General features: G+C 45.5%; 92 protein-coding genes, 1 tRNA gene and 1 riboswitch (1 of these 94 running past the window's edge). Of the genes, 40 read left to right on the top strand and 53 right to left on the bottom strand.

What is annotated here, in order from left to right; genetic code table 11:
• Positions 1 to 116, bottom strand: partial view of a helix-turn-helix transcriptional regulator gene (locus tag DWY57_RS15910; RefSeq protein WP_035449450.1) — the 5' portion only. The gene continues 94 nt to the left of window position 1, outside the view; only the first 116 of its 210 coding nucleotides appear in the window; the start codon lies at positions 114 to 116; its stop codon lies beyond the left edge, outside the window.
• A gap of 208 nt (positions 117 to 324) precedes the next feature.
• Between DWY57_RS15910 and DWY57_RS15905 the strand changes: the two genes are divergently transcribed.
• Positions 325 to 1,191, top strand: coding sequence for a restriction endonuclease (locus tag DWY57_RS15905; protein WP_035449449.1), 867 nt, complete (start codon positions 325 to 327; stop codon positions 1,189 to 1,191).
• A gap of 150 nt (positions 1,192 to 1,341) precedes the next feature.
• Here DWY57_RS15905 and DWY57_RS15900 read toward each other — a convergent pair whose 3' ends face one another.
• From DWY57_RS15900 to DWY57_RS15875, 6 genes are all read right to left on the bottom strand, one after another.
• Positions 1,342 to 1,746, bottom strand: a complete 405-nt coding sequence (locus DWY57_RS15900; protein WP_035449445.1) for a hypothetical protein — start codon at positions 1,744 to 1,746, stop codon at positions 1,342 to 1,344.
• A 35-nt stretch (positions 1,747 to 1,781) separates the two neighbouring features.
• Positions 1,782 to 2,717 carry a relaxase/mobilization nuclease domain-containing protein gene (locus tag DWY57_RS15895; protein WP_035449443.1) on the bottom strand — a complete coding sequence of 312 codons (936 nt, stop codon included), beginning with the start codon at positions 2,715 to 2,717 and terminating at the stop codon, positions 1,782 to 1,784.
• The gene (locus DWY57_RS15890; protein WP_035449441.1) at positions 2,707 to 3,015 is read right to left on the bottom strand and encodes a MobC family plasmid mobilization relaxosome protein; all 309 of its coding nucleotides are present in this window, start codon (positions 3,013 to 3,015) and stop codon (positions 2,707 to 2,709) included. Before DWY57_RS15890 ends, DWY57_RS15895 begins: the two co-directional genes overlap by 11 nt.
• 139 nt (positions 3,016 to 3,154) lie before the next feature.
• On the bottom strand, positions 3,155 to 4,228 hold the full coding sequence (locus DWY57_RS15885) for a DUF6371 domain-containing protein (RefSeq protein WP_035449439.1): 1,074 nt from the start codon (positions 4,226 to 4,228) through the stop codon (positions 3,155 to 3,157).
• Positions 4,229 to 4,311: 83 nt separating this feature from the next.
• Positions 4,312 to 5,679 (bottom strand): DUF3987 domain-containing protein, encoded by a 1,368-nt coding sequence (locus tag DWY57_RS15880; RefSeq protein ID WP_035449436.1) that lies wholly within the window; start codon positions 5,677 to 5,679, stop codon positions 4,312 to 4,314.
• A gap of 11 nt (positions 5,680 to 5,690) precedes the next feature.
• Complete coding sequence (locus DWY57_RS15875) at positions 5,691 to 6,059, bottom strand: helix-turn-helix domain-containing protein (RefSeq protein WP_035449434.1); 369 nt, start codon at positions 6,057 to 6,059, stop codon at positions 5,691 to 5,693.
• Positions 6,060 to 6,223: 164 nt separating this feature from the next.
• Between DWY57_RS15875 and DWY57_RS15870 the strand changes: the two genes are divergently transcribed.
• Positions 6,224 to 7,453: a hypothetical protein gene (locus DWY57_RS15870; protein WP_035449433.1), complete on the top strand. Its 1,230-nt coding sequence runs from the start codon at positions 6,224 to 6,226 to the stop codon at positions 7,451 to 7,453.
• 10 nt (positions 7,454 to 7,463) lie between these two features.
• Here DWY57_RS15870 and DWY57_RS15865 read toward each other — a convergent pair whose 3' ends face one another.
• Positions 7,464 to 8,234 carry a hypothetical protein gene (locus DWY57_RS15865; protein ID WP_035449431.1) on the bottom strand — a complete coding sequence of 257 codons (771 nt, stop codon included), beginning with the start codon at positions 8,232 to 8,234 and terminating at the stop codon, positions 7,464 to 7,466.
• A 294-nt stretch (positions 8,235 to 8,528) separates the two neighbouring features.
• On the opposite strand from DWY57_RS15865, the gene DWY57_RS15860 reads away from it, so the two are divergent.
• On the top strand, positions 8,529 to 9,974 hold the full coding sequence (locus DWY57_RS15860) for a hypothetical protein (RefSeq protein ID WP_035449430.1): 1,446 nt from the start codon (positions 8,529 to 8,531) through the stop codon (positions 9,972 to 9,974).
• A gap of 50 nt (positions 9,975 to 10,024) precedes the next feature.
• Here DWY57_RS15860 and DWY57_RS15855 read toward each other — a convergent pair whose 3' ends face one another.
• From DWY57_RS15855 to DWY57_RS15820, 7 genes are all read right to left on the bottom strand, one after another.
• Entirely contained in the window at positions 10,025 to 11,131 is a 1,107-nt protein-coding gene (locus DWY57_RS15855; RefSeq protein ID WP_035449428.1) for a site-specific integrase, read from the bottom strand.
• A 92-nt stretch (positions 11,132 to 11,223) separates the two neighbouring features.
• Entirely contained in the window at positions 11,224 to 12,129 is a 906-nt protein-coding gene (locus tag DWY57_RS15850; protein WP_119962055.1) for a helix-turn-helix domain-containing protein, read from the bottom strand.
• Positions 12,130 to 12,380: 251 nt separating this feature from the next.
• Positions 12,381 to 13,775 (bottom strand): tRNA uridine-5-carboxymethylaminomethyl(34) synthesis GTPase MnmE, encoded by a 1,395-nt coding sequence (gene mnmE / locus DWY57_RS15845; protein WP_119962054.1) that lies wholly within the window; start codon positions 13,773 to 13,775, stop codon positions 12,381 to 12,383.
• 279 nt (positions 13,776 to 14,054) lie between these two features.
• Positions 14,055 to 14,933, bottom strand: coding sequence for a nucleoside phosphorylase (locus tag DWY57_RS15835; protein ID WP_119962052.1), 879 nt, complete (start codon positions 14,931 to 14,933; stop codon positions 14,055 to 14,057).
• Positions 14,934 to 15,028: 95 nt separating this feature from the next.
• Positions 15,029 to 16,030, bottom strand: coding sequence for a flotillin-like protein FloA (gene floA / locus DWY57_RS15830; RefSeq protein WP_005826863.1), 1,002 nt, complete (start codon positions 16,028 to 16,030; stop codon positions 15,029 to 15,031).
• A 48-nt stretch (positions 16,031 to 16,078) separates the two neighbouring features.
• Positions 16,079 to 16,549, bottom strand: a complete 471-nt coding sequence (locus tag DWY57_RS15825; protein WP_117600719.1) for an NfeD family protein — start codon at positions 16,547 to 16,549, stop codon at positions 16,079 to 16,081.
• An 8-nt stretch (positions 16,550 to 16,557) separates the two neighbouring features.
• Positions 16,558 to 17,988 carry a tetratricopeptide repeat protein gene (locus DWY57_RS15820; RefSeq protein ID WP_119962060.1) on the bottom strand — a complete coding sequence of 477 codons (1,431 nt, stop codon included), beginning with the start codon at positions 17,986 to 17,988 and terminating at the stop codon, positions 16,558 to 16,560.
• Between the two features lie 180 nt (positions 17,989 to 18,168).
• Between DWY57_RS15820 and DWY57_RS15815 the strand changes: the two genes are divergently transcribed.
• Together DWY57_RS15815 and DWY57_RS15810 are read left to right on the top strand one after the other, a co-directional pair.
• Positions 18,169 to 18,918, top strand: coding sequence for an ATP-binding protein (locus tag DWY57_RS15815; RefSeq protein ID WP_119962051.1), 750 nt, complete (start codon positions 18,169 to 18,171; stop codon positions 18,916 to 18,918).
• A gap of 21 nt (positions 18,919 to 18,939) precedes the next feature.
• Positions 18,940 to 19,308, top strand: a complete 369-nt coding sequence (locus DWY57_RS15810; RefSeq protein WP_005826856.1) for a DMT family protein — start codon at positions 18,940 to 18,942, stop codon at positions 19,306 to 19,308.
• 21 nt (positions 19,309 to 19,329) lie between these two features.
• Here DWY57_RS15810 and DWY57_RS15805 read toward each other — a convergent pair whose 3' ends face one another.
• The 7 genes from DWY57_RS15805 to DWY57_RS15775 all read right to left on the bottom strand — a co-directional run bounded on the left by DWY57_RS15805 (position 19,330) and on the right by DWY57_RS15775 (position 23,958).
• Positions 19,330 to 20,346 (bottom strand): FAD:protein FMN transferase, encoded by a 1,017-nt coding sequence (locus tag DWY57_RS15805; protein ID WP_119962050.1) that lies wholly within the window; start codon positions 20,344 to 20,346, stop codon positions 19,330 to 19,332.
• Between the two features lie 28 nt (positions 20,347 to 20,374).
• Complete coding sequence (locus tag DWY57_RS15800) at positions 20,375 to 20,953, bottom strand: manganese efflux pump MntP family protein (protein ID WP_119962049.1); 579 nt, start codon at positions 20,951 to 20,953, stop codon at positions 20,375 to 20,377.
• A gap of 7 nt (positions 20,954 to 20,960) precedes the next feature.
• Positions 20,961 to 21,728 carry a DUF6048 family protein gene (locus tag DWY57_RS15795; RefSeq protein WP_119962048.1) on the bottom strand — a complete coding sequence of 256 codons (768 nt, stop codon included), beginning with the start codon at positions 21,726 to 21,728 and terminating at the stop codon, positions 20,961 to 20,963.
• Entirely contained in the window at positions 21,697 to 22,182 is a 486-nt protein-coding gene (locus DWY57_RS15790) for a DUF6452 family protein (protein ID WP_057088046.1), read from the bottom strand. Before DWY57_RS15790 ends, DWY57_RS15795 begins: the two co-directional genes overlap by 32 nt.
• A 2-nt stretch (positions 22,183 to 22,184) precedes the next feature.
• The gene (locus tag DWY57_RS15785) at positions 22,185 to 23,138 is read right to left on the bottom strand and encodes a glycosyltransferase family 2 protein (RefSeq protein ID WP_016273343.1); all 954 of its coding nucleotides are present in this window, start codon (positions 23,136 to 23,138) and stop codon (positions 22,185 to 22,187) included.
• 55 nt (positions 23,139 to 23,193) lie between these two features.
• Complete coding sequence (locus DWY57_RS15780) at positions 23,194 to 23,739, bottom strand: DUF4199 domain-containing protein (protein ID WP_119962047.1); 546 nt, start codon at positions 23,737 to 23,739, stop codon at positions 23,194 to 23,196.
• 145 nt (positions 23,740 to 23,884) lie between these two features.
• Positions 23,885 to 23,958, bottom strand: a tRNA-Thr gene (locus DWY57_RS15775).
• A 537-nt stretch (positions 23,959 to 24,495) separates the two neighbouring features.
• Here DWY57_RS15775 and DWY57_RS15765 point away from each other — a divergent pair.
• The 7 genes from DWY57_RS15765 (at position 24,496) to bglX (ending at position 38,912) form a co-directional block, all read left to right on the top strand.
• Entirely contained in the window at positions 24,496 to 27,387 is a 2,892-nt protein-coding gene (locus tag DWY57_RS15765; protein WP_119962059.1) for a triple tyrosine motif-containing protein, read from the top strand.
• A 291-nt stretch (positions 27,388 to 27,678) separates the two neighbouring features.
• Positions 27,679 to 30,873, top strand: coding sequence for a TonB-dependent receptor (locus DWY57_RS15760; RefSeq protein WP_119962046.1), 3,195 nt, complete (start codon positions 27,679 to 27,681; stop codon positions 30,871 to 30,873).
• A 20-nt stretch (positions 30,874 to 30,893) separates the two neighbouring features.
• A complete protein-coding gene (locus DWY57_RS15755; protein ID WP_119962045.1) occupies positions 30,894 to 32,501 on the top strand; it encodes a RagB/SusD family nutrient uptake outer membrane protein in 1,608 nt (535 codons plus the stop codon).
• A 24-nt stretch (positions 32,502 to 32,525) separates the two neighbouring features.
• On the top strand, positions 32,526 to 33,890 hold the full coding sequence (locus tag DWY57_RS15750) for a hypothetical protein (protein WP_022402047.1): 1,365 nt from the start codon (positions 32,526 to 32,528) through the stop codon (positions 33,888 to 33,890).
• Between the two features lie 76 nt (positions 33,891 to 33,966).
• Positions 33,967 to 35,346 (top strand): family 16 glycosylhydrolase, encoded by a 1,380-nt coding sequence (locus DWY57_RS15745; RefSeq protein ID WP_119962044.1) that lies wholly within the window; start codon positions 33,967 to 33,969, stop codon positions 35,344 to 35,346.
• An 18-nt stretch (positions 35,347 to 35,364) separates the two neighbouring features.
• Positions 35,365 to 36,657, top strand: a complete 1,293-nt coding sequence (locus DWY57_RS15740; protein WP_119962043.1) for a glycoside hydrolase family 2 TIM barrel-domain containing protein — start codon at positions 35,365 to 35,367, stop codon at positions 36,655 to 36,657.
• A 2-nt stretch (positions 36,658 to 36,659) separates the two neighbouring features.
• Positions 36,660 to 38,912 carry a beta-glucosidase BglX gene (bglX, locus tag DWY57_RS15735; protein WP_119962042.1) on the top strand — a complete coding sequence of 751 codons (2,253 nt, stop codon included), beginning with the start codon at positions 36,660 to 36,662 and terminating at the stop codon, positions 38,910 to 38,912.
• Positions 38,913 to 39,031: 119 nt separating this feature from the next.
• Here the strand turns inward: bglX and eno are convergent, their stop codons facing one another.
• A complete protein-coding gene (gene eno / locus DWY57_RS15730; RefSeq protein ID WP_117600731.1) occupies positions 39,032 to 40,321 on the bottom strand; it encodes a phosphopyruvate hydratase in 1,290 nt (429 codons plus the stop codon).
• Between the two features lie 288 nt (positions 40,322 to 40,609).
• Positions 40,610 to 40,987: a fluoride efflux transporter CrcB gene (gene crcB, locus DWY57_RS15720; protein WP_117600732.1), complete on the bottom strand. Its 378-nt coding sequence runs from the start codon at positions 40,985 to 40,987 to the stop codon at positions 40,610 to 40,612.
• A gap of 340 nt (positions 40,988 to 41,327) precedes the next feature.
• Between crcB and DWY57_RS15715 the strand changes: the two genes are divergently transcribed.
• The gene (locus DWY57_RS15715; protein WP_005826812.1) at positions 41,328 to 43,490 is read left to right on the top strand and encodes a glycoside hydrolase family 97 protein; all 2,163 of its coding nucleotides are present in this window, start codon (positions 41,328 to 41,330) and stop codon (positions 43,488 to 43,490) included.
• A gap of 205 nt (positions 43,491 to 43,695) precedes the next feature.
• Entirely contained in the window at positions 43,696 to 44,637 is a 942-nt protein-coding gene (locus tag DWY57_RS15710; RefSeq protein ID WP_016273355.1) for an EFR1 family ferrodoxin, read from the top strand.
• 3 nt (positions 44,638 to 44,640) lie between these two features.
• Here the strand turns inward: DWY57_RS15710 and DWY57_RS15705 are convergent, their stop codons facing one another.
• Positions 44,641 to 45,447 carry a helix-turn-helix domain-containing protein gene (locus DWY57_RS15705; protein WP_117965509.1) on the bottom strand — a complete coding sequence of 269 codons (807 nt, stop codon included), beginning with the start codon at positions 45,445 to 45,447 and terminating at the stop codon, positions 44,641 to 44,643.
• A 171-nt stretch (positions 45,448 to 45,618) separates the two neighbouring features.
• Here DWY57_RS15705 and DWY57_RS15700 point away from each other — a divergent pair, with 171 nt between their 5' ends.
• The 3 genes from DWY57_RS15700 to gcvT all read left to right on the top strand — a co-directional run bounded on the left by DWY57_RS15700 (position 45,619) and on the right by gcvT (position 49,585).
• Positions 45,619 to 47,031: a hypothetical protein gene (locus DWY57_RS15700; RefSeq protein WP_005826808.1), complete on the top strand. Its 1,413-nt coding sequence runs from the start codon at positions 45,619 to 45,621 to the stop codon at positions 47,029 to 47,031.
• 210 nt (positions 47,032 to 47,241) lie between these two features.
• Positions 47,242 to 48,465, top strand: coding sequence for a peptidase T (gene pepT, locus DWY57_RS15695; protein ID WP_005826807.1), 1,224 nt, complete (start codon positions 47,242 to 47,244; stop codon positions 48,463 to 48,465).
• 31 nt (positions 48,466 to 48,496) lie between these two features.
• Positions 48,497 to 49,585: a glycine cleavage system aminomethyltransferase GcvT gene (gcvT, locus tag DWY57_RS15690; protein ID WP_005826806.1), complete on the top strand. Its 1,089-nt coding sequence runs from the start codon at positions 48,497 to 48,499 to the stop codon at positions 49,583 to 49,585.
• A 90-nt stretch (positions 49,586 to 49,675) separates the two neighbouring features.
• Here gcvT and DWY57_RS15685 read toward each other — a convergent pair whose 3' ends face one another.
• Together DWY57_RS15685 and DWY57_RS15680 are read right to left on the bottom strand one after the other, a co-directional pair.
• Positions 49,676 to 51,199 carry a M48 family metallopeptidase gene (locus DWY57_RS15685; protein WP_119962041.1) on the bottom strand — a complete coding sequence of 508 codons (1,524 nt, stop codon included), beginning with the start codon at positions 51,197 to 51,199 and terminating at the stop codon, positions 49,676 to 49,678.
• Positions 51,200 to 51,376: 177 nt separating this feature from the next.
• Positions 51,377 to 51,628, bottom strand: a complete 252-nt coding sequence (locus DWY57_RS15680) for a type B 50S ribosomal protein L31 (protein WP_005835945.1) — start codon at positions 51,626 to 51,628, stop codon at positions 51,377 to 51,379.
• A 188-nt stretch (positions 51,629 to 51,816) separates the two neighbouring features.
• On the opposite strand from DWY57_RS15680, the gene DWY57_RS15675 reads away from it, so the two are divergent.
• On the top strand, positions 51,817 to 52,824 hold the full coding sequence (locus tag DWY57_RS15675) for an endonuclease/exonuclease/phosphatase family protein (RefSeq protein ID WP_119962040.1): 1,008 nt from the start codon (positions 51,817 to 51,819) through the stop codon (positions 52,822 to 52,824).
• A gap of 282 nt (positions 52,825 to 53,106) precedes the next feature.
• Complete coding sequence (locus tag DWY57_RS15670) at positions 53,107 to 54,117, top strand: class II fructose-bisphosphate aldolase (protein WP_005826798.1); 1,011 nt, start codon at positions 53,107 to 53,109, stop codon at positions 54,115 to 54,117.
• A 470-nt stretch (positions 54,118 to 54,587) separates the two neighbouring features.
• On the opposite strand, the gene DWY57_RS15665 is transcribed toward DWY57_RS15670, so the two are convergent.
• The 7 genes from DWY57_RS15665 to mce form a co-directional block, all read right to left on the bottom strand.
• Entirely contained in the window at positions 54,588 to 56,441 is a 1,854-nt protein-coding gene (locus DWY57_RS15665; RefSeq protein WP_119962039.1) for a glycoside hydrolase family 13 protein, read from the bottom strand.
• A gap of 110 nt (positions 56,442 to 56,551) precedes the next feature.
• The gene (locus DWY57_RS15660; protein ID WP_119962038.1) at positions 56,552 to 57,904 is read right to left on the bottom strand and encodes a tetratricopeptide repeat protein; all 1,353 of its coding nucleotides are present in this window, start codon (positions 57,902 to 57,904) and stop codon (positions 56,552 to 56,554) included.
• Between the two features lie 172 nt (positions 57,905 to 58,076).
• On the bottom strand, positions 58,077 to 59,237 hold the full coding sequence (locus DWY57_RS15655) for a sodium ion-translocating decarboxylase subunit beta (protein WP_005826789.1): 1,161 nt from the start codon (positions 59,235 to 59,237) through the stop codon (positions 58,077 to 58,079).
• 1 nt (position 59,238) lies between these two features.
• A complete protein-coding gene (locus DWY57_RS15650; RefSeq protein WP_005826788.1) occupies positions 59,239 to 59,673 on the bottom strand; it encodes a biotin/lipoyl-containing protein in 435 nt (144 codons plus the stop codon).
• Between the two features lie 23 nt (positions 59,674 to 59,696).
• Positions 59,697 to 60,629, bottom strand: a complete 933-nt coding sequence (locus DWY57_RS15645) for an OadG family transporter subunit (protein WP_008663742.1) — start codon at positions 60,627 to 60,629, stop codon at positions 59,697 to 59,699.
• Positions 60,630 to 60,660: 31 nt separating this feature from the next.
• The gene (locus tag DWY57_RS15640) at positions 60,661 to 62,214 is read right to left on the bottom strand and encodes an acyl-CoA carboxylase subunit beta (protein WP_005826784.1); all 1,554 of its coding nucleotides are present in this window, start codon (positions 62,212 to 62,214) and stop codon (positions 60,661 to 60,663) included.
• A gap of 58 nt (positions 62,215 to 62,272) precedes the next feature.
• A complete protein-coding gene (mce, locus tag DWY57_RS15635; RefSeq protein ID WP_119962058.1) occupies positions 62,273 to 62,689 on the bottom strand; it encodes a methylmalonyl-CoA epimerase in 417 nt (138 codons plus the stop codon).
• A 289-nt stretch (positions 62,690 to 62,978) separates the two neighbouring features.
• Between mce and DWY57_RS15630 the strand changes: the two genes are divergently transcribed.
• From DWY57_RS15630 to DWY57_RS15620, 3 genes are all read left to right on the top strand, one after another.
• Entirely contained in the window at positions 62,979 to 64,466 is a 1,488-nt protein-coding gene (locus DWY57_RS15630) for a TolC family protein (RefSeq protein ID WP_005826781.1), read from the top strand.
• A gap of 143 nt (positions 64,467 to 64,609) precedes the next feature.
• Positions 64,610 to 65,971 (top strand): sigma-54 dependent transcriptional regulator, encoded by a 1,362-nt coding sequence (locus DWY57_RS15625; protein WP_119962037.1) that lies wholly within the window; start codon positions 64,610 to 64,612, stop codon positions 65,969 to 65,971.
• Positions 65,962 to 67,275, top strand: coding sequence for an ATP-binding protein (locus DWY57_RS15620; RefSeq protein WP_119962036.1), 1,314 nt, complete (start codon positions 65,962 to 65,964; stop codon positions 67,273 to 67,275). The genes DWY57_RS15625 and DWY57_RS15620 overlap by 10 nt, the downstream gene beginning before the upstream one ends.
• Before the next feature lie 26 nt (positions 67,276 to 67,301).
• Here DWY57_RS15620 and aspD read toward each other — a convergent pair whose 3' ends face one another.
• The gene (gene aspD / locus DWY57_RS15615; RefSeq protein ID WP_119962035.1) at positions 67,302 to 68,921 is read right to left on the bottom strand and encodes an aspartate 4-decarboxylase; all 1,620 of its coding nucleotides are present in this window, start codon (positions 68,919 to 68,921) and stop codon (positions 67,302 to 67,304) included.
• Positions 68,922 to 69,197: 276 nt separating this feature from the next.
• A complete protein-coding gene (gene aspT, locus DWY57_RS15610) occupies positions 69,198 to 70,892 on the bottom strand; it encodes an aspartate-alanine antiporter (RefSeq protein WP_119962034.1) in 1,695 nt (564 codons plus the stop codon).
• A 188-nt stretch (positions 70,893 to 71,080) separates the two neighbouring features.
• Here aspT and DWY57_RS15605 point away from each other — a divergent pair, with 188 nt between their 5' ends.
• The 7 genes from DWY57_RS15605 (at position 71,081) to DWY57_RS15575 (ending at position 78,892) form a co-directional block, all read left to right on the top strand.
• Entirely contained in the window at positions 71,081 to 73,618 is a 2,538-nt protein-coding gene (locus tag DWY57_RS15605) for a DUF5686 and carboxypeptidase-like regulatory domain-containing protein (protein ID WP_119962033.1), read from the top strand.
• A gap of 107 nt (positions 73,619 to 73,725) precedes the next feature.
• On the top strand, positions 73,726 to 75,015 hold the full coding sequence (locus DWY57_RS15600) for an inositol-3-phosphate synthase (protein WP_117965522.1): 1,290 nt from the start codon (positions 73,726 to 73,728) through the stop codon (positions 75,013 to 75,015).
• 138 nt (positions 75,016 to 75,153) lie between these two features.
• A complete protein-coding gene (locus DWY57_RS15595) occupies positions 75,154 to 75,627 on the top strand; it encodes a phosphatidylglycerophosphatase A (protein ID WP_119962057.1) in 474 nt (157 codons plus the stop codon).
• Entirely contained in the window at positions 75,612 to 76,139 is a 528-nt protein-coding gene (locus DWY57_RS15590; protein ID WP_119962032.1) for a GtrA family protein, read from the top strand. The genes DWY57_RS15595 and DWY57_RS15590 overlap by 16 nt, the downstream gene beginning before the upstream one ends.
• Positions 76,129 to 76,782, top strand: a complete 654-nt coding sequence (locus DWY57_RS15585) for a CDP-alcohol phosphatidyltransferase family protein (protein WP_005826758.1) — start codon at positions 76,129 to 76,131, stop codon at positions 76,780 to 76,782. Before DWY57_RS15590 ends, DWY57_RS15585 begins: the two co-directional genes overlap by 11 nt.
• Positions 76,779 to 77,711 (top strand): phosphatase PAP2 family protein, encoded by a 933-nt coding sequence (locus DWY57_RS15580; RefSeq protein WP_119962031.1) that lies wholly within the window; start codon positions 76,779 to 76,781, stop codon positions 77,709 to 77,711. The genes DWY57_RS15585 and DWY57_RS15580 overlap by 4 nt, the downstream gene beginning before the upstream one ends.
• Before the next feature lie 8 nt (positions 77,712 to 77,719).
• Positions 77,720 to 78,892, top strand: coding sequence for an iron-containing alcohol dehydrogenase (locus DWY57_RS15575; RefSeq protein WP_061412036.1), 1,173 nt, complete (start codon positions 77,720 to 77,722; stop codon positions 78,890 to 78,892).
• 80 nt (positions 78,893 to 78,972) lie between these two features.
• Here DWY57_RS15575 and DWY57_RS15570 read toward each other — a convergent pair whose 3' ends face one another.
• Entirely contained in the window at positions 78,973 to 80,547 is a 1,575-nt protein-coding gene (locus tag DWY57_RS15570) for an Rne/Rng family ribonuclease (protein ID WP_005826752.1), read from the bottom strand.
• Positions 80,548 to 80,781: 234 nt separating this feature from the next.
• Positions 80,782 to 81,057 carry an HU family DNA-binding protein gene (locus DWY57_RS15565; RefSeq protein WP_005826750.1) on the bottom strand — a complete coding sequence of 92 codons (276 nt, stop codon included), beginning with the start codon at positions 81,055 to 81,057 and terminating at the stop codon, positions 80,782 to 80,784.
• A gap of 157 nt (positions 81,058 to 81,214) precedes the next feature.
• On the opposite strand from DWY57_RS15565, the gene mutY reads away from it, so the two are divergent.
• The 4 genes from mutY to DWY57_RS15545 all read left to right on the top strand — a co-directional run bounded on the left by mutY (position 81,215) and on the right by DWY57_RS15545 (position 84,793).
• The gene (gene mutY, locus DWY57_RS15560) at positions 81,215 to 82,255 is read left to right on the top strand and encodes an A/G-specific adenine glycosylase (RefSeq protein WP_051009002.1); all 1,041 of its coding nucleotides are present in this window, start codon (positions 81,215 to 81,217) and stop codon (positions 82,253 to 82,255) included.
• Between the two features lie 72 nt (positions 82,256 to 82,327).
• On the top strand, positions 82,328 to 82,783 hold the full coding sequence (gene ssb / locus DWY57_RS15555) for a single-stranded DNA-binding protein (RefSeq protein ID WP_016273371.1): 456 nt from the start codon (positions 82,328 to 82,330) through the stop codon (positions 82,781 to 82,783).
• Between the two features lie 23 nt (positions 82,784 to 82,806).
• Positions 82,807 to 84,153, top strand: coding sequence for a gliding motility-associated protein GldE (gene gldE, locus DWY57_RS15550; RefSeq protein ID WP_117600739.1), 1,347 nt, complete (start codon positions 82,807 to 82,809; stop codon positions 84,151 to 84,153).
• A gap of 10 nt (positions 84,154 to 84,163) precedes the next feature.
• Entirely contained in the window at positions 84,164 to 84,793 is a 630-nt protein-coding gene (locus DWY57_RS15545; RefSeq protein WP_117600740.1) for a 4'-phosphopantetheinyl transferase superfamily protein, read from the top strand.
• Positions 84,794 to 84,798: 5 nt separating this feature from the next.
• Here the strand turns inward: DWY57_RS15545 and DWY57_RS15540 are convergent, their stop codons facing one another.
• From DWY57_RS15540 to DWY57_RS15530, 3 genes are all read right to left on the bottom strand, one after another.
• A complete protein-coding gene (locus DWY57_RS15540) occupies positions 84,799 to 86,172 on the bottom strand; it encodes a tryptophanase (RefSeq protein WP_117600741.1) in 1,374 nt (457 codons plus the stop codon).
• Positions 86,173 to 86,444: 272 nt separating this feature from the next.
• Positions 86,445 to 86,646, bottom strand: a riboswitch (cobalamin riboswitch).
• Between the two features lie 283 nt (positions 86,647 to 86,929).
• Positions 86,930 to 88,723, bottom strand: coding sequence for an ATP-binding protein (locus DWY57_RS15535; protein ID WP_117600742.1), 1,794 nt, complete (start codon positions 88,721 to 88,723; stop codon positions 86,930 to 86,932).
• Positions 88,698 to 89,387 (bottom strand): response regulator transcription factor, encoded by a 690-nt coding sequence (locus tag DWY57_RS15530; RefSeq protein ID WP_087332687.1) that lies wholly within the window; start codon positions 89,385 to 89,387, stop codon positions 88,698 to 88,700. Before DWY57_RS15530 ends, DWY57_RS15535 begins: the two co-directional genes overlap by 26 nt.
• 288 nt (positions 89,388 to 89,675) lie before the next feature.
• Here DWY57_RS15530 and DWY57_RS15525 point away from each other — a divergent pair, with 288 nt between their 5' ends.
• From DWY57_RS15525 to DWY57_RS15500, 6 genes are all read left to right on the top strand, one after another.
• The gene (locus tag DWY57_RS15525) at positions 89,676 to 90,872 is read left to right on the top strand and encodes a hypothetical protein (RefSeq protein WP_117600743.1); all 1,197 of its coding nucleotides are present in this window, start codon (positions 89,676 to 89,678) and stop codon (positions 90,870 to 90,872) included.
• Positions 90,873 to 91,949: 1,077 nt separating this feature from the next.
• Positions 91,950 to 95,138, top strand: a complete 3,189-nt coding sequence (locus DWY57_RS15520) for a SusC/RagA family TonB-linked outer membrane protein (RefSeq protein ID WP_119962030.1) — start codon at positions 91,950 to 91,952, stop codon at positions 95,136 to 95,138.
• Positions 95,139 to 95,169: 31 nt separating this feature from the next.
• Positions 95,170 to 97,020, top strand: a complete 1,851-nt coding sequence (locus DWY57_RS15515; RefSeq protein WP_119962029.1) for a SusD/RagB family nutrient-binding outer membrane lipoprotein — start codon at positions 95,170 to 95,172, stop codon at positions 97,018 to 97,020.
• A 430-nt stretch (positions 97,021 to 97,450) separates the two neighbouring features.
• Entirely contained in the window at positions 97,451 to 98,257 is an 807-nt protein-coding gene (locus DWY57_RS15510; protein WP_117600746.1) for a DUF3805 domain-containing protein, read from the top strand.
• 63 nt (positions 98,258 to 98,320) lie between these two features.
• Positions 98,321 to 100,210: an ABC-F family ATP-binding cassette domain-containing protein gene (locus tag DWY57_RS15505; protein WP_119962028.1), complete on the top strand. Its 1,890-nt coding sequence runs from the start codon at positions 98,321 to 98,323 to the stop codon at positions 100,208 to 100,210.
• 45 nt (positions 100,211 to 100,255) lie between these two features.
• On the top strand, positions 100,256 to 101,098 hold the full coding sequence (locus tag DWY57_RS15500; RefSeq protein WP_117600748.1) for a histidinol-phosphatase: 843 nt from the start codon (positions 100,256 to 100,258) through the stop codon (positions 101,096 to 101,098).
• 72 nt (positions 101,099 to 101,170) lie between these two features.
• Here DWY57_RS15500 and DWY57_RS15495 read toward each other — a convergent pair whose 3' ends face one another.
• The 5 genes from DWY57_RS15495 to DWY57_RS15475 all read right to left on the bottom strand — a co-directional run bounded on the left by DWY57_RS15495 (position 101,171) and on the right by DWY57_RS15475 (position 107,729).
• A complete protein-coding gene (locus DWY57_RS15495) occupies positions 101,171 to 101,599 on the bottom strand; it encodes a thioredoxin domain-containing protein (protein ID WP_117965476.1) in 429 nt (142 codons plus the stop codon).
• Between the two features lie 9 nt (positions 101,600 to 101,608).
• Positions 101,609 to 101,905, bottom strand: a complete 297-nt coding sequence (gene trxA / locus DWY57_RS15490; RefSeq protein ID WP_005826711.1) for a thioredoxin — start codon at positions 101,903 to 101,905, stop codon at positions 101,609 to 101,611.
• 71 nt (positions 101,906 to 101,976) lie between these two features.
• Entirely contained in the window at positions 101,977 to 104,136 is a 2,160-nt protein-coding gene (locus DWY57_RS15485) for a S46 family peptidase (protein ID WP_087332684.1), read from the bottom strand.
• A 139-nt stretch (positions 104,137 to 104,275) separates the two neighbouring features.
• Complete coding sequence (locus tag DWY57_RS15480; RefSeq protein ID WP_119962027.1) at positions 104,276 to 106,441, bottom strand: S46 family peptidase; 2,166 nt, start codon at positions 106,439 to 106,441, stop codon at positions 104,276 to 104,278.
• Between the two features lie 52 nt (positions 106,442 to 106,493).
• Positions 106,494 to 107,729 (bottom strand): anaerobic sulfatase-maturation protein, encoded by a 1,236-nt coding sequence (locus tag DWY57_RS15475; protein WP_117965517.1) that lies wholly within the window; start codon positions 107,727 to 107,729, stop codon positions 106,494 to 106,496.
• A gap of 133 nt (positions 107,730 to 107,862) precedes the next feature.
• Here DWY57_RS15475 and DWY57_RS15470 point away from each other — a divergent pair, with 133 nt between their 5' ends.
• Positions 107,863 to 108,612: a DUF4369 domain-containing protein gene (locus DWY57_RS15470; RefSeq protein ID WP_117600751.1), complete on the top strand. Its 750-nt coding sequence runs from the start codon at positions 107,863 to 107,865 to the stop codon at positions 108,610 to 108,612.
• 83 nt (positions 108,613 to 108,695) lie between these two features.
• On the opposite strand, the gene DWY57_RS15465 is transcribed toward DWY57_RS15470, so the two are convergent.
• The 7 genes from DWY57_RS15465 to DWY57_RS15435 form a co-directional block, all read right to left on the bottom strand.
• The gene (locus tag DWY57_RS15465; protein WP_009036804.1) at positions 108,696 to 109,454 is read right to left on the bottom strand and encodes a lysophospholipid acyltransferase family protein; all 759 of its coding nucleotides are present in this window, start codon (positions 109,452 to 109,454) and stop codon (positions 108,696 to 108,698) included.
• A gap of 49 nt (positions 109,455 to 109,503) precedes the next feature.
• Complete coding sequence (locus DWY57_RS15460; protein ID WP_117600752.1) at positions 109,504 to 110,679, bottom strand: metallophosphoesterase; 1,176 nt, start codon at positions 110,677 to 110,679, stop codon at positions 109,504 to 109,506.
• Positions 110,667 to 111,293, bottom strand: coding sequence for a hypothetical protein (locus DWY57_RS15455; protein ID WP_005836003.1), 627 nt, complete (start codon positions 111,291 to 111,293; stop codon positions 110,667 to 110,669). The genes DWY57_RS15460 and DWY57_RS15455 overlap by 13 nt, the downstream gene beginning before the upstream one ends.
• A 4-nt stretch (positions 111,294 to 111,297) precedes the next feature.
• Positions 111,298 to 111,783, bottom strand: coding sequence for a sigma-70 family RNA polymerase sigma factor (locus DWY57_RS15450; protein ID WP_117600753.1), 486 nt, complete (start codon positions 111,781 to 111,783; stop codon positions 111,298 to 111,300).
• A gap of 180 nt (positions 111,784 to 111,963) precedes the next feature.
• On the bottom strand, positions 111,964 to 112,878 hold the full coding sequence (locus DWY57_RS15445) for a vitamin B12 dependent-methionine synthase activation domain-containing protein (RefSeq protein ID WP_117600754.1): 915 nt from the start codon (positions 112,876 to 112,878) through the stop codon (positions 111,964 to 111,966).
• 33 nt (positions 112,879 to 112,911) lie between these two features.
• Positions 112,912 to 114,258, bottom strand: coding sequence for a dihydroorotase (locus DWY57_RS15440; RefSeq protein WP_117600755.1), 1,347 nt, complete (start codon positions 114,256 to 114,258; stop codon positions 112,912 to 112,914).
• Positions 114,259 to 114,302: 44 nt separating this feature from the next.
• Entirely contained in the window at positions 114,303 to 115,058 is a 756-nt protein-coding gene (locus tag DWY57_RS15435; RefSeq protein ID WP_117600756.1) for a polyprenol monophosphomannose synthase, read from the bottom strand.
• Between the last annotated feature and the right edge of the window lie 285 nt (positions 115,059 to 115,343).

The following is a 115,343-nucleotide window of genomic DNA, read 5'->3' as shown; positions in this document are numbered from 1 at the left end:
GTACACCATTTGGAGATGGTAGCAGGATCTTTCCCCACTTGCTCTGCCAGCCATTTATTGGTCTTTTCCTTCTCGGCGAGCATCACTTTGATTCGGTTTATTTTTTTGTTGGGCATATCTCATCTTTAATTAACAATAATACAAATATAATCCTTTTGCCTAAAAGAGCAATTGAGTTTTAATTAATAATTAGATGTAGAAGGAATTTTTATTGCGTATAATTCAATTTTTACGGTATTATGGCCGAGAACAATGCATCTAAGAGATTTTGATTAAGATAAATTGTTTACTTTTGAAGTATAGACAATCTTAAAATTGATTTTTATGAATGATAATATTGAATATGAGAAATTTACTCAAGAGATTTATAATGAGATTTTGAAGAATTTGTATGTAAAGAATATAGATGTTAAGCATAATGTGAAATTGACTGGAAAGTCAGGCCAGAAGCATCAAATAGATGTGTACTGGGAATATCAATATGATAATACCACATTTAAGATTGTAATAGAGTGTAAGAATTATAACCACACAGTATCTATTGGTAAAGTGAGAGACTTTTTTGGTGTTCTTTATGATTTGGGAGATGTCAAAGGTATAATGGTTACCAGAAAGGGTTATCAGGAAGGTGCAAAGAAGTTTGGTGAGCATTACAGGATTGATTTAATGGAATTAAGAGAACCGGAAGAGGGAGAGGCTATTGTTGCTGAAACCACATTAACTATTGATAGTCCTGTTAGACATAGACTTTTTCAGGTTGATGAAGATTGGGCTAAAGCACATGATTTTAATATCCAATTATATAAAAAACGACTGGACTGTTTGAGTCTTTCGCCTAGTAGCAACAAATGGATTAATGCAACCCATATTCCTTTAACAACTAAAGAAAATAAGATTAGAAATGCAAAAGATGAGATTATTACAGATATACAGAAATTAGAAGAAGAATTACCTGAAAATTGCGAACAAAATAAAGACTATGTATTTCCATTTGACGATGCTTATATAAAAACAGATTGCGGAAATATCAAGATTAAAGAAATCAAGTTTGAATATGAGAATCATACAGAAACAAAACAGATTAAAATTGATGCACAAAACATAACCAAGGCAATACTTAAAAATACGATTAGTAAGGAGGTACAGTTAATAGGGAAAACATATATGGACTATAAGTCCCAAATGAAGTAGTTTGTTCTTTACTTTGTTGTATGTTATTTATAAAAATTCGGACTGAATAATATCGAAGGACAACTGTACTTTCCCTCTCTATTAACGGCAAATAATGGATTTACAAAATAAAAAAGGAGAGAAAAACCTCTCCTTTTTTTAAAATCCACATTACACCTCCAACTCCTTCAACGACAACCCATAATTATATTGTCTGAAAAATCCTCTGTGGATAAGTTTCAGACCAAGGGTCTGATAATACTTGTAATCATCATCTTCGGTGCAGAGGTATTTGTACCCATAGCGCGGGGCGTACTCCTTGAAGAAGCGGGCAAGGTCTTTCAGATTTTCCTGTTGGTTTCGTTTGAAGTTGCTGCGCACAATGATAATGCTCCAGTCGGGGATGCTGCCAACGCCGCAACTGTATTCCCAGAAACGGATGTATAAATCCATTTCGCCTACATGGACAGAAACACAAATGCCGTTGGCGTTGTGTATGACGGAACAACAGTTTCTGTAACCGAATCTCTCACACAAATAGAGATTGAAATCATAAATAAAATCGGAATAGTTCATAATAATTTGAATTTTGATGGTTAATAAAAAATTGATTATAGACTGAAACCTCGCTTGCGTTTCGGTTTCTTTTTCTTCTTTTTAAGCCGGTTGGCCTGTATCGCTTCCTCCGTATCATAATCCGTAGGAGAGGGTGTGAACAATCCCACACTGATGCCGGAATGATTCTCCTGCTGGTATTCATGCCGAGGTTCCTCGCGTATGGTTGCTGCCTGTACCTGACGGTTCATGGTAGCGGAAAGAGCGTTATATCTCAGTTCCTGGTCGATGTTCAGGTAACTGAACTGACGGTCAATCTTGGAACCGCTAAAGGTCAGTTGGTCACATGTGAACTTGACACCTTGCATCTCTCCGGTCGTGCGACTTAGCTTCCATTGCGTATCAATTCCGTATTTCCGTAAGGCCAGTCTCAGCTCACTCCAGCTTCGGGCGTTCGGAACCTCTCGTTTCAAGGCATGATAGATAAAATACTTTACCTTGTCATGATGACGTAACCGCATGAAATTGACATGCTCTTTTCCTTCGGCAAAATGCAAACGGTAACGGGCTGTCAGCATCTTGCAGACCTTTTCATTCCGGTAGCGGTCGTTCTTGTCGCTGATGGTGCGTCCGTCATTATCCACACGGTTGTAAACGATATGACAATGCGGATGATTACGGTCGGTATGCCGGGCGATGATGAATTGCGTGCTCACGATTCCCATCAGCTTCATATAGTCATGGGCGATCTTTAGCATCAGCCCATCATCATCACGGATGCGATCCCCGTCCTCTGCGGAGAAGCTCAATGATATATGGCCGACCTTGTTCTTGACCTTGTTGTTCAGTAAAGTCTGCAACTCGAATTGTTCCGCTATTTCTTCAGGCGAGCCGTAGACACCAACCGCTTTCAGCAGGCGCGATTTATCTTCTTTCAGCACATAGTTTACGCACCCGGAAAACGATGTACCCTTGACAATTTTACCGATCATCCTTGAGCTGTTTTATGAGTTGTGAAATCTGTTGAATGGCGGTACTGCACTCATCGGCCACACGATAAAAACCGTAAGCATTGGCTCGTCTGGCAAGCTGGTTCAGATTTGTGCTTTCGCCAATCAGTTTTCGGATGATGTCAAGATTTTCTCTTGTAATCCGTTCGCGCACCGTACCGTGTTCGATGAGTGAACGCACTACTTCGCTTTGACTGCGTTTACTGCGTCGGCTGAGTGCTCTGAGCCAGCCGAATTGTTCGTCTGTAAGACGGATTGTAACTGTATTTTTCTTGTCCATAATATTCGCTTTTGAGATTAATAATTGTGACCATCGGGAGCTGTCTCACCTTCTTTTGAGGTGAGCAAGTGGCCGGGAAATGTAATACACCGGCATAAACTTGCTCCAGTGAAAAAGGAGTGAATCAGACATCTGACAATCATCGTTTGAAAAGTCCTTTCCGAGTATGTTGAACCGTTGCTGAAAGCGGTGCTTTCTCCACATTGACAAGCTGTAAATCGAAAGTTTCGACCAGCGTTTTCAAGGCCGGATTCAACGTGATAAGACGATTGAAAATTGCGTCCTTTGTCTCTTCTCTCAGCAGAAAATCGGCAATGTCATAACCTGCATCACGTTCTTCTTTTGTTGCGTTTCTTTCCATAAAATCGAAAAGAGAAACCTCTATTCCCAGGCTCCGGATCATCTCCATTTTACTGTTCCAATAGTCGGTCGCCCCCAGGTCGGGGAAGAGCAGAACACGTCGGTTTCTCAATACGCTCATGGCATCCCGATTAAACGCTCCATTCTTTCCACCCGAAGCAATCCAGAGGTATTGTGGCAGGTAAAAGCTGGAAATCAAAGCGCTTTTCTCACTCTCCACAAGGGCAACCGGACGCTGCTGGTCGGAGGACAAAAGGTGCTCACCAAACAGGCATTGCCGGAGATTGAAATTCTCTTTCTTCAGAAGGGAATGTACCCACGTGATGTAGTTGTGCGGCTTTTTAATCCGTCTTCCGTTTTCAGGATTGTAGAGCATCACTTTTCCGGTGCGTACCCGTCCGGAAATATCCACCTGCCAGAAGACCGTAGCTCCCGGCCAATGCTTCGAGGTTCCTACATGGTAGCGCAACATTAGCTCTTCGGTAGCCTCCTGTCCGAAATGGAAACTCAGGAACTGAAACAGCTTGTTCGTGTGATACAGTTTCAGGGACTGCCTCATGATTTCCGGCTCAATGAATGAAGGCGCAGGAGGCAGACTGATACGTGGCTTTGACATCGGCGCAAACTCTTCGCTCAATCGCTCTTTGGCCATCGGGTTCTCGTCAAAATACATTTTGGGCGTATAGTTGTAGCCGCACTTCTGTTCATGGTTGCATCGCCCTACATAATCGGGAAAGCTGATTTGCTTCTCCGTATCGATGTATTTGGCGAAACAACTTTTGCGGTGGCAGTTCGGGCATGTGTGCCGGGTGCTGACACCTTTGTATGGTTCTAATGTGAATCTGTAGTTCATTTTTCTTTCTGTTTGGATGTTACTATGCACATTTTCGCAACTTCACACCCCCCTCGGTTGCGAAAATGTGCGTAGTAACAAGGTTATTTACTGTATTCTCCATGATTCTCTTTTCTGAATAATGTTCCGATGTGTCGTTTTAGAAACATCTTGAAAGCATGCTCTTTCATCCCGTAACTTTCAGCAATGCCGATACCTTCTGCAGTTGTAAATCTCTGCGGCAGGTTCAGATAGATGTTGCGGTGCAATTCGCTCAACTGTTCCTGACTAACGGCAGTCTGCATTTTTACGGCTGTAGTCCGAAAATATTCAGTCAGCAGGATGGCACGGTTCACGCTTTCAAGGTCAATCGTACGTTTGTCGCACTCTCCACAAGTCCATCGGGCAAGCTGGATAATCAGACAAAACCGGATAATGTAGATTTCCAGTTTGCAGTAAATACCGACCAAAGCATCATTGGTTTCCATATCACATTGGCGGGCATTTTCATGCTGCCAACCGTAAAGTCGTTGCTTGGCATCTTCATCGAATGGTAGGCATTGAGGCTGCAACTCATTATTCTCGTCATGCGAACAATCCTGAGCAATCAGCTTGTCTATAATCTGTTGCCACTGGATTTCCAGTTCTTCAGAAGTTTCCCGGTCGTTCCATCTGCTTTTCAAGACAGATTCAGGCATTACGAAAAGAATACGGTCAATAAAACCGTTACTCGAACGCTCGCCCTTGACCAGTTCGCCCAGAATCTTCTTTTGGATGGTACCGATAACAGAGATATAGGGACGTTTGATAAAAATGGAACTTTGCGTACTCTTGCGGTCTGAAATCGTGGGCTTGGCATTGAACACCGAAAGCCAGAACTGTTCTTCCGAACCGTTATTATAGCGGTTGAAGTTCTTGAACCAGGCAGACAGTTCGTCCGACCAAAGGCAGAGTCCTCTGGGATTTTGGGCATGTATCAGGCTCAATCCTTCGGGAGTGATATCCGAAACAAGAAAGCGTCTGCGCACGGGAGCCTGCGGAAACTCATCCAAACCGGCTTCCATGCGTTCCTTTTTGCTCATGGACATAGTGCGTTCATACTCGGCATACAACTTCTGATATTCTTGATTCTGACAATAGTCGTGCTCGATAAACGGCTGGAAAGCGAAACTCAGCGGATGACTTTTATTGGCTCCAGGGCGTCCAATCAGTGCCATATACAGAATGGGACTTTCCAGCCAGTTGCGCTTCACCTGTACCAGATGGGAGTTGCCAATCCCCACGGCAATAGCCGCAAGGATAGCCGCAGCAACATAATCCACGGGATAGCCCTGACAATCGTGCAAACTGCTGATGATACGCTGAATCCTGATAGGAAAGACTTCTATCGGGAACTCACCACCGGACATTTTGGCTCCGATGCGTACAGCCTCGCCGATAATACCTTCTGCTGTTAATTTGGAGGTTTCCATAGCCGTGCAAATCAAAAGTTATAGCCTCCCTTTGGTTTGCGCTTCGCTCCATGTACTATCTCCGCTGCCTGTTCCTGAAGTGACATGGCCCGCATTTGCTTGCGTCCGGTCTCAATCCATTGCAGCAACTCATCTTCATAGAAGTAGAGTTTCTTTCCTCGTTTGTAAGCCGGAATCAGTCCTTTACGAGCAAGCGTGTAAATGGTAGGTTTTGCCTTTCGTGTGATTTTACAGGCTTCGTCAATTTCAATAAGACGATGCTTGTCGGAAGAAGCCTGCGGTTGCAATGCCGCCACCATCTGCCGGATTTGTTCCATCTGTTCTGTGAGATAACCTACCGCCTGCGGCAGCTTATCAAAAGTGATTTGTTCGTTTGCCATACGTACTCGTTTTTAATTGTTCGCTGGCAAAGGAAATTGGTGTTTTGATGGTGGAAAATATCACCGGAATATAACTGAGTAATAAATAAATTATGATATTTATTGGATAATTCAAATAAAACTATTATTTTCCCATTTGCTAAGAAGTTAAATATAAAGATGTTATGATTAGACATACACATTTTTCAATTAGTGGTAATACAATTGAATGTATTGTATATCTTGAATGTTTAAAAAAGGTTGGTAATAATGTTTTTGATGTCTATATAGATTTTCGTCAAATTAAAGATCTAAATCATTTTGTACAATCTAATCCTAATAATCAGATTTTTAATAAAATTGGTCCAACCTATATTGAACTCCTATCATTAAAAACAAATAAGAGATTATTGACAGGATGTTATTATAAATTAAATATTGATTTGCTTAATAGATTTGATTTTGTTGAAAATACGGAATCTTTATTTATAAAGCGTTCCTATAATTTAAACAATATGCAATATCCTGGAGTTGACACTGAAGAGATTTTACAAAAACATACTGTTTTGGATCCACAAGAACTTTTTCGTAATAAAATAAATGGTCAATTCACAATAGAAGAATTACATAATTATAATTTAAAATTATGTGTTAGAGATGTTGGACAAGCAAATTGGAATGAGTTAATAGATAATAATATTGTAAAATATGTTTATGACATAGGAGCAGAGCTACATTCTAAAATCGATGATGTAAAAAAGCTGTTTTATGAACGTGTTGACGATTATAAACGAGATAAACCAATATTAGTATTATCTCATTGGGATATAGACCATATTCAATGTATGTTATACGTTGATATTCAAACAATAAGAGATTGTTTTAGTAAATGTATTTGTATAGATATGATGAAGACTATAACATCTCTCAAAATTTATAATAATATTCTTAAGGCCTTGGGAAAAGATAATGTATATTGTATTAGACCTGCTGATCGAACTAATGGAATAACAATGCATTTATGGAATAGAATTGGCAATATTGCTTTCTATAAAGGGGAAAAAAGTAGAAATATTAATTATGCAGGGTTATGTATGTTTGTTTCAGGTAAAATAAAAAGTGCAAATTTTACAGGTGATATAAAATTGATACAAGCTAAATATGTTTATGATCAAGAAAAGGAGTTTAATTCCAATACTATAGACGGACATATATTAGTTGCTCCACATCATGGAGGTGATTATGGGAAGAAAGCTCGTAGTTATTCGCAACCTACAACAGATGTTGTAATCTCTGTTGGAGCAGGAAATAGTTATGGTCATCCTGAAAAATATATGTTATCTTATTTGCAAGAACTTTGTAGCAACAACATTAATAGGACTGATAAAAACGGGGATGTAGTAAAAAGTATATAATGTGTTATATTTACTTTGCTATATTCATATCTAATTTAATTTTGCATACTGATTCTGTGTGAGACATTTTACGCTCAATAGTTGAGATTTCCAAATCGCGGAGAGTGTGGTCAAAGACATTTTTAATGAATGTGGCTGTGTGAATGCGCTTTTTGCTGAACGCTTTACCAATATTCCATCCAAAGTGCATTATATCAACGCTTTTAAGTTGTGAGTCAACCTTTACAGGCGATATCTTTTGTAAGGTATCGCCTGAGCTATATTCTGCGACATATGCACATAGACGGTTGAGGTCTTCTTCACTCATATAGGCAACCATTGTTTGCTTCGTATAGTTGAGAACCTTTTCCAATTTGGTTTGAATAGCGCGATTCTTTTCTGCAATAGCATTGGTGCGCATGACTTCATATTCTGAAGGTTCGGAGATTGTTTCTTCAGTGGTAGGAGCAGACTCAATGACATCAGGTGTAGCTTGGTTTGAATCTTTGATTGTAGGGGCTTCCGGAAAAGAAACGGCGTCATTGTTATCTTTCATCTTTTGAAAAGCAGAGAAACAAAATAGAAAAGCTTCTATGCGTGGCAGCAGAAACTGATTGAAAGTTATCTGCAAACTGGAATATAGTGCTGTCAATACAATAACCGTTGCAAAAAATGCAACTGTACTACTGAAGTCATCAATACCTTTTGATAAAACAAATTGGCGGATTAAAATACCAAAGACTAGAATGACTCCAAACACCAAGGAATAAAGTGCTATATATTCTGCTTTTTTCTGATTCATGATGATATTTGCTAATTGTTCAGCTACAAATATATAGGATTATTTTTTCAAAAAATCAATAGTATTGGCCTACTATGGCCTTTTGACAATAGATTTCATCAAAAGACATAATATTACACACTAATAATCAATGAATTGTAATTATTTCAATTTTTAATGAGACTTTTATAAGAACTATACTAATTCCTGATAAAATTATTATTCTAATATTCGATTAGAGATAATATTTCTTTTGTTAGATGCTAATGTTTGGCTATAATTTAGTATCTTTATGAAACTATAAAATAGAATTATATGGCAAATCATTATAGTACATATTTCAATATTACGCATGAAGATTTAGTTAATAGAGGTGTATATAATGCATTTCTAGATAAGGATTCATTACTCCATATAGATCCATTATTATTAAAAGATTGTACAATTCCTGAATTTAAAAATGCTTATGAAGATTTTCTTCAATATTTTAGAGGTTTTGTTGCATTAACTAATGCAGCTAGAAGTAAATCGACTAAAGATAAATTTTTTAAAAGGATTGTAGATAGATACACATTAAAAGAAATTTCAAATACTGGATTAGGTTATTCAACGGGAAATACACGTGGAAGAGGTATAAGTGGAGCCTTGTCTATTCAATTAGCAGAAAGCACATACGATATTATAAAAGCAGGAATGACAGATCCTGAGATCTTTTGTCTGATGCAATTAATTGAGGATAATATGGGGCCGGATAGAATCAGTGATATGACTATTTCTATTTTACATGAACATTTTCTTGCATATACCCAACGTATTAGTGCAGAATTGAAACTGCCGACAAAACTATATAGATATTCATACGATTTATCGTTCAATGTACCATTTTATCAAAATAAACCAATACTATTTATTCCGACACAGTTCTTATGCGATTTACCATATGCTATAGACTATGATGATATAGATAGAGTTTGTGATTACAATAATAGATTGAAACAGAAAATAGCAAGTATTATAGGTGTTTGTTGGACAGAATGTCTTAAATATAAGAAATCTGATTGGAAATCTTTAATTTGCAACAATAGAGATTGCTATGATGTTGCAATTGAGTATTTTAAGAAAATTAAGGGAATACCATATGATTTTAATGAAGATAGAAAAGGACAATATAAAGATATATTACTGGCTGAATTATTAAGTAAAGTCCCATTTTTATGCAATATTGAAAAATCTAAAAACATAAAAGAAGAGGTTTATGAACTTTCATTAGCAATGTGTAATCAATTTAAAAGACTTGTAGAAGATTTGCGTCTATCAGAGCTATTATATCGCAAAGGTAGAAAACCAGATGAAACTGATTGGCAACTAATGTTATTTATGGTGGCAGACACGTATAGAAATGCTGGACAATTTGATGTTGCTATTTCTCGCGAGTCTAACCCTGGAGTTGGAGAACTTGATTTTCAAATAACACGTGGTGCAAAAGCAAATACAGTTGTGGAAATTAAACGTTCATGTAATAAAGATTTAATGCATGGATATCGGACGCAATTAGCTGCATATATGAAAGCTGAACAAGCTACAAGTGGTATTTTTATGGTTATTGTTGAGGATGACTCTATTGATTATATAAAAGCCCAATTAAATGAGGTCAAAAAAGATATGATTGATAAAGGAGAATACATTCCTAAAGTTATATTTATTAATGGGAAACATCAGCCATCTGCCAGTGCCCCCAGTTATAAAAATCCGACATTATAAATATAATGAGAAGGGAGTGTATGGTTTATAACAACACACTCCCTTTTAAATTATTTCAACGAAATCTTATTCGCCGTCTCTCGCTTCTTGGAGTTAACCAAATCAGCATAAATTTGTGTCGTGGTGACATTCTTATGCGTCAACATCTTCGATACTGTGTAAATGTCTGTGCCTAAAGAGATTTGGATGACCGCATACGAGTGCCTAAAGCAGTGGAAGGTTATGTGTTTTCTGATTCCGGCTTCGGCAATCCATTGTTTCAAGGGATGATGAGTCATGGAGCGGGTTAAGCCTTTGAAGACTTTTCCGGTGCCCCATTCGCCACACAACTCCAGTGCCTCTTGACTAATGGGGAGGGTAGCCTCGGTTTCTGTCTTTTCGGTGCAGATACGGATATAGTAACCTTGATCCGGGCCAACCTCAAAATCACGCCAGTCCAGCTTCAGAATATCACTGATACGGAGACCGGTCATACAAGCGAATAGGGAGGCTTGTTTTAAGACTGGAATCTTGCATGGCGTAGCCGCCAGTTTTTTGACTTCATCAAGTGTCAGATACTCTTTCTTGACCTCTTTCCATTCGATTTTTTCCAGAAAGTCGTTCAAGTTCTCACGCAACATCTTCTCTTTATAGGCTATTTTTAATAAGGCACGGAACGTCGAATAATAGCCAGCTGCCGAATTTCGTGAGATATAAGCATTGGGATGATTGATTTGTTTGCATTTGAGCAGGTAATCCCTGAACTTCTCGCACAGTTCCACGGTGACATCGCCAAAGGTACATTTGCCGCCGACAAATTTCTCAAAGTGATTGTAAACACAATCCCATTTCTCATACTTTTCCCGTGCCTTTGTCCGGAAGTAGGCGAGGAAATCTACCTTTTGCTTGTTCTTGTCCAGGAACCCGAATTCTTCATTGATAAGCGACTGGACACGGATACAGCGGATGGCCTCTGCCTTATTCAGCATATCCTGATTGAACATTCTTTGCTGCTCGTTCTTGGGCTTGGCATAGATGTAAATGCCGAGGAATTCCCGGCGACTCATCTTCATCGTGTAAGGATTGCGAATGGCCGGATAATAATCCAGATAAAGAGATATGCGGTCGTTACGCAATGGCTTTTGTCTCAAAGTTACGTTGGTGCATGTAAGTGTCATAGCTATATTGTTTTTTGATTAATACTTGTTTTTGTTGCAAATAAAATAGGTGTTCTAATGGTGATGTTTATCACCGGAAAATAACTTTCGACTCATTCTATCTTTGGAGGCTCAAAGAACTTGTCCAGCTCTGCCCGCAGGATCTTGGTATATTTACCGACCTTGATACGGGGAATATTATGGTATTTCACATAATGGTAGAGTTGATCTCGTGTCAGATTGAATCGCTCCATCGCTTCGGCAATGGTGTAGTATTTGGGCTCTTCTGGGGCAATGAGACCTTTGGCAATGTCCACATGCTTTTGGGAGTAGTACACCATGATGCCGACCTTCTTCTTGGGAATGGCATTCTTTGAAACAAAAGAATAGATGGCCGTCAGTGTCATACCGAACTTCTCCTGTATGTCTTGCGTGCTGTACCATTCCTTGATTTCAGGATCGGGAGCTTTCTTTGCAAAGTAGTCATCAATATGCTTTTTGCTCCAATAGGTTTTACCACGGTGAAAGGTTCGTGGAATATTATGTTCCTTAGCGATATGAAATATCCAGGAATCCTTTACGCCATACTTCTCCTTGACTTCGGCGGTGGTGTAGAAATCATTAATGGAAGGTTTGTCTCTTACCGGAATCTTAAATTCTATAGGCTTATTGAATAAGTTATCAATATCTTCCTTTTTCAATAGAAATTTATATCCAAGTCGAGAGGCTTTTAATTCACCTCTTTTCAGATAGCCATAAAGAGTAGGTCGGGTTACGCCTATGTATGTGGCAGCTTCTGTGATAGTAAGAATAGGCTTGTCTCTGATCTTCTCAATCGGCTTTTCCTTGATGACTTTTTCGACAATTTGGTTGTTAGCCTTAATAGAAGCTTCACGTTTCTTCTGTTTATACAGAAGGTTTGCACATCTGTGCGAACAACAGGTTGTAGTCATTTTATGCGCAATGAATTCTTGCTTGCACCACGCACAGATTCGTCTGATTTCAATGTTGCTACTCATGTTATTTCTCCTTATTTCTCCAATATTTTTGTATAACTCCGTAAAATCCCGTAAAATGGCGTAAAAGTTCTCCACGACCTTGCCAACGATAATCCTCAGATTTTCGTGGTGAGGTACACAAGAGGTACAAAAAATGGCGTAAAAAGGCTTAGCAACGATTATCAACGATACTTGTGCAACAAAAAAGGCGCCCCATAAAGAGCGCCATATTAATCGATTACAATCAATTTAATTCATTGATAATCAGATAGTTACTTGCCGATGCAAAAATGTTCGAAAATATTCCCAAGTACCATATCGTTCGTAACTTCCCCTGCAATATCGCTTAGATGGAAAATGCATTCGCGGATATCTTGTGAAACAAAATCTCCGGATAGATTTTCTGCTAGTCCTTGTTGGACCCGGTGGATGGCTTCCAAGGCATGGGTCAAAGCCTCGTAGTGGCGTATATTCGTGACAATGACATCGTTTTGGGTAACCGTGGGCAGGTTAGCGGCAGAGATTAGCATTTGCTGAAGCTTGTCGAGGTTGGTACGTCCTTTGGCAGAGATGGAGATGCATTGCACATTAGTAGCGGCCACGGTGAAACTGGAGTTGGGGATGGTTGAGGCATCTTGCACCAGATCGGTCTTGTTGAATACGAGAATGAGCCGTTTCCCTTCGCAACGGGGAAGTATCTGGGTAGTTAGTTGTGGTATCCGTGAGACGGCATTCGTGGCATCAACTATCCAGAGCACGATTTCCGCCTGCTCCAATTTCTGGAAGGTTCGCTCAATTCCTAGGTTCTCGATGGTGTCGTTCGTTTTGCGTATACCTGCCGTATCAATAAATCGGAAAGTTATCCCACCAAGATTGACTGTGTCTTCTATCACATCGCGGGTTGTCCCGTGTATGTCGCTTACAATGGCTCGTTCCTCGTTTAGTAGTGCATTCAACAGGGTGGATTTACCAGCGTTCGTTTCGCCGATGATGGCTACGGGCACGCCGTTCTTGATGGCATTGCCTACACTGAAGGATTGTACTAAACGGGAAATTACCTGCTCTATGCCGTCTGCTAGGAGACATAGCTCGGAGCGGTCGGCAAATTCCAGTTCTTCGTGGTCGCTGAAGTCCAGCTCCAGTTCTATGAGTGATGTGAAGTGCAGCAATTGGTCGCGTAGTGAGGCCAGCTCTTTACTGAACCCACCGCGCATTTGGCTCATGGCGAGGCGGTGAGTGGCGGCAGAGGTGGAGGCGATGAGGTCGGCCACGGCTTCGGCCTGGCTTAGGTCCATTTTGCCACCCAAGAAGGCCCGTTGCGTGTACTCACCGGGAGCGGCCAGGCGGCAACCATTACCGATGAGCAGTTGCAACACCTTCTGAAGAATATAGCTCGAACCGTGGCACATGATTTCCGTGCTATCCTCGCCCGTGTACGAGTGGGGGGCACGGAATAAGCTTACAAGTACTTCGTCTATGATGTTTTCTTCTTCATGGATATGACCGAAGGTAAGTGTGTATGGCTTGGCATCCTTCAGCTTCTTCCCCTTCCAGGCAGGGGTAAATATGCGGGATGTTATCTCTATGGCATCCGGTCCGGAGACACGGATGCATCCTATGGCTCCCCCTTGGGCGGTGGCTATGGCACAAATAGTATCTTGGTTCATTTTATCCGGCTTATTTTTATTCAGCAAAGATAATGGTTTCTTTACAAAAAAGAGAGATGACGATTCAACTTATGGGCTTTTGTTGTAACTTTGTACAAATCGATAATGGATAGATGCTTATAAAGCCTAATCCGTCTCTGTGCCCATTGTGGTCATAGCAGAACATTGCTGCTATACAGACCTGCAACGGGCACGTCAAGCAGGATGTGATGAAGTCTTTACTAAACCTTACTCCCTGGACTGGCTGAAAGAGAGGGTGAAGCATTTCTTGAAGGATACTTAGATACGGTCGAGTACTGTTTTGATAAGAGTATCTATCGTATTCTTGTATCCCGTGTTCGCTTCTTTTATCAGGCGGTTGGCAATGACCATGCATACTGTCATGGCCTTGTGCCCCATCAGACGGCTCAAGCCTGCCAGGGCAGAACTTTCCATCTCGAAGTTGGTGATGCGGTAGCCGTTGTATTCAAATTTTTCAATCTTTTCATTCTGATGCGGGTCGGCAAGCGGCACGCGTAACTCGCGTCCTTGAGGTCCGAAGAAGCCCCCGGCGGCAATCGTTACGCCACGTACCATGTCGTCTTGTGCGATGCGGTCTATCAGTTCAGCACTTGCATCAATGACGTAGGGGGCAGGGGCACACATGTTGCCGGACCATCCCATATGGTTGAGGAAGGCACGCTCCATGGGCAGGTCGCACACGGAGTTGCGCCCGGCATAGAAGTTGAGCAGACCGTCGAAACCGATGGATTTTTCAGAACATACAAATGTACCCACCGGAGTGTAGGGTTGCAAGCCGCCGCAGGTGCCGATACGTACCAGCTCAAGGCTACGTAGGCGGGGCTTTTCTTCGCGCGTCTCGAAGTCGATGTTTGCCAGGGCATCCAGTTCATTCATCACGATATCGATGTTGTCACATCCGATACCGGTGGAAACCACCGTAATACGTTTCCCCTGGTAAGTACCGGTGATAGTCTTGAACTCGCGGCTTTCCACTTCACATTCCTTGTTCTCGAAATGGGAGGCAACCAGTGCCACCCGTCCGGGGTCGCCTACCAAGATGATTTTGTCTGCCAGCCATTCGGGCTTTACGTGAAGATGAAATACAGAACCGTCTTCATTGATGATCAGTTCGGAAGAGGCGAAATATTTTTTCATTTGATTGAGTTTTTAATCTTTTTGTTTATAAATAGAAACGCCGGGAACCGATTCTTGTTCACCGGTTCCGGCGTTTCTGTCAGTTACTTTTCGAGTTATTTGCTCAACGGCTGGCTGGTATTGCCCGTCGTCGGTTTGGCAATGTTTTCGCGCATGGAAGTGTCAGCTTCTATATTCTTCATCCGGTAATAGTCCATGATGCCCAGATTGCCGTTGCGGAATGCTTCGGCCATGGCCTTGGGTACTTCCGCTTCTGCCTCGATAACTTTGGCACGGGCTTCCTGGGCCTTTGCCTTCATTTCCTGCTCTGTGGCTACGGCCATGGCGCGGCGTTCCTCTGCCTTGGCTTGAGCAATGTTCTTGTCGGCATTGGCTTGGTCTATCTGCAGGGCGGCACCGATATTCTTACCTATGTCAATGTCAGCAATGTCAATGGACAGAATTTCGAATGCCGTTCCGGCATCCAAGCCCTTGCGTAATACCAGTTTGGAGATAGAATCCGGATTCTCTAATACAGACTTATGGTTCTCTGACGAACCGATGGAGGAGACAATGCCTTCGCCTACACGGGCCAGAATCGTGTCTTCTCCGGCACCTCCCACCAATTGGCGGATATTGGCGCGTACCGTTACACGGGCTTTGGCAATCAGCTGGATACCGTCTTTGGCAACAGCTGTCACGGGAGGGGTGTCGATTACTTTGGGGTTAACGGACATCTGTACGGCTTCGAATACGTCACGACCGGCAAGGTCGATGGCGGTTGCCATCTGGAACGGCAACTCGATATTGGCTTTAGAAGCGGATACCAATGCGTGTACCACCCGCTCTACGTGGCCTCCGGCAAGGTAGTGCGCTTCCAGTTCGTCGCGCGTGATGTTTTGCAATCCTGCTTTGTGGGCTTCAATCATGCCGGGCACAATGATATAAGGAGGAACATTACGGATGCGCATCAGGAAAAGTTGTACCAGCGAGATATTTACTCCCGATACTTTGGCGGACAGCCACAAGAAGAACGGTACATAATGGAAGAAAAGTACCAGGAAGATAATGCCTCCTATAATGAGGAAGGCGGTTAAATACATTGTGCTTGGATCCATGAGATTAAATATTAATTGTTAGTTATAAATAGGTTGATTTCAGAAATTTCACTGCTTGAGCCGCTCCACTAAGAGGACTCCGTCTGCAATACGGTCTACGATAATCGGAGTCTTTTCGTTCAGGAAGCCGTCTGATGACTTCACTTCCACGATGTCTCCGTTGATTTCGGCATAGCCGATAAGAGCCAGGCGGGTAGTGGTGATGCCTACATCGCCTACCTTGACTTTTTCCTCTGCACTACGGTCTACTTTGGAGGTGATGTTTTTTTTCAATGCAATTTTGTCGAGTGTCTTGGAGCGCATGAACCATACCAACGAGCCGATACAAGCCAGGGCAGATATGATAAGCGTAATGACACCTGCCGTGGTGCCCATATAGGCAAAGGCATAGTAGTTGGCAAAGATGATGCAACCTCCTGCCAGAAAACCGGCAATACTGATGCCCGGAATTACGAATAATTCCACTAAGAACAAGATTATTGCTCCTATAATCAATGAGGCGATAATGAGTATATCCATAGTTGTCTTTATTTGGTGGCTTGCTTTTCTTGGTTGCGCACTTGAATGGCAGTCTGCTCCATCTCAGTGGACAATTGCCGTACACGTTGCTCCAGGTCGAGGATGGCGGCGGACATCTTGTCCTTTTCCTGCTTGTTGGCTCGGGAGTATTCCGAACGCATATCTTCCAGTTTCTCCTGCAGTTGTTTGTAGCTCTGCTCCAGCTGATTGTATTTGCCATACGAGGCTTTGGCCTGCGGGGAGCGGAAATCGTCCAGCTGGTAGTAGGTGGAGTGGTCGTCAATGACGAATTGAAAATCGTGCTTCTTGGTAGTCCGCGGCTTTGCGTTGGCAGCGGTCCGAAGTCTTTCTCGGGCGGCCTCTACAGCATCGGTGTCCGTCCATGTGTCCTTGATAGAGTGAAGTTGCGCCAATGATATCATCTTGTCCGGGTCCATCCCTTCGTAGTTGTACACTTGTTTGGATGAGTTGGGAATGAATACATAGATGCACACTTTGCCTTCGGGCTGGTAACGGTCGGAGGCAAACCATCCCAAGTCGTTGAATTCGTCGATGACGTACATATAGTCGTTGTAGGGCGAATTGAACGGCATGCCCACATTTTCCGGCATCAGATAGGAGTCGGTATTCGTATTGTAACGGGTGACGAAAATGTCATATTCTCCCATCGAGCCAGGGCCATCCGAAGCATAGTAGATAGTGATACCGTCTGTAAGTACATAGGGATAGTCTGCATTCATGGCCTCGTTGATGCTTCCGGGCAACAAGCTGCCATCGCTCCATTTGTCCAGCAACTTGTTGCGCGAAAGGATACTGAGGGTGCTGTCCGGTTGCATTTCGCTATAATATAGCTTGTTGCCCAGCTCCGTTTCGTATACCGTTCCGCCTTCCTTACCGGAATCTTTGAAATAGGCGTCGTACATGAACAGCTTGCCCGATTCGGGGCTGATTTTGTATGCATCCAGGAAATTTTCCTTGTCTACCACAAAGCTGTCGATGAAGCAAACCTCTTCCACACCTTTCAGCATGCGCAAGTTGGATTTGCTTTTTTCCAATAATTGTTCGGCCTCTTCGGTGGAGCGTTTTCTCTTTCTCAGGTCGGAAATGTAGGTCTCATAAGTTTCGATGGCATCTTCGAACCGATATAAATCATTGTATGCCCGGGCCAAATAGAGTTGCCCGCTGGGGACACGTCTTTTGACGGCGTTTTCCAGGTGTTTCAAGGCTTCTGCGGGGTCGCCGGTTTCCAAGCAACATACACCGTACCATAGGTTGTAATTTCCATTGCCAGGTTGTGTCTTGACGAACTTTTTGAAGGCGGGCTTGGCCTCTTCGTATTCTCCCTTCTCGTACAAGGCTTTGGCTTCTGCCAGGCTTTGTGCAGAAATTGTTATGCTTAAAAGGCTGAATAGAAAGAAAAGGATATATTTTTTATTCATATTGATACATGTTTTATTCATATTGATACATGCTGATTTGTTCAGAAGGTCAAAAATACAAATTTATCGTGAATAAAGCTGGTTTCCGTAATTCTATTTTGTTAATTCTTCTTTAAATCGTTCTTTTGCCTTACTTTTGCAGCCGGAAGAGCTATAACTTATAACTCATAACTCGTATCAATGGCACAATTTACTGAAGAAGAAAAGATGTTGCGCCGCATAGACAAGCGGTTTAGCAAAGGTGTGGTGGAATATGGACTGATAGAGGACGGCGATAAGATTCTTATCGGGCTTTCGGGAGGCAAGGACTCTTTGGCGCTGGTGGAGTTGTTGGCACGGCGTGCCCGTATCTATAAACCCCGTTTTTCCATTGTCGCCGTACATGTAGTGATGAAGAATATACCTTATCAGAGCGATGTAGACTATCTGAGGGAGTATGTAGAGTCGTGGGGAGTGCCTTTTGTTCTCTTTGAAACGGAGTTTGATGCCACGACAGATACCCGCAAGTCTCCTTGTTTTCTTTGCTCTTGGAATAGGCGGAAGGCATTGTTTACCGTAGCCAAGGAGCAGGGATGTAATAAAATTGCGTTAGGCCATCACATGGATGATATTCTGGAAACTTTGCTGATGAATATCACCTATCAGGGAGCGTTCAGCTCCATGCCTCCCCGATTGGTGATGAAGAAGTTTGATATGACGATTATCCGTCCGATGTGTCTGGTACATGAGGCGGATTTGATGGAGTTGGCGCAAGTGAGGGGGTATCGTAAGCAGGTGAAGAATTGTCCGTATGAGTCACAATCCAGCCGTAGTACAATGAAAGGCATTCTGAAACAATTGGAGGAAATGAATCCTGAGGCACGCTATAGTCTATGGGGGAGTATGACGAATGTGCAGGAGGAATTGCTGCCTGCAATCATAAAACATTAACCATTAATTATTAAAAAATATATGAAAGCATTTTATACCATTTTGCTATTGATTGTATCTAATATTTTCATGACGTTTGCCTGGTATGGGCATCTGAAGCTACAAGAGACAAAAGTCATCTCCAACTGGCCGTTGTATGCCGTGGTGCTGTTTTCTTGGGTAATAGCTCTGGCTGAGTATTCTTGTCAGGTTCCGGCCAATCGGATAGGCTTTTTAGGCAATGGAGGCCCGTTCTCATTGATGCAACTCAAAGTGATTCAGGAAGTAATCACTTTGATAATCTTTACGGTGTTCACAACAGTTCTTTTCAAGGGAGAAACGCTGCATTGGAATCATTTTGCCGCTTTTGTATGTCTGGTACTGGCGGTATATTTTGTATTTTATAAATGATGGGTTAATCGCATTTGCGTATTATTTCATATACTTCTCCATCCCTTTTGTTAAGAACGTTTGAAGCTTTCCTTCTTCATCCGTATAAATGAAGCAGGCGTCGATATCCGGATGTGCATCCGCCACGCGTTCTGCTTCTTCCAGCCCCATCACCATGAATGCCGTGGCATAGGCGTCTGCACTCATGCAATCTTTGGCGATGACGGTGGCGGACAAGATGCTGTGCTGTACCGGATAGCCGGTACGCGGGTCGATGGTATGCGCATATTTCTTTCCGTCTTTATAGTAGTAGTTGCGATAATTGCCCGATGTAGCCATGCCTAAATCTGTGACTTGCAGCACTGCTTGCAATTCTTGGTTCACTGCCAGTGAGTCGTCTATCGGCTTGTTCAAACCGATGCGCCAAAGTCCATTTTGAGGGTTTTGCCCGTGAACAACTACTTCTCCGCCTATATCGACCATGAAGTTGCGGATACCTTTCTTCTTCAGAAGTTGGGCTATGACATCTACTGCATATCCTTTTGCCACAGCGCTGCATGAGAGCATTATACGCGGGTCTGTTTTCACCACTTTCCCTTCATCGGACAATTCTACTTTTTCGTATCCTGTCATCTCCAGCAGACTGTCTATCATGGCAGAGTCGGGGAAGTTACCCTTCTTGAAGCCAAATCCCCAGGCATTGGCAAGAGGGGCAATGGTGATATCGAAGGCACCATCGGTCTCTTTGGAGATTTCCATACTTCGGTGGAAGACATTGGTAAAGAAAGAGTCGGGCACAATGTCCTCGTTGCGGTTAATGCGCGTAATGGTTGCCGTATCATTGAAAGGGGACAAGGAACCGTCGAAACGTTTGAGTTCCGCTTCTATTTCCTCTTTCAGATTCTGGTCACATTGATAAGTCACTTTATATACTGTACCGAATATCAGTCCGTTGTCCGTCTGATAAGGAGTGACTTGATTGTGGCGGGCAAGTATCCAGATGGTACCCAGTACTAGTAGGGCAATCCATAAAAAATTCCGTTGTACTTTCTTTTCCATATCCTATATCTGAGTTTTTACTTTTTAATTAAAAGAAGAGATGCTCTATCAATATCTTGGTACCGATGATGACGAGGATAACCCCTCCCCAGAGTTCGGCGCGCAGTCTGCGGGCTATGCCACATCCGAAACGGATGCCGAACATCAGGCCGACCATCGACAAGGCGAATGATACAAAACCGATAATCCCGATGGGGGAAAGAATAGCCGAGAATTGCTTGATGCCGAGGAATGCAAACGAAACACCTACCGCTAATGCATCGATGCTGGTTGCCACGGCCAGAGCGAGCACCACCTTCAGGCTGGTAGGGTCATACTCGTGCTTGCAACCTTCGTCCTTGAAGGATTCCATTATCATACGTCCACCCAGGAAGGCAAGGATACCGAATGCAATCCAATGGTCGATACTTTCTATCAGGTGGCTGAAAAAACTGGCACCTATCCATCCCAGCAGAGGCATCAAAGCCTGGAAAAAGCCGAAGCTGACGGCCATCACCAGCATAGGGCGCAGCCGGACGCGTTTCAATATAATTCCGCTGGCTATAGAAACGGCGAAACAATCCATCGCAAGTCCTACGGCCAGTAGCCAAATCTCTAACCCTGTCATAAGTTGCTTAAAGAGGTAGTTTATAAGTTATCGTATAGGTTACTCCTATCGTGTTGGAGCCATATTTCCCAAAACCGGGCACATACCACGGGTCACCGTATTCATCGGCCGAGGCAGACAATTTGAACTTGAAGCGTAGTGACCAGCCCATGTACAATGCCTTCCAGACGTGCGCCCGGATACCGACACAAAATTCCGCCCATTGCATGGAGCCTTTCATTCCTTTATGGTTATAGGGCAGGCTGCCTCCCCATATCTCGTCGTCCAGATTCGGATTGCCTACGATGCCACCATATATCGGGTCGTCCAGTCCCAAGGCGTCTACATCATACTTGAAGCTACTAACACCGTAACGCAAGCCTACGAGTAGCATGTGTCCGTGCTGCTTCTTGTATAGCGTGTTATAGTCCATTCCTATGCGGAAGTAGGGGGCATTGCTTTTGTAGTGTATGCCTTTGTCACTCCAGGTGTCCGTGGAGCCATATCCCAGTTCGGCAATAGGGAAGAAGCGGTTCTTGAGGTTTACGTCCACGGCCACTTCGGAACTCAGGAAATCTCCTCCAAATACGGAGCTTCCGATTCCCCACAAGTCCAAGCCGACGGACATGCCGTTGTATAACGGATAGTGCACTTCTTCTTTCGCGTCCTTCTTCTCCTTCTTGGGAGGTGCTCCCTGGGGGGGAGCGGTAGGATTCCCGTTCTGCGCCCGTAGGGGGAGGAACATCAGCAGGCAGAGTGCCAGACTAATAGAATAACTTAAGATTTTCCTTTCCATAGATGCCTGCTTCATTGTCTTTGATGTATATCGAGTCCAGAGAGATGCGGGTGCACGTTACGTCTGTGATGGCCTGCTTCATCTGATAGCCGCAATCCATCGATAGGAAATAGGGGGTGTTGGTGTGGCGTATCACCATCGTGTCACTCTTGGTCCGGCTGTACTTGAATATCAGCTTGGTGGAATCCTCCGTATAGCGCAGTGGCAGGGAGATGTCGTGTACCTTCTTCTGGTTGTTGATGATGATGGAGTCGGTGCCGTATGCTGTCACGGTGAGCGAGTCGAGCGTGTCGTTCTCCACGTATTGGGTTTCGGGGTCTACTCTATAAAGAATGCAATTCACCATGGAGCGTGCTGTCATGGAACAGTCGGCCTCTTCCGAGCAGGAGATAGCTATGCTTACTATCGGACAAAGGATAGCTCCGAGTATGACAAGTCTGACTAATTTTTTCATCGTTAAATGGTTTTCTCTATTTGATATTTGTTTCGTTCCGGGGCATTACGTGAAATCAGCTCTCCGAGGAATCCTGCCACGAATAGTTGTGTGCCGATAATCATGGAGGTCAACGAGAGGTAGAAGTAGGGAGAGTCCGTTACAAGACGGTAGGGCATGCCATGGTGCATGTAGTACAACTTGCTGACACCTACTATGACCACGGCTATGAAGCCGAAGATGAACATCAATGAACCCAGCAATCCGAAAAAATGCATGGGCTTGATGCCGAACCGGGAAAGGAACCAAAGGGAAAGCAAGTCCAGATACCCGTTTACAAATCGGTTCAGCCCGAACTTGGTCTTTCCGTATTTGCGTGCCTGGTGGTGCACCACTTTCTCGCCGATTTTCTTGAAGCCGGCGTTCTTGGCCAGGTAGGGGATGTAGCGGTGCATTTCGCCGTATACCTCTATATTCTTGACAACCTCTTTGCGATATGCCTTCAGTCCGCAATTAAAGTCGTGCAGGTTTTTGATGCCCGATACTTTGCGGGCGGTGGCATTGAACAATTTGGTGGGGAGGGTCTTCGACAACGGGTCGTAACGTTTCTGCTTCCAGCCCGATACGAGGTCGTAGCCCTCCTGGGTAATCATGCGGTAGAGTTCGGGTATTTCGTCGGGACTGTCCTGCAGGTCGGCGTCCATGGTTATCACGACGTCGCCTTGTGCTTGTTCGAAACCACAGAACAATGCCGGCGACTTCCCGTAGTTGCGGCGGAACTTAATGCCCCGTACTTTGTCCGGAGCTTGTGCCTGCAATTGCTCGATAACCTGCCACGAACGGTCGGTACTTCCGTCGTTAACGAAAATCACTTCGTATGAAAAGCCGTTGGCATTCATCACCCGCTCAATCCATGCGAACAATTCGGGGAGTGATTCTTCTTCATTATATAGTGGTACGACAACTGAAATATCCATTGATGTATGATTTTTCTATTTTACAATTGAAATAACAATTCTTTTTGCTGTTCCGTCACTCTGCCGGAGCGTCGTCTTTCTTGCGTCTCATCACGAACAAGGCGGTGGGGAAAGCCAGTATCGAACCCCAAAATACATTGGACGATATCATCTGTAGCGTAATGTCGATAGGGCTGAGTAGTAGGGCTGTCTCCAAAGCTTCCTGATAGGTGGCGATGTACGAATCCATTCCCGGCATGTTGCTTTGGGCAAGCGTGTCTACCATCGTTTCGCACGTGTTTATCACATATCCGTGGTCTATGAACCTGAAGTAGATGTAGTGTGCCACGGCGGCAAGCAGCGCGGCAAACATATACATGAAAACGGTGAATATCCATGCATGCAGGAAGCTGATGCCGCCTCCGCATACCTGATTACGATACATCCGTGCATAATAATATCCCATAAAAGGTACGCATAGCGTGAGTCCCATGAAAAGGAAAAGTAAAAAAGGAACCGACAGCCCCACAGGAAAGAGTATGAACTTCAATATCCAGAAACCTCCCATATAGGTACCGAACAGCATTGCGTATCGTTGCATGTAACCTCTATTTTCTGCCATCTTTCTTAGAAATAATGTGCAAAGGTACAAATATAGTTGGATTCAAGGGCAAGCCGATGTGTAGATTTTAAATAAATTAGAGGATTCTTTGCGGGGCAAAAAGAAAAAAGCAGGTAACACTTTCGTATCATCTGCTTTTCTTTCGAGCCTCTTGTCGGATTCGAACCAACGACCCCGAGATTACAAATCACGTGCTCTGGCCAACTGAGCTAAAGAGGCGGGTGGGTAAGCTTGCTATATCGCGCCGCTACAACCAACTACCTTTGCTGCGATCAAGCCCTGGAGGATTCGAAGGGAGCTGGCCGTATAGGACTTACCCGTTTTCGTTTTGCGGTTGCAAAGGTAGGCATTATTTTGAAATCTGCAATAGCTTGCGGCGATTTTTTTATTTATTTTTTTAGATTCTCTATTCTATCCCTCTTCACGGCTCCTTATACAGACACTTTGGAGGGGAGGTACGGATTCTTTCCGGCATTACGATGGACAAATATTCCTTTTACTAAAAAGTATTCGTCCGACATGTGTAACCTTATCGTCCGACAGTTGTTGAATTATCGTCCGACAGCTGTCGGACGATAATTCAACAACTGTCGGACGAATACTTCTTAGTATACCGGAATCTAAAGTATAGTAATGCAAAAGATTGCCATTCGAGAAGAAAATAATAATCGGGGACGAAAAAACTGATAGGCTATTGTGCGCTACCTTGAAAATAAGCATTATTTTTGTGCAACTAACTATATAGTCATTATACACATGAACAAACACATATTGTCATTCTACTTTTTTTTCTGCCTTTTTCTTTTTCTCCCTTTGGTCGAAGCAATTGCCGGCTGGAATAGCTTTATCGTCAATTTTGATAAAAGTGTTTATGGCAAGGGGACCCAGACTTGGCAGATAGCACCCTATGATGACAAGTGGGTATATTTCGCCAACAAGAACGGTATGGTGCAATTTGATGGCAATGTCTGGAATGTATTTCCATTGAACAATGCTTCCGATGTGCGTTCCGTTCTGGCTTCTGCTACCCAAAAAAGAATTTATGTGGGGGGCATCAATGAGTTCGGCTATTATGAACCGGATGCGGACGGTTCTTTGGCCTATCATTGCATGTCCGATACTTTGGAGAGTTCCGTTCGTTTTCTTGGAAACGTGTGGGGCATCCATGAGACTGACAATATTTTGTATTTCCAAGGGGACGGGTGTGTGGTGAAGTACCTGAACGGAAAATATACCGCCATTGAAATGAATGCCAAGATAGACTGTTCCAATATGGTCAATGGTATTCTTTACATCGGTACGGACAGAGGTGTATGGCTTTTGGTTGGAAACACTTTTTTCCCTCTTCAGGGTGCCGATGCGTTAGCTTCCAAACGTATTCGTGGCATTATACCTTATAAGAAAGGTGTTCTGGTGGTGACTGCATACAACGGACTTTACTATTGTGACGGGCGTACGATGGAACCGTTTATCACCGGTGCCGAAGAGTTTATGCGTGAGAATGAAGTCTTTTGCGTGGCCAAAAAGGATGATAAGATTGCCTTGGGAACCATTCATAAAGGATTGGTACTGGTGGATTGCAGCACCATGCAACTAAAATATTTCAATGAGAACAACGGCTTGCGTAACAATACGGTGCTTTCTGTCTCCTTCGATACGACCGGAAACCTCTGGGCCGGTCTGGATAGCGGCATTGACTACGTCTGTCTGAGTTCTCCTTTTACGAATCTCTATTCCTATCCCTATTCCTACGGCACGGGATATACGGCGGCTGTAGAAGGCGGCTATCTTTATTTAGGTACCAATCGGGGTTTGTATTACACCTCTTATCCGGTACAGATGAACGGTGATTTGCCGGATATCCGTCCGATGCCCCAATCCAGCGGACAGGTCTGGAACCTTTGCCGTATAGGTGATGAACTCTTCTGTCTGCACGACCGTGGTATTTTCCTTATCAATGGCACTTCCGTAAAACGCGTGACGGATATTGCCGGCGCCTGGTGTTGTCAACTTGTGGCAGGACGTACGGACCTTATGTATGTTGGGGTATATAACGGTATTTATTTGGTTGGGAAAAAGAATGGAGAATGGCAGGTGGTTGGCAAGATTGAGGGTATGAACGATTCTTGCCGTCTTTTTGAGCAGGAAAGCGATAAGGTGATTTGGGTGTACAATACAGATCATGTTACCCGTGTGGATTTGGATAATGATTTGACAAAAGCTGTCCGTATAAAGGAATATAGCGCGAAGGATGGTTTCCCGGTAGGGCGTGATATGTATATAGCGAAGATAGAAGACCGGGTGTATTTTGCCACTCCCCGGGGAATCTATAAGCATAATCCTCATAAAGATGTCATGGAGCCTTGTCCGGATATGAACAACCTTTTGAATGGCACCGCGGCCTATTCGCGTATCTTGGAGTATCACGATAAGTTGATTAGTTTGAGCCCTCACGAAATCTGTATTGCCAATCTGGGTACCTATAAGCGGGGGGCGAATACAAGCATTAATCCCATCCAGCAATCGCTGATTGAACTGGTACCCGGTTTTGAAACGATTATTCCTCTTTCAGATTCGCTGATGGTGGTTCCTAATGAAGGAGGTTTCGCTTTATTCAGTATCCCGGCCGTAAGAGAGCGTCAAGATCGTAGCCACTCCTTATATATAAGGAACATGTATCTGTCTTATCCCAAGGATTCATTGGTATATACCGCAAACTTTTTAGGAGAGAAGCCGGTTCCGGTGATAGCTTATTCCATGAATTCCGTTCGTTTTGACTATGCCCTTTCTTTTTTTTCGGTAGGGGATGATATCCGTTTTCAATATCGTTTGAATAAGGGAGGCTGGTCCGATTTCACAACGGTACGCACCAAGGAGTATAGCAGCTTGTCGGAAGGGGAATATACGTTTGAAGTTAAAGCGGTTTTTCCTGACGGTACGACATCATCGGATACAATCGCCTTCCGTATACTTCCACCGTGGTATCGCAGTGCTGTTGCATACGTTTGTTATATCATCTTGGCTTTGCTTGCCTTATGGTATGTCTATCGCTGGGATGATGTCCGTGTGAAGCGGAAGAAACAGCAGGCGGTGGTCGAGAAGGACAAAGAGTTGCACGATATGGAAAGGGAGTACGAAGAGGAGAAAGCTCGTCAGGAAAAGCAGATTATGCAGCTGGAGAAAGAAAAATTGGAATACGATTTGCAACATAAGAGCCAGGAAATGGCCAATCTGATGATAAACTTTGTCCGTAAGAATGAAATGCTGACTGAAATCAAGTCGGAGATACTTAAAGTATCCGCCTTGCTGAAGGGTGAGGGGGCTCGGGAAGGAAAACAGCAACTCATACTTATTAATAATAAAATAGACGGTAATATACAGAGTGATGAGGTCTTGAAGCGTATTGAAGACCAGTTCGATTTGATACATAACAATTTTATGAAACGTCTTCATGCCAAGCATCCTGAACTTTCCCATAACGAACGCATGATGTGCGCTTATCTAAAGATGAATCTTTCCACGAAAGAAATAGCGCCTCTGTTGAACATTTCGGTTCGTGGAGTTGAAACAATCCGTTATCGTCTTCGTAAGAAGTTCGCTTTAGAGAGAGAGGATAGTTTGACGGATTATTTAAGCAATAAACTGTAGTCTTTAGATATTAACTTCCTTTAAAAGAAGGAAGTGCATGGAAGGGAGGAATTTAATATTCCTCCCTTTTGTGTTCTATAACATGTTGTGACGTAATACTTAAAAGTATATATTAAGTATTGATTATTAGTGAGTTATTTGTTGATGACGTATTGATAACGTATTTGAGTTTTGTATTTGACGTATTTAAGAATGATTGTTTCTTATTTGTTTTATTACCTTATTCTGTATGTTTGCATCGTTCGATTGAGAACAAAACCGAGAAATGTTAATCTTAATTTAGTAAAACTTATGAAAAAGTTATTATCAGTTTTATTTCTGTTAAGCTTTACCTTGGCTTCTGTATATGCCCAAGATATACAGGTAAAAGGTACAGTGGTAAGCGGTTCGGATAATGAACCGTTGCCTGGAGTAAATGTGGTAGTTAAAGGTACTACCAATGGTGGAATTACTGATTTGGACGGTAATTTTACATTGTCGGTTCCTGCCGACGCAACACTTTCTGTTACTTATATTGGTTTTAAATCGCAAGAAGTAGCGGTAAAAGGCCAGAGGTCTTTAAAAATTATTCTTCAGGAAGACACTGAGACACTAGATGAAGTGGTTGTTGTGGGCTACGGCGTACAGAAGAAATCTGTTGTGACGGCTGCTATCAGCAAGGTTGGAGCTGATGAATTGAATTTGACGAAGCCCTCGCGTGTGGAAGATGCTTTAAAAGGTAAAGTTTCTGGTGTGCAGATCACACAATCATCCGGTCAGCCTAATTCTGATTCTAAGGTGCGTATTCGTGGTATTGGTACGGTTAATAATTCTGATCCGTTATATATTGTGGATGGCATGCCTGTCGGTGGTGGAATTAATTATTTGAATCCTACTGATATTGCATCCATTGAAATTTTGAAAGATGCTGCTTCTGCAGCTATCTATGGTGCCCGTGCCGCTAACGGTGTGGTTCTGGTGACCACAAAGTCTGGTAGTAAGGGAAAGACTACCGTGAGCTATGACTTCAGTTATGGCTGGCAGAATCCTTGGAAAAAGAAAGCCGTGTTGAACGCTCATGAATATATGACTATCATGAATGAAATGCAGATAAATGATGGTAATGCTCCTCGTTATTCAGCAGCGGATATTGCTAATAATATGGTAGATACAGATTGGCAGGATGAAGTTTTCAACTACGATGCTCCAGTTCAACAACACCAGCTGAGTATTAATGGTGGTAATGACAAAATGACGTATTTTCTTTCTTTGGGTTATTTCAATCAAGAAGGTATTGTTGGCGGTAATTATGGACGTTCCAATTATGAACGTTTGTCTGTTCGTAGTAACTCTACTTATAAAGTATTCGAGGTTGAAGATCGTAAATATCTGAATGCAGTTACGGTAGGTGTAAACCTTGGTTATACTCGTGACCATTCAACCAGTGTTGAAGCTAACTCTGAGTATGGTTCTATTTTAGGTAGTGCTATTGCATTTTCTCCATTAGTTCCGGTTTATGCTTCTGAGGAAGAAGGAGAGTCAATCCTTGCTAGCTATCCCAATGCTATTGTGAAAGATGGTAAAGTGCTTTCTTTGCCACCTTCAGGTTTCCAAGAATTGACCAATCCGGTTGCACAATTAAATAGACCGACATTGGGACGTAATAATTCAGATAAAATAGTGGGTACATTTTATGCTGAGCTGAATATTCTCCCCGGCTTAAAATTCCGTTCTAGTTATGGTGTGGATTTGGCTTTCTGGGGGTATGACGGTTATGGCTATCCCGATTATCTGGGTACAATGACCCATACAGACGCTAGCTGGGTTCAAAGTGAGATGAACCGTGGTATGCGTTGGCAAACAGAAAATTATTTCTCTTATAATCAGACTTTCGCTGAAAAGCATAATGTTTCTGTTGTATTGGGACAATCTGCTGCTCGCTATCGTTCACGTAATATTGGTGGTAAAGATTTTGATTTGTTTGATTTGAATCCTATTCATGCTAATATCGGATCTGCTACAGCTGCTGAAACAGAATCTATTTTATGGGGTGGAATAGGTGATGCAACTCATACTTCTATTGCCTCTTATTTCGGACGTATAGATTATAACTTTGCTGAACGTTATATGTTACAGGTGACAGTTCGTCGTGATGGTTCTTCACATTTCGGTGCCAACAATAAGTGGGGTGTATTTCCGTCCTTCTCATTAGGTTGGAATGTTTGGAATGAACCTTATTTGGCAAAAATGAAACCTGAGTGGTTTGATGTTTTGAAATTCCGTTTTTCATGGGGGCAGAATGGTAATGAGTCTATCGGTGATTTCCGTTATCGTGCCTTGATGAGTGGTGGCCAAAACTATTATTTTGGTGGAAGTTATAAACCTAATATGAATGATTTTACGAAACCTGGTGAAAATGGTGGTGCGATGATATATGGTACTTCTCCGGCTGCTGCTGCTAATCCTGATATCAAATGGGAAACTTCCACACAAACAGACTTTGGTATAGACATGCGTTTCCTCAATCAGCGTTTGAGTTTTGGATTTGACTATTACTATAAAAAGACAACGGATATGTTAGCAGAAATGCCGGTTCCTACTTATATTGGTCAAAGCAAACCTTGGGGTAATTTAGGTTCTATGGAGAACTGGGGTATTGAAATGGAACTAGGCTGGAAGGATAATATCAAAGATTTCTCTTATTGGGTTAATACTAACTGGTCTTATTCGAGAAACAAACTGTTGGATCTGGGTAATGCTTCTGGTGAACAGAATTACGAGAGTGCAGGTGCTTCTGGTGTAGGTGATTATGTACATGCCAAGAACGGAGAGGTATGGCCTTATTTTTACGGTCGTAAGACAGATGGTATTTTCCAGAATTGGGATGAAGTGAACAGTTATGTGAATAAAGATGGCGAGCTCTTGCAACCTAATGCACAACCAGGTGATGTTCGTTTCGTGGATGTTACTAGTGATGGTGTTATCAATGACCAAGACCGTACTAAAATTGGTAAAGGTATGCCTGATTGGACCTTCGGTTTCTCGCTTGGTGCAGAGTGGAAAGGCTTCGATTTGAGTCTTTCTTTCCAAGGGACTTTGGGTAATGATGTATTTGATTTTGCGCAACGTGGTGATGTTCCAGCTATGAACCGTCCTTCTTGGATTATGGACCGTTGGCATGGGGAGGGTACTTCGAATCGTATTCCTCGGATGACTTCTGCCAATCCTAATGGAAACTGGACTTCTTCTGACCTTTATATTCACGACGGTTCTTATCTCCGTTTGAAGAATGCTCAGATTGGTTATACGCTTCCTGCAACTCTTACTCGCAAAGCTTCTATTCAGCGCTTGCGTCTTTATGTGGGAGCTGAGAACTTGATTACCATTACTGGTTATGAAGGATTTGATCCTGAACTGGCATCTGGTGGTTATACCACGTTGGGTGTAGACAAGGGTATCTATCCACAATCTCGTACAATCACAGTAGGAGCTAACATCACATTCTAAACATTAAAATTAATCAGATTATGAACAAATTTAAATTCTATATAGTAGCGGCAGTTTTGGCATCAGGCATGACCTTGACCTCTTGCGGCGATAGTTTCTTAAATCCTGATCCGGCGTCAAAGGGTTCTGCTGGAGCAGCAGGTGACCCGATGAATATTAACTCTGGTCTAGCAGCAGCTTATCAAATCCTCTTGTTGGATTCATACGCAGGCGGTTCTTATGAATCATCTGTTTATATCGGTGACATTCAAAGCGATGATCTTTGGAAAGGTGGTGGTGATGCTCAAGATGGTATGTCAGGTATGAACTTGAATGTGTCGATGTTTACTACTACGGGTAATAGCACATTGCATGGTACTTGGAATATTTATACTTCTGGCATTACTCGAGTAAATAGTGCTTTGGGACTTTGTGAGACTGCTACGACAAACAACCCTGCAGAGTTGAAACTTATTTCACAGTACCGTGGTGAAGGATTTTTCCTGCGTGCCTATTATCTCTATATGTTGTGGAGAAGTTTTGGTTCTGTGCCTTTCCAGGAAACATTGTATGAACCTCCCTATGTTGGTCCGCAACTGAGTCCGGATGAGGTATATGCTCAAATTATCAAGGATGTGGACGCTTCTATCGCTAGCTTTAAAGAAGCTGGAGTGAAGTATTCTACAAATGGTGGAGCGAATAGCGGACGTGCTAGTCTTGCTGCTGCCTTGATGTTGAAAGCTCGTGTTGTCATGTATCAGAAAGATAATGCTAAATATGCGGAAGCAGCCAGTGGATTGGCTGAGATTATTGCCAGTGGTGAGTTTGAATTGACTTCTAAGTATGCTGATATTTGGGTAGATGAAGGCGAATTCAACAAAGAATCTATTTTTGAAGCCAATCACATTGGTGAAGGTAAGGACTGGGGAAATCAGTGGGCTACTGGTGGTACCAATCTTCCGGCTTACATTTCACCAAGTACTTTGAGTGATCCTACTAATACTTACGAAGACGGATGGGGATTTGGACCGGTGCGTGAAGAAACCTATGAAATGTTTGCTGCTGGTGATACTCGTCGCGAGGCCTCTATCCGTGATTATCGTGGTAAAGGTACTGGTGGTAATGTGGGTGACAAAGTGGAAATTGCGTCAGGTGGTTCTTATGTTATTCGTTTTCAGGATACGGGATTCTGGTTGGCAAAATATGCGGCTCGCAAGGGTTATCATAAACCGACGGGCACTATAGCTTTAAATTATTGTAATAATTTGCGTATTTTCCGTTATGCCGAGACTTTATTGGCATATGCTGAACTTGTAGGAGTGGAAGGTGTGGCTGAACAGAAAGGTATTTCTGCACAGCAATGCTTAGATATGGTTCGTGACCGCGCGTTTGGTGATACTAACCACCGTGTTGCAGTGAACAAACAGAATATTATCAATGAGAATCATTATGAATTTGTTGGTGAAGGACACCGTTATTATGATGTAGTTCGTTGGGGTATCACAGAGGTGTTGAACGTAGACAATGTACCGGGAATAAATAGTGCGCGTACTTGGAAATCTCACAATAAATACGTGGCTATTCCGCAAGGTGATATTGATGCTACTAAGGGAACTGAATTTGAATTGAAACAGAATGAAGGTTATTAATCATCTATCAATAAAGGAATCATTATGAAAAAGAATCTATTATATGGCTTTTTTGCATTGAGCATGGCTATTATGGGGATATCGTCTTGTGCCCCAATGGACAGTGATGACCATAGTTTGGGAGGCTCTGTCGTTTCTCAAGATGCTTTGTCGCTGACAGTTAGTGAAGGAGCAGATAATACTTATACTATTACTAACTCTTCACAAGACTTGGATGATATTCGTTATTTTATCAGTACTGATGGTAAGAAATTGGAAGAGTTTGCCGTTGGCGCTTCCATCACTTGCCAATTTAAGAAGAAAGGTAGTTATCCGGTTTATTTGTATGCATTTTCTGCTTGCGATCAAAAGGTACTTTCTCATAATATCGAAGTAACTGAAAATTGGGTAGATCCTAATGCTCCTACAGATGATCCGACTGAATGGCTTGGTTTTACGGCAGGAACAAATCTCTTTGAGGGTACGTCAGCAACGCTTCGTTTTTGGTTTGCAGATGGCAGTTGGACTCAGATAGCAGATCCGGACAATGAAGGAGATGTGGCAACGGGCATTACTTTTACAATGAATGGCTGTGGTTCAGAGAGATGGCAGGCGCAGATGCAGGTTGAAAATACGGGTATCGTACTGTCGGCAGGTAAGACTTACGACTTCTCTGTTGTGATTAATTCGAGTGTGGATGGCGTTGGTGCGACGGTCAAGCCACAGAAAGAAGGTGATGATGGTACGTTCTTTACCGAAAATATATTCCCGTTACATAAGGGAAATAATGTAATAGCTTTAACTGGCTGTGTCGGATTTGATGGAAACCTCAAAGTGGCTTTTGACTTTGCGGGTGCACCAGAAGGTACAGTATTTACTGTTAAGAACTTTTTTATAACAGAGCATAATGATGCAAATGTCATTCCGTTGGATTATAATTCAGCTGATAATATCTGGAAAGCCATAGACGATACTCAAGCTTTTGAAATGTCTTTCTGGTGGGCAGATGCAGGTTGGGCTCAGATTGGTGATCCTGGATTCGAGGCTAATGGTCGTATATATACTATTACGTCTAACTCTGCTACTGCTGCAGAGTGGCAGGCACAGAATGTGTTTAATACAACATCACTTGGTTTTTCAGCTGATGATGTGTTTGATTTCTCTTGTGTGGTAATGGCAACTGCAGATAGCCGTGTGACAGTGAAACTTTGTCAAATAGATGACGATGATAATCAGGCCTTTTATAAGAATGATGTTCAATTGAAGGCTGGAAAATTGCAGGTTATTAAGTTTGCAGATTGTAAGTTTGCTAAAGGTGCTGCGTCTCCTGTAAAATTGATTTATGATTTTGGTGGTTGTGAAGCTGGTGTTGATTTCGTAATTGCTAATATCACTATAATTAAGAAGTAATTAACTGTATACGAAAGCTACTTCTTTCTGGCATGAACTTACCGGAGAGGAGTGGCTTTTGTCTAAAATACATATAATGAAAAATATGTCTCTATTTTCTCTTTTATGTATGGCTGGCTTGTTACTGGCCTGTGGTGGTGGAGATGAAGGTTCAATACCTTCTGGAACACCGGATATACCCGAAACTCCGAATGAAGTGAAGCTGTCTGTATTACCGTCAGTCTTGGATGCTATGGCTTTAGAAGACACTTATGAGATAAAGGTAACAACGACAAGCGAGGGATGGACTGCTCATTCTACAGATGGATGGATAAGCCTTACTCTGGAAAATGGGGAAAGCAAGGAAGGAGTGATTAAAGTAACCGTAAAGGAGAACAAGGATGCCGAGCGTTATGGAAGGATAACTGTGACTTCCGGCACCCAAAGTGAATATGTGCAGGTAAAGCAGAAAGGTGGAATCAGATTTTCTGTACAAGAGGTACTTTGTACTTCAGGAGCAGGTAATGCTGAGGTGACGGTGTATGAAAGTGATGATTGGACTGTCCAATCTGATGCGGATTGGGTGACTGTGAGTCGCGATAAAGCACGCGTGATTGTTGCTTATACCGCCAATACTAGTTTGACAAGCCGTACGGCTACAATAGCGGTGACAGGAGAGGGACAAAAACGAATGTTTTTTGTCATTCAAGAGGGTGCTGGAATTACTGCCATACCAGAACGTGAAGGATATGAATTAGTTTGGCATGATGAGTTTACTGAAGGTACAGAGCTCAATGCCACTCATTGGAGACATGAAGTGCAGAATGCAGGTTGGGTAAACAATGAACTCCAAAATTATGTGGATGGAGCAGTCAATGGCAAGCGGGTGACAGAATTGTCAGATGGGAAGTTGCGTATTCATTGTTTTAAAGGAGATAATGGAAAGATATATTCCGGTCGTGTCTATGCCCATGAATCGGAGGGCTGGCAGTATGGATACATTGAAGCTCGCATGATGTTGCCTAAGGGTAAGGGGACTTGGCCGGCATTTTGGATGATGCCTTGTAATGTAGATTGGAATAAGGAGGGATGGCCAAAATGTGGCGAAATAGATATTATGGAAGAAGTAGGTGTGGTACCTAATGAAGTGTCTTCCAGTCTTCATGCTGAAGGACATAATCATACTAACGGCACACAAGTGACTCATGCTATGACGATTGAGAAAGCTGAAGGAGAATTCCATACTTACGCCATAGAATGGACTGCACAAAATATTACCACTTATGTGGATGGTAAAGTTCAACTCACTTATGATAATGATAATAAAGGGGTGGTCAATTGGCCATATGATAAACCATATTATATTATTTTTAACCTTGCCTGGGGAGGCAGCTGGGGTGGTATGCAGGGAGTTGATGAGTCTGCACTACCTGTTACATGTGTTATAGATTATATACGTGTGTTTCAGAAAAAGTAGTCATTAAAATTTAGGAGAATGGAAAAAATATTTAATAAGGTTTGTTGTTTGTTCTCTCTTTTCTTTTTTGCTTGCTCTCCTTCTGTGGAGAACGGCATTAAGATAATAGGAATGGGTGATAGCTATGCGCTCTATATTGACGGAAGAGAAACCTATATTAAAGGCGTAGGCGGCACATATCGGTTGGACATTGCCGCCCAGAGTGGTGCCAATGCCTTCAGAACCTGGGGAGGTAATGTGGAGGAGATAAAGAAAAACCTGGCATTGGCTTCGGAGCACAACATGTACGTAATGCAGGGAATAGGCATGACCAAAGACTCTATACGCTATTACGATGATGAATATAAGAACAAGATGCGCGAAGAAGTCCGCTTGTTGGCAGAAACGTTCAAGAATGATACGAGTTTGCTGGCTTGGGGTATTGGCAATGAAATTGAGTTGGGAAATGCCAATATAGCTGCCGCATGGAATTTTGTGGAAGAACTGGCACAGCTGATTAAGTCGATAGACAAGCGTCATCTGGTTTCGACAGTGATTTCCTACAATCCGTCGGCATTGGACTCTGTGGCAAAGTATGCTCCGTCTCTCGATTATGTGGGCATCAATGTATATGGTCCGATGGGAGAGGTGCAGGCTGTTGTTGACCGGTCGGACTACAAGGGTGCATTTATGATTACCGAGTGGGGACCGACCGGTTGGTGGGAAACAGCGTCAACCGAGTGGAAGGCACCCATAGAGCAGACCAGTGAAGAAAAACGGCAGGTATACGAAGAGCGTTATACGCAATATATTTCTGCCAATACCCGTTGCTTGGGCTCTTTTGTATTCTTGTGGGGACAAAAAGAAGAACGTACGCCTACTTGGTTCAGTATGTTTGTAGAGGATAAGGTGGATTCACTGCCATTGAAAGGAGAGAAAACTCCTATGGTGGAGGCCATGCAAAGAGTGTGGACCGGCAAGGAATTGGATGAAACGGCTCCGATAGTTCGGGGCATGACTATCAATGGTAAAAGTGCCATTGATAATGTCCGTATCAAAGCAGGTACTTTATTTAAAGCGGAGGTTTCCGTCACAGATAAGGAGAACGATTCTTTGACTTATGTGTGGGAAGTACTGAAAGAGGCTACAGTCTTGGGTTTTGGAGGTTCTTATGAACCACGTCCGGAAAGAATGGGTGACGTGGCTGTGTCAGATAAAAATGTGTATGAGACTGCAATTAAAGTTCCCGGAGAATATCGTTTGTACGTATATGTACTTGATAATACGGGTTTTGTCTCTACAGCAAATGTTCCATTTCAAGTAATAGATTAAAGATGAAAACAATGAAAATGCTCTCTGCTTGTTTATTGCTGCTTCCTTTTATATCTTGTACTCAAGTGCAGGATACAAAAAATGACGCAGTCATCGAGCAGAAAATAGAAGCGCTGTTGTCCCGTATGACATTGGAAGAAAAGATTGGGCAGATGAACCAGATTTCTTCTTATGGTAACATAGAGGATATGAGCGGATTGATAAAGAAAGGTGAAGTCGGGTCTATCTTGAATGAAGTGGATCCGGTGCGTGTCAATGCCTTGCAGCGTGTGGCAATGGAGGAGTCCCGCTTGGGCATCCCCTTGCTGATGGCGCGTGATGTGATTCACGGTTTCAAGACCATATTCCCTATTCCCTTGGGACAAGCGGCATCTTTCAACCCGCAGGTGGCTAAGGATGGTGCACGGGTAGCGGCTGTGGAGGCTTCTGCCGTGGGTATCCGCTGGACATTTGCACCGATGATAGATGTGGCTCGCGATCCCCGTTGGGGGCGTATGGCCGAAGGATGTGGCGAAGATACTTATTTGACTTCAGTGATGGGTGTTGCTATGGTCGAAGGTTTCCAGGGAGATTCGCTGAACAGTCCGACTTCCATAGCCGCATGTCCTAAACATTTTGTTGGTTATGGTGCTGCCGAGGGCGGGCGTGATTATAATTCCACTTTCATTCCGGAGCGTCGTTTGAGGGATGTATACCTTCCTCCTTTTGAAGCTGTAGCCAAGGCAGGAGCAGCTACTTTCATGACTTCGTTCAATGACAATGACGGAGCACCGTCTACCGGAAACACTTTTATTTTGAAAGATGTGCTTCGTGGTGAATGGGGATTTGATGGAATAGTAGTGTCAGACTGGGCTTCGGTAGCCGAAATGATGGCACATGGCTTTGCTGCCGATTCTAAAGAGGCAGCAATGAAGGCGGTGAATGCCGGTGTGGATATGGAGATGGTCAGCTATACGTTTGTCAAGGAATTGCCGGAATTGATAAAAGAAGGTAAGGTCAAGAAGTCTGCTATAGACGATGCCGTGCGGAATATTCTGCGTATCAAATTCCGGTTGGGATTGTTTGATAATCCTTATGTGGATGAGAAACGGATAGAGGAACTTTATGCTCCTTCTCATCTGGAGGCTGCCAAGCAAGCTGCTGTGGAATCGGCCATCTTGTTGAAGAACGAAAAGGAGACATTGCCTTTGCAATCTTCGGTAAAGACGGTTGCTGTGGTAGGTCCGATGGCAAATGCACCTTATGACCAATTGGGTACCTGGATATTTGATGGTGACAAGACAAAAACCGTGACACCGTTGAAGGCTATCAAGGAACTGGTGGGGGACAAAGTGCAGGTGATATACGAGCCGGGTCTGACTTATAGCCGTGACAAGAATATGGCAGGTGTTGCCAAAGCCGCTGCTGCCGCTGCACGTGCTGATGTTATTTTGGCGTTTGTAGGCGAAGAGGCTATTCTTTCAGGAGAGGCGCATTGCCTGGCCGACCTGAACCTGCAAGGTGCGCAAAGCGAACTGATTGCCGCTTTGGCGAAAACAGGAAAACCGGTGGTTACTGTCGTAATGGCAGGGCGTCCGTTGACCATAGGAAAGGAAGTCGAACTCTCGTCAGCTGTACTTTATTCGTTCCATCCCGGAACCATGGGAGGACCGGCATTGGCCGACTTGCTGTGGGGTAAGGCTGTGCCAAGTGGCAAGACTCCGGTGACTTTCCCGAAGATGGTAGGACAGATACCGGTTTATTATGCTCATAACAGTTCCGGACGTCCGGCTACGCGGAATGAGGTTTTGCTGAATGACATTCCGTTGGAAGCGGGGCAGACTTCGTTGGGATGTACTTCTTTCTATATGGATGCAGGTTTCGATCCGCTGTATCCGTTTGGCTACGGTCTGTCGTATACGACGTTCAAATATGATAATGTGAAACTCTCGTCTGCCAATCTGAAGAAGGAAGATGTGCTGACTGTGACTTTCGACCTTGAGAATACCGGAAAGTATGAAGGTACCGAGGTAGCCCAGCTTTACGTGCAGGACAAGTTTGCTTCGGTGACCCGTCCGGTGAAAGAGCTGAAACGCTTTGCTCGCGTCACATTGAAGCCGGGTGAGAAGAAAAATGTATCGTTTGAACTTCCGATAAGTGAACTTGCTTTCTGGAATATAGATATGGTGAAGACGGTGGAAGTCGGAGACTTTGCTCTTTGGGTGGCACCGGATAGCCAAAGTGGAGAAGAAGTTTTCTTTAAGGTAGTAGATTGATTGTTGATTTAAGGTTAAAAAGAGAAGGGGCGGACTGTGACGGTTCGCCCCTTCTTACATTTAATAAATGCTTTTTTCTTTATAAGCTCTGTCTTCCGGTAAAGAAAGACACCGGCAAATCACTCATCACCTATCACTTTCTTATATCCATACACCGCATTGCTTCCCAGCTCTTCTTCGATACGAAGAAGTTGGTTGTATTTTGCCATACGGTCTGAACGGCTCAGTGAACCGGTCTTGATTTGTCCACTGTTGGTAGCTACGGCTATGTCTGCGATAGTCGAATCTTCCGTTTCACCGGAACGATGGGAAGTTACGGTAGTATATCCGTGGCGGTGTGCCATTTCGATGGCGTTCAGTGTTTCGGTCAACGAACCTATCTGGTTTACTTTAATCAATATGGAGTTGGCGCAACCTTTTTCGATACCCATTGCAAGGAAGTCCACATTGGTGACGAACAAATCGTCTCCTACCAACTGGCAACGGTTACCGATACGGTCGGTCAGTTTTTTCCAGCCGTCCCAGTCGTTTTCGCTCATGCCGTCTTCGATAGAGTCGATGGGATACTTGTTGATTAACTCTTCCAGATAGTCAATCTGTTCGTCGGCTGTACGCTTCTTTCCTTTTTCGCCTTCGAATTTAGTATAATCGTAGATGCCGTCATGGTAGAACTCGGAAGAAGCGCAGTCCATGGCAATCATTACATCTTTGCCCGGTTCGTATCCGGCAGCCTTGATGGCGGCAATGATGGAGTTCAAGGCATCTTCTGTACCCTCCAGATTAGGAGCAAAACCTCCTTCATCGCCTACTGCTGTGCTGAGGCCACGGTCTTTCAGGACTTTCTTCAGTGCATGGAACACTTCGGCACCCATACGCAGACCTTCGCGGAAGGAAGTGGCACCTACGGGGCGTATCATGAATTCCTGGAAAGCAATGGGAGCGTCACTGTGCGAACCGCCGTTGATGATGTTCATCATCGGTACGGGCATCACATAGGTATTTGTACCACCGATATATCGGTAGAGTGGGATGTCGAGGTAAGCGGCGGCAGCCTTGGCCACGGCAAGAGATACGCCGAGGATGGCATTGGCACCCAGATTGGCTTTCGTTTTGGTTCCGTCCAGTGCAAGCATGGCATGGTCGATACCCATCTGGTCGAGGGCGGACATACCGATGAGCTTGGGAGCAATGATATTATTGATATTGTTCACGGCTTTCAGGACACCTTTGCCTCCGTAACGTTTTTTGTCACCGTCACGCAGTTCCAATGCTTCGTGTTCTCCCGTGGATGCTCCTGACGGGACAGATGCACGGCCTATGAAGCCGGATTCCAAGGTTACGTCTACTTCTACAGTTGGGTTACCTCTTGAATCGAGGATTTCACGTCCGATAATCTTCTCTATTTTCATATTCAGTCAATTTTAATTATAAACTATCTTACTAACAATTGAAAATAGGGAATTGTTTTTCGTTTTTAATCCTTTATTGTAATGCTGAGAAGTGCAGTCAGGTCCATGGTTTGGGAAGTATTGGCGATGGTTCCCCGTATGTCAAGTAGATTAAGGCGTATACCTCTTATGTGAGAGTCGCTTAGGTCGATACCTCTTAGGGGGCTTTTGTCCCTCTAAGGTAGGAGGAATGATGCGTACGGGAGGCATGACAAAAGGTTTACTGGGTTTCATAGGGGGTGTTTGGAGTTATATACAGCGTCCGAAGGTACCGCCGGCGAAAGCAGCAAGGACTCCTAATGTGATACTTAACAAGGTATATAAGGCAAACATTCCGTAGAATCCTTGCTTTATCAGAATCAGTCCGTCATTGCTGAAAGTGGAGAAGGTGGTGAATCCTCCGCACAGACCTGTAGTCAGCAACAGCCGTATTTCGGTAGAAAGGTTGAAACGGGCAGATAAGGTATAAAATAGCCCGATGAGGAAACTTCCGAGGATATTGACTGTGAACGTAGCCCATGGGAAAGAGTAGGGGACGATGCGCTCGTGGAGCATCATCTGTACGCAGTAGCGCAGTACGCTGCCGGTACCGCCGCCAAGGAATATAGCTATCAGTATTTTGTCCATAGGATGTATAGGTATGGTTTTTGATTGCAAAGGTAATCACTTTTTGTATGCCAGGCTATATGGTAAAGTCTGTCTTTTGTATCTATGGCACCGAAATTTGTTGTTCGCGTTCTATATCTTGCATCTTGAAATATGGGTGGGCTGGAGGCAACCCGGAAAATTCAGGAGTTCAATGGTGTTATTTCGGTTGTAGCGCTTACGGCTAATGTTTTTGTTCAAGGGAAACTGGCTTTCATGCAAACGTTTGCCGACAAATCATCATAATTTTAATTTAATTGCGTCAGAGCGTATTTCTTTCCTGCTTATATTTGCATTTGGAACATAATTTTATAAATATAGCATGAGAAACATGAAAGCAATCTGTACAAAATTAGCCTGCTTCCTGCTCGTTTTGTTGGTGAGCGGCGTAGCAATGGCAGAGAGTATTACCTCTCCCAACGGACAACTTCAATTGAATTTTTCGGTAAATGCGCAAGGCGAACCCGTTTACGAACTTTCTTACAAAGGAAAGCCGGTGATTAACCCTTCCAAATTAGGACTCGAACTGAAGAACGACCCCGGTCTGATGAATGGCTTCACGATGGCGGATGCAAAGACTTCCACTTTCGACGAGACTTGGGAACCGGTATGGGGTGAAGTAAAGCAAATCCGTAACCACTACAATGAGCTGGCTGTGACGCTCAACCAAAAGGCGCAGGATAGGAACATCATTATCCGCTTCCGTTTGTTCGACGATGGTATGGGCTTCCGCTATGAATTCCCTTTGCAGAAGAACCTGAACTATTTCGTGATTAAAGAGGAGCGTACTCAGTTTGCCATGACTGGCGACCACACTGCCTTCTGGATTCCGGGCGACTACGATACGCAGGAATATGACTACACAGAATCCAAACTTTCTGAAATCCGCGGGCTGATGAAAGGGGCCATTACGCCTAACTCTTCGCAAACCCCGTTTTCGCCCACCGGTGTTCAGACTTCTTTGCAGATGAAGACTGCTGATGGTTTGTACATCAACTTGCACGAGGCTGCTTTGGTGGATTACTCTTGCATGCACTTGAATCTGGATGATAAGAATTTTGTTTTTGAATCTTGGCTTACTCCCGATGCAGTAGGCGATAAAGGTTATCTGCAAGCTCCCTGCACGTCACCGTGGCGTACGGTTATCGTAAGCGACGATGCTCGTGACATCCTTGCCTCTAAAATCACGCTGAACTTGAACGAACCTTGTGCTTACGAGGACGTTTCCTGGATTAAGCCCGTGAAATACGTAGGTGTATGGTGGGAAATGATTGCAGGTAAGAGCACCTGGGCATATACAGACGACCTTCCCTCCATCAAACTGGGTGAAGTGGACTACTCCAAAATGAAGCCCAATGGCCGTCACGGTGCCACTAACGAAAATGTAAAAAAGTACATCGACTTCGCAGCCGAGCACGGTCTGGACCAAGTATTGGTAGAAGGCTGGAATGAAGGCTGGGAAGACTGGTTTGGCAAATCCAAGGATTATGTATTCGATTTTGTGACCCCTTATCCCGATTTCGACGTGAAGATGCTGAATGAATATGCCAAGAGCAAAGGCGTGAAGCTGATGATGCATCATGAGACATCCGGTTCGGTGCGCAACTACGAACGTCACATGGACAAGGCCTATCAGTTTATGGTGGATAATGGCTACAATGCCGTGAAGAGCGGATATGTAGGTAATATGATTCCCCGTGGTGAACATCATTATGGGCAATGGCTGAACAACCACTACCTCTATGCCGTGAAGAAGGCAGCCGACTACAAAATTTGTGTAAATGCGCACGAAGCTGTACGCCCTACCGGTTTGTGCCGTACTTATCCTAACTTGATTGGCAACGAATCTGCACGAGGAACTGAATATGAGGCATTCGGCGGTAGCAAACCGTTCCATACCACATTGCTTCCATTCAACCGCTTGATTGGCGGTCCGATGGATTACACACCGGGTATCTTCGATACCAAACTTGACTTTATGGGCGATTTGCCCCACGGACAAGTGCAGACTACACTTGCCAAGCAACTCGCTCTGTATGTAACTTTATACAGCCCGTTGCAGATGGCTGCCGACTTGGTTGAGAACTACGAAAAGCACATGGATGCTTTCCAATTCATCAAGGATGTGGCAGTAGACTGGGACGACAGCAAGTACATTGAAGCAGAACCGGGTGATTACATTACCGTGGCCCGTAAGGCAAAAGGAACCGGCAACTGGTTTGTTGGAGGTATTACAGACGAGAATGCACGTACAGCCAACTTTACGCTCGATTTCCTTGAACCGGGCAAGCAATACGTAGCCACTCTCTATGCCGACGGTAAAGATGCTGATTACAAGGAGAACCCTACTTCTTATCAGATAAAGAAGGGTATCGTAACCAGCAAGACCAAAATGTCCGTGAAGGAAGCGCGTAGCGGTGGTTTTGCATTGAGCTTGATTGAAGCAACTCCGGCTGACAAGAAAGCTGTGAAGAAGTGGAGATAATTTAGGGTAGAAAGAGTTTTTATTAGGCATTAGTGAGGCCCCGCAGAAGTCCAATCTTTGCGGGGCTTTTTTTGTGTTAGGGTAAGCTCATTCTTATACCGTAAAAATAGCATCAAGACCCGAGTTTTTGGTAAGTCCGTTCTTTGGGGAAACCTTTATTTTTGCACTCAGATAACAGATTGCATAATCATTAAAAATCAGAGATATGAATACGGATAAGAAAATCAGTCGTCGGGAGGCTTTAAAGCGTATGGGATTTGCCGTGATGAGCGGTGCTATCGCATCTTCCGGCCTACTCTCGTTGGCATCCTGCGAAACAAAAAGGAGTAAGCGTATCATCTTTTATTTTACCGGAACGGGTAACAGTCTTTACATCGCCCGTCAGTTGGCTGGAGAGAACGCAGAATTGTTGAGTATCCCTCAGATGGTGAAACGGGGGAAGTATGAATTTGAGGCAGATGAAATCGGCATCGTTTATCCCATCTACGGTCATATGCCTCCCTATATGGTACGGCAGTTCATTCAGAAAGCAAAACTGAAGGCAGAATACAAGTTTGCTGTCCTCACCTATGGTGCAAGGAAGTGCGATGCGGTAGAGATTTGGGACCGTATATCCCGTAAAGCCGACAATGCGTTCGACTATATCAGCACTATCATCATGGTGGATAACTGGCTACCCAACTTCGACATGAACGAGCAACTCAAGATAGACAAGCACATCCCCGAGAACTTGCAGAAGATAACGGCAGATATCAACAGTCGGCAGCATTGGCACGAACCGGTGACGGAGGAGGAACGGCAACAGCACCAAGGTTTTATGCAGCGGAGTGGACTCGACCCCGAGGTGGGCTTCCTGATGAAAAGCGAGAAGTTCTTTACCGTGACTGATGCTTGTATTGACTGTGGCATCTGCACCTACGTTTGTCCGCGCGGCAATTATGAGCTGACGTCGAGAGGAGTGAAGACGTCCGGTGACTGCGAGTTCTGTTTTGCCTGCATACAGAATTGTCCGCAGAAGGCTATTCAGTTCATAAAGCAGGAAGATGGCTCTTTTCCTGACGGAACGGAGAAGAACCCCAATGCCCGCTATCGTAATGAGCATATTTCGCTAATAGATCTGAAACGGGCAAACAATCAAAAACTATAATCATTAACCTCTGTATTTTGTCGGATTTACACCCAGATGTTGTTGTACGTAACGGCTAAAATAAGCAGGAGAGGAAAAACCGAACATATCGGAAATACGGACGAACGTTAGTGATTTGTCGCGCAGCAAACGCGAGATGTCGAGTGTGGTATAACGGTTTATCCAGTAGTTTGCTGTATAACCGCTTACTTTCTTGGAAACTTCCGAAAGATATTTGGAGGTGACACATAGGCAGTCGGCATAATAGGTCACTTCACGATGCTCGCGGAAAGTTCCGTTCTCCAGCATGTTGAGGAAATGGCTCATGATGGAAGCATTTTGTACAGAGATATTGTCCTCGCCATATAGATGGGAGTGGAAATCGAAGAAGTCGAGTATCAACATCTGTGTGGAGGCGATAAGCATATCGCGATGGAAATGATGGTCTGTATTCCGGAGTCTGTATTCCACTTGTTCAAAATCCCGGAGACATAGCTCTTGCTGTTCGGTAGTCAGGGACATGATAGGATTGAGAAATAGGGAAAGTTGCCCTTTCATGCCGTAGTTGTTCTGTGGTGTACTCAGCACCACAAAGCCCGATGCGATATAGATGACCTTTACGCGAAAATCTTCTGAAGGTTGAATTTTCTCTACCAGTTTTCCTTTGCGGACAATCATCAGGTCGCCGGCACGTAGCTCGCGCTCCTCTCCATTGTACTTCAATCGGCAGATTCCTGACAGACAGAGGGCGTGTGCAAGATAGCCACTGTATGCGTCCGTCCCCAGACCTTGAAGAGTATCGGCTATTATAATATTTGCGGTTTCTCCCATTATACAGTTGTTTGGTTTCGATCACAAAAGTATATGTTTCCAATAATATAACTTCTATTGTGGGCAAGAAATATATTGCCTTTTTTATTCATTTCAAATCTGCCCGAATTTCGCAAATTCTTCATACCTTTGCATCCGTTAATTTTAGAAACCAATAACAAAACAGAACTTATGGGAGGTTTTTTCGGAACAGTCGCCAAGGCAACAAGCTGTGTGGCAGATTTGTTTTACGGCACAGATTATAATTCACATTTAGGGACAAAACGTGGTGGGTTGGCTACATACGATGCAGAAACGGAGCAGTTTACCCGTTCCATTCACAATCTGGAAAGCACTTATTTCCGCACGAAGTTTGAGGATGAACTGGATAAGTTCAAAGGAAATTCCGGAATAGGAATCATCAGTGACACAGACCCTCAACCCCTTATCCTTAACTCCCACCTCGGTCGCTTTGCCATTGTAACGGTAGCCAAAATAGTAAATCTGCAAGAACTGGAAACAAAACTGTTGGCCCAAAACATGCACTTCGCCGAACTCAGTTCGGGCAAAACCAATCAGACGGAACTTATCGCCCTCCTTATTATACAAGGAAAGACATTTGTCGAAGGAATTGAAAATGTGTATAAGCATATCAAAGGTTCCTGCTCCATGCTGTTATTGACGGAAGACGGCATCATTGCCGCTCGCGACCGCTGGGGACGTACTCCGATTGTGATTGGCAAGAAAGACGGAGCGTATGCCGCCACAAGTGAGTCGAGCAGCTTTCCGAATCTTGGTTATGAGATAGACCGTTATTTGGGACCCGGAGAGATTGTTCGCCTGCGTGCCGATGGTGTGGAACAGATGCGCAAGCCTGATGAGGGAATGCAGATTTGTTCCTTCCTATGGGTATATTACGGTTTCCCCACTTCCTGCTACGAAGGTAAGAATGTGGAGGAAGTGCGTTTTGCCTCCGGTTTCAAGATGGCACAGACAGATAAGTCAGAGGTGGATTGTGCCTGCGGTATTCCTGATTCGGGTGTAGGTATGGCGCTTGGGTATGCCGAAGGTAAAGGAGTTCCTTATCATCGTGCCATTTCCAAATATACTCCGACTTGGCCTCGTAGTTTTACTCCCAGCAAGCAGGAATTGCGTTCGCTGGTGGCAAAGATGAAGCTGATTCCCAATCGTGCCATGCTCGAGGGTAAGCGTCTGCTGTTCTGTGATGACTCTATTGTCCGGGGGACCCAGTTGCACGACAATGTGAAGGTGCTGTATGAGTATGGTGCCAAGGAGGTGCATATCCGGATTGCTTGTCCTCCATTGATATATAGCTGCCCGTTTGTAGGATTCACGGCTTCCAAAAGCGACATGGAACTGATTACCCGTCGTGTCATCAAGGAACTGGAGGGTGACGAGAATAAGAATCTCGATAAGTATGCCACTACCGGCTCACCCGAATACGAAAAGATGGTGGACGTTATCCGCGAGCGTTTCGGACTTTCATCCTTGAAGTTCAATACGTTGGAAACTCTGGTTGAGGCTATCGGATTGCCTAAGTGTAAGATATGTACGCATTGTTTTGATGGTAGCAGCCATTTTTGATTGACATTTTGTCCTTAAGAAATAAAAAAGAGGCGTGAATTGCTTGGCAGTTCACGCCCCTTTTTTTATCTTTACAGCACAAAATAGTGGTTAATGATTAGTGATTAATGATTAGTGATTAATGATTAATGCCATTCGGATAATGCTTTTCGCCAATTACTAATCACTGACCATTAATCACTAACCATTAATCACTAATCATTATTCATCATGACTTTAGTAGAACGTTTTTTAAAGTACGTAAGCTTCGATACTCAGTCCAGTGAAGAGACTGAGATTACTCCGAGTACTCCGGGGCAAATGGTGTTTGCCCGGTATCTGAAAGAAGAATTGGAAACTTTGGGTCTGGAAGAAATCACGTTGGACGAAAATGGTTATCTGTTCGCCACTCTTCCTGCCAATACAGACAAGCCGTTGCCCGTCATCGGCTTTATTGCCCACATGGATACAAGCCCCGATATGAGTGGCAAGAATGTTTCTCCGCGTATCGTGCAGAATTATGACGGTAAGGACATTGTTCTTTGCGCCGAAGAGAATGTGGTTCTTTCTCCTGCCCAGTTCCCCGAACTGCTCGACCATCAAGGGGAAGATTTGATTGTGACCGACGGCAAGACCTTGCTTGGTGCCGATGATAAAGCCGGTATTGCCGAAATTGTATCGGCGGTGGTATATCTGAAGGAGCACCCCGAAATCAAGCACGGTAAAATCCGTATCGGCTTTAATCCGGATGAGGAAATCGGTCTGGGTGCCCATAAGTTCAATGTAGCGCAGTTCGGCTGCGAATGGGCCTATACCATGGATGGCGGAGAAGTGGGTGAACTTGAATTCGAGAACTTCAATGCGGCCTCTGCCAAGATAAGCTTCAAGGGACGGAATGTGCATCCGGGCTATGCCAAGAATAAGATGATTAACTCTATCCGCGTTGCCAACCGTTTCATGTCCATGCTTCCGGCTGACGAGGCTCCGGAGCATACCGAAGGTTACGAAGGTTTCTATCATCTGATAGGTATTACCGGCGAGGTGGAGCAGACAACAGTCTCTTACATTATCCGTGACCACGACCGCACCCGCTTCGAAGAGCGCAAGAAGGAGATGGAACGTCTTGTGGCAAAAATCAATGAAGAATACGGTCCGGGTACCGCTACTCTGGAACTTCGCGACCAATACTATAATATGCGCGAGCAGATTGAACCGGTGATGCATATCATCGACACCGCTTTTGCCGCCATGAAGGCGGTAGGTGTAGAGCCTCGTGTAAAAGCCATTCGCGGAGGTACGGACGGCGCCCAGCTCTCTTTCAAGGGCCTGCCTTGTCCCAATATCTTTGCCGGTGGCTTGAACTTCCACGGCCGCTATGAGTTCGTGCCTATCCAGAACATGGAGAAAGCCATGAACGTCATCGTCAAGATTGCCGAGCTCGTAGCAAGCAAATAGATAATTCATAACTCATAACTCTAATAGTTCCATGAAAACCACTCCGTTTACCGAAAAACACATCTCGCTGGGTGCCAAGATGCACGAGTTTGCGGGATATAATATGCCTATCGAGTATTCCGGCATCATTGACGAGCATCTTACAGTATGTCAGGGTGTCGGTGTATTCGACGTCTCACACATGGGAGAATTTTGGGTGAAAGGTCCCCATGCTTTGGACTTTCTGCAGAAAGTGACTTCCAATAACATAGCTGCCCTCACACCGGGGAAAGTACAGTATACCTGCTTCCCAAATGAAAATGGAGGCATTGTGGACGACCTTCTGGTCTATCATTATGAGCCGGAGAAATACCTGCTTGTCGTGAATGCGTCGAACATTGAGAAAGACTGGAACTGGTGTGTGTCTCATAACACGGAAGGCGCTGAATTGGAAAATGCTTCCGAGCACATGGCACAGCTTGCTGTGCAAGGACCGAAGGCTATTCAGGCTTTGCAGAAGCTGACTTCCATTAATCTTTCCGACCTTCCTTACTATACTTTTACCCACGGTGAGTTTGCCGGAGAAAAGGATGTCATTATCTCCAATACCGGATATACCGGTGCGGGTGGTTTTGAGCTTTACTTCTATCCGGAGGCTGCCATGAAGATTTGGGATGCCGTGTTCGAGGCAGGCGCGGAGTTCGGCATTAAGCCAGTTGGTCTGGGTGCACGTGATACGCTTCGTCTGGAAATGGGCTTCTGTTTGTATGGCAATGATTTGGATGACACCACTTCGCCCATTGAAGCGGGTTTAGGATGGATTACCAAGTTTGTGGAGGGAAAGAACTTCACCAATCGCCCGATGCTGGAAAAACAGAAAGCGGAAGGCACTACCCGTAAGTTGGTGGGATTTGAGATGATAGACCGCGGTATCCCCCGTCATGGTTACGAGCTGTATAGTACAGACGGTATTGCCATCGGTGTGGTTACCTCCGGAACTATGTCGCCTACCCGTAAGATTGGTATCGGAATGGGGTATATCAGACCCGAATACAGCAAGGTCGGTACGGAAATCTGCATTGACATGCGGGGACGTAAGCTGAAAGCTGTGGTTGTGAAGCCGCCGTTCCGCAAACAGTAGTTTGAATAAATGACTGAGAATGAAGAATTTGGCTGCGCAATGATGCCGCATGACAAATTCTTCATTCTTTATTCTTAGTTATTCCTTTCTCTATATTCTGCTTATCCTATCCAGCATTTGGTTTGCCCAACCTATCTCTTTATTGGTCCATTCCTTTTCGGTTCCTTCTATGCCCTGGCCTTCGTAGGCCGAAAGCAAGATGATGTATTCTTTCAGTATATCGGTGGCTTGGGCTTGTTTGTTCATGCGCATCAATAATAGTATTTTTTGTTTATATATGTCCAGATTGGGGCTTGTTCCTGCCATCTCCTGGGCTTTATCAAGCATGGCGAGGCAGCGGTTGTTCACTTCTTCCGTATTAGACAGTGCCATTTCCGCTTTTACCAGGATGATGTAGTCATTGTCCGTGGCTAGTCTGTTGTCAATGTTCTTGCGTATCAGCCGGGCAGTTTCCTTATAGCGCTTGTTGGCGTAGTTCATACTTGCGTTGAAAGAAACGACATCGCTGGTAGTCCGTAGGTAGGGGCGGGCACTCAAGCTATGGGATTCACCGGCCTTTTCTATACGCTTTTGCAGGTCGCCGATGCTGCCGTAGCGAGGAATGTCCTTGTTGCGCTGGTGCAGGTTGTAATACCCTATAATTTTACTGAGGGCCGATGCGATTCCGTCGGGATTATAGCCCTTGAATGCCAGAAGTTGGCGCGCAAGGCGGTCTGAAGAGATTTCCTGGGAAGTTTTGTATTTCATCCCCAACCGGTCCGTTGCCGGAATGCTCAAAAGGGAAGCGATGGCTCCGATATCTGCCACCAGACTGACGGCATAAGCATCTTCATTATCGTCCCAGTAGGCCACATCGAGGGCTGCGCTGGCGGTAGTGGCAAAGACATCTGCCCAGAAAGCCGCACGCTTGGCACGCCGTTCGGCACGGTAAATGTTGTTTACCTGATGGTCGAGGACGAAATGCCCCAGCTCACATGCGATGACGGCAGCCAGTTCGTCTTCGGAATCAAGAGTGCAGAGGAGGCCCGTACTGATAACCATGGAGCCGTTGGGAAGCATGAAGGCATCTGGTTCGGGCGACTGGATGATACGTATGTTCAGGCTCTCTCCACGATTGCTGTCAATGGTGGTGGCATTCAGTTTGGAGAATATTCCTTGTACGTACGAGGTTATGTAGTCGTCCTGATAGGCTATCTCGTTCAGTTTATCGAGATAGTCCAGGCATTCTTCGTCGATTTCCTGGCGCAGTTTGTGCTTGTAACCGCGGTCGTTGAAATATTCGTAAAGATGATTCTTCAGGTATATTTGCTGCCAGAATTCCCGGTCCGTTTCCGGAGCGGATATGGCAATGATACCCATCTCATCCGAAGGAATGGTCTCTTGTATGCCGTTCACTTCGACGGCATAGTAAATGTTGTCGCTGTTTTCACCGGGATTGTTCATTTTGACAACCCGGCGGATAATGACCGGGGTACCGGCGGGAGATTGCTGGTACTCTTTTGTCAATTCTCCTTTGATGGCGATGTTTCCGCTTAAGTCCTTGTGCTTGGGTTTGGCAAATCCTGCCGTTGTGACAAGGATTGTCAGGATGAATAGGGTGGCGAGTCGTTTCATGATTATGGTATGTTTTCGGTTTCGATGATACAAAAATAGGAAAGTGTTTTTCCCCTTTCTTGTTTTTTCCCCTATTCTGTGATAGGAGATTCCCTATTTATCGCTCAGCGGGAGGCAGAAACAAAAAAGGGAACCTTTCAGTGAAAGACTCCCTTTTTTCAGTTTGCTTGAAACTGATTATTTCTTACGGTTACCGTAGCGGCTCATGAACTTATCAACACGACCGGCGGTGTCAACCAGCTTAGACTTACCTGTGTAGAACGGGTGAGAGGTGCTGGAGATTTCCAGCTTTACCAGCGGATAAGTTTCACCTTCGAATTCGATAGTCTCTTTCGTGTTGCAAGTGGAACGAGACAAGAATACATCACCATTTGACATATCTTTAAATACTACCGGACGGTAATTTTCAGGATGAATACCTTTTTTCATTTTGATATTTTCTTTTAAAAATTTATATTCTGTTACTATTTTGGTAATAAATAGTGTAATGGTCTTCTTTTCAGAGCGCAAAGATAGTGCAAGTTGGAGACTCTACAAAATAAATTCAGATTTATTTTTATTTAGTAGGTTTATCGCATTTTATTTCTGATTTTTGCAGGACTTAATCTTGTGAATTTATGAGGAAACTACTTGTCTTATGCTCTTTCTGGCTGTGCGTGGCAACGCTGGGGGCACAAAATGCGGAACGGAAACTGTATAGTGTTGCGTTCTACAATCTTGAGAACTTATTTGATACGATTCATGATGCAGGTAAGAATGACTATGAGTTCCTGCCTAACGGCAGTTACCAGTGGACGGCAAAGAAGTATGAGTCCAAGCTGCAGAACCTTTCCAAAGTGTTGGGGTCCCTTTCGCGTGATTTAGTGCCGGAAGGTCCGGCATTCATCGGTGTGGCAGAGGCAGAGAACAGCCGGGTGCTGGAAGACCTCGTGAAGCAGCCGGCCATTTCCAATTATGAGTTCGTGCATTATGAAGGACCGGACAGACGGGGTATAGACTGTGCCTTGCTGTACGACCCGAAGCAGTTCAGCGTTACCCACTCGAAGTTGGTGCTTTCTACTCCTTTTGAGGGGGATACGGTGCACTTGACGCGCGGCTTCCTGATTGTGGACGGACAACTGGCGGGAGAGCGTGTCTGCGTGATAGTGAACCACTGGCCCTCCCGTGGGGCGAAGTCACCGGTGCGTGTGCATGCAGCCAGGCAAGTAAAGGCCTTGAAGGACTCTCTGATGCGTAGCGACAAGAAGCTGAAGCTCATCGTGATGGGGGATATGAATGACGACCCGATGGATGAAAGCATGGAGGTGCTGGGTGCACGCAAATATCCGAAGCAGGTGAAGAAAGGCGAACTCTACAATCCCTGGTGGGAGACACTGGAAGACAAGGGAGTGGGGACATTGCTCTATCGGGGCAAGTGGAACCTGTTTGACCAGATTGTCATTTCGAAACCGTTGCTGAAGGCTAAGAAAGGGTTGCGCTATGATCACAATGAAGTTTTCATCCGCGATTATCTGATTCAGCAGGATGGCAAATACAAAGGTTCCCCCTTGCGTACGCATGGGGGCAGGACTTGGCTGAACGGTTACAGTGACCATTTGCCGACCATCATCTATCTGAAAAATTAGTATTACATAATAATGTGTAAACAGATGCCGGAGAGCAAACATGTTCTCCGGTTTTTTTGTTGATAGAAGTATAGATGGCAAAAGTATGGCTGGCAGAGATAAATGCAAAGAGTTTGTAATATAGAGATTACAATAATCTGTTAAATGAAGCCAATAGCTTTAAAATAGAATGGATTTGGTAGGATGAGCCGGATATTTTATTCCCGTCAAGTTCTTTACTTTAAAGGATAATGATTACTTTTGCGTAGAATTTTAATTCACTAACAATAAAATTTAAACAAAATGGTTAATTACAAAGATTTAGGACTGGTAAACACAAGAGAGATGTTTGCTAAGGCTATCAAAGGTGGATATGCTATTCCGGCATTCAACTTCAACAATATGGAACAGATGCAGGCTATCATCAAGGCTGCAGTTGAAACAAAGTCTCCGGTTATTCTTCAGGTATCTAAGGGTGCCCGTCAGTATGCCAACGCTACTCTGTTGCGTTACATGGCTCAGGGTGCTGTTGAGTACGCTAAGGAATTGGGTTGCAAACATCCTGAAATTGTTCTTCACCTCGACCATGGAGATACATTCGAAACTTGCAAGAGCTGTATCGACTCCGGTTTCTCTTCAGTAATGATTGACGGTTCACACCTTCCGTACGAAGAAAACGTTGCACTGACTAAGAAGGTAGTTGATTATGCTCATCAGTTCGACGTAACTGTAGAAGGCGAACTCGGTGTATTGGCCGGTGTAGAAGATGAAGTTTCTGCAGAACACCATACATATACTAATCCTGAAGAAGTTATTGACTTCGCTACCCGTACAGGTTGCGATTCACTGGCTATCTCAATCGGTACTTCTCACGGTGCATACAAGTTCAAACCCGAACAATGCCACGTTGACCCTGCTACCGGTCGTCTGGTTCCTCCTCCTCTGGAATTTGCCGTTCTGGATGCTGTAATGGAGAAACTCCCGGGATTCCCCATCGTTCTTCACGGTTCTTCTTCAGTTCCTCAGGAAGAAGTTGATACTATCAACAAGTATGGTGGCAAATTGGAAGCTGCTATCGGTATTCCCGAAGAACAGTTGCGTAAGGCTGCCAAGTCTGCTGTTTGCAAAATCAACATCGACTCTGACTCACGTCTGGCTATGACAGCTGCTATCCGCAAGACATTTGCTGAAAAACCGGCAGAATTCGACCCGCGTAAGTATCTGGGCCCGGCTCGTGACAATATGGAAAAACTGTACAAGCATAAAATCATCAACGTGCTTGGTTCAGAGAACAAATTGGCTCAACTGGACTAATCGAAAGATAATCCGAATATAGTGTCAGCCCTTGCAATATTGATGTTGCAAGGGCTGATTTGTTATATATAGGCCGGTGTTGTGGGATGGTTAAGTTCGCCGGTTATTTCAGAAGCGGATGTTTCAACGTGTACAACAGTCTGTTTCCTTTAACAAAACAGTCTGTTTCCCTTAACTGAACAGTTTGTTTCAATAAAGAGAACACTTCGTTCCAATATGCAAAAACACTTCGTTCCAATACGTAAGAACACTTTGTTTCTACATATCTGAACACTTTGTTTCTCTATACTGGAACAAGGTGTTCACCGTTATGAACTAACAGATTAGCTATATTTGAGACCGGTGAAAAGCATATCCCCGTGACACCTATTCCATACTAAAAATCCCTTGCAGATGGCTGGCAGGAGAAGTGTCTGCCAGCTATCTGCAAGGGAGATTTGCAAGAATGAGCTCTCTGTGTGGAGTACGCGTTATAATTCTATCACTAATGATTCTCTGGGGCCCATCTTCAGCTCTTCACCGAAGGTGATGGCTTTGCCGCTAAGAATATCTTTTCCCTGCTTGCTGTCTTTCAGGATTTCCTTGTAGAATTTTAAAGGAACGGTGGTCTCTGCATCTGTACCGTTCAGCATCACGAATACCGTCTTGCCTTCGTACTGGCGTGCGTAGGCATAAACACCATTCTGTACCATGAACTGCACCATGTTGCCTTTGGCAATCACATCGTTTCCTTTACGCCAGTTCAGGATGGTCTTGTAGAAGTCGTAGCACTCGTTCTGTATCTTGGTACGTCCGGCTGGTGGGGTCAGTGCGTTTGTTGCGTCACTGGTCCATCCGCCGGGGAAGTCCTTGCGGACATAGCCGTCGCTCTTGCTCTTCACGCCATTCATCATGACTTCCGTTCCGTAGTAGAGTTGCGGAATGCGGCGGGTGGTAAGCAGCAGGGTAGAGGCTTGCTTCAGCATCGGAAGGTTGTTGCCTTCGCCCAGGAAGCGGTCGGTGTCGTGGTTTTCGATGAATGCCAGTACGGAAGCGGGGTTGGGGTAGAGGAAGTCGTATACGAAGTTATTGTATATGCGGTCCAGTCCCTTGAACCAAGTTTCGGTCTGTTCATTCTTGGCGGTGTTTATCTTGTCAAAGAAGCTGAAGTCCATAACGGTCTTGAGGTTACTGTTCTTGGGGGCTGATAGCTTGGAATCCTTCTGCCACCAGGCGGTGTAGGCGGGTTCGGTAACCCAGGTCTCGCCCACGGTGTTGTAGTTGGGATATTCTTCGTTGAGCTCTTTCATCCAGTTGCTCATGGCATCATAGTCGGCATACGGGTAAGTGTCCATGCGGATGCCGTCGATGTTGGCGAATTCAATCCACCAGAAACTGTTCTGTACCAGGTAGCGGTAAACGTGAGGGTTCTTCTGGTTGAGGTCGGGCATGGAAGGTACGAACCAGCCGTCGTTCATCTGGTCGGCATCGTACTGGGAAGTATAAGGGTCTACGTGCGGGGTCAGTTTGAAGGAGGTCTGCACGAAGTTGTTTTCGTGGTCGGGGTTGTTGAACCAGTCTTTGGAGGGCATGTCCTTAATCCATACATGCTCTACGCCGCAGTGGTTGAAAATCATGTCCATTACGATTTTGATGCCGCGTGCATGGGCTTTTTCAATCAGTAGCTTGTATTCTTCGTTAGTACCGAAGCGCGGGTCTACCTTGTAGTAGTCTGTGGTGGCATAGCCGTGATAGGAACCGCCGGTCATGTTGTTTTCCAGTACCGGAGTAAACCAGAGGGCTGTGACGCCGAGGTCGGAGAAGTAGTCCAGGTGTTGTTCGATGCCGGCAAGGTCACCGCCGTGGCGTGCATTGGGGTCATTGCGGTCTATCTTGTACTCGGCCATGCCCGCAATCTGGTCATTGTCCGGATTGCCATTGGCAAAGCGGTCGGGCATCAGCAGGTACAGTGCGTCGGAGGCGTCGAAACCTTTATGTTCGCAACCTTTCTTGTTGCGTGCCTTCAGTTCATATTCCTTTACGAGTTTCTTTTTTCCTTCAGTGAAGGTGAGGTTGAATTTGCCGGGTTTTACATCCTTGTCCAGTTTCAGATAGACCAGGAGGTAGTTGTTGCTTTCCAGCTTGACGGTGCTGCTCAATGAGACGCCGGGATAATTGACGGATACTGCCGCGTTGCCGATGCCTTCGCCATAGACCATCAGCTGGAGTTCCGGGTTCTGCATGCCGGTGTACCAAAACGGAGGGTCGATTTTGTTCACATTCATAGCTGCATACGTACTGAGGGAGAGTAAGAGTGTTCCCAAGATTAAGAATACTTTTTTCATGATAGTAACTTTACGGTTAATTTTTGCGCTAATTTAAAACAAATAACGGAGAAAGTTAATCTTTCTCCGTTACTGTACCTTATTATATTATGCAAACGTTTTCATTGGGGCTATTTGATGGGGGTTACGCTGGCGGTATCGACCTTTCCCTTGAAGAAGTCCTCTTTCTTGCGCTTTTCTCTGATGTCCTTCAGCCAGTTTTCGGCGGCATTGTATCGGTTGTCTTCTCCGATGATGGGAACTCCGTCCGCATCTACTTCCTGCACTTTGTCCTTGCTGTTTTTCGGACGGGTTTTCAGGTATGCCGTCAGGTATCTCTCTGCTTTGGACACATCTTTCAGATAGTAATAATAGACAAAGGCTGCGTCGTAGAGCAGTTTGTGTTTCTGTCGGTCGTATTTTTCATATTGTGTCAGGAGGGCGTTTGCCTGGTCGGTGTATTGAAATGCCATCTTGTAGCAATCCGCAAGCCCCACATATAGGCGGGACATAATACTGTCGTTGGGCATGGCGAGGCTTACGGCAGTTTCCAGATAAGTCACTCCATCCTCTTTCCATGATGTTTTGGAGCAGGCGCGTCCCAGATAATAGAGAACGTTGATGTTGCTATTGTCATCTTTAAGAGCCCTTTCCAGCAGGTCGTGTGCAGGGTAGAAGTCTTCGAGGGCATAGTAGCTGATTCCGGCGTAGAAGCAGGTTTGGAAGGAGCTGTCCTTTTCCTGCAACAGTTGTTCATATCTTTCTATTACTTTGGGGTAATCTTTGTTCAGACAATAGGCTTGGGCATTGATGCGGTTCACAAGGACGTTGGTGGAGTCTATGGAACGGTATTTCTCCGTTATGCTTATGGCGTCTTCATACTGGTGGCCTGCTACATAGATGTTGCCGAGTTTGGCAGCAGACAGGTAATCATTGGGATATCTTTTCTGTATGTCCAGATAGGCATCTATCACATGCATGATTTCTGTGTTGTCATAGACTTGCCCCATACTTTCGGCTCTAAGGTGTAGTACATAGGCGGAACTGTCCCTTTCTGCCAGCAGGTTACTTTCCTTTAGAGACTCACGGTATCTCTTCATGTTCATCAGCAGACTGATATACTGGATGCGTGCGTATTTATTGTCCGGATTTATGTGGAGCGCATTCTGGTAGTAATCCAGTGCCTCGCTATATTTGGCAAGTGATTTGCAGCATTCGGCAGCTTCAATGTATGCCCGGGGATTGAGAGAATCCTGAGCTACGACTTCCTGAAATACGCTTAGGGCTTCAAGGTTATTGCCCAGCCCTTTCAGCGCTTTCCCTTTTTGGTAGAGTAGGGGGACGGTCGGGGTTTCTTGATCGATCAGCATCAAGGCTGTTTCATAATCGTAGTTGGTCATCGCCTCTTGAATGGGATTTGTGGTCTGTGCCGCCAGAAGTGAACAGCATGCACTGAAACATAAGGAGATAAAAAGCTTTCGCATACAGTATATCATTTATATGAGGTTAAACTGACTGCAAGTTACTAAAAAGAATGTATTTACGAAATAATCGTAATCTGTTTTAGATAGATTAACGAAAAAGCCCCTCCAAAAATGATGGAGGGGCTTTAAAATAGTTCGGAATTCAATCCGGATAACGGAATGAATAAATGTATTACATTAAGAATCCCAGCAGGATACCTGCTGCTACAGCGGAACCGATTACACCGGCAACGTTCGGGCCCATGGCATGCATCAGCAGATAGTTGGTAGGATCGTATTCCAGACCTACTACTTGGGAGATACGTGCAGAGTCGGGTACGGCAGATACACCGGCATTACCGATCAACGGATTAATCTTGTTGCCCTTCTTCAGGAAGAGGTTGAAAATCTTCACGAAGATGACGCCGGATGCTGTGGCAATGACAAATGATAAGGCGCCCAGACCGAATATCTTGATTGAATCAAGGGTTAAGAACTCGGATGCTTGCGTAGAAGCACCTACTGTCAAACCAAGCAGAATAGTAATGGTATCAATCAGCGGACCACTGGCTGTGTTTGCCAGACGACGTGTAACTCCACTTTCTTTCAGTAAATTACCGAAGAACAGCATACCCAGCAAAGGCAGACCGGATGGTACAAGGAATGTGGTCAGTAACAAACCGATAATCGGGAACATTACTTTTTCCGTATGTGAAACCACACGGGGAGGTTTCATACGGATAAGACGTTCATTTTTACTGGTCAGCCAACGCATAATAGGCGGCTGTATCACCGGTACTAATGCCATATATGAATAGGCTGATACCGCAATGGCACCCATTAAGTTAGGAGCCAGTTTGGAAGAGAGGAAGATGGCAGTCGGACCATCGGCACCACCAATGATACCGATTGCACCAGCCTGCATCGGGTCAAATCCTATGGCAAGGGCAATCATATAAGCACCGAATATACCGAATTGGGCTGCTGCACCAACCAACATTAATTTGGGGTTCGATATCAAAGCGGAGAAATCCGTCATGGCACCGATACCCAGGAATATGAGTGGCGGGTACCAACCGGAGGTTACTCCCTGGTACAGAATATTAAGTACGGAACCTTCTTCATAGATACCGACTTTCAATCCGGCTTCCATATTGAAAGGTATATTACCAATCAGCATACCGAAACCGATAGGAATTAATAGCATCGGCTCAAATTCCTTGGCTACAGCCAAGTATATGAAAAACAAACCTACCAGAAGCATTACCACATGTCCTACCGTTGCATTGGCAAAACCTGTATAAGTCCAGAAGTCGGCAAGGTTGTTTCCTAAAAATGTGATAAATTCTCCCATATTATTCAATAATTACGAGGTCAGTACCTTCGAGAACAGAGTCCCCTTTGTTTACATTGATGGCTGTAATCTTACCGTCTTTATCAGCATTGATATTGTTTTCCATCTTCATGGCTTCCAGAATGATGATAACTTGTCCCTTCTTTACTGTATCGCCGACATTTACTTTGATATCGAGGATTACACCGGGAAGCGGAGATTTTACACCTGACTTGCCGGTAGAAGCAGCGGCCGGTTTTACTACCGGAGTAGCAGGAGCAGCAGGAGCGGATGTGGCTGCCGGACGTGCTACCGGTTTAACGACTACCTTCGGTGCTTTTTCCATTTCAACTTTGTAGGGAGTACCGTTCACTTCTACGTGAGCGATGTTGTCTTCAATATCTCCAATGGCAACTTTATATACGTTACCGTTAATTTTATATTTATATTCTTTCATCGTTTTATTTTATTATGGGTGACTTACTTTTTGTGAGGAGTCTCACGCAACGTATAAATCTTTGAACTCCACGGTGAGTAACTGCGTTTTACACGGGTAATGGTAAGTATCGTGTCTTCCACATCGTGTACATCGCTTTGGAATTCGTGCATGGCCATTGAAATGGCAGCAAAAACTTCTCCCGGAGCCTGCCCCAGTTGTTTCTCTTTTGCTTCTTGTTTATCAGTAATACCTTTAGCTTTCATGGCATTGCGTTTGCTGAGGTTAACTGATATTTTACCTATAATCTTGAAGGAGATGTAGAGTAATATCAGCCCGCAGAATACAACGCTCATGGCAGAAATAGCCATACCGATACCTACGCTGTCATGCTCTTCGAATTTTTCCATTTTGGCATTGCTGTCGATAGTCTTGTTGTTGGTACTCGGAGTGACATATTTATCTTCGCTTCCACCCTTTACTTCCCATTGGTCGGCTGCATCACTGACACGGGCATAGGATTGGTTGGCTTTTAAAGTACCGGCAGGCACTATGACTTGATCAAGCAATTTCTTGCCGGAATCATACAACCCAATCCAGTTGGCATTTGTGGCATCCAGTTTGAAGTTCGTATGAAATGTACCGCGTCTTGGTTCTCCATCAGCCCAGAAAAGTGCATGCTGACGTGGTTTTATGAGTGTCAGAACGTCACCTTTGGGAATGAAATAACTGGCAGTATCACCCGGCTGGCTGCTGAATTTCAGATAGCAACCTGCAAGGTCGGCGCTGCCGTATGATCTGTTGAATATTTCAATCCATGCGCTGTGCACACCGTAGTCATCCTGATAGTTGCTTTCGTTGTTGACCAGCACTTCATTCAGCAGCAGTTTGTTGTTCGATTTCTGTTCTTTGCAAGAAGAGCAAAAGCCTAACACCAGCATCAATGAAAGGAATATTCCGATTTTTGTTTTATTCATAATCGTTCTTGTTTTAGTGTGAAAAGCTTGATTACAAGGGAATATTACCATGCTTCTTAGCCGGGTTAGTCAATTTCTTGGTTTGCAACTGTTGCAGGGCACGAATGATGCGGAAACGTGTGTTACGCGGTTCGATAACATCATCAATGTAGCCATATTTAGCTGCATTATAAGGATTGGCAAACAACTTGGTGTATTCAGCCTCTTTTTCAGCCAGGAATTGAGCCGGATTTTCCTGCTCTTTGGCTTCGCGGGCATATAATACTTCTACAGCACCTGCACCACCCATTACAGCGATTTCAGCAGTAGGCCAAGCATAATTCATGTCGCCACGCAGCTGCTTACAGCTCATCACGATGTGCGAACCACCGTAGGATTTACGCAGTGTGATGGTAACCTTGGGTACAGTAGCTTCACCGTATGCATACAGCAGTTTGGCACCGTGCAGGATGACGCCGTTGTACTCCTGGCCGGTTCCCGGAAGGAATCCCGGTACGTCTACCAATGATACGATAGGAATATTGAAGGCGTCGCAGAAACGGACGAAGCGTGCGCCCTTGCGGGATGCGTTGCTGTCGAGCACACCTGCCAGATACTTCGGCTGGTTGGCAACAATACCTACGGACTGTCCGTTGAAACGTGCGAAACCGATAATGATATTCTTTGAATAATCTTTTTGGATTTCGAGGAACTCACCATTATCTATGATAGCACCAATTACCTCGTACATATCGTACGGCTTGTTCGGGTTATCAGGAATGATGTCGTTCAGGGAATCTTCCAGACGGTCGATAGGGTCTGTACAGTCTACATAGGGAGCTTCTTCCAGATTGTTCTGGGGAATGTAGCTCAACAGTTTGCGGATAAGGGCCAAACCTTCTTCTTCTGTCTGTGCAGTAAAATGAGTAACACCAGATTTGGTAGAGTGAACGCTCGCGCCACCCAGGTTTTCCTGGCTTACGTCTTCTCCGGTTACAGTCTTTACTACCTTCGGACCGGTAAGGAACATGTAGGATGTACCTTCCATCATCAAAGTAAAGTCTGTCAAGGCAGGAGAGTAAACGGCGCCACCAGCACAAGGACCGAAAATGCCGGAAATCTGCGGAATGACACCCGAAGCAAGTATGTTACGTTGGAAGATTTCAGCGTAGCCAGCCAAGGCATTAATACCTTCCTGAATACGTGCACCGCCCGAGTCGTTGATACCGATACACGGAGCACCCATTTTCATGGCTTGGTCCATAATCTTACAGATTTTCAGAGACATGGTTTCGGACAGTGAACCGGCAGAAACTGTGAAGTCCTGTGCGAAGATATAAACCAGACGGCCTTCGATTGTACCGCAACCGGTTACTACACCGTCACCGGGGTAGTGTTTCTTTTCCATGCCGAAGTTGGTGCATCTATGTTCTACGAACATGTCCATTTCTTCGAAACTGCCTTCGTCGAGAAGCATGGCTATGCGCTCGCGAGCTGTATATTTACCCTTCTCGTGTTGCTTTGCAATCGCTTTTTCACCACCACCGAGACGTGCTGCAGCGCGGCGGTCTATAAGCTCTTTAATCTTTTCAAGTTGATTACTCATGAATTTATATTCTTTAAGTGTTTATACAATTTATGATTTGATGATTTTACAGTCTTGCTTATTCCGGTTTCTCGCAAAGCTCGGTCAGGACACCGAGAGTTGACTTCGGATGCAGGAATGCAATGTTCAGACCTTCTGCACCTTTGCGGGGAGCTTTGTCTATAAGGCGGATACCTTTTTCTTCGACTTCGGCAAGCACACCGGCCACTCCGTCTTCAACGGCGAATGCGAGATGATGCATGCCACCGTTACCGTTGTTCTTTTCGATGAACTTGGCAATTGTGCTTTCGGGAGAAGTAGGTTCCAACAATTCGATCTTTACATCGCCCACTTTCAGGAAAGCGGTTCTAACTTTCTGATCTTCCACGGTTTCGATGTTGTAGCATTTCAAACCTAAAACGTTTTCGTAGTACGGAAGGGCTTCTTCAATGCTCTTAACGGCAATGCCCAGATGCTCAATGTGTGAAATCTTCATAACTATATAAATTAATGTTAGTATTGTATCCTTTTTAATAAAGGTATAAAGCAGCACAAAGAAAGAGAATTCTTCCTTAATAAAGAAATTTTTCATCAATTAATTAATGGTTAATTGAACTTTAGAAGGATTTTTTCAGACTTTAGATAGAGACCGGTTGTTTTCTTGATATCGTCCGCTAACGGACATCCCCACTGTCCGAAAATGAACACTTACCCCTCTATGAAACCTTTCCGGCCACTTGGCACACTCTTTGCTTTTCTGTTTGCGACAATTTTAAAGATTGAACATGAAAAAGAATATTTTACTTGCAGTTTGTTTTTTGATGCCGTTGGCAACCATGGCGCAGAATGATACTTTGGGACATGAACGCAATATTACGCTGTCGGAGGCCATTGTACTGGCCCGTACGCAGTCTGTGGATGCTGCTGTGGCATTGAATGAATTGAAAACCGCGTATTGGGAATACCGTACATTCCGTGCGGACTTGTTGCCGGAAGTGAATTTCACCGGTACACTACCCAACTATAACAAGTCCTACAGTACCTACCAGAATTCCGACGGCTCCTATAGCTTTGTTCGCAACAATACACTGGGGCTGTCCGGACAGCTTTCGGTAGACCAGAACATTTGGTTTACGGGGGGTAAGCTGTCACTGACTTCTTCGCTGGATTATCTCAAACAACTGGGTTCCGGAGGAGCGAAGCAGTTCATGTCAGTCCCCGTGAGCCTGGAGTTGACGCAACCGGTCTTCGGAGTGAATACCTTGAAGTGGAACCGCCGTATAGAGCCCGTACGCTATGCCGAGGCAAAGGCCGAGTTCATTTCAGCTACGGAAGAGGTGACGATGAAAACCATCACTTATTTCTTTGAGTTGCTGCTGGCCAAAGAATCGCTCGCTACCGCCATGCAGAACAAGACGAATGCCGACCGCCTTTATGAAGTGGCCATAGCCAAACGTAAAATGGGACAGATATCCGAGAATGATTTGTTGCAGCTTAAACTGAATTCATTGCAGGGCAAGGCCGACGTGACTGAGGCAGAGAGCAACCTGAATGCAAAAATGTTCCAGCTCCGTTCTTTCCTCGGGGTGTCCGAGCAGGAAAGCCTGAATCCGGTGTTGCCCGCCACTGTTCCCGATATAAAGATGGAGTATGACCGTGTGCTGAACAAGGCACTGGAACGCAACTCCTTTGCACAGAACATTCGCCGCCGCCAGCTCGAAGCTGATTATGAAGTGGCAACGGCACGCGGAAACTTGCGCAGCATCGACCTCTTTGCCAGTGTGGGCTATACGGGGCAGAACCATGAATTCTCTTCAGCCTACCGGGACTTGCTTGATAATCAGATTGTGCAGGTAGGCGTCAAGATTCCTATCCTTGACTGGGGCAAGCGCCGCGGCAAGGTAAGGGTGGCAAAGAGCAACCGTGAAGTGGTCTTGTCCAGAATCCGTCAGGAACAGATGGACTTTAATCAGGACATCTTTTTGCTGGTGGCTAACTTCAACAACCAGGCGCAACAGCTGGACATAGCCGAAGAGGCGGATGTCATTGCTGAGAAGCGTTACAAGACCAGTGTAGAGACCTTTATGATAGGTAAAATCAGCACTCTGGACCTGAACGATGCACAGAACTCTAAAGACGAAGCCCGTCAAAAGCATATTTCAGAGCTGTACTACTATTGGTATTACTTCTATCAGCTCCGCAGCTTGACCCTTTGGGATTTTGAACGCGATACGGAATTGGAAGCTGATTTTGAAGAGGTGGTAAGAGGATAAGTCGACGGGTTGCAAGTGATAAGTTATGAGTTATTTGCCGGTAAAAGTACCGTATATGCGATATTATAGGTAAATAACTTATAACTTATCATTCATAACTCTGCTTTTTTACTTATTTTTGCGGGAAACAAACTACAATTTTTATGATACTGATAATAGACGACGATAGTGCTGTGCGCTCTTCCCTCAGCTTTATGCTGAAGCGTGCCGGATATGAGGTGAAAACGGCTCCGGGCCCTCGCGAAGCTATGGATATAGTTAGGGCCGAAGCACCCGCCTTGATTTTGATGGATATGAACTTCACTCTTTCCACTACCGGAGAAGAGGGACTTACTTTATTGAAGCAGGTAAAGGTGTTCCGTCCTGATGTGCCCGTTATTCTGATGACTGCATGGGGAAGTATCCAGCTTGCCGTGCAGGGGATGCAGGCCGGCGCATTCGATTTCATAACCAAGCCTTGGAACAATGCCGCTCTTTTGCAGCGCATCGAGACGGCCCTTGAGCTTACGGCCGCCCCGAAAGAGGTGCCGGAAGAACAGACTACCGCATTGAATCGCAGCCATATTATAGGTAAGTCCAAAGGGCTGATGGAAGTGCTGAACACAGTGGCCCGCATAGCCCGTACCAATGCTTCGGTATTGATTATGGGCGAAAGCGGAACGGGCAAGGAGCTGATTGCCGAAGCCATCCATATCAACAGTCAACGCGTGAAGCAGCCTTTTGTCAAGGTGAACCTTGGTGGCATCTCGCAGAGCTTGTTCGAGAGCGAGATGTTCGGCCATAAGAAAGGGGCGTTTACCGATGCCAGCGCCGACCGTATAGGGCGTTTTGAAATGGCAAACAAAGGTACTATCTTCCTCGATGAGATTGGTGACCTCGACCCTTCCTGCCAGGTGAAACTGCTGCGCGTGCTTCAAGACCAGACATTCGAAGTGCTGGGCGATAGCCGTCCCCGCAAAGTCGATGTACGCGTTGTGTCCGCCACTAATGCAGACCTCCGCAAGATGGTGTCCGAACGTACTTTCCGTGAAGACCTTTTTTACCGTATCAACCTGATTACCGTAAAACTGCCCTCCTTGCGGGAGCGCCGTGAAGATATTCCTTTGCTGGCACGTCACTTTGCCGACCGTCAGGCAGAGGTGAACGGCTTGCCGCGTACGGATTTCTCGGCCGACGCTCTGAATTTCCTTTCCCGCCTGCCTTATCCGGGCAACATTCGTGAGTTGAAGAATCTGGTGGAGCGTACCATTCTGGTCAGCGGCAAGCCGGTGCTGGATGCCACGGATTTCGATGCCCAATATCTGCGTCACGACGAACCGGCCAAAGCTGCCGAAGGTACTTCTTTTGCAGGTATGACCTTGGATGAAATAGAGCGGCAGACTATCTTGCAGGCGTTGGAACAGCATAAAGGGAATCTCAGTCAAGTGGCAGTGTCATTAGGCATCAGCCGCGCTGCGCTTTACAGACGTTTGGAAAAATATAATATTCAAGTCCCGTGCGCATAAAATTCTTTTTCTTCATACTTGTCCTTTTTCTGCTTGGTCTGGGTGGAATGCTGGTATATCTGCTGAGTGGAAAGCCGTCTTTGTACCTATACGTGTTGGAGGGGCTCATCGGGTTTATCCTTATCTATCTGATAGTATTCTATAATAAGATAGTGAAGCCGATGAATACCATCGGCAGCGGTATGGAGTTGCTGCGCGAGCAGGATTTCAGTAGCCGTCTCAGCCGGGTAGGGCAGTACGAGGCAGACCGCATTGTGAATATCTTTAACCGAATGATGGAGCAGCTCAAGAATGAACGGTTGCGCATGCGCGAGCAGAATCACTTCTTGGATTTGTTGATTCAGGCATCTCCAATGGGGGTTATTATTCTGACAATGGACGATGAAGTGTCGCAACTGAATCCGATGGCGGTAAAGATGCTCGGTGTCCGTATGGAGGAGGCGATGACAAAACGGCTGGACCAGATGGACTCCCCGTTGGCTGCCGAACTTTCGTCTATTCCCAAAGACGAGACGGCGGTAGTCCGTCTCAATGATGCGAATATTTATAAATGCACCCATTCTTCTTTTATTGACAGAGGGTTCAAACATCCTTTTTTCTTGATAGAGCGTATGACGGAAGAAGTGATGCGTGCCGAGAAGCGTGCCTATGAAAAGGTAATCCGCATGATAGCTCATGAAGTGAACAATACCACTGCGGGCATCACTTCCACACTCGATACAGTGGAGCAGGCACTTTCTACAGAAGATGATATGGAGGACATCTGCGACGTGATGCGCGTCTGTACGGAGCGTTGTTTCTCGATGAGCCGTTTCATTACCCGTTTTGCAGATGTGGTAAAGATACCTGAACCTACCCTGGTGCCCGTCCAACTGAATGAGTTGGTGTCCATGTGCAAGCGTTTCATGGAAGGAATGTGCAATGACCGCAATATAGGGCTACGTCTGGAATGCGACCCGGAGGTGGGAATGGTGCGTATGGATGCTTCTCTTTTTGAGCAGGTGCTTGTGAATATCATCAAGAATGCTGCCGAAAGTATAGAGGGGGATGCCGGAGAAAACGGACAGCAAGGTGAGATAATAGTAAGGACCACTGCCCCCGCTTCTGTGGAAGTCGTTGACAATGGTCCGGGGATAAGTAAAGAGACCGAAGCTAAACTCTTCAGTCCCTTCTTTTCCACCAAGCCGAACGGGCAGGGAATTGGCCTGGTGTTTATCCGGGAAGTTTTGAGCCGTCATGGTTGCACGTTCTCCCTACGTACCTACAACGATGGATTGACCCGCTTCCGTATACTATTTAATTGAAATTTGAAAGTTTTACCTTTCACCTTTCAATTTCTGCTTTTAAAGAATTCTTTTGCATATTCGTCCAATATCCTTTTAATGCCTTGGCCGATGGTCGCATAGTCTTTCTCGTCCAGATTGGCGAGTGAGGCGCGCACGCTCCATTCGGGGCCGTCAAAACCACCGCCGTTCAGCAACACCAGAGAGGTTTCCTTGGCAAGGCGGAAAACTACGTTCAGCGGGCTGTAGGTACGTTTCAGATATTCTACAAAGTCGTCCCCATAGAACTTCTTTGCCCAAACCAGCATGTCGATTTCTGTATAATAACCTACGCGCAACGGGTCTTCCGTCAGCGTGAAACCGGTATTTTCCCAAAGGGCATGCAATCGGCGGCGGATAATCTCCTGCATCTTTTGCTTGTATTTGTTTTCCTTGTCCAGCAGGGCAAAGGCGGCGAAAAGGCCCATCTGCATCTGTTGTGGCAATGACAGTCCGGCGGTATGGTTCAGTGCCACCTGGCGACTGTCGGCAACCATACGGTCGATAAACTTCAGTTTTTCAGGTTCCAGAGTGAGGGTGGAGTAGCGGCGGTGCAGAATCTCCCGTTTCTCTTTCGGCAGTTTGGCTATCAGCTTGTCGAACAGATTGAATTCGTGCAGGGCAATGACCGCATTGCGCCATCCGGTGGCACCGAAGTATTTGGAGAATGAATAGACGCAAAGCGTATTGTAGGGAATTTCTGCCATGAACGAACGGAAGTGCGGACTGAATGTACCGTATACGTCGTCTGTAATAATCATCAGATTAGGGTTGTCATTTCTGACGATGCTCACGATGCGCGCCATTGTATCCGGACTGAGTGTGTAGCTGGGCGGATTACTGGGATTAGTGACAAAGAGGGCCTTGATTTTAGGGCTTTTCAAGCGGTCTATGTCTTCGTCGCTGTACTGCCAGAGGTGCATCCCTTCGCTATTCATGCGGTTGGCATGTATTTTGGTCACTCGAAACTGGTAGCGGCTGAGTTGTGGAATTTCAATATAGGGGGTAAAGGCAGGAACCATGAGGACGATGCCGTCCCCTTTGTTCAGCAGGAAGTTTTCCTGCAGGGAGTCGAATATATAGCACATGGCGGCTGTTCCACCTTCGGTGGCAAACAAATCATAGGCACCCCGGGGAGGACGGTTGTCGCACATCTCTTGCGAGAGATAGTCTTGCACAAGGATTTCTGTAAAATGAAGGATGCGGTCGGGCACGGGATACTGGTCGCCTACAATGCTTTCGGTCCATTCGTGTACAAGGCTGTCGGGGTCGGCGGCATGCTGCATCAGCAGGTAGTTGTAGGTTTGTTCCAGCAATTTGGCACCCGGTGCGTTATTGTTCTTTTTCAGGAAGGCTTCGAAGCGGGAGGCAATGCCTTTTTTTTCGGGGATGCCTGCAATGTCCTCGGGCAAATCCATGATGCGACGGCACTCTTCCAAGCCGAAGCTTCCCAATAGGAAAAAGGCCTCGCGTGGAGCGGTTGCAATCCAGTTGGGGTTGCCGCGCCCTGCGTTCAGCATGGTACGGGCGGTTTTCTTCAGACTTTCGTCTGCCATGTCTATCAGGCGGTTCTTCAGTTCGAAAGGACTGATAGATTCCATTTTCTTTTCTAAAAGTTTTGTATCCATAAGCTCAAGTTTAGGTTCGTTATTTATTGTTTTCAGTCATTCGGTGAATAATCTCTGTTCATGTGGCGGACTATTTCTTTCCTTGCTTGAAATTAATCGTCCGATATATGTTTCCTTTTCGTCCGACAGTTGTTGAATCATCGTCCGACAACTGTTGAATTATCGTCCGACAGCTGTCGGACGAATAGCTATTAGTGAATGGGTATATAGTCGCTTGCATTTCCGGCAATAATTCTTTGAATGCTTCGGATTAGTAAGCATTGACACAAAATCGTCTTATAGTAGCAAAACGATGACTACACCCCATATTATTAATAAGGTATTGCCCACGGCATAGGTCACGGTGTATCCCAGAGCAGGCGTTTCGCTCTCAACGGCATCCTGCACCGCGCCTAAAGCGGCCGTAGTGGTACGTGCCCCTGCGCAGACGCCCAAAGCCAGTGCCGGATGGAACTTGAAAACATACCTTGCCAGCAGCAAGCCGATAATCAGCGGCAGGGTGGTGGCTGCTGCTCCCACCAGAAACAGGCTGATACCTACGTCGTGGAAGCCCTGCACGAAACTGGGACCTGCCGAAATGCCCACTACCGCGATGAACATGTTCAGACCGACATTGTTCAACACCCATTGTGAAGGTTCGGGAATGCGCCCGAAGGTGGGGTGCTTACTGCGGAGCCAGCCGAAGAACAAGCCCGCAATCAATGCGCCGCCGCTTGTGCTCAAGCTGATGGGGATGCCGCCGATATGGACGGAAAGTGCTCCGAACAAACCTCCGATAAGGATACCCAGGCCTACGAATATCATATCCGTCTGGTTGGTAGGACGGTCTATATACCCCAGACGTTTGGCTGCTGCTTCCACTTCCTGCCTGGTACCTACCACTTCGATGACGTCGCCGGCATCTACTACCGTTTGTGCCAGCACGGGAATGGATATTCCGGCGCGCTTGATGCTCCGGATACTGACACCGTGCATGAACTTTTCCCTTCGGATAGCTGCAACCGTCTTGCCGGCAACCGTCTTGCGTGTGATTGTAACCGGTAACTTTTCCGCAGGAAAATCCAGGAGCTGGGCATCTTGTACTTCCGGCCCTATCCAGCTTTCTTCGCCTATGATATATTCACGGCGTCCGCTTAGCACTACTTCGTCTCCCGGCTCTATCCGTAGGTTCATGCTGACTTCCACCACAATTCCGGATTTGCGGAGGCGTTCCACAAATAGACGTTTGTCGTGCTGCCGGAAGTAGACTTCCAGGTCAATCACCCGCTTTCCATTCTTGAACCATTCGTTTTCGACCCGGTAGGCACGGAAAGTGACGGGGCGTGCCGCCGGCATGAATCCCGGTTCGTCAGCCAGAGAGCTGCCCATCTTCGCCTCCAGTTCCTTGCAGGCGGCTTTCACCTTTTCCAGCCCGCCCAGCATCTTGGGACCGATGGATGATAGGACCCATGCCGAGCCTGCAGTACCGAAAATGTAGGTGACGGCGTAGGATACGGGAATGATGTTGACGTAACTTTGTCGTTGGGCCTCGTCCAGTCCCATATTGGCCATGGTGTCTTCTGCCACTCCGATGACGGCGGAGATGGTTTGCGAACCGGCCAGCAGTCCGGCAGCTTCACCGGCATTGTAGCCCATCATCAGGGCCAGCAGCCAGGTCACTAACAGTACGGATATACACATCAGTACGGCAAAGCCCACTTGGGGCAATCCGTCCTTTTTCAGTCCGCGGAAGAACTGGGGACCCACTTTATAGCCCACGGCAAAAAGGAAAAGCAGAAAAAATACCGACTTTATCGGACCCGGTACGGCTATATTCAGTTGCCCTACCAGTACGCCTACAAGCAGTACACTGGTCACTGTGCCCAGCGTAAACTTACCGATACGCAGTTTCCCCAGCCAGAATCCCAGGAATATAGTGAGGAAAATGGCAAGTTCGGGGCGTTCCCTGAGCTGGTTGAAAATCCATTCCATAATCAAGTTGTTTAGGTTATATATTGGTTGTTCCGATGCTTTCTGGAGCGTCGTTTCGCTATACAACGGCTTTTAACGGGAAGTGTTTTATACAAAAGGAGTTTTTTAGAACATTTATTCCGTAAAACCGAACTTTAAGAAAAAGTTTTCTTCCGTACCTTTGTCATCCAAATTAGGTAAAACAAGGTATGAAGTTGTTTTTTAGGGTATTTCTGCTTATCCAGCTGGTTACTCTTCCATTGAGGGCACAATATATGGTGCAAGGCGTTGTCACCGATTCGTTGACGAAGGAGCCATTGCCTTATACGTCAGTTTATCTGAAAGGAACTACGGAGGGAGGGATGACGGACAATAACGGCCGTTTTTCCTTCAAGACCTATCGCCCGGAGGCCACGCTGGTCATTTCGGCCGTGGGATATAATGAATATGTCCGGTTGATTCATCCCGCAAAGTCGTCTAAGTTCAATATAGTCCTTTCGCCAGCCACTTATGCACTGGATGAAGTGGTGGTGAAGCCGAAGCGTGAACGGTATAAGAAAAAGGATAATCCCGCAGTGGAGTTTGTACGCAAGATGATAGAGCATCGGGATGACTATTCGCCCGACGAACGCGACTTCTGGAAACGTGACCGCTATGAAAAGATGACTTTTGCCATCAATAACTTCGACAGCTTGAAGCAACAGAAGTGGCTTTACCGTAAGTTCAAGTTTCTGACGGATTATGTCGATACCTCTGCCGTTACCGGCAGGCCGGTACTGGCCATTTCCAACCGTGAGTTGCTTGCCACAGATTATTACCGCAAGTCTCCGCATAGCCGGAAACAGTGGGTCACCGCCCGCAGGCAGGCAGGAGTGGACGAAATGCTTTCCCAGCAGGGTATGGAGCAGGCTATCAGTGTCACCATGACCGATGTAGACCTTTATGAGAACAACATTACCTTGTTCACCAATAAGTTTGTCAGCCCGCTTTCCTCCCTTGGGCCGTCTTTCTACAAATATTATCTGATGGATACGCTTACCGTTGCCGGAAAGCCTTGTGTTGACTTGACATTTGTTCCTTTCAACTCCGAGTCGTTCGGTTTTACGGGACATTTGTACGTCATGCTGGACAGCACCTATTTTGTAAGGCGTGCCGTCATGAACTTTCCTCAGAAAATCAATCTGAACTTTGTGGACTACATGAAGATTGAACAGAATTTTGACCGCGCGGAGGACGGTACGAGGCAGTTGCTCAATGAGAGTATCACTACGGAATTCAAGTTGGTGGACAATAGTGACGGTATTTATGCCAAGCGGGATGTGTATTACAGAAACTATCAGTATGAACCGGATGACAAGGCTCTGCAGGCTTTCCGAAAACCGGAAAAGATGATTGAAGAGGCATCGGCTTCCGGCTATTCGGAAGCATATTGGGATGCCAACCGCCAGGTGGAGGTCAGCAAGAAAGAGACTTCGGTGGACAAGATGATGGCCCAGTTGCGCAGCTATCCCGTTTATTTCTGGACGGAGAAAGTGCTGAAGGTGCTGTTCACGGGGTATATTCCCGCTCCGAAGGAAAAAGAACCTTTGTTCTATATCGGTATGATGAATACCACCATCAGCGGAAATACACTGGAAGGAGTGCGCTTGCGTGCCGGCGGTATGACGACGGCATGGCTCAATCCGCATCTGTTCGGCAGGGGGTATATGGCATACGGTTTTCGCGACCATCGTGTAAAAGGACTTGCCGAACTGGAATATTCTTTTCATAAGAAGAAGGAATATGCCAATGAATTTCCTATACATTCGTTGAAGCTCCGTTACTTGTCAGATGTCAATCAATATGGACAACACTATCTTTATACCAGTCAGGATAATGTTTTTCTTGCCTTGAAACGTCAGAAGGATGACCGTATCGGTTATCAGCGGAAAGCGGAGCTGACCTATACCAATGAGTTCCATTCCGGCTTTTCCGTACAGATGACGGCGCGCCTGCGTAAAGATGAATCATCCCGTCTGATTCCTTTCATCAAGCAGGATGACCGTAATACGTATGTAAAAAGTATTTCGACCAGTGAGCTGGAATTGAAGCTGCGCTATGCTCCCAACGAAAAATTCTTCCAGACCCAATGGAACCGCTTCCCTGTTTCGCTGGATGCTCCGGTCTTTTCGCTTACGCATACCATGGCTGCCAAAGGGGTACTGGGAGGAGACTATACCTATCACTATACGGAAGCGGGTTTTCAAAAGCGTTTCTGGTTCTCGGCATTCGGTTATACGGATGTTATCCTGAAAGCCGGAAAAGTCTGGAATAAGGTTCCTTTTCCTCTGCTTATCATTCCCAATGCGAACTTGTCCTATACCATACAGCCCGAGTCCTATTCACTGATGAATGCCATGGAATTCATGAACGATGAATACGCTTCCTGGGATGTGACCTATTACTTGAACGGCTGGCTCTTCAACCGTATTCCTTTGTTGAAAAAGTTGAAATGGCGTGAAGTGCTTTCCTGCCGCGGTTTGTATGGGAATTTGAGCGATAAGAATAATCCGGCTTTTCAGCAGGATTTGTTCCGTTTTCCTGCCGGGAGTACCACCATGGGGCATACGCCCTACGTAGAGGCAGGCGTAGGCATTGAAAATATTTTCAAGGTGTTGCGTGTCGATTATGTATGGCGTCTGACTTACCGAAATTTACCGGATATAGACAAATCCGGGCTCAGAATCAGTCTGCACATGACATTTTAACTTAAATCTTACTAATAGGACATTAAATCGGATAAAATGACTAATCCCAATTGAGTAAAATACCCTAAATTTGAGCAATTTTTTAAACTCTAAATAATACAATGGCAATGAAAGAAAACATTAAGCCGGCAACCGGACGCCTGGGCGTGCTGGTAGTCGGAGTAGGTGGTGCGGTTGCAACCACCATGATTACCGGTACATTAGCTGCTCGCAAGGGCTTGGCAAAAGCTATAGGCTCAATCACACAAATGGCTGCTATGCGCATGCAGGATGGCAAAGAAAAACTTATCAAAGACATAGTGCCTTTGGCTGATTTGAATGATATCGTTTTCGGAGGTTGGGATATTTTCCCGGACAACGCCTACGAAGCTGCTATGTATGCTGAGGTTTTGAAAGAGAAGGACTTGAATCTGGTAAAAGATGAACTGCAAGCCATCAAGCCGATGCCTGCTGCATTCGACCACAATTTCGCAAAACGTTTGAACGGTACGCACATTAAGAAGGCAGCTACCCGCTGGGAAATGACAGAGCAGTTGCGCGAGGATATCCGTAACTTCAAGGCAGCCAATAACTGCGAGCGTATTGTTGTGCTGTGGGCTGCAAGTACCGAAATATATATTCCGCTGTCCAAGGAGCACGAATCTCTCGCTGCTTTGGAACAGGCAATGAAGGAAAACAATACTGAAGTAATCTCTCCGAGTATGTGCTATGCATACGCTGCCATTGCAGAAGGCGCTCCGTTTATTATGGGTGCTCCTAATCTGTGTGTGGATACTCCGGCTATGTGGGAATTCTCCAAGAAAATGAATGTGCCCATTTCCGGTAAGGACTTCAAGAGTGGCCAGACTTTGATGAAGACGGTGCTTGCTCCGATGTTCAAGACCCGTATGTTGGGTGTAAGTGGCTGGTTCTCTACGAATATTCTGGGTAACCGTGACGGCGAGGTACTCGACCAACCGGAGAACTTCAAGACAAAAGAGGTCAGCAAGCTGTCTGTTATCGACAATATCTTCGAGCCGGAGAAATATCCTGACTTGTACGGTGATGTTTATCATAAGGTACGCATCAACTACTATCCTCCCCGTAAGGATAACAAGGAAGCATGGGACAACATTGATATTTTCGGCTGGATGGGCTATCCGATGGAAATCAAGGTCAACTTCTTGTGCCGTGACTCCATTCTTGCTGCTCCCATCGCGCTCGACTTGGTTATTTTCAGTGATTTGGCATTGCGTGCAGGCATGTGCGGCATTCAGACGTGGCTGTCCTTCTTCTGCAAGAGCCCGATGCACGATTTCGAGCATGAGCCGGTACACGATTTGTTCCAGCAATGGCGCATGGTGAAAGAGACTCTCCGCAATATGGTGGGTGAGACAGCACCGAGTTATCTGGACTAAAAAAACAGTGATAAGGTGATAAAAATAAGGTGGTAAGGTGATAGAGTGATAGCACTTTACCACTTTATCACTTTTATTACTTTATTGCATTTATCATTTTACCGTTTTTATCGCATTTATCACCTCATTACTTTTTTGATGAAGAAACCCTCCCTCCTCCCAGTTATTATCGGTACGGGCTTTGGCTCGGGCTTTTCTCCTTTTGCACCCGGCACTGCGGGAGCTTTGCTGGCTACGCTTATCTGGTTCGGGTTGTCTTATCTGGTTTCAAGTGTCTGCCTTTTGTGGCTGACAGTAGCATTGATTTTGGTATTTACGCTTGCCGGTATCTGGGCTGCCAACCGCCTGGAGGCATCTTGGGGCGAAGACCCTTCGCGCGTGGTGGTCGATGAAATGGTCGGCGTGTGGATTGCCTTGCTTGCGGCGCCCGCCGGACATGTATGGTATACATTGGGAGCATTTGTCTTGTTCCGTTTGTTTGATATATTCAAGCCCTTGGGCATCCGCCGTATGGAAAGTCTGCCGGGTGGAATAGGGGTAATGATGGACGATATTCTGTCCGGAGTCTACGGATTTATAATTTTGATTGTGGCAAGATGGATAATCTGTTGAAATCAAATGGCAAAGGTGTGTCGTGGCGCCATTCTGTCTGGATCTTCTTCAAGGCCCAGATTTCTGCGCAATTCGCAAGCTTTGTCGATTTTCTGGTGACTATCCTTCTGGTGAAGGCTTTTGCTGTTTTTTATCTTTATGCCACATTCACGGGTTCCGTAGTAGGAGGCATTGTAAACTGTGCCATTAATTACGGATGGGTGTTCCATGCCGAAGACTGCAAGAAAACGCATGTTGCCGTCAAGTACCTCTTTGTCTGGGGAGGCAGCATTATACTGAATACTTGGGGTACTTTTGCACTGACCGAGTGGCTTACCCGCATGACATGGGTCAATGGATTGTTGGGATATTATATAGACAATGTATTTATTCTGTCAAAGATAATTGTAGCAGTGCTGGTAGCTTTTTTTTGGAACTACCATCTGCAACGTTTTTTCGTTTATCGTAATCACAATATAAAAGGCTTTCTGAAACATTATTTAGAGAACAAAAAAGACGAATATGAATTATAGAGATTGGTTGCAGCAGGTGATATACAAGATTATCAACCCTGTGGTGCATGGTATGATTAGAATTGGCATTACGCCTAACTTTATTACGACTACGGGGCTGGTACTGAATATCGTGGCGGCTGCCTTGTTTGTGTATGCCGGGGTGTACAAAAGTGGTGAACTGGCCTATGTGGGCTGGGGAGGCGGTATTGTGCTCTTTGCCGGGTTGTTTGATATGATGGACGGACGCGTGGCACGCGTGGGTAAAATGAGTTCTACTTTCGGTGCGCTGTACGACTCCGTACTCGACCGTTACAGCGAGCTCGTGACATTGTTCGGCATCTTCTATTACCTGATGCTGCAAGGCTATTTGTGGGGCTCCATCATTACATTCATTGCGCTGATAGGTTCGCTGATGGTGAGTTACGTGCGTGCCCGTGCCGAAGGTTTGGGGCTGGAGTGTAAAGTCGGTTTCATGCAGCGTCCCGAACGCGTTGTGCTGACTGCCCTCGGTGCCATGTTCTGCGGTATCTTTGGTGATTGTACCTTGTTCGACCCGATGCTGATACTAATTGTGCCTATGGCAGTGATTGCAATATTGGCGAATTTGACGGCATTTGCTCGCTTGGCGCATTGCTATAAACTACTGAAAGACAAGGAATGAAAAATAGTTTGTTTCCCTCTGTGAGAGAGGCGGTGCTGGTGATTGTCATCACAGCGTTTTTCCTGATTCTGACAGCGGTCTGTATCGGGCTTCGTCCGGAACATTTCCTGATGGCGGGTGTATTTTTGGTATTGTTCTTTGCCGGACAGACAACCCGTAAGTTGGCAGTGGCGCTGTTGCCGTTTTTCATATTCGGCATTTCGTATGACTGGATGCGCGTATATCCCAATTACCAGGTGAATCCCATTGATGTAAAAGGACTTTATGAGACAGAAAAATCCCTTTTTGGCTTGTCTGTAGACGGTGCTGTCCTCATCCCTTGTGAGTATTTTGCTTTGAACCATTGTCCTGTTGCCGATTTCTTTGCCGGGATATTCTATCTCTGTTGGGTACCGGTTCCCATTGCATTCGGGTTGTGGCTCTATCTGAAGGGTGACCGTAAGGTATATCTTCGTTTTGCGATGGTGTTCCTGCTGGTTAATCTCATCGGTTTTGCCGGCTATTATATCCATCCCGCTGCTCCGCCCTGGTATGCCATGAATTATGGTTTCGAGCCGATACTCGACACTCCGGGCAATGTGGCAGGCTTAGGACGTTTTGACGAATTGCTGGGATGCTCCATCTTCAACTCCATTTACGGAAGGAATGCCAATGTATTTGCAGCAGTGCCCTCGCTCCATGCCGCCTATATGGTGGTGGCTTTGGCCTACGCGGTTATGGACCGCAGCAAAAAGTGGCTGATAGCGTTGTTTGCGGTGATTATGGTCGGTATCTGGTGGACGGCTGTCTATTCGGGACACCATTATCTGATTGATGTGATGCTGGGCATCTCTTGTGCATTGCTGGGTATTTTTGTTTTTGAGAAAGGACTGATGAAGTGGGGAGCGTTCGGACGCTTCTTTGAAAGATACAGTCGATACATTAAATAAGGTATACAATGAATAATTTTGTTTTTTATAGTCCTACAGAGTTTGTCTTTGGCAAGAATACTGAAGTGCAAGTCGGTGCATTGGCGCGTAAGTATGGTGCACAAAAAGTGATGATAGTATATGGAGGCGGTTCTGTTGTACGGAGTGGTCTGCTGGATAGAGTGAAGCAATCCTTGCAGGAAGCCGGTGTGGCTTATTGCGAAATGGGAGGTGTCCAGCCCAATCCCATTGACGGGAAGGTATACGAAGGTATTCAGCTTTGCCGTCGTGAGCAGGTGGATATGATGCTTCCTGTGGGAGGTGGTTCGGTCATAGATACGGCAAAGGCCATTGCTGCCGGAGCCCTCTATGATGGGGACTTCTGGGATTTCTTTATCGGTCGTGCCAAGGTGGAGAAAGCGTTGAAAGTAGCCGTGGTGCTGACTATCCCGGCTGCCGGAAGCGAGGGTTCGGGCAATACGGTAATTACCAAGACAGAGACACTCCAAAAACTGGGTCTCTGTGCCCCCGAGCATTTGCGTCCCGTATTTTCCATCATGAATCCTGAACTGACCTACACCCTCCCGGTTTATCAGACGGCTTGTGGCATTGCCGACATGATGGCCCACATCATGGAGCGTTACTTCACGAATACACCGGATGTGGAAATCAGCGACCGGCTTTGTGAAGGTACCTTGACAGCTATCATTAAAGAAGCTTACCGGGTGAAACAGCAACCGGACAACTATGCCGCGCGTGCCAACATTATGTGGTGTGGCACTGTGGCGCATAACGGAACTTGTGGGGTAGGGCGTGAGGAAGACTGGGCATCCCATGCACTGGAACATGAAATCAGTGCTATCTATAATGTAGCCCACGGTGCCGGCTTAGCTGTAATCTTCCCTGCCTGGATGGCTTTTATGGCAGAACATAATCCGGCAAAGATAGCCCAGTTTGCCCATCGTGTTTTTGATATACCCAAGTCCGAAGATTTGGAAGAGATGGCTTTGGCAGGTGCTGCCCGACTGAAACACTTTTTCCGTTACATGGGCTTGCCGGTTGGCTTTAAGGAGTTGGGTATCGAGCATCCCGATATAGACCGTATGCTCGTCAGTCTGCGGCGCAATAAAGGCGAACTGCTTGGCAACTACGTGAAGCTGACCATGACTGATTGCAGGGAAATCTATCGTTTGGCTTTATAACGAAAGGCATGTTTGGGGAGAGCTCCCCCAAAGCAAGAGCTAAAAAAGACGGCGAAGATAAATACCCTTCGCCGTCTTTTTTATTTGATTTCGATTTCTTCCTTCATGTCTATCTCTTCCCCTTGCAGGTCGTAGAATACATATTCCAGGAATGCTAATTTCTGGTTTGGAATAATCTTGATACCGAATCCGTACTTCATCTGCCACTTCCGTTTCAAGGAGACGAGTCCCTGATTGACGTAGGCTGCGATGTACGGGTGGATGTGTAACGAGAATTTCTTTATCTTCAATTTGTTGACCAGGTAGTCAATCTTACTCTCTAAGGTGTCCGTAAAGAGGATGGACGATTTGATGGTGCCTTTACCGAAGCAGGTGGGGCAGGTTTCCGTCGTATTTACATCCATAGCCGGGCGTACACGCTGGCGTGTAATCTGCATCAGTCCGAATTTACTGAGCGGCAGGATGTTGTGACGTGCTCTGTCTTTCTGCATGTTGGCACACATACGTTCGTAAAGCTTCTGTCGGTTTTCGGCTTCATTCATGTCGATGAAGTCCACCACGATGATACCACCCATATCCCTTAGTCTGAGCTGGCGTGCCAGTTCGTCGGCTGCACCCAGATTCACTTCCAGTGCGTTGGCCTCCTGCCCGTTGGCATTCTTGGTGCGGTTACCGCTGTTCACGTCTACTACGTGAAGCGCCTCAGTATGCTCAATAATTAGGTAGGCACCACTTTTGTATGAAATGGTCTTGCCGAATGATGACTTGATTTGTTTGGTGATACCAAAATTGTCGTAAATGGGGAGTTGACCTTTGTACAGCTTCACGATTCCTGCCCGTTCAGGGGCGATGAGGGTTACGTAATCCTTGATTTCGTGGTACACAGCCTCGTTGTTCACGTGGATGTTTTCGAAGGAAGGATTGAACAAGTCGCGCAACAGTCCTACGGCACGGCTGGTTTCTTCGTAAATCAGTGTCGGAAATTTGGTGGCCTTCTGTACTTTTGTAATGGCATCTTCCCAATGTTTCAGTAATACCTTAAGCTCTCCGTCGAGCTCGGCAACACGTTTTCCTTCGGCCACGGTGCGGACGATGACGCCGAAGTTTTTCGGCTTGATACTCATCAACAGTTGCTTGAGGCGTGCGCGCTCTTCGCTCGATTTAATTTTTTGTGATACGGAAACCTTGTCATTGAAGGGAATCAGCACGAGGTATCTTCCGGCAAAGGAAAGTTCGGAAGTCAGTCGCGGCCCTTTGGTAGAGATCGGTTCCTTGACAATTTGCACCACTACTTCTTGTCCCACCTTGAGTGTGTTGGAAACCGTTCCGTCCTTTTCAAGGTCGGGAAGTATGGTTGCTTTGGTAATGGGATTCAGCTTCTTCTTGTCGCTTAAAGTTTGCTTTACGTACTTCTCTAACGAGTTAAATTGAGGACCTAGGTCCAGATAATGAAGAAAAGCGTCTTTCTCGTAACCCACGTCCACGAAGCAGGCATTCAGGCCGGGCATCAATTTTTTGACGCGTCCCAAATACATGTTGCCCACCGAGAAGGAGATGTTTCTTCCTTCGCTCTGGAGTTCCACCAGCTGCTTGTCTTCAAGCAGTGCAATGGATACCTCTTTGGGCTGTACGTCTACAACGAGTTCGCTTGTCACAATAATTGGCTTTTAAATGATTCAATTTACTACTTAAACAAAGAACAAACCCGCGAGACATTTTGCTTCACAAGTTTGTTCTTTATTTTGTCCTTCAGACTAAAAATTACTTTTTGCTTTTATGTCTGTTCTTTCTTAGTCTTTTTTTACGCTTGTGCGTAGACATTTTATGTCTTTTTTTCTTCTTTCCGCTTGGCATAGCTTCAAAATTTTATGGGTTAATACTATTGTTTATTATTTCTTCACTGAGAGGGTGAACGTTTTTGCAGGCTTAAATGCCGGAATGTTATGTTCCGGAATGATTATTGTAGTGTTCTTGGAGATGTTGCGAGCAGTTTTCTGGGCTCTTTTCTTCACTACAAAACTACCAAACCCGCGGAGGTAAACATTTTCATCTTTGGATAAAGATGCCTTTACTGCGTCCATGAATGCTTCAACGGTTGTAAGTACGGTTGTCTTATCAATTCCGGTGTTCTTTGTAATTTCGTTTACAATATCAGCTTTAGTCATTTTTCTTTAAAAAAAATATTATTACTATAGTTTTCCTAATTTTTTGGACTGCAAATATATAGCTTTTCCGTGGCTCTAAAAAATATATTTCGGACAATTTTCTAAAAAAGTCTTGGCATTAAGCTTTGTTAGGCTGAAAATGAAGTATTTTTGCAGCATGAATATTTTTAGCGGAACATTGTTGGACTGGTATGCGGAGAACAAACGCGACCTTCCGTGGCGAAATACCACGGACCCTTATCTGATATGGATTTCTGAAATCATCTTACAACAGACAAGAGTGGCGCAGGGGTATGAGTATTTTCTGCGTTTCATAAAACGCTTCCCGGATGTGGTGTCGCTGGCTGCTGCGTCCGAGGACGAAGTGATGAAATATTGGCAGGGCCTGGGGTACTATTCGCGTGCCCGTAACCTGCATGCCGCAGCCAAAAGCATGAAGGGGACATTTCCGAAAACCTATGCAGAGGTACGTGCCTTGAAGGGAGTGGGGGATTATACGGCAGCGGCCATCTGCTCCTTTGCCTATGACATGCCTTATGCGGCGGTCGACGGGAATGTGTATCGGGTGCTTTCCCGCTATTTCGGCATTGATGTTCCCATTGATTCTACTGAAGGGAAAAAGACTTTTACCGCTTTGGCGGGTGAGGTGCTCGATAAATCCAGGCCGGCAGATTATAACCAGGCAATTATGGACTTCGGAGCCGTGCAGTGTACGCCGCAGTCGCCCAACTGTCTGTTTTGTCCTTTGTCCGGCAGCTGCCGGGCATTGTCTGAAGGAAAAGTGCAGCAACTGCCCGTGAAGCAGCACAGAACCAAGACCACCAACCGCTATTTTAATTATATATATGTACGCATGGGCGCGCATACCTTGATACATAAGAGGACGGAGGACGATATCTGGAAAAATCTCTTTGAATTGCCTCTGGTTGAAACGGAAAAAGATTTATCCGAAGAGGAATTTCTGGCATGTCCGCAGTTTCATGCGCTGTTTGCAGAGGGAGAGGTACGGATGGTCCGTATACTGCTTCGGGGGGTGAAGCACGTATTGTCCCACAGAGTGATTTACACCAACTTCTACGAGGTTACTCTGCCCGATAATTCGAGCTCCTTCTCAAGTTACCAACGGGTTGCAGTCGAAGATTTGGGTCGTTATGCGGTGCCCCGTCTTATACATGCTTTCTTGGAGAAATATGTATAAAAGTTGTTTGTATTCTTGCATGGTGTGAATATTCTCGTTAATTTTGGCAGCAAATTAATAAAATAGAAGCTTATGTCAGTAAATAAAGTGATATTGATAGGAAATGTGGGACAAGACCCTAAAATAACCTATTATGAAGGTGGAAACTGTGTTGCCCAGCTTTCTTTGGCCACTACGGAGAAAGGATACACTTTGCAGAATGGTACGCAGATTCCGGACCGTACCGAATGGCATAACCTGATATTCCGTGGCCGTTTAGGCGAAATCGTTGAGAAATATGTGCATAAAGGCGATAAGCTTTACGTGGAAGGTAAGATACGTACCCGTTCTTACGATGACCAGGGAGGCATCAAGCGTTATGTGACTGAGATATTTGTCGACAATATGGAGATGCTGACTCCGAGAACGGCAACTCCCGGTGCTGCCCCTTATGCGCCGCAGGCGGGAGCCGCCCCCCAGCCACAACAACCAGTACAACCGCAGGCTGCCCCTGCACAAGATAACCCGACGGACGACTTGCCGTTCTAATTGTTTAACTAAAACCAAAATCTTTGGACCCAGACGCTTATTTATGCCAGTTGGCAGATGTTTTTAACGGTATATCCGTACAGACTCCTTCTATTTCGGCCGTTGTAGCCATTGTGTTGGCAGGTTTGCTTTTGCTCGTTTCCGGTTTTGCATCAGCTTCCGAAATAGCCTTTTTCTCTCTTTCTCCGTCAGACCTGAATGCAATAGCGGAGAGAAAGCATCCTTCGGATGAGAAAATCAGTAATCTGCTGGACAACAGCGAACGTTTGTTGGCAACGATTCTGATTACGAACAACTTCGTGAATGTAACCATAATCATGCTCTGCAACTTCTTCTTTATGAATGTGTTCCAATTTCATTCTCCCATTGCAGAGTTCCTCATTCTGACAGTAGTCCTTACATTTTTGCTGTTGCTTTTCGGTGAAATCATGCCTAAGATATATTCGGCTCAGAAGACGCTGGCTTTCTGCCGTTTTGCCGCTCCCGGCATCACGTTTTGCCGTTCCGTATTCTATCCGATGGCATCTATGCTGGTACGTTCCACCTCTTTCCTGAACAAGCATATGGTCCGCAAGAACCATAACATATCGGTCGATGAACTCTCGCATGCGTTGGAGCTGACCGACAAGGCAGAGCTTTCGGAGGAGAATAATATTCTGGAAGGTATCATCCGCTTTGGCGGGGAAACGGCCAAGGAGGTCATGACCTCTCGCCTTGATGTGGTGGACCTGGATATCCGTACCCCTTTCAAAGATGTGGTGAAGTGCATCGTAGAGAATGTCTACTCCCGTATTCCCATCTATGCGGATAGCCGTGACAATATCAAGGGGGTGCTTTATATCAAGGACTTGCTTCCCCATCTGAACAAAGGGGATAATTTCCGCTGGCAGTCGCTTATCCGGCCCGCCTATTTTGTGCCCGAAACCAAGATGATTGATGATTTGCTGCGCGATTTTCAGGCAAACAAGATTCATATAGCCATTGTGGTCGATGAGTTCGGCGGTACGTCGGGCATTGTCACCATGGAGGACATTATTGAGGAGATTGTGGGCGAAATTCATGACGAATACGATGATGAAGAACGTACATATGCCGTACTGAATGACCACACTTGGGTATTTGAAGCCAAGACCCAGCTGACCGATTTCTATAAAATAACGAAGATAGACGAGGAAACGTTCGATGAGGTGGCAGGGGATGCCGATACGCTTGCCGGACTTCTGCTGGAGCTGAAGGGGGAATTTCCTGCTCTCCATGAAAAGGTGACCTACGGCCGTTATGGGTTTGAGGTGCTGGAGATGGACAACCGCCGTATCCTGAAAGTGAAATTTACAGTAAATGCCCCAACTCCTCTAATCCCTAATCCTTAATCCTTGCCTCATGCCCCTCTTCTTACAACATACCGCTCTTCCCTGCCGATGGGGAATTTGGAAAACGGAGGAATCTCCGGAGGAATTGCTGGCCATGCTTCCTCATCAGGAAGTATACCGGGAAGGTATGCGGTGTTTCACCGCAGCACACCGCCGTCTGGAGTGGCTGGCTGTCCGTGTATTGCTTTACACGCTGTCGGGAGAAGAGAAAGAGATTGCCTATCATCCCAGTGGGAAACCTTATTTGGCAGATGCTTCCGCCTCTCTCAGTATTTCGCATACGAAAGGTTATGTGGCTGTTGTTTTGGGATTGCCGGGTCGGGAAGTGGGCATTGACATTGAGCAGTATGGTGAACGGGTAAGGAAGGTGGCGCATAAATTCATGCGCGAAGATGAACAGCCATCCGTGTTTCGCGGAACCGACACTTGGTCACTGTTGCTGCACTGGTCGGCCAAGGAGACCATGTTTAAATGCCTGAATGCTTCCGAGGTTGATTTTCGTGGGCACATGCGCATTCTGCCTTTTGCTGTAAATGAAAGCGGCGTATTCTCCGCCGAAGAATATCGTACGGTGGAGAAACGCCGGTTCACTATTCATTATTATTTGTTTCCGGATTTTGTCTTGACATTGAGTCTGTAAATCTCTTACAGCCTTTCCAGTTGTACTGTGAAGTGTCTCATCAACGGAGCTTCCCAGGTGATGCGCACTCCGCGGGTAATACTTTCCCGTTTGTCATATACATTTTTCAAAGCGGCTGCCACCACATCCATGTGGTTGTTGGTATACACGCGGCGGGGGATGGCAAGCCGAAGCAAGTCCAGGCCGTTGAAGCGGTTTTCGCGGGTCACCGGGTCGCGGTCTGCCAGCAGATACCCGATTTCGCAGCCGCGTATGCCTGCTTCCAGATAGAGCTCAGCGGTCAGTGTTTGTGCCGGGAATTCTTCTTTGGGCACATGTGTCAGCACTTTGGGGGCATCCACAAATATGGCATGGCCGCCTGCGGGACGTTGGTAGGGTATCCCGTACTCATCCAGTTTCATGGCTAGATAGCCCACCTGGTGAATGCGGGTTTCCAGATTGTCAAATTCAGTATTTTCATCCAGGCCGATGGCAAGGGCGTTCATGTCACGACCGTTCATGCCTCCGTAAGTAAGGTAGCCTTCGAACTGCACGCAGAAGCCTTTGGCACCTTCATACCAGTCTTTCCGGCGGGTGGCTATGAATCCGCCCATGTTGACAATACCGTCTTTTTTGGCACTCATCGTCATACCGTCGGCAAGGTCAAACATCTCGCGGGTAATTTCCTTTATGCTCTTGTTGCGGTAACCTTCTTCTCTCATTTTGATGAAGTAGGCATTTTCCGCAAAGCGTGCCGAGTCAAAGAGAACGGGCTTGCCGTACTTGTCGGCAATGGCGCGGACTTCGCGCAGGTTCTGCATGGAAACCGGCTGGCCGCCTGCAGTGTTGTTGGTTATGGTGACGATGACGAACGGTATCCGTTCGCTATGTTCCTGTAATGCTTTTTCCAGTTTTTTAGGGTCTACATTGCCTTTGAAGGGAATTTCCAGCTGTGTCTGTTTGGCTTCGTCTATGGTGCAGTCCAGAGCCAATGCCCGGCGTCCCTCGATATGTCCTTTGGTGGTGTCGAAATGGGAGTTTCCCGGCACAATGTCGCCCTCGTGCACCAGATAGGAGAAGAGTACATTTTCGGCAGCGCGTCCCTGGTGGGTGGGGATAATGTATTCAAATCCGGTGAGGCGGTTGATGACTTCCTTCAGTCGGAAGAATGAGGTGGCTCCGGCATAGCTTTCGTCGCCCAGCATCATGCCTGCCCATTGGCGGTCGCTCATGGCTCCGGTGCCCGAGTCGGTGATGAGGTCGATATAAACTTGTTCCGATTTGAGTTGGAATACGTTGTAGTGGGCCTCTTTCAGCCATTGTTCGCGTTCCTGGCGGGTACTTTTGCGGATAGGTTCCACCATTTTGATTTTCCATGCTTCGGCAAATGGTAATTCCATAGACTCTGTATCTTTAATAATTTGACAATAGGTTAACGGATAAACCGATTATTGCGGTTTAATGTGCCGAATTTAGGCAAAATCTATGTAATAACCAATTTAAATATGACTTTTTGTAATGTAAATGTCCGGACGAAATCACTTCGGCCGGACATCATCAAATAAACTTGGCAGAGTTTATTACCTTCTTTACTTTCTCTGAATTAGGTTTGATGAATGAAATGATGGACGGTTTGTCCGGCTCATTAGACTCAACGCTTTTTCCTCGAAAGCAATGATAAAGTATGCATGGCAGGTCTTCTGACTTGTTTCTGTTGCAGGCGCCTTCCCGGAAGAATATTCCAGTGGCATAGAGTAATTGTCTGCAACGTTGCACGAAACTTACAGCAGCGGGACTGTCCAGGATTTACACCTGATTCCCTTTTAATCGCTTTCCCAGAAGAGGGGGAGCGAACCAATGCATGACAAAGATACGGATTCTTTTTGAGAAAACAATTCTATGAGTGATAAATTTTCTTCCCCGCTCTCTTTCTTTTTGCCGACAAATTGGCAAGGTTTTGCCATAGGCATGGCAAAAGTTTGCCAAAAGCATGGCAATAGGTTGGCAAAATTACTCTCTGATTGATAGTGACTTAAGGCGATTTAAGCAATCCGTCATGTCGGTAAGGTGAAAAGATACCAATACAAGCCACACTTGCCACAAGAACCTTCTCCAGAGGTATGCAAAGCATTTTGTTTGGTGTGGTAAAACGGGCTGTTATCTCTCTTTTGCCAGTGTGAATACAAACTCCAGCCCTCCGCCTTGGTTGTTTTTGGCAGAGATGGTGCCTCCGTGAATAAGGACTGCATTCTTCACTATGGCGAGCCCCAAGCCGGTGCCGCCCAACTTGCGCGAGCGTCCTTTGTCTACACGGTAGAAGCGTTCGAACAAACGGTTCAGATGTTCGGGAGAAACGCCGATGCCGGTATCGGCAAAACTGAAATAGTAGTAATTCTCGTCTTCGCGGAAACAACTGATGTTGATGTGTATGTTGGTGCCGGCATAAGCGATGGCGTTGTCCATGAGATTGCGGAAGATGGAGTAGAGTAGAGAGTAGTTGCCCCGCAACTGTATCTTCGATTTTAGGGAATTGACAACGGTGATTTGCTTCTGTTCCAGTTCCAGGGACACTTCGTTGACGATGTTTGAAACCAGCATGCTGATGTCCACCTTTTCCATATCGATCATGTTGGCGGCTTCGTCCATGCGGGTCAGTACGGATATGTCGCGCAGCAGGCGGCTCAGGCGGTTGCTTTGCGCGTAGCAGCGTTCCATGAAGATTTGCATCTTTTCGGGCGCGATGTTCTCGTTGTTCACGATGGTTTCCAGATAGCCTTGTATGCTGCTTACGGGGGTTTTCAGCTCATGGGCGATGTTTTGGGTCAATTGCCGTTTTAGCTGTATCTGCTCCTCTTCCTGGGTGATGTCGTTGATGGAAATCTCAAAGCTGAGGTCTTGGAAGATGATGCACTCCACGATGAAGATGCGTCCGTTCTTGTTGATGTGAACGGACATTCTTCGTTCTTCGTTATAGGAAGGGCGTTTCTGTGCCTTGTTGATGAAATCTGTTATCTTCTGGAATTCGCAGATGGAGAATATTTCTTCGGTAGTCTGCAGGTTGGAGTCTGAAATCAGATTGCCGTATTGGGTGAACAGATTGTTTACCAGTATCTCCTTTTTGTCTCTGTTGAATACGCCCAGTCCTTCGCGGGAGGTCTGCAAATGGGTGATGAGTTTTTCGCGCTCAATGTAAAGCGCCTCTTTGGTTTCGCGCAGGCGCTTATATATTTGTATGATGTGCTGCGAAATCTCTCCAAGTTCATTGTGCGGGAAGGCGGTTTGTATGTCCATGTCTATGGGTTCGTTCTTGTCGGCTCTTTTGGCAAACTCGCGCAGGTGGTTGATGGCGCTGCCCAGTTTGGAGGTGAATTTGTAGAAGACGGATATCAGCAACAGTGATACAATGACCGTGAACCAGATGTAGTGTGGGTCGGCAGCCAGATTGTTCATCAGGTTGACGTTGTAGGGGAGGGCTGAACGGATGATGCAGCCTTCGTAGGCGGTGGCAGAATAGAAATAGGTCTTGCCGGTGGTTTCGGAGATGCGCCGCAGGTCATAGCCCTTGCCGTCTTTCAGCGCTTTCTGTACTTCGGGGCGTTTGATGTGGTTGTCCAGTTCATGGCTGTCGTTCTGGGAGCTGTCGAACAATACGTTGCCATGAAGGTCTACCACAGTGACGCGCAATTCCTTGTTCACATGCTTGGAGATGTAGCTGTCCAGCATGGAGTTCCATAGGCTGTCGGGGAGGTAGCGAAGCTCCTGGTGCAACCTTTCATTGTAGTCTTGCAGCTGTATGTCCAGCAGTTCCACTTTGTATTCCTTTTCCCGCTGATACTGGTAGGCGATGAAGCAGGCGGCGAATACGAGGAACAGCGAGATGACCGAAAGGAAGAGCTTCCGGCTGAAGGACAGAAAGTGTCTGTCGTTATTCGGCTTCGAAACAATATCCATATCCCAAGCGTGTTACGATACATTTGCCATAAACTCCGATTTTCTTGCGCAGGCGTGTGATGTTCACGTCGATGGTGCGGTCCAGCACATATACTTCGTCGCTCCAGATGCGGTTCAGTATATCCTCGCGCGAGAATACGCGTCCTTTATTCTGCAAAAGCAGCAATAAGATTTCAAATTCCTTTTTGGTGAGCGGTGCCTCTTCGCCGTCAATGCAGACTTTCTTCTTGATGATGTCCAGTACTAGCGTCTTGTAGACAATCTGTTCCGGTGCATGTTCCGTTTCTCCTTGCCGGGTGCGTCTAAGTACGGCTTTGACACGTGCCGCCACTTCGCGCAGTGAGAAGGGTTTGGATATATAGTCGTCCGCTCCCAGGTTGAAACCGGTCACGGTGTCATTTTCCGTATCTTTGGCGGTAATGAAGATGATGGGTATCTGGGCTGTCTTCTTGTCCTTCTTCAGGATGCTTGCCATTTTGAAGCCGGAAATTTCTCCCATCATCACGTCCAGCAGTAGCAGGCTGTAGCTGCCAATGTCCATTCTCAGAGCTTCTTCGGCGGAGTTTGCCGTATCCACCTCGTAGCCTTCGTTTTCGAGGTTGAACTTCAGAATTTCACATAAGTCTTCTTCATCGTCCACTACTAAAATCCGGTAATCGTTCATTGCTTTGTTGTTTATGTATGACAAGGATAAAACAATTCTCTTGTCACAAAGTTAAACTTTATTTCTTTTTATCAGCAAAAATAGTGCAAACCGAATGCAGAATTTTCATGTTTGCATGAAAACTTGTGCTGAGATGCAGGCCATTTCTACTTTCTGGGTACAAAAGTGAGGCTAATTTGTTACGGAATGATGAAACAAGTGTTACATTTGGGTTACATTAAATTCCCGTTTATCTAAAAGCTCCGTCACATATAAAATATTATCTTTGCTTCGTAAATATTGAATTGTATGAAAGAACTTATGTATATCAGGAGTTTCTCTAAAAGGCGTTTGCCGGTTATTGTGGGAACTCTGCTTTTAGTGATAATCGGTTCTGTCTGGCTGAATACGGCTCCTTTCCGTTCGGGCTTTGAGATTGCGGATGAGCTGGGCGGTAATATATTCCCTTCCAGTATCCTTTCGGTGGCTACCACCGATGCTCAGGTCATAGTGCCGGTAGACTCCATGTATGTAGGTAATCCGAAGTCGTGCATCGCTGTCCGTGTCCGTTCGAGGAATGCTTATAGCCGGGTGCGGGTAGAAGTTGCGGAGACTCCGTTCTTTTCCCGTTCAGTGTCGGAGTTTGTGCTGGCAAAACCGCGTACGGAGTATATTATCTATCCTGATATCATATGGAATTACGAGGCCTTGAAGAACAACAACCAGGCGGAACCCGTCAGTGTGGCCGTTATGGTAGAGATGAACGGCAAGGATTTGGGGCAGAGGTTGCGTACTTTTTCCGTTCGCAGCATTAATGAATGTCTGTTGGGGTATGTCACGAATGGTACAAAGTTCCATGATACCGGTATCTTTTTTGCAGCATATGTAAATGAGGAGAATCCTATGATTGACAAGCTGTTGCGTGAAGCGCTGGATACGCGTATCGTCAACCGTTTTTTGGGTTATCAGGGAGGTGCCGAGGTGGTGGACAAGCAGGTTTATGCCTTGTGGAATGTGTTGCAAAAGCGCAAGTTCCGTTATAGCTCGGTCTCCAATACGAGCCTTTCCAGCAACGTGGTCTTTTCACAGCGTGTGCGCACGTTCGATGACGCCTTGGAGTCCTCGCAAATCAACTGTGTGGATGGGAGTGTGCTTTTTGCTTCTTTGCTCCGTGCCATAAATATAGAACCCATATTGGTGCGCACCCCAGGGCATATGTTTGTAGGATACTACACAGATTCCAGTCATAAAGACATGAATTTCCTTGAAACGACCATGATTGGTGATGTGAATTTGGATGATTTCTTTCCGGACGAACAGTTGGATTCGACAATGGTGGGAAAGTCGCAGAACCAGATGTCGCGCATTACCTTTGACAAGTCCAAGGAGTATGCCAATAAGAAGTATACCCAAAATAAAGAAGGTATTCATTCCGGTAAACTGAACTATATGTTTCTGGAAATATCCAAAGAGGTGAGGAGGAGAATACAACCGATAGGGAAATGAGGCGTAGAGTAGAATACAAACAGCTGATTCTCACGAACCGGCTGTTCCAATCATCGTCTATGAATGAAGACCGTTAAGGGTCTTCGATGTGCCTTAAGTTCTTCTTCTTCGATGTCCCACCATACCGGTACAGAGGCTATATGTCATCAAACATTGCCTTGGGATTTGAAGCTTCCAGGTTCTTAGCGTTGAAATTTACCTCATGCTAACAATGGGCCATGCGACGCCACCAATAGTGCTCGCTCGTTTTTGATGCACCGGGGAACTTTTGGATTATGTCTGTCACAGTATCGGTACCTTTTACCAGCACACTGGCACCGATGATTGGTTCGTCCGCTGCATCTAAAACTTTACCTGTGATTTTCTTGGCTTGCTGAGTACTTTGGGAACTAAGTTTTATACTTAATATTACTATCTCTCACTAGTAAATTACCTTTCTTGCTAATTATAAATTGTTGAAAATAAGAATGATAAATATGTACACAACCTTTTTACATATAACTTGCACATAATAAAGCTTATGTCGAATGGCTATTTTCCAAAATATTGTTTCAAGCTACTCTTTCAAATGAATACTGACCAACAGCAACTTTCGCTATTTACAATTTATATATATTAGCATTATGCTAAAAAGAAAAATGTTAATATAACTTACAAGTAAAACTTACTGCTATTAATAGTCTAACACTATTTTTTGATGAACTTATGAATCATTTTACCTTTTTTGCTTTTGAAATCTTTGTTCATGTTGGTATTTCCACATAATCAAGTTTTTTTAGTGAAAATAATTACACATATACTTTAATGTGTAAATCAAATATCTTATAATATTAGTATATATTATTAATTCGTACACTATATTCTTTATTTTAATATTGTTAAGTTGTATTATTTGTAAATATAGCATCAATATGATTTAAAGTTAATGCAATTAATAAATACTAAATAAATACTTAAAACTTTGCAAAACTACAAATACAAGTATTTTAATATTAATTTAATAATTTTTAATTTGATTGATAGTGAAATTCCTAAATTAATTCATATGTTTGCAAATAAATCCAAATAATAGAGCTTATGAAAAGAAATTATTGCTTATCATTAGTGTTGCTTGCATTGTTTGGGACAGCTATGCCTTTTGCAGCCAACGCAGCTGTTGAAAGTGTACTTAGTTCCCAAAGTACTCAGCAAGCCAAGAAAATCACAGGTAAAGTTTTAGATGCAGCGGGCGAACCAATCATCGGTGCCAGCGTGCTGGTAAAAGGTTCTGGTACCGGTGCCGTGACGGACGTTGACGGAAAATTCTCTGTAGAAGCGCCGGCGGGTAGCACATTGGAGATATCCTTTATTGGATATAAAACTGCTATGCTTAAAGTGACAAATGCTTCTTCGTATTCAGTGACTTTGCAAGATGATTCGCAAACATTGGATGAAGTGGTAGTGACAGCTATGGGTATTAAGAAAGACCGGAAATCTTTGGGATATGCCATTGATGATGTAGATGCGGAAGAGCTTATGAAAAATAAAAGTGTGAATCCGATTAACTCTTTGGCTGGTAAAATTGCTGGTGTTAATATTACGCAAGGAGGTGGTGCTGCCGGTGCCGGTTCTCAAATCATTCTTCGTGGTGGGACTTCGCTTGAACGTGACAATCAACCAGTATTTGTTGTTGATGGTGTAATCTATGATAACTCTACTACAGTAGTTGGTAACTCTGCTTTTGATGGTAGTTTATCGACAGCTTCTACCAATTCTAATCGTGTAATGGATATAAACCCTGAGGATATTGAAAACATGTCAGTTCTTAAAGGTCCGGCTGCTGCTGCTCTTTACGGTTCACGTGCTGCTGCAGGTGTTGTAATTATTACAACCAAAAAAGGAAAGGAGGGAGCCGTTGAGGTGAATTTCTCCACTAAGTATATCACGCAATGGGCTACTTCTCTTCCTAAAACACAACGGAAATATGGAAGAGGGTTTGCTGAAGATCAGTACACCGATGGAAAATATACTGGAACGACTTATAATGATTTTAGTTATAATTCATGGGGAGCACCTATTGACAATGAGGCAGCAACCTATGATAATATAGATGACTTTTTTCAACAAGGTGGTGCATGGGATACCAATATAAGCGTGGCTGGTGGTTCTAAAAATAGTAATTTTTATCTTTCAGGCTCTTATTATAATCAAGATGGTATAATTCCTAATACTGGTTATGAGAAAGCAACGTTCCGTTTTAATGGTGAACAAAAGTGGAGAATGCTCACATTCGGTGCAAATGTAGCATATTCTCAAGCAAACACTGATAAAACATTGACCTCTGCTGGGTTATATGGTTCAAGTGGTTCTGGTACCATGACGGGGGTATACCGTTGGTCTCCTACTGATGATATGAAACACTACTTGAATGAAGACGGTACTCGCTATCGTATGTTTGGAGATCGTCTTGATGTTGTTGATGAACGCGATAATCCATACTGGATTCTTAATAAGAATAAGTTGAAAGATAATACTGAGCGTTTCACGGGTAATTTTAGTATCAAGGCTGATATTGCAGATTGGTGGTGGATTAGTTATCGTATGGGCATTGACTCTTACACTACAGATGATTCAAAGACTCTTGCTGCTGGTGGAGTATATAAATTGGCATGGCAAAAAGGTATGTATAGCGAAAATTCTTATCGGTATAAATATCTTTCTACGAATTTAATGATGAATTTCAATAAACAGTTTGGAGACTTTAACTTTAACTTGATGCTTGGTACATCTACTGACGATACTCGGACTTGGACTAACTATAGAATGGCTTGGAACTTTGAAATTCCTGATTTTTACGCATTTGACAATGCAACGAATGATAACCGTGATTTTTCAAGTTCACGTTCTCAAAAACGCCTTATTGGTACATTTGGTGAATTCCGTGCTGATTGGAAGAATACAGTGTTTTTGACAGTATCAGGACGTAACGATTGGTCTTCTACATTGCCAATTGAGAATCGTTCTTATTTTTATCCTTCGGTAAGTGGCAGTATTGTGTTTACAGAATTTCTTCCTAAAATAGATTGGTTATCATTCGGCAAAGTACGTGCGAGCTGGGCGCGTGTAGGCAAAGATACGAGTCCGTATTCGTTGGAAACAGCATTGTGGCCCAGTCAGTCATTCCTTGGTGGCCTTACTGGGGTAAGTAATTATTGGACTGCTGGTAATGCTGCATTAAAACCCGAGATTACGGAATCTACTGAATTGGGTATTGAATTGCGCTTTTTTAATAATCGTCTGAAGTTGGATTACGCCTACTATACCAATAATTCGTATAATCAGATTATGTCACCTCGTCTGTCAAATGCAACTGGTTATATTCTCCGTTCTGTTAATGCAGGTGACGTTTATAATAAAGGCATGGAGTTAAGTATTGGCGGTACACCTATTCAAACTAAGGATTGGACATGGGAATCAACTATTAATGTCAGTGGTAATCGTGGTACAGTGAAAAATCTGCTTGAAGGTGTAGAAATTCTTTATGTGACTGATGTACAAGTTGGTAATGCTAAAGCGGCTTCTTTCCCTAATGGTAATTTTATGGCAATTTCCGGTAGTGAATGGAAACGTGATGACCAAGGTCGAGTTGTATTAGACAAGAATGGGCTTCCGACTAAAGGAACTAATGCCAATCTTGAAATAGGTAATCGTGAACCTACATTCTCTGGTGGATGGAATAATACTATTACTTATAAAGGGGTGTCATTGAATATGTTGTGGGATTTTCGTGTAGGTGGGCATGTTTATAATGGAACGGAATATGCTATGACGCTTGCGGGTGTGAGTGAGTTCTCTGCCAACCGGGAAAAAATAGAGGTTTCAGGTGTAAATACAAATGGTGAATTTGTAACGAATACTTTCGAAGCTAATAAAACATATACTTATAATGGTAAAGAAACCAGCGGTAAAACAATTATAGCTAATTATTATCAGGATATTTATCCTAATGAAACAGCAAACTTCATGACAAAGGTGAATGCACTTCGTCTTCGTACTATTTCACTCTCATATAATTTGCCAAAAACGTTACTTGCCAAAACAAAAGTTATAAAACGTGCCTCAATTACGGCAACGGCTAATAATCTTCTTCTTTTCACTAATTATAACGGTGATCCGGAAGTTGCAGCAGCTGGATCGGGTGCAGTAGGCTCATCCTCAGTAGGTATTGATTATTGTGGAGTTCCTGCGACAGCAAGTTTTGCTTTTGGTGTTAATCTGACTTTCTAAATATTGTTTAACTGTATGAAAATTGAATAATATGAAACTATACAAGAAAATAATTCTCGGAGTTGCAGCTTGTGTCGCGCTCTCCGCATGTGATGACTGGTTGGATGTCAACACCAATCCAAATACTCCTATATCTACTGATGCTGAGTTCCATCAGCGTTTACCTTGGATGCAATTTTATATGGAACATATTTACCATATTGTAGCCTCGAATACTAGTTTTTATTGTGGTCATTTCTATCGTAACAATGCACGCGAAGGAGGGGCGGCTAAATGGCAACTTGATTCTTCAACTCGTGCTGCTAATGCGCAACAGTGGTTTTTTACTCAGGTAGGTGTGAATTGTAATGATTTATATAATCAGGCAATGGAGGCTGGTGCTTATCACTATGCAGGTGCAGCCAAATTTTTTCGTGCTTATGGTTTTATGATGCTTACTGATTTATTTGGAGAAATCCCTTATAATGATGCATTTGGAGAAAATCCTTCTCCTGTTTATGATAATGGTAAAACAATATTCCTTGGTTGTATAACTGATATTGATGAAGCTATTGAGTTGTTTTCTAGACAACAAGAGGCAATAAATAATGTTACACCAGTGGATTTGGTAGAAGGCGATTCTTGGAATGGTGGTGATGCAGATAAATGGCTGAAAATGTGTTATCTTCTTAAAGCACGCTGGCTGAATCATTTAGTCAAGAAAGAGGCTGGAAATTATAAAGATGGCAAATATGATGCTCCGGAAATTCTGAATTGTTTAGCTAAAGCTCAACAAAGTAATGCTGATAATACTGTTATAAAACATACGGATACTAATACACCTTCTCATGATGTATTGGGCTGGAATGAGCCGATAGATTATTCTGCTCTCTATTCTTGTATTGGTATGAATAGTAATATTTATATAACTAAATGCTATTATGATAATTTGACTAACTTTGATGGAAAGGGAATAGAAGATCCACGTGCTGATAAGTTTATCCCTTGGACTCGTTCTATGAAAGGTCCTGCAACCCCTATTGATATAAAATGGTCAGAGGACGGTTTGTGGCGTCGTTCTATGGGGGTTGATATGCAAACTGATATTTTAAGTCAATCAGGTCCATATGCTTTGTCATTTGATGTAACTACCCAGAGTTGGTATTGTGATAGCCCAACTCGTAAAGGAGATACTATTTATGTGTGGACAACTTGTGGTGGTACGGGATACGCAGGCGGTGTAGATATCCTTTATCGTCGTAATAAATCTTATGACACTTCTGCGCTGAGCGGAGTGTTTTATGCCCGTCCAACAAGTCCATCCCTTATGGCATCGTATTCCGAAGCTTGTTTTATCAAAGCAGAGACGCTTTTCCGTCAAGGCGATAAATCGGGAGCATTTATTGCCTATAAAGAAGGTGTTAAAGCAAGTATTGATTTTGTTAATGATCAGATTGGCGTGTGGACTTCAGAGGATGGAAAATTGGAGTCTTGCCCCTCGTTTACTCATATTGAACAAACTGATATTGATAATTTCTTGAATAATGCACTAGGAAATTCTTCAGATATTACTCTCGGTAAAATTTTGACTCAGAAGATGTTGGCAATGCCATATTCTAATGAGAATTGGAATGATATGCGTCGTTGTGATTATGATACGAATATATTCATGAATTGGGATAAATCGTATTATTATAGGAATACTCCAGCAGGATTTACTTACTGCCCGGAAGATAAGTCGCCTCGTCGTTGGAAGCAAGCTTCTTATGAGCTGACATATAATACCACTAATCTAGCAGCCATTGGTGCCCAAGTTCCAGGAGCTGCTGAGCTTGGTGAAGGATGGTATAATAATAATCTTATTTGTACATTGCCTGTGTGGTGGGATTCAAATCAGGAATAAAAAGAAAGTTCAATTACGGTTGGCATTATCGGGATGGCAAACCTATTCAGCCATCTATTTATAGAATGTTAATTTAATATTCTTAAAATCTTAGGATTGTATGTATTCCATTGATTATCTTTGCATCCGAATTAGAAATTTAATGGATTTCATTTTGACTTTAGTTTAATTGAATAAAGATATTGAAGGCTCTAATGGTCTTCATTCATAGATGATGATTGGAACAGCCGGTTCGTGAGAATCGGCTGTTTTTTGTTTCGTTTGTTTGCATATCAACGGCGGTAATGTTACTTTTGCTCTAAAAGCGAAGATAGGCTGCACCTCAGCATAAAAAATGAACAAGTTCATTTTATTTTGCATTCGGTTTACACTATCTTTGCGAAAAATAGCTAAGATGGTATGAACTGTCTTTGCAAAGATTAGTCTATATATGGAACAAAGCAAGAAATTTATCTCTCCGGGAGCATGGTTTTCCATGACTTACCCGGCAGACTGGAATGAATTCGAAGATGGGGAAGGTTCTTTCCTTTTCTATAATCCCAATGAGTGGACCGGTAATTTTCGCATTTCGGCTTTCAAAGGGAATGCTACATATGGCAAGGACTCCGTGAAGCAAGAGTTGCGGGAAAACTCCGCTGCCACTCCGGTCAGGATAGGCCGGATGGAATGTGCATATAGTAAGGAGATGTTCGAGGAAGAAGGTGCGTACTATACTTCTCATTTATGGATAACGGGTGCGGATGAAGTTGCCTTTGAATGTTCGTTTACGGTGAAGAAGGGAGAGTCGGTTGCAGAAGCGGAGAAGATTATCGCTTCGCTGGAAACGCGTAAGGATGGGATGAAGTATCCGGCGGAGATAATTCCGGTGCGGCTTTCGGAAATCTATCAGATTAACGAAGCATACGAGTGGGTGGATACTACTGTAAAGGAGTTACTGAAGAAGGATTTTCAAGGAGCGGAGGAAGACATTGCCAAGATGCAGCAGATGATGGAAGAAAGCAACATCAGCCCTAAAAAGAAAGATGCGTGGCTGGCTTTTGGCATTGTGCTTTGTGTTATTTTCGCCAATGAAGTGGATGGTATGGAATGGCGTACCTTGGTGGATGGAAACCGGGAAGCGCCCATATTGCTGAATACGTCTACCGGTGAATGGATAGACCCCATGAAGCTGGTTTGGAGCAAAGTAAAGGCAGGAGGTAAAGTGAATCTGCCGGAGGTATACAGCTCCTTGTTCTAAGGTCCGGTCATCTTGGTACTGTGAGTTTCAACTTTCAATTTTCATTTATCAACTATTAAAGCATTGGCAGCAGTAAATTCAATTCTTCAGGTGGAAAACCTGACCAAGTCGTTCGGTGACTTGGTACTATTCGAAAATATCTCTTTGGGCTTGTCCGAGGGACAGCGTGTCGGACTGATAGCCAAGAACGGCAGTGGCAAGACAACGTTGCTCAATATCCTTTCTGGCAAGGAAGGGTATGACAGTGGCACCATTTCCTTCCGTCGTGACTTGCGTGTGGGTTATCTGGAACAAGACCCGCAGTACCCAGAAGAGCTGACCGTGCTCGAAGCGTGCTTTCATCATGGCAACAGTACTGTCGAGTTAATCAAGGAGTATGAACGTTGCATGGAGACGGAGGGGCATCCCGGTTTGGACGAAATTCTGGTGCGTATGGACCATGAAAAGGCTTGGGAGTACGAACAGAAGGCAAAGCAGATTCTATCCCAACTCAAGATACGTGATTTCAGTCAGCACGTAAAATACCTGTCCGGTGGGCAGTTGAAGCGTGTGGCACTTGCCAATACTCTTATCACTGAACCCGATTTGTTGATATTGGACGAGCCTACCAACCACCTCGACCTCGATATGACGGAGTGGTTGGAGGAATATCTCCGCCGGAACAACCTCAGCTTGCTGATGGTGACGCATGACCGTTATTTCCTCGACCGTGTATGTTCCGAAATCGTAGAGATAGACAACCGGCAGATTTATCAGTATAAAGGCAATTACAGCTATTATCTGGAGAAGCGCCAAGAGCGTATCGAGGCAAAGACTGTGGAGATAGAGCGTGCCAACAACCTCTACCGCACAGAGTTGGAATGGATGCGCCGCATGCCGCAAGCCCGCGGACACAAGGCGCGTTATCGGGAGGATGCCTTTTACGAGTTGGAGAAGGTGGCTAAGCAGCGTTTCAACAACGACAACGTCAAACTGGATGTCAAGGCTTCTTACATAGGCAGCAAGATATTCGAAGCAGACCATCTGTACAAATCCTTTGGTGACTTGAAGATTCTGGATGATTTCTCCTACATCTTCTCCCGTTACGAAAAAATGGGTATCGTTGGGAACAATGGTACGGGCAAGTCGACCTTCATCAAGATACTGATGGGGTTGGAGCAGGTAGACAGCGGCACGCTGGATATTGGCGAGACAGTCCGTTTCGGTTACTACTCGCAGGACGGCTTGCAGTTTGACGAACAGATGAAAGTGATTGATGTAGTGCAGGACATTGCCGAAGTCATAGAACTGGGTAACGGCAAGAAGCTGACGGCATCGCAATTCTTGCAACATTTCCTATTTACTCCCGAGACACAGCACAGCTATGTCTACAAGTTGAGTGGGGGAGAACGCCGCCGCCTCTATCTGTGTACGGTCCTGATGCGCAATCCCAACTTTCTGGTGCTGGATGAGCCGACCAATGACCTTGATATTGTGACACTGAATGTGCTGGAGGAGTATTTGCAGAACTTCAAAGGGTGTGTGATGGTGGTGAGCCACGACCGCTATTTCATGGATAAAGTGGTAGACCATCTGTTGGTGTTCAACGGACAAGGAGACATCCGGGACTTCCCTGGCAACTATACACAATACCGCGACTGGAAAGATGCGAAAGCTCATCAGGAGAAGGAGAAAGAGAAGGAAGTTACCAAGGCTCAGGAGGATAAGACGGCGAAGGTGCGTCTGAACGATAAGCGTCGTATGTCTTTCAAGGAAAAGCGCGAGTTTGAGCAATTGGAACAGGAGATAGCCGATCTGGAAACTGAAAAGAAAGTGATTGAAGAAGCTCTGTGCAGCGGCACCTTGTCTGTGGACGAACTGACGGAGAAGTCGAAGCGTTTGCCGGAACTGTCGGACTTGATTGACGAAAAGACATTGCGCTGGCTGGAGTTGAGCGAGATAGAATCGAACTGAAGTCCGGAATTAAAAATTAAGAATTGAAATTATAGAATTAGGAAAGTGGGAAATCTGACGAACTATCATAGCCATAGCCTTTTTTGTGACGGACGTGCCGGCATGGAGGACTTTGTGCGTTTTGCATTGAGTGAAGGTTTTACATCTTATGGCTTTTCATCGCATGCTCCATTGCCTTTTTCTACGGCATGGACTATGGAGTGGGACAGGATGGACGATTATCTGTCTGAATTCCACCGTCTGAAGGAGAAGTATGCCGGACGTATCGAACTGTATATCGGTCTGGAGATTGATTATCTGAATGAAGCGAGCAATCCGTCCATCGCCCGTTTCAGGGAGTTGCCGTTGGACTACCGTATCGGTTCTGTACATCTTCTCTACAATGACAAAGGGGAAGTGGTGGATGTAGATGTATCTGCGGATACCTTTAAGACCATTGTAGACGGACATTTTTGCGGTGATTTGGAGCATGTGGTCCGTCTCTATTACGGCCGGTTGACGAGGATGCTCGAGCTGGGAGGTTTCGATATTGTGGGCCATGCCGATAAGATGCACTACAATGCAGCATGCTATCGCCCGGGATTGCTGGACGAGCCTTGGTATGATGAGCTGGTTAGGGCGTATTTCGCAGATATTGCCCGTCGCGGCTATCAGGTAGAGGTCAATACCAAAGCCTATCATGACTTGGGCACTTTCTATCCCAATGAGCGGTATTTCTCCTACCTGCATGATTTGGGTGTACGTGTGCAGGTAAACAGTGATTCACACTATCCGGAACGGATAAGCAACGGACGTCCCGAAGCTTTGCGTGCCTTGAGGAAAGCTGGATATGAATCGGTGATGGAACTACACGGAGGAGAATGGAAAGAGATGCCTATCGTGTTTTGAGTGAATAGGATACAAAAACTCCTGACTTGCCTTTTTGTAAAGGTAGTCAGGAGTTTTTCTTTCTATTATGAACTATTCTGTTTTCAGTAAAAAGTCATCAATCGCCTTTTTGTAGGTAGCCTTATCGGCTGCTCCGCGGAAGAGCTGAGGCTCTCCATTCATAGGGATGAATACAAAAAGGGGGATGCTTGTTGCATTGAACAACGCTGCCAATTCTTTTTCTTTATCCACATTGACTTTGTAGACAACGATTTTATCGGCATACTCTTTGGCCAGTTCCTTCATAATGGGAGCCACCATGCGGCAAGGTCCGCACCAGTCGGCATATAAGTCTATGATGGCAGGCTTGCTTCCCTTGTATTTCCAGTCCTGGGATTTCTCATAGTCGAACACATTCTTGATAAACATGGCTTTGTTCATGACGACAACCTCTCCGCTTGTTTGAGCGTAGGCCAGCATGCTGGAAAACACAAGGACAACTATTGTTATAATCTTCTTCATTTCTTCTTGTTAAGAGTTTTGTTCTATAACGGCTTTCAAATCCTTACCGCTGATGACACCCGAGTGGCGCCATACGGCTTCGCCTTTCTTAAATACGATAAATGTCGGTACTGCTTGTATACGGTAGCGGGCAGCAAGTTCTTCGTGCTGGTCTACATCTATTTTGGCGATACGGGCGGCATCTCCTATTTCGTTTTTGAGTTCTTCCAGTACCGGATGCATGGCCTTGCACGGGCCACACCAGGTTGCAAAGAAATCAACTAAAACGGGTTTTTCTGATTGTATCAATTCTTCAAACTTTTCCATAATTTTTTCCTTTCTGTTTTTATTTATTTGTAATGATAACAAAATAGGAGGAGGATTTGTTCGCTAAATCATTATTTAATCGTCATCTCTTCAATGAGATGCGAAGCTCCCGCGTATTTGTCGATGATGAACAAGGTGTAGCGGATGTCTACACATGCTGCTCGTTGGGAGGACGGACGGAAGGCAATGTCGCCAGTCAGACCTTCGTAATTGCGGTCAAAGCCGGTACCTATCAGTTCTCCTTTGGCATTGAACACTGGGCTGCCGGAGTTTCCACCGGTATTGTCTGTGTTGACAATGAAGCAGATGGGCATTTCGCCGTTCGGCATGGCATAACGTCCGAAATCCTTTGCCTGGTACAGCTGTTTCAGTTTGGCGGGGACTACAAACTCCCAATTGTCGGGGTCTTCCTTCTCCATGGCTCCTTTCAGAGTGGTGTAGTAATCATATTTCACACCGTCTGCCGGAGCGTAGGGGAGCACTTGACCGTAGGTCAGGCGCAAGGTGGAGTTGGCATCCGGATAGATGGGCTGACCATTGGCAAGTTTCATGTCCATCATGCCCTTTACCCATACCTTGTGGGCGGCATTGTAGTTTTTATTGGCATCCATCATGGCAATGGAGGTCTGAAGCAGGCCGTCCGTGATGGAATATTTCAGCAAGACCATCCAGTCTGTATTAATCTTGTAGAGGCTGGGCTTGCGGATGAACTTGGCAAAGTTCTCCTTGTTGCCGAAGATGGAATGTTCAAAGCAGGCGTCGATGAAAGCGTCGCTGTTGCCCTTGAAACGCTTGTCTATGATTTGGAAAATACCGATGCGTTGTTCGGCAGGGATATACTTCATGTAGGTTTTCAGCATTTCCTTGCCAACAATACGTTCCACTTCGGGGAAGGGGACAGAGGCGAAGTAGCGGTCGGCTGCCTTCTGAAGACTGTCTTTAGCTGTTGCAATCTGTTCCTTGTCCTTGTTCTTCAAGGCAGATACCAGTCCTGCGGTGCTGGGGATACGCATGAAATCGAGTCCCGTCACCAGCGCTTCCTGAATGGCTTGCTGGTGGTAGAGGGCTGGACGGCGTTGCTTTACGATGGCGCGTATCTGGTCGAATGCCTGCTGATAGCTATTGTCGTTCAGCGAGCGTCCGCGTGCCAGGAGTGCCTCTTGTTGTGCACGTTTGGTGTCCAATACTTTCAGACGGACGAGACCCTCGTTCATACCGATGGCATTTTTCCAGTAGTTGGCAGAAGATGCATACTTGCTGGCATAGTGGATGCGTACGGCATCGTCTTGCAGCATCTGCTTCATCAGAGCTTTCTGGCGTACGTCACGCACGTGGTGGCGCATGAAGTTGGTGGTTTGCATGCGTTCCTCTACTTCGTCGGAAATCATGTAGCGCCAGTTGCGTCCGGGGAAGCCCATGACGAAGGTAAAGTCGCCCTCGCGATAGCCGTCGAGGCTGATGGTGAGGTGTTTCTTCACTTTCAGGGGGACGTTGTCTTTGCTGTAAGCGGCGGGTTTCCCGTCTTTGTCGGCATAGATGCGGAAGATGGAGAAATCTCCCGTGTGGCGGGGCCACATCCAGTTGTCGGTGTCTGCACCGAACTTGCCGATGGAGGAGGGGGGAGCACCTACCATGCGGATGTCGCTATAGGTGGTTTTTACGAATAGATAGTATCTGTTTCCACCGTAGAAGGCTTTCAGTTCCAGTTTGCGGCCGGGTGTCAGGGCGATGCCTTCGGACTTGGCGAAGCGGTCGGCTACTGTTTTCAGGTATTTGGGAGACAGATAATTGGTGCCGTTCGGGTCGTCGTCGGTTTTCAGTTGTTCGTTTACGTAGTCTGTCACGTCCAGTATCCGGTCGATGTAGGTGACGGTGAGTCCCTTGCAGGGAAGCTCCTCTTCGCGGGACATAGCCCAGAAACCGTCGGTTAGGTAGTCGTGTTCCACCGAGCTGTGTTGTTGTATGGCGCCATAGCCGCAGTGGTGGTTGGTCAGTACCAGGCCTTCGGCAGAGATGACTTCGCCGGTACAGCCACCGCCGAAATGCACCACGGCATCCTTTAGGGCAATGCCGTCGGGATTGTAGATTTGGTTGGCGGGGATGAGCAGGCCGAGTTCCGTCATGGCTACTTCGTTCTGCTTTTGCAGGTCGGTGAGCATCCACATCCCTTCGTCGGCGTGAACCGTGGCAAAGGCAGATGTAATGAATAATGATAATAGGATTCTTTTCATGATGATATGCGTTAGAAGAGCATCTGAGAGGGGGGCTATTCAGTCGTATACTGAATAGGGTTAAGTATACGACTGAATGGCATTCAGTCGTATAGTGAATGCCATTCAGTATGGGAAGTAATTTCTCAGAGGCTTTTATTTATTCTACGATGTTCATTTCGTTTATCAAATGTCCGCAGTTGCCCAGCTTGTCGAGGATGAAGAGCACGTAGCGGATGTCCAGTGCAATGCAACGCTGCAGGTCATTGTTGAAGTTGATGTCACCGCTCAATGACTCCCAATTACCGTCGAAAGCAGTACCGATGAGCTGTCCTTCGCCATTGATGACGGGGCTGCCGGAGTTGCCGCCGGTGATGTCGTTCGTCGTGAGGAAGCAAACCGGCATGGTGCCGTCTGCCATGGCGTAGCGTCCGAAGTCTTTCTTCTGAATCAGTTCTTTCAGCTTGGCGGGTACTACGAATTCACGGTCTTCGGGATTCTCTTTTTCAAGGATACCGTCGGTAGTGGTATAGTAGTCGTAGTGTACGGCATCGCGCGGGCTGTATGATTTTACATTACCATAGGTCAGACGCATGGTGAAGTTGGCATCCGGATAGGAGGGGACGGGCTGTTTCATTTCACCCAAGCCACGGATGTAGGCCTTGTGGAGCAGTTCCATTCCGCTTTCCAGTTCCATGTATTGCTTTCCGAGTTCCTGCAGCTTTTCGTTCTTGGAGCGCGAGTAAGCCGTAGCAGGGTCTTTCTCGATGGCTTTCACGGTGGGCTTTGCCAGGAATTTATCCAGGTTCTTGCGGTTGGAGAGGATGGAGTTGTCGTAAATGTTGTCTACGTATGCGTTGTAGTCACCCTTGAACTCTCCGTTGATGGTTTGGTAGAAGGAGGGCAGCTCGTTGGCGTTCAGTGCCTTGGCAAGGGCGGGCAGGATGGCTTTGGCTACGGCGCGGTCCACTTCGTGGTCGTAGTCTTTATTGTGGATGCCATCGTATGCATTTTCCAACTGCTTCTTCGAAGCTTGCAGCAATGAGTCGTTCTTCTCTTCGAGCGCTTTCTTTATGTTATCCATAATGAGGTAGGTACTGCCGAATTCGATAGCACCGCGCAATGCTTCGTTGGTATAGTAGAGCTGGCGCAGCGTGGGGGTGCTTTTCTCGATGATGGCATCAATTTTCTCTACCACACCCTCGTATTCGGGTTTTCCTTGGGCAAAGGAGGCATACTTTTTCTCGATTTCGGCTTTGGCGCCCAACACGTCATTGTCGATGATTGCCTTGTTCATACCAATGGAGTTCTTCCAGTAGTTACTGCTTCCGGCAAACTTGCTGGCATACTGGATGCGGGTCTTGTCACTGGCATCCATATACTTGCGCAGCACTTCGAGGCGTACGCCGCGCATGTCAATCATTGCCTGGTTCACGGCGTTCATGCGTTGCTTCACTTCGCTCTGGGTGAGGTAACGTTCTGTGCTGCCGGGAAAGCCCATAATCATGGCGTAGTCACCCTCGTTCAGGCCTTTGATGGAGATGGGCAAGAACTTCGGCGTTTTCAGGGGTACATTGCTTTCACTGTATTCTGCAGGCTCTCCGTTGGCATCGGCATAGATGCGGAACATGGAGAAGTCGCCCGTGTGGCGCGGCCACATCCAGTTGTCGGTTTCACCGCCAAACTTACCTACCGAGGAGGGAGGAGCGGCAACCATACGCACGTCGCTGTATACCTTATAATAGAACATATAGAATTTGTTTCCTGCATAGAAGGGGAGTGCGCGCACTTCAATGCCCGGTTTACCCTTCAAATCGCTCTTTTCCAGTTCTTCCTTTGCCAGTTTGCTGAGGAACGGGGAAGTCAGTGCATCGATTTCCGTCACTTCGCCTGCCTTTATTTTAGCGTTGACAAGGTCGGTGATGTCTACAATGCGGTGCACGAAACGGAATTTCAATCCCGGGGTGGGCAGTTCTTCACTACGGTTCATGGCCCAGAAACCATCTGTCAGATAATCGTGTTCCACGCTGCTGTGCTGCTGTATGGCACCGTATCCGCAATGGTGATTGGTCAGAATCAGTCCTTCCGGAGAGATGATTTCGCCGGTACAGCCGCCGCCAAAGATACCTACGGCATCTTTCAGTGATACGCCGTTGGGATTGTAGAGGTCGTCAGCCTCCAGCTTCAGTCCTTGTTTCTTCATCATGTCGATGGAGTTCTGCTGTTTCATCAGTTGCAGTAACCACATTCCTTCGTCTGCACGCGCAGAGCAGACTGTCAGTGCGGCAATGGCCGCAAGCAAACCTTTCTTAAATGTAATCTTCATATAATCAATTATTAAGTAATGTCTTTGAATTTCATTGTTATCGCTTGTGGGCTTATGGCTTGATGGCATTGTTTCTTATTGCTTCCATAATGTTTGCAGGCGGACGCTGGTTCATCAGTTCGTTCTTCATAAAGTCCATGTATGGGGCTGCGTGACTGAAGAACTTATGATATCCTGCACAAAGGTAATTCAGTCCCGGCTCCCCGTCGGCTGTACATACAAAACGGTTCTTTGGGCATTCGCCGTTGCAGGCAAACAGCCATTCACACTCCCTGCATTGGGTGGGGAGCGATTGTTGCTTCATCAGTCCGAAGGCTTGTTGCCGTTCGCCGTACATCATCTCCACCAGTGTATTCTGATGGATGTTGCCCAGTTTATATTCGGGGAAAACAAAATGGTCGCAGGTATATACGTCTCCGTTGAACTCCATAACACCTGCATGGCCGCACGTCTTTGCCATGGAACATACACCCGGCTGTTCGCCTATCCAGTTGGCAAGGGTAGAGTCGAACAGCTGTATGTAGTAAGTCCCCACGTCCTGCTTTACCCATTCGTCGAACAAGGCGCATAGGAAGTCTCCCCATTGTTCCGGCGTGACGGAGAAGTCTGCCAGCTGCGTGCTCTTTTCTTTGTCTGCCAGGGAGGCAAGATGGCGTCCGTCCCCATGAGGGGCAATGCGCTCCACGATGGGGGCAAACTGGATGTAATGGCATCCTATCTCCTTGAAAAAATTATAGAAGTCCAGCGGATAGTCGGCGTTGTAGTCATTGACCACTGCCATTCCGTTCCATTCCACACCGTGCTTTTTCAGCAGGTTGATGCCCTGCATCACCTTGACAAAAGAGGGCTTGCCCTGCTTGTTCTTCCGGTATTCGTCATGGAACTCTTGCGGTCCGTCTATGGAGACGCCCACCAACCAGTTGTTTTCTTTGAAAAACCGGCACCATTCATCGGTGAGCAACGTGCCGTTGGTCTGTATGCAGTTGTCGATGGTGCGTCCGTTGGCATATTTCCTTTGCAGCTCCATGGCCCGTTTGTAGAAAGACAGCGGACGCATCAGTGTCTCTCCGCCATGCCAGGTGAACAGAACCTGGGGCATGGTCTGTGAGTTGATGTACTCCTCGATAAACTTTTCCAGAAGTTCATCACTCATTACATGCTTGGGGTTGTCTCTATATAGTTTGGATTTCTCCAGATAATAGCAATAATCGCATGCCAGATTGCATACCGCACCTACCGGTTTCAGCATTACATAGAGCGGTTTGGCAAAAGGTGCATAGGTTGACATGTATATTTTCTCTATTTTTATCATTTATAATTGTGCAAAAATACGTAAACCGAATGAAAAATCCTTTCTTTCTATCCGGTTTATAAGGAATATTAATACCTTTGCTGGGTGTAATTCAAAAATCGTTTCTTGCATGATTAGAATGAGTGTGAACCGCATTTTACCCTTTTTGCTCCTGCTTGTGCTCTTTACTTCTTGCAACCGCAAGTATAAGATAGAGGGCAGTTCTTCGGTAACCAGCCTTGACGGAAAGATGTTGTTTCTCAAGACGCTTCGGAACGGGCAATGGGTGAATGTTGACTCGGCAGAGGTTATCCATGGGCATTTCAAGATGAAAGGCCGGACCGATTCCGTGATGATGGTGACTCTTTATATGGATCAAGAGGGTATTATGCCTTTGGTGCTGGAAGATGGTAAAATCGTAGTTTCCATCTCCAATACTCAGTTGATTGCCAAAGGAACCTCTTTGAATGACAAGTTGTACGAGTTTATAGACAAACGCAATTCCCTAGAGGTAAAGATAGAGGAGCTGGAACGCAAAGAGGCGCGTATGGTGCTGGACGGTGCCAATCTGGATGATGTGCATGGACAGTTGGCAAAGGAAGGCGAAACACTTGTGAAGGAGATGAACGACTACGTCCGTCAGTTCATTGTAGATAACTTTGAGAACGTGCTGGGTCCCAGTGTATTCATGATGATGTGCAGCACACTGCCCTATCCGGTGATGACTCCGCAGATTGAGGACATCATGAGAACTGCTCCCTTGTCTTTTAAAGAGAATACTTTGGTGAAAGATTTCCTTACAAAGGCGAAGGAGAACATGCAGCTGATTGAAGAGCAGAAGCGCATGAAGCAAAATGCTTCTGTAGGAGGACAGAAATAAATAGGAATGAGTTGATAATGATAAACGGGAATGCCTGAATATCTTGATAGGATATTCAGGCATTCCCGTTTATCATTATGTTTTTATCTGTCTTGGTCTTCGTTCTTCACCATCCCTTTATACTTTTCCGGCAATGCACTCTCCACTGCCGCATAAGCCTCGTTCATACTTGCTTTGATGTTTTCTGCCCCTTTCCCTTTGGGAGGAATAGGTTCATGGATGGTCAGTATCATCCGGTGGCGGTGTATCCACTTTCCGGTGCGTGGAAGAATCTCGAACGAGCCGTCTATCGTGACGGGTACCACTTCCAGTTGCAGTTCATCCGCCAGCTGGAAAGCACCTCTCTTGAAGTAGCCCATGTGTCCCGTGAAGGTACGTGCTCCTTCGGGAAATACTACCAGTGATACGCCGTCTTTCAAAGATGATTCTGCCTGCCGCATGGTGGCAAGCACCTTCTTGGGACTGGAACGGTCGACGAAGATATGTCCTGCGCTTTCGCATGCCTTACCGACAAACGGGATTTTGCGCAGGCTCTTCTTCATCATCCATTTGAAGTTCCGTCCCAGGAATCCGTATATCAGGAATATGTCGAAGGCGCCTTGGTGATTGGGCACAAACACGTAAGAAGTACGTTTGTGTATTTTCTCCCTTCCATGCACCTCCACCGGAATAAGCAGTATATAGCAGATGAGCTGTGACCAGATTTTACCGGGATAGTACCCCCAGGTATGCGCCCCCCCTATCAGCGAACCGATAATGGTGACCAATGCTGTAAGGATAGTCAGTACCAATAAAATAGGCAACGCAAAGCAAACCTGATAAGTGATATAAAGTATCTTCATAGGTGTCGGATTTTTTATTGCTACAAAGATATACCTTTTTCTTATTTCGTCACTCTTTCTCTCTTACTAATTTTAGTACTGTAATTTCCGGCCATGCCCCGAACCGGAACGGCAGTCCCACATAGCCGATGCCAATATTTACGTACAAAGCCCTTTTGCCTTCGTAGTACATTCCTCTCCATTCCGGATAGATAAGTTCGGCAAGGGAGTGTCCGAACAAGATGCCTTGCATGGCGTGGGTATGTCCTGCAAGCATCAGTGAAATATCCGATTGGGGCAGTACCTCGCGCCTCCAGTGGGTAGGGTTATGGCTGAGCAATATTTGGAACATCCCTTCCGTACCCTGCATGGCTTGCGGTAAGTCTGCAAATTGGGAGAAAGGAGGCTCGCCATCGTTTTCCACACCGATGAGGGCTATGCTGTCACCTTTGTGATAAAGGATGTCATGCTCATTGTTCAGCAGTTTCCATCCCATTGCTTTCTGCTGCCGGATTAAATAGTCCAGATTGGCGATTTCTGCTTTCGGGCTTTGCCAGTGATAGTATGAGCCATAGTCATGGTTACCGAGGATGGAGTATACTCCGTCCGGTGCGTACAGTTGGGAGAGTATTTCTTGGAAACCATCCAGTTCATGGCTCTGCTGGTTCACGAGGTCACCGGTGAAGACAATCAGGTCCGGCTTCTGTCCGTTGACTGAATCGACCAATTGTTTGATGGGTTCCGGATTGCCCTGCCAACTGCCGATGTGTATGTCCGATATCTGCACGATGCGGTAGCCGTCGAAACCTTCCGGAATATTGGCAGAACGATATTCTACTTCTTTCGTATCGAAACGGGTGATGCCTGCAAAAGTTCCGTAGAGGATATTGAAGAAGCTGACGACAGCCAAAACCAGTCCTATAGCGGTGAACGGGCTGCGGGGACAACGACGGATGATGAAGTGCGCCAGTACTCCCACCAGCGAGCAAAGCATGAATATGGTTTTTGGAAAGACAAACAGCATGATGGTAATTGCCAGTCTGCCTATAGCCTGCGTATGGTTTGACATCGCATTGTCACCCGTAAGGAACATGAAGTAAACATAGCCTGCCGCCAGCAATAAGGTGGGAAGCCAATAGAGGCTGCGTAGAAATGTCTTTCTGGTTTTTCTTACTACATAAACCAAGTAAATGTAAAGGTCGGGGATGAGAAGGAAAAGGATGAAAACAAGAGTTACTCGGTGCATATATCTTTCAATTCTTCAATGTTCTTTTTAATATTGTCCAGATGTTTATAAATCACTTTTTTGTAGAGAATATAGATAATCAACGCATCAAACACTACAAAGAGGGTAATCAGTATGGCTTGCACGCCAACGGACATCAGATGATATTCCATCACCCAATAATTGAGGATATTGAAAAGGATAATCCAGATGGAGATGCCCATCACCTCATATTTGGTCCATTGGCGGAAAGTGGTCATACGGCGGCTGACTTCGGCAACACTCATTTCTTCAATATGTGTATTCTTGTTCCAACGGTATGTTTTCCAGTCCCACCACATGCCTGCGAGAATGCTGATGGCAATGAATCCTAAAAAGGGAACAATCTTTTCTTGCAGTTGTTCGTTGAAACCGAAGGTGGGTAGTAGCAGCCATATAAGAAGAAGGGTAGCCAGACATATCGTTCCTATTCCGATAGAGAAGCGTTGTATGACTACAAGGCGTCCCAGACTTTTGCGGGTATTTGCCTTGTAGCCGGCAATCAGTTCTGTAATCTGCTGTTCATCAGCAATCGGTTCTTTCTGCAACTGTTCATTCAGTGCGTTCCATGATTTCTTCAGTTCATCCAGTTCCATATATCTATTCCTCTTTATTCATTTTTTTCAATTTGTCCTTGATGCGGCTGAGCTTGGTGGCAACGTTTGTCAAAGTCAGCCCGGTGATTTCGGCAATTTCTTCGTAGCTTTTCTCTTCCAGATAGAGCAGGATGATGGATTTTTCCAATTGTCCCAGCCGGTTTATCATCCGGTAGAGTTGCCGTAGCATGGCTTGTGTCTCGTCGGTTTCTTCAGTCCGGTCGGCTTCTTGGTTGAGGGTAACGATTTCGGGGATGTTCTTTTCTTTGCGGATAAAGCTGATGCACGTGTTCAGTGCGATGCGGTAAATCCATGTTGAAATCTTGCACTCCCGCCGGAACTTGGGAAATGCTTTCCATAAGTTGAGCACCACTTCCTGATACAAATCGTTGAGGGTAGCGTTGGGCGTGGTGTACAGATAGCACACCTTATATATCACGCGCTCATACTCTCGTACCACGGATACAAACTCTTGTTCTGCATTTTCCATCTTTTTGCTTCTTTCGAGTTGCTTTGCACTGTTAGTCGCGGAAAGGGGCGATAAATCACAGTTCAAAAAGGATTATTTTAGCCTATATGCTAATGTGCCAATGACCTGCGGCATGGTAGCACAATATACATATAGCGCAACCAATTGGCACATTAGCATATAGGCACATTAGCACATTATTCATATTGTAGTGGCTAAAAACTTCCGTATATTCCCTATTGGCATTCCCCGGCGGCGGGCGTAGTCTTCCAGCTGGTCTTCTCCAATCTTGCCCACTGCAAAGTATCGGGATGCGGGATGTGCCAGCATCATGCCGCAGACGGAGGAGTGAGGGTGCATGGCTCCATGTTCAGTCAGCGTGATGCCTATCTGTTTCATGCCGAGCAGTTCGTCCAGCAGGAAATTCACGGATTGGTCGGGTAGGGAGGGGTATCCCACAGCGGGGCGGATGCCTTGGTACTTCTCGACCAGCAAATCCGGAATGGACAAGGATTCGTCGGGGGCATAGCCCCAAGCCTCCTTGCGGACATATTCGTGCATCTTTTCTGTGGCGGCTTCGGCGAGGCGGTCGTTCAAGGTTTGTACAAGGAGATGTTTGTAAGGGTCGTTCTTGTAAGTCTCTTCGGCCTCTTCACTGATGGTAGAGGCGAAAAGCCCTACGATGTCGGGTGTGTCCGAAGAGAGGGGACGTACAAAATCACTCAGACAGAGAAATGGACCGCCATCGGGTTGTGGTGTCTGCTGTCGGAGCAGAGGGAAGGTTGTTCCTTCTATCAAGAGGTTATCTCCGTCTGCATTTGCCTGGCAAAGCCTGAAGATGCAATGGATGGAGATTGTTTCGTCCAGTCGGCCGAGCATTCTATTGGCTTCCTTGAAGAGCTGCATGGCTTCGGAAGCTTTGGTACGTTCCTCCTCGGGAAAGGTCGTCAGCCAAAGTGCACGGCAGGAATCGCAGCCATGGATGTTGGCAATAGCCGCAAAGCGAGGCTGGAAGCCCCAGGCATGGAAGAAATAAATCCAGTTGATGTAAGGGGTTACTTCATGAATCCGATACGAAAGCAATTCATGCCCCGGTGCCAGTATTGTCCTTTTCATCCCATTTAATCTCTAATCCTTAATTTCTAGCCTTCACTCTCCAAATCTCAGTTCCTCGCCACGATAAGCGTCGTCCACCATACCGTCACTATAAACGGGATGTCCGTTGGCAAAAGTCCTTTCCACTTTCCAGTTGAAGGTATGTCCTTCCAATGGGCTCCAGCCGCATTTGCTCAAAACTTTGTCGGCTGTCACTTCCCACGGGGTATCGGGGCGTACCAGCACAAGGTCTGCCCGGTAACCTTCACGGATATAGCCGCGCTCGTTGATGCGGTAGATTTGTGCGGGAGCATGGCACATTTTTTCAACGATGGTCTCGAGAGTGAATATTCCCTCATCTACCAGTTGCAGCATGCTGACAAGCGAAAACTGTATCATCGGCATGCCGGACATGGCCTTCAAAGCACCCCCTTCTTTCTCGGCGAGCAGATGGGGGGCATGGTCGGTGGCTATTACGTCTATCAGGCCGGAGTTGACGGCTGCACGCAGGGCATCGCGGTCGGCTTGCTTCTTAATGGCAGGATTACACTTGATACGTGTACCCAATGTGCGATAGTTACTGAGCGTGAAGAGGAGATGGGCAACGCATGCTTCGGCGGTGATATGCTTCTCGGAAAGTGAATAGTCATTGAATAATTGCAGTTCCTTAGCTGTGGACACATGCAGGATATGCAACCGTGCTCCGGCAATTCTTGCCAGCCGTACTGCCAGTTCAGAGGATGCATAGCATGCTGCCGAAGAGCGGATGTAGGGATGCTTGCCTATGGGAATATCATTCTCTCCGGCAAACATTTCCTTATACTTGGCAATATTGTTCTTGATGGTTTCCTGGTCTTCGCAGTGGGCGGCAATCAGCATGTCTGTACCATTGAAAATATTTAGCAGGCTGTTCATCTTGTCTACCAGCATGTTTCCGGTACTGGAACCCATGAATAGCTTGATACCGCAGACACGGTGCTTGTCCAGCTTGCCGAATTCGCTGTAGTTGTTGTTTGTTGCACCGAAGTAGCAGGAATGGTTTACGATACACTTTTCGTTCAGTAAATCGAGCTTGGCGTTCAAAGCATCCAGTGTAGTGGTCACTGGATTTGTATTGGGCATATCCATGATGGAGGTCACACCACCTGCGGCAGCCGCACGGCTTTCGGTGAGGATGTCCGCTTTGTGGGTCAGCCCGGGATCGCGAAAATGTACATGGTCATCGATGATGCCCGGCAACAGATAGCATCCGGTGGCATCTATGGTTTCATCACAAGGGGCAGAGAGAGGTTTCCAGTTGGTCAGTACCTCTGCAATGCGCCCGTCTTCTATCACTACGGAACCTTTCACGGATTGTCCTTCGTTGACAATCGTAGCGTTATGTATCAATGTTCTTTTCATATCTTCCTAATATTTATAGTAAACCCCTATCACTCTATCACCCATCACTTCATCTCCTTATCTACAGTAGGATATTTATGAAACCAACTGTTCCATTTCAACCGAATCACTCCGAATACGGCTTCACCAAAAATACTGCTGTTCATTTTGGAGGTGCCCAGTTCGCGATTGATGAAGATGACAGGCACTTCCTTTACCTTGAAGCCGCATTTGTAGGCGGTGAATTTCATTTCTATCTGGAAGGCGTATCCTTTGAAGCGGATACCGTCCAGATTGATGGTCTCCAATACCCGGCGGCGGTAACATACAAATCCGGCTGTAGTGTCATGGATGGGCAACCCGGTGATGAAGCGTACATATTTGGAGGCAAAATAAGACATCAGTACACGTCCCATGGGCCAGTTCACTACGTTCACACCACTCACATAACGTGAACCGATGGCTACATCGGCACCCTCTTCGGAGCAGGCCCGGTAGAGACGGGGCAGGTCTTGGGGATTGTGGCTGAAGTCGGCATCCATTTCGAATACATACTCATAGTCTCGTTGCAATGCCCACTTAAAGCCGGCTATATAGGCTGTTCCCAATCCCAGCTTTCCTTTGCGCTCCACCATGAAGAGGCGTTTGGGGAACTCTTTCTGTAAGGTTCTGACGATATCTGCCGTTCCGTCGGGCGAACCGTCTTCAATGACAAGGATGTGAAAACCATGTTCCAGAGCAAAAACGGCACGGATGATATTTTCTATATTCTCCCGTTCATTGTAGGTGGGGATGATGACAATGCTGTCTGATATTTGCATACTTATAGGTAATGGGGGTTATAACTGGGAACAAATGTAATACATTTGTTCGAAAGTGAAAAGTTTTATTCCAGTATATTCTCAGAGGGCTATGAATTAGTCCGCTTCGTCACTTTGTGCTTTTATCAGTAACCAACTACTGACTTGCTTTTTCAATATTTTTGCATATGATAGTTGTGTTCTTGGTATGCTCTTTGTCAATCCCATTATGCTGGCAATGGCCGTCTTAAATTTCGAACATTCTGCTCCGTGCCAGCATGCAGGCCCCAACTACTCCAGCCTTGT

This window comes from Bacteroides sp. AF25-5LB, from assembly GCF_003602965.1.
Taxonomy (GTDB): Bacteria; Bacteroidota; Bacteroidia; order Bacteroidales; family Bacteroidaceae; genus Bacteroides; species Bacteroides uniformis.
This window is presented reverse-complemented; position numbering and strand designations above follow the sequence as displayed.

Coding starts and splice junctions, on each gene's coding strand:
- DWY57_RS15675 (WP_119962040.1), top strand. CDS start 51,817: ATGAGGAAACTACTTGTCTTATGCTCTTTCTGGCTGTGCGTGGCAACG.
- DWY57_RS15640 (WP_005826784.1), bottom strand. CDS start 62,214: ATGAGTAATCAACTTGAAAAGATTAAAGAGCTTATAGACCGCCGCGCT.
- DWY57_RS15795 (WP_119962048.1), bottom strand. CDS start 21,728: ATGGAAAGGAAAATCTTAAGTTATTCTATTAGTCTGGCACTCTGCCTG.
- DWY57_RS15710 (WP_016273355.1), top strand. CDS start 43,696: ATGAATACGGATAAGAAAATCAGTCGTCGGGAGGCTTTAAAGCGTATG.
- DWY57_RS15630 (WP_005826781.1), top strand. CDS start 62,979: ATGAAAAAGAATATTTTACTTGCAGTTTGTTTTTTGATGCCGTTGGCA.
- DWY57_RS15665 (WP_119962039.1), bottom strand. CDS start 56,441: ATGAAAAAAGTATTCTTAATCTTGGGAACACTCTTACTCTCCCTCAGT.
- DWY57_RS15435 (WP_117600756.1), bottom strand. CDS start 115,058: ATGCAAATATCAGACAGCATTGTCATCATCCCCACCTACAATGAACGG.
- DWY57_RS15440 (WP_117600755.1), bottom strand. CDS start 114,258: ATGAAAAGAACATTGATACATAACGCTACGATTGTCAACGAAGGACAA.
- DWY57_RS15740 (WP_119962043.1), top strand. CDS start 35,365: ATGGAAAAAATATTTAATAAGGTTTGTTGTTTGTTCTCTCTTTTCTTT.
- DWY57_RS15660 (WP_119962038.1), bottom strand. CDS start 57,904: ATGCGAAAGCTTTTTATCTCCTTATGTTTCAGTGCATGCTGTTCACTT.
- DWY57_RS15595 (WP_119962057.1), top strand. CDS start 75,154: ATGAAGAAACCCTCCCTCCTCCCAGTTATTATCGGTACGGGCTTTGGC.
- DWY57_RS15470 (WP_117600751.1), top strand. CDS start 107,863: ATGATTAGAATGAGTGTGAACCGCATTTTACCCTTTTTGCTCCTGCTT.
- DWY57_RS15780 (WP_119962047.1), bottom strand. CDS start 23,739: ATGGCAGAAAATAGAGGTTACATGCAACGATACGCAATGCTGTTCGGT.
- DWY57_RS15655 (WP_005826789.1), bottom strand. CDS start 59,237: ATGGGAGAATTTATCACATTTTTAGGAAACAACCTTGCCGACTTCTGG.
- DWY57_RS15835 (WP_119962052.1), bottom strand. CDS start 14,933: ATGAAAAAATATTTCGCCTCTTCCGAACTGATCATCAATGAAGACGGT.
- DWY57_RS15865 (WP_035449431.1), bottom strand. CDS start 8,234: ATGAATCAGAAAAAAGCAGAATATATAGCACTTTATTCCTTGGTGTTT.
- DWY57_RS15600 (WP_117965522.1), top strand. CDS start 73,726: ATGAAAGAAAACATTAAGCCGGCAACCGGACGCCTGGGCGTGCTGGTA.
- DWY57_RS15890 (WP_035449441.1), bottom strand. CDS start 3,015: ATGGACAAGAAAAATACAGTTACAATCCGTCTTACAGACGAACAATTC.
- DWY57_RS15870 (WP_035449433.1), top strand. CDS start 6,224: ATGATTAGACATACACATTTTTCAATTAGTGGTAATACAATTGAATGT.
- DWY57_RS15485 (WP_087332684.1), bottom strand. CDS start 104,136: ATGAAAAGAATCCTATTATCATTATTCATTACATCTGCCTTTGCCACG.
- DWY57_RS15585 (WP_005826758.1), top strand. CDS start 76,129: ATGAATTATAGAGATTGGTTGCAGCAGGTGATATACAAGATTATCAAC.
- DWY57_RS15880 (WP_035449436.1), bottom strand. CDS start 5,679: ATGGAAACCTCCAAATTAACAGCAGAAGGTATTATCGGCGAGGCTGTA.
- DWY57_RS15580 (WP_119962031.1), top strand. CDS start 76,779: ATGAAAAATAGTTTGTTTCCCTCTGTGAGAGAGGCGGTGCTGGTGATT.
- DWY57_RS15760 (WP_119962046.1), top strand. CDS start 27,679: ATGAAAAAGTTATTATCAGTTTTATTTCTGTTAAGCTTTACCTTGGCT.
- DWY57_RS15745 (WP_119962044.1), top strand. CDS start 33,967: ATGAAAAATATGTCTCTATTTTCTCTTTTATGTATGGCTGGCTTGTTA.
- pepT (WP_005826807.1), top strand. CDS start 47,242: ATGACTTTAGTAGAACGTTTTTTAAAGTACGTAAGCTTCGATACTCAG.
- DWY57_RS15850 (WP_119962055.1), bottom strand. CDS start 12,129: ATGAGTAGCAACATTGAAATCAGACGAATCTGTGCGTGGTGCAAGCAA.
- DWY57_RS15445 (WP_117600754.1), bottom strand. CDS start 112,878: ATGAAAAGGACAATACTGGCACCGGGGCATGAATTGCTTTCGTATCGG.
- DWY57_RS15750 (WP_022402047.1), top strand. CDS start 32,526: ATGAAAAAGAATCTATTATATGGCTTTTTTGCATTGAGCATGGCTATT.
- DWY57_RS15575 (WP_061412036.1), top strand. CDS start 77,720: ATGAATAATTTTGTTTTTTATAGTCCTACAGAGTTTGTCTTTGGCAAG.
- DWY57_RS15650 (WP_005826788.1), bottom strand. CDS start 59,673: ATGAAAGAATATAAATATAAAATTAACGGTAACGTATATAAAGTTGCC.
- DWY57_RS15565 (WP_005826750.1), bottom strand. CDS start 81,057: ATGACTAAAGCTGATATTGTAAACGAAATTACAAAGAACACCGGAATT.
- DWY57_RS15800 (WP_119962049.1), bottom strand. CDS start 20,953: ATGACAGGGTTAGAGATTTGGCTACTGGCCGTAGGACTTGCGATGGAT.
- DWY57_RS15810 (WP_005826856.1), top strand. CDS start 18,940: ATGAAAGCATTTTATACCATTTTGCTATTGATTGTATCTAATATTTTC.
- bglX (WP_119962042.1), top strand. CDS start 36,660: ATGAAAACAATGAAAATGCTCTCTGCTTGTTTATTGCTGCTTCCTTTT.
- DWY57_RS15475 (WP_117965517.1), bottom strand. CDS start 107,729: ATGTCAACCTATGCACCTTTTGCCAAACCGCTCTATGTAATGCTGAAA.
- DWY57_RS15900 (WP_035449445.1), bottom strand. CDS start 1,746: ATGAACTATTCCGATTTTATTTATGATTTCAATCTCTATTTGTGTGAG.
- DWY57_RS15875 (WP_035449434.1), bottom strand. CDS start 6,059: ATGGCAAACGAACAAATCACTTTTGATAAGCTGCCGCAGGCGGTAGGT.
- DWY57_RS15885 (WP_035449439.1), bottom strand. CDS start 4,228: ATGAACTACAGATTCACATTAGAACCATACAAAGGTGTCAGCACCCGG.
- DWY57_RS15715 (WP_005826812.1), top strand. CDS start 41,328: ATGAGAAACATGAAAGCAATCTGTACAAAATTAGCCTGCTTCCTGCTC.
- DWY57_RS15535 (WP_117600742.1), bottom strand. CDS start 88,723: ATGGATATTGTTTCGAAGCCGAATAACGACAGACACTTTCTGTCCTTC.
- mutY (WP_051009002.1), top strand. CDS start 81,215: ATGAATATTTTTAGCGGAACATTGTTGGACTGGTATGCGGAGAACAAA.
- DWY57_RS15860 (WP_035449430.1), top strand. CDS start 8,529: ATGGCAAATCATTATAGTACATATTTCAATATTACGCATGAAGATTTA.
- mce (WP_119962058.1), bottom strand. CDS start 62,689: ATGAAGATTTCACACATTGAGCATCTGGGCATTGCCGTTAAGAGCATT.
- DWY57_RS15465 (WP_009036804.1), bottom strand. CDS start 109,454: ATGAAGATACTTTATATCACTTATCAGGTTTGCTTTGCGTTGCCTATT.
- DWY57_RS15645 (WP_008663742.1), bottom strand. CDS start 60,629: ATGAATAAAACAAAAATCGGAATATTCCTTTCATTGATGCTGGTGTTA.
- DWY57_RS15755 (WP_119962045.1), top strand. CDS start 30,894: ATGAACAAATTTAAATTCTATATAGTAGCGGCAGTTTTGGCATCAGGC.
- DWY57_RS15625 (WP_119962037.1), top strand. CDS start 64,610: ATGATACTGATAATAGACGACGATAGTGCTGTGCGCTCTTCCCTCAGC.
- DWY57_RS15545 (WP_117600740.1), top strand. CDS start 84,164: ATGCCCCTCTTCTTACAACATACCGCTCTTCCCTGCCGATGGGGAATT.
- DWY57_RS15785 (WP_016273343.1), bottom strand. CDS start 23,138: ATGGATATTTCAGTTGTCGTACCACTATATAATGAAGAAGAATCACTC.
- DWY57_RS15480 (WP_119962027.1), bottom strand. CDS start 106,441: ATGAAGATTACATTTAAGAAAGGTTTGCTTGCGGCCATTGCCGCACTG.
- DWY57_RS15820 (WP_119962060.1), bottom strand. CDS start 17,988: ATGAATAAAAAATATATCCTTTTCTTTCTATTCAGCCTTTTAAGCATA.
- DWY57_RS15815 (WP_119962051.1), top strand. CDS start 18,169: ATGGCACAATTTACTGAAGAAGAAAAGATGTTGCGCCGCATAGACAAG.
- floA (WP_005826863.1), bottom strand. CDS start 16,030: ATGGATCCAAGCACAATGTATTTAACCGCCTTCCTCATTATAGGAGGC.
- mnmE (WP_119962054.1), bottom strand. CDS start 13,775: ATGAACCAAGATACTATTTGTGCCATAGCCACCGCCCAAGGGGGAGCC.
- DWY57_RS15855 (WP_035449428.1), bottom strand. CDS start 11,131: ATGACACTTACATGCACCAACGTAACTTTGAGACAAAAGCCATTGCGT.
- DWY57_RS15530 (WP_087332687.1), bottom strand. CDS start 89,387: ATGAACGATTACCGGATTTTAGTAGTGGACGATGAAGAAGACTTATGT.
- DWY57_RS15805 (WP_119962050.1), bottom strand. CDS start 20,346: ATGGAAAAGAAAGTACAACGGAATTTTTTATGGATTGCCCTACTAGTA.
- DWY57_RS15525 (WP_117600743.1), top strand. CDS start 89,676: ATGAAAGAACTTATGTATATCAGGAGTTTCTCTAAAAGGCGTTTGCCG.
- crcB (WP_117600732.1), bottom strand. CDS start 40,987: ATGGACAAAATACTGATAGCTATATTCCTTGGCGGCGGTACCGGCAGC.
- eno (WP_117600731.1), bottom strand. CDS start 40,321: ATGAAAATAGAGAAGATTATCGGACGTGAAATCCTCGATTCAAGAGGT.
- DWY57_RS15515 (WP_119962029.1), top strand. CDS start 95,170: ATGAAACTATACAAGAAAATAATTCTCGGAGTTGCAGCTTGTGTCGCG.
- DWY57_RS15670 (WP_005826798.1), top strand. CDS start 53,107: ATGGTTAATTACAAAGATTTAGGACTGGTAAACACAAGAGAGATGTTT.
- DWY57_RS15460 (WP_117600752.1), bottom strand. CDS start 110,679: ATGCACCGAGTAACTCTTGTTTTCATCCTTTTCCTTCTCATCCCCGAC.
- gcvT (WP_005826806.1), top strand. CDS start 48,497: ATGAAAACCACTCCGTTTACCGAAAAACACATCTCGCTGGGTGCCAAG.
- DWY57_RS15765 (WP_119962059.1), top strand. CDS start 24,496: ATGAACAAACACATATTGTCATTCTACTTTTTTTTCTGCCTTTTTCTT.
- DWY57_RS15450 (WP_117600753.1), bottom strand. CDS start 111,783: ATGGAAAATGCAGAACAAGAGTTTGTATCCGTGGTACGAGAGTATGAG.
- DWY57_RS15510 (WP_117600746.1), top strand. CDS start 97,451: ATGGAACAAAGCAAGAAATTTATCTCTCCGGGAGCATGGTTTTCCATG.
- DWY57_RS15825 (WP_117600719.1), bottom strand. CDS start 16,549: ATGGATATACTCATTATCGCCTCATTGATTATAGGAGCAATAATCTTG.
- DWY57_RS15685 (WP_119962041.1), bottom strand. CDS start 51,199: ATGAAACGACTCGCCACCCTATTCATCCTGACAATCCTTGTCACAACG.
- DWY57_RS15895 (WP_035449443.1), bottom strand. CDS start 2,717: ATGATCGGTAAAATTGTCAAGGGTACATCGTTTTCCGGGTGCGTAAAC.
- DWY57_RS15495 (WP_117965476.1), bottom strand. CDS start 101,599: ATGAAGAAGATTATAACAATAGTTGTCCTTGTGTTTTCCAGCATGCTG.
- DWY57_RS15540 (WP_117600741.1), bottom strand. CDS start 86,172: ATGGAATTACCATTTGCCGAAGCATGGAAAATCAAAATGGTGGAACCT.
- DWY57_RS15790 (WP_057088046.1), bottom strand. CDS start 22,182: ATGAAAAAATTAGTCAGACTTGTCATACTCGGAGCTATCCTTTGTCCG.
- ssb (WP_016273371.1), top strand. CDS start 82,328: ATGTCAGTAAATAAAGTGATATTGATAGGAAATGTGGGACAAGACCCT.
- DWY57_RS15905 (WP_035449449.1), top strand. CDS start 325: ATGAATGATAATATTGAATATGAGAAATTTACTCAAGAGATTTATAAT.
- DWY57_RS15520 (WP_119962030.1), top strand. CDS start 91,950: ATGAAAAGAAATTATTGCTTATCATTAGTGTTGCTTGCATTGTTTGGG.
- DWY57_RS15700 (WP_005826808.1), top strand. CDS start 45,619: ATGGGAGGTTTTTTCGGAACAGTCGCCAAGGCAACAAGCTGTGTGGCA.
- DWY57_RS15455 (WP_005836003.1), bottom strand. CDS start 111,293: ATGGAACTGGATGAACTGAAGAAATCATGGAACGCACTGAATGAACAG.
- trxA (WP_005826711.1), bottom strand. CDS start 101,905: ATGGAAAAGTTTGAAGAATTGATACAATCAGAAAAACCCGTTTTAGTT.
- aspD (WP_119962035.1), bottom strand. CDS start 68,921: ATGGATACAAAACTTTTAGAAAAGAAAATGGAATCTATCAGTCCTTTC.
- aspT (WP_119962034.1), bottom strand. CDS start 70,892: ATGGAATGGATTTTCAACCAGCTCAGGGAACGCCCCGAACTTGCCATT.
- DWY57_RS15590 (WP_119962032.1), top strand. CDS start 75,612: ATGGATAATCTGTTGAAATCAAATGGCAAAGGTGTGTCGTGGCGCCAT.
- DWY57_RS15705 (WP_117965509.1), bottom strand. CDS start 45,447: ATGGGAGAAACCGCAAATATTATAATAGCCGATACTCTTCAAGGTCTG.
- DWY57_RS15605 (WP_119962033.1), top strand. CDS start 71,081: ATGAAGTTGTTTTTTAGGGTATTTCTGCTTATCCAGCTGGTTACTCTT.
- DWY57_RS15680 (WP_005835945.1), bottom strand. CDS start 51,628: ATGAAAAAAGGTATTCATCCTGAAAATTACCGTCCGGTAGTATTTAAA.